Origin of the sequence: Novosphingobium sp. 18050 (genome assembly GCF_902706195.1) — a bacterium.
Lineage (GTDB): Bacteria > Pseudomonadota > Alphaproteobacteria > Sphingomonadales > Sphingomonadaceae > Novosphingobium.
This window is the reverse complement of record NZ_CACSJO010000022.1, coordinates 1-83,016: the sequence shown is the minus strand read 5'-3', so window position 1 is coordinate 83,016 and position 83,016 is coordinate 1. Positions and strand designations below refer to the sequence as shown.

Genomic DNA, 83,016 nt, shown 5'->3' with positions numbered 1-83,016 from the left:
CGCCTACACCTCCGTCCTTGCCTGTGGGCGAAGGGGCATTGGCCCTCAAGCCCGCAGCGGCGAAGCCTGCGCAGACGAAGGCACCTGCTGCCATGCCGCCGGTAGGCACGCCCCCGGTCCAGCCTGCCAGGCGGCCGCCTGCCGCTACGCCCAAATCTCCTACACAGGCGTCGGCCAGCGGTACTGCGGCACCGAAACCAACTGCATCAAAGCCGCCTGTTTCCAAGCCCGCTGCTCCAAAGACAGCAGTTCCGAATGCCGCAGCCGCCAAGGGGGCGTTTGTCGTCCAGGTGGCTGCATTCTCGTCCGAGCCTTCTGCGCGCAAAATCGCCTGGCAGCTTGGTGCGAGCGTTTCGCAGGCCGGGAAATTCTGGCGCGTGCGCCTCGGCCCTTACAGCAACCGTGCACAAGCTGCGCAGGCGCTGGAGAAGGCAAAGGGTGCAGGTTATAGGGACGCACGAATCCAGAGCGCGGACTGACCTTCATGGCTCCCGTGCGGTAGAAAGCCAGGCGTCCGGCGGACGCGCGGGAGAATACGGATCTTGAAGTCCAGTCTGAATGCTCTGAAGCTCGTCCTTGCCGTCGCGTTGCCCGCCAGCGCCGCCGGGGCAGCCATACCCACTCCGCCGGCCCAGCTGGCACGTATCCCGGTAAGCATCCTTGTCGACCTGGGATCGGGCCAGGTGCTGGAACAGCGACACCCGGACACGCCGTTCCTACCCGCTTCGGTAACCAAGGTGATGACCGCCTACGTCGCCTTCGAGGAGATCGGCGCAGGCCGCCTCAGCATGGATCGCAAATTCAACGAACGCCCCGAGACGGAGCGTGAATGGTTTGCAAAAGGTACAAATATGTACCTGACGACGAAGGATTTTCCAACAACTCGCGATCTGCTCCACGGGATCATGACCGCATCCGCAAACGACGCGTCGATCGTGCTGGGCGAGGGTTACGCGGGCAGCGTTGCGGGATGGACGGCGAAGATGAATGACGCCGCTCGCCGGCTCGGCATGACGCGCAGCCATTACAATACGCCCAATGGCTGGATGGATGAGGGCAACACTTACGTCACCGCCCGCGATCTGGTGCGCCTCGCTGATGCGATGATCACCCGCTACCCCGATCTTTACCGTGAGTTTTCCGGGCACAAGCGCTGGCTCTGGCGCGATGTCGCCATGCGCAGCCATGACCCGACGGTAGGCGTCGTGCCCGGGGCCGACGGCATCAAAACCGGCTACACCCGCGAGGCTGGCTACAACTTCCTCGGTACTGCCGAGCGTGGTGGACGCCGCCTCGTCATGGTGCTGGCCGGTTCACCGCTGCCCAAGGTGCGCGACGATGCTGCAAAGGCGCTGCTCGAATGGGGCTTTACTGCCTGGGATACGCGCCATCTATTCGATCAGGGGCAGACAGTAGCGCAGGCCCGCATTCAGGGCGGAGACGCGCGCACGCTGCCGCTCGTCGCCAACCGCGAAGTCCACGCTACTATCGCACGCGGCAGTAAGCCCGGCATCACGCTCGCCGTCCACTATCGCGGGCCGATTGTTGCCCCGGTTCGCAAGGGCGAGCAGGTAGGCGAACTGGAAATCCGCGTTGCCGGCCTCGCACCGGGCCGCGTGCCGCTCTACGCCGGGCGTGATGTCGGCAAGGCCGGCACGCTGGACAGGCTGTGGAACGGGCTTATCAACCTTTTCACATGATGCAGGGAAGATTCATCGCGCTCGAAGGCGGCGAGGGGGCTGGCAAGTCCACGCAGGCCCGCCTGCTGGCTGAGGCCCTGCGCGAACGTGGGCTGGAAGTCGTGATTACCCGCGAGCCGGGCGGCACGCCGGGAGCGGAGGCCGTCCGCGCCCTGCTGCTCGACGGCGTCGAGGGCGATCATGGCGAAAGCTGGAATCCGCGCGCCGAAGCACTGCTGTTCGCGGCTGCGCGCTCTGATCACGTGCACCGCCTGATACGCCCGGCCTTGGCGCGCGGCGCCTGGGTGATCTGCGACCGTTATCTCGATTCGAGCCGGGCATACCAGGGTGGCGGCAGCGGATTGTCCGACGCCGATATCGGCTTGCTCCACCAGATCGGCAGCGAGGGTCTCTTGCCCGACCTGACCCTGCTGGTCGAAGTGTCTCCCGAAGTCGCAGTCAATCGCCTGACCTTGCGCGACACGGACGGATCAGACCGGATCGGCGGCCGCGATAGCGCCTACCACGCACGCGTTGCCGGTGCCTTTTCAACCTTTGCCGATGCCGAACCGGCTCGCTTCGCCCGCATCGACGGTAACGGCGACCCGCAGTCGACCCACGCGCTTGTGCTCGCCGCGCTGGATGCGCAACTGGCGCCCGGCGAATGAACGCATCTTTCATCGGCCAGGAAGCGGCGTGGCAGGAATGGCTGTCCGCCGTCGCTTCCGAACGGATGCACCATGCCTGGCTGCTGAGCGGCGCCAAGGGACTGGGTAAGCGCGCTTTTGCCCGTGCCGCCGCTGCCCAACTGGTGCGCCTCCCGGGGCAACCGTTGCCCGAGGTCGATGGCCATCCTGATATCCTGACCCTCGAACACCTTCCCGCCAACGATGACGAGGCGAAGAAGAAAGCTGAAGGCAAGCCGTACCAGACCAAGCGCAACATCACCGTCGACCAGGTGCGCGCCATGATCCGTCGCCTCGTCACCAAACCCACCTTGGGCGAAAAGCGCGCGATCATCATCGATCCGGCCGACGACATGGAGAAGGGCGCCGTCAACGCCCTGCTCAAGGCGCTGGAGGAGCCGCCTTTCGGCACCTATTTCCTGCTTCTGACGCACCAGCCCGGCCGCCTGCTGCCCACCGTCCGCTCGCGCTGCCGTGTCCTGCGCTTCGCCGCGCTGGGCGCGGAGGAACTCGACACGATGATCCAGCAAGCAGCTCCTCAGGCAGATGCCGCTGCGCGCGGCGCCGCTATCGCCGCTTCACACGGCTCGCCCGGCGTCGCGCTCGATTTCGTCGAGCATGAGCTTGGCGGTATTCACCGCCTGATGCTGCGTATCCTGCGCGAGGGAGACGCCCAGTTCCACTTGCGCGGGCTTCTTGCCGACGAGATGGGCGCCCGCCCGGCTCGCAACCGCCAGATCGCCACACTGGAACTGGCGCGCTCAGTGCTAGTCCACCAGCTTCGCGACGCCTCGCGCGCCCGGCAGATGAAAATCATCGAAGCGCACGGCGTCCTGACGAAGCTGTCGACCCAAGCCTCCACCTACAATTTCGACGCCGGGCTCCTTATAATGGAAATTGGCGGGTTGCTGGCCTCGGCCGCGATGCCTAGAGAAGCGGCTCGCTAGCGTATTTTCGCGAAGGGTCGAATGATGCGGCACCTTCTTCAGAAAATACATGAGCTTTGAACATTAAACATCAGATAGAAAGCGCGACGCCGCATGGGCGAGCCCTATTACATTACGACTGCGATCAGCTACCCGAACGGTAAGCCGCACATCGGCCACGCCTACGAGGCGATCGCCGCCGACGTCGTCGCCCGCTTCAAGAAGGCGGAAGGTTTCGACGTACGCTTCCAGACCGGCACCGACGAGCATGGCCTGAAGATGGCCCAGAAGGCTCGCGATCTTGACATGACACCGGCCGATCTGGCGACGGAAATGTCACAGCATTTCCGTGACATGTGCGATACGCTTAACATCGGATACGATGTCTTCATCCGCACAACCGAGCCGCGCCACCATGCCGCGACGCAGGAACTGTGGAAGCGCATGGAGGCTGCCGGCGACCTCTACCTCGACCGCTACGAGGGTTGGTACTCGGTGCGCGACGAAGCCTACTACGACGAAAGTGAACTCGTCGCAGGCGAGGGCGGCGAAAAGCTGTCCCCCCAAGGCACGCCCGTGGAGTGGACCGTCGAGGAATCGTGGTTCTTCCGCCTTTCGAAATATCAGGACAAGCTGCTCGACCTTTACGGATCGAGCGATTTCATCCGTCCCGACAGCCGCAGGAACGAAATCCTGCGCTTCGTCGAGGGCGGCCTGCGGGATCTCTCGGTATCGCGCACCAGCTTCGACTGGGGCATCAAGGTGCCCGGCAGCGATAACCATGTGATGTACGTCTGGGTCGATGCCCTGACGAACTATATCACCGGCCTCGGCTTCCCTGACGAGAACGGCGATTACGCGAAATTCTGGCCCGCAGACCTGCACCTGATCGGCAAGGATATCGTACGTTTCCACACGGTCTACTGGCCAGCATTCCTGATGAGCGCCGAACTGCCGGTGCCCAAGCAGGTCTTCGGCCACGGCTTCCTGCTGAACCGCGGCCAGAAGGAATCGAAATCGCTGGGCAACGTTACCGATCCGATCGGGCTTGCGGAAACCTTCGGCGTGGACGCAGTCCGCTACTTCCTGCTGCGCGAAGTCGCGTTCGGCCAAGACGGTTCTTGGTCGCACGAGGCGATCGTGACGCGTGCGAACGCCGAACTAGCCAACAGTTTCGGCAATCTTGCTCAGCGCAGCTTGTCCATGATCTTCAAGAACATGGATGGCGAAGTTAAGGCTGGCTTGCCCGAAACCCAAGCCGACGCCGCGCTTTTCGCCGCCGTCGCTGAGGGCATTGCCGGACTGCGCACCGCCTTCGATGCGCTGGACTTCAGCAACGGCCTCGACGCCTGGATGCGCGCAGTCTTCGCCTGCAACCAGTATGTGGACGAGCAGGCCCCCTGGACCCTGCGCAAGACCGACCCGGCCCGCATGGAAGCCGTGCTGATGACGCTTTTCCGCGTCGTGCGCGACCTTGCCATCGCGGTGCGCCCCGTGGTGCCTGCATCGATCGACGCCCTGCTCGACCAAATGGCCCTGGCCCCCGAAGCGCGCAATTACGCAGCGCTGGCCGACAAGGGCTGGTTCGCCACACTGGTCGCTACGGGCTACAAGGTCGACAAGCCCGTTGGCGTCTTCCCACGCCTTGAAATGCCAGAGGTGGCAGCCGTCTGATGCTCATCGATTCGCACTGCCATCTTGAATACGAAGGCCTCGTCGAGGACCAGCAGGCCGTGCTCACACGCGCCCGTGAAGCCGGAATCGCTGGGTTCCTCAACATCTCGACGCGGCAGCGCGAATGGGACCGCGTGGTCGCTACCGCTACGCGCGAGCGCGACGTCTGGGCCTCGATCGGCATCCATCCTCACGAAGCCGATCAGCACGCTGATCTGGGCGAAGGCGCCTTGCTCGAAGCCGCCGCCCACCCGCGTGTAATCGGCATCGGTGAAACCGGGCTCGATTACTATTACGACAAGTCCGACCGTACCGTTCAACAAGCCCTGTTCCGCACCCACATCGCCGTGGCGCGCGAAACCGGCTTGCCGATCATCATCCACACCCGCGACGCCGAAGAGGATACCGCCCACATCCTTGAGGACGAAATGGGGAAGGGGGCTTTCCCAGCCCTGATCCACTGCTTCACCGCCAGCGCCGAATTCGGCCGCAAGGTACTCGACCTGGGCCTGACGATCAGCATTTCGGGAATCGTGACTTTCAAGAATGCCAAGGACTTGCAGGAGGTCGTAAAGGTCATTCCCGAAGATCGCCTGCTGGTCGAAACGGACTCGCCATTCCTGGCGCCGATCCCGCATCGCGGCCGCAAGTGTGAGCCGGCGTTCACCGCCGACACCGCGCGTTTCGTAGCAGACCTGCGCGGCGTGACCCTTGAACAGCTTGGCGAAACCACGACGCGCAATTTCTTCGGTCTGTTCACTAAAGCCGCTTACGCGGACAGCCCCGCGTGAAGCTGACGATCCTCGGTAGCGGGACGTCCACGGGTGTCCCACGTCTCGGCGGCGAGGACGGCAAGGCCGATTGGGGCCTGTGCGATCCTGAGGAACCCCGCAACCGCCGCACCCGCGTCGCCATTATGGTCGAAAGCGACGCTGGTTCGCGCATCCTGGTTGATACTCCGACGGACTTGCGCGCGCAGCTTTTGGCGAACGAATTCCACCGCATCGACGCGGTATTCTGGACCCACGACCACGCCGACCATTGCCACGGCATCGACGATCTCCGGCCGCTGCGCTACGGTCGTGCCGGGCCGATTCCGGGCTTTGCCGCGTCGGAAACGGTGCGCAGGCTGCGCCAGCGTTTCGGCTACGTCTTTGCCGGGCAGTTCGGGTATCCGACACTGGTTTCGCTGGATAATCTCGATACGCTGCGACTGTGTGAAGGTTTTCGGGTAGGCCATACCCAAATGCCGCACGGCCCGGCTGAATCAACCGGTTTCCTCTTTGATGCCGATGGAAAATCAATCGGTTACGCGACAGACTTCAGCGAGATTACGAAAGGCATGGTAGACTTGTTCTACGGCTGCGATGTGCTGGTCATCGACTGCCTGCGCCGTGAACCGCATCCGACTCATTCGCATCTGGCGATGTCGCTTGAACTGGCCGCGACCTGCCGGGTTGGTACAGCAGTGCTGACGCATCTCGACAAGAGCATGGACTATGCCACGCTGAGCGCGCAGGTTCCCGAGAATGTCCATATCGCCTACGACGGGTTGGTGATCACGCCATGAGCCAGACAGCCATGATCATGTCGGCCATCTCATTGATCGGTTGCCTGATACTGGTGACGCGCAATTCGCAGCTTCGTTCGCTCGGTGCGGGGAAGACGATGCGAATGGTGGCGATATGGGCGGCCATCATCATCGGCCTCGTGCTGGTCATTCAACTGTCCGGTTTCAGGATACAGTCTTGAGTATGACTAGTTCAATCAAAGTTAAATTTAACATAATAACTATTATCGATCCAATATGACCGACAGACGACACCAGCAAATTGACCGCCTCCTAACCATCATGGCCCGCTTGCGTGATCCGCAGACGGGCTGCGAATGGGACCGCGAGCAAACTTTCGCCACGATCGCGCCTTATACCATCGAGGAAGCCTACGAAGTCGCTGAAGCGATTGCGCACGACGATCTCGCATCGCTGCGCGACGAACTGGGCGATCTACTGCTTCAGGTCGTGTTTCACGCCCGCATGGCCGAGGAACTCGGCCACTTCGCCTTTGCCGACGTGGCCTCAGCGATTTCGAACAAGCTGGAAGCGCGTCATCCACATATCTTTGGCGATGACATTTCCGGCGATGCCCAGGCCGAACGCTGGGAAACGATCAAAGCCCAAGAGCGCGCTGCCAAGGGCGCGACGAGTGCCATCGACGGCGTGGCGCTTTCGCTGCCAGGGTTGATGCGGGCGGAGAAGTTGCAGAAACGCGCCGCGCGGGTGGGCTTCGATTGGCCCGACCCCAGCGGCGCTGCCGATAAGGTCCGCGAAGAAATGGCCGAACTGGACGAGGCCTCCGAGGCGGACAAGCTGGAGGAAGCGGGCGATCTGTTGTTTGCAGCGGTCAACCTTGTCCGCCTGAATGGTATTGCTCCCGAGGATGCCTTGCGTTCCGCGAACACGAAGTTCGAACGTCGTTTCCGGGGTATGGAGACACTGGCAGCGAGCGACGGCGTCGATTTCTCAGGCCTGTCGCTTGATGAACAGGGAGCCTACTGGCAGGCGGTTAAACACGCCGAAAAGGAGTGATTTGAAACGTGCGCCCCTCCCCATCGTTTCACGACAGGGAGGGTTTGAGACTTCAAAGAGACGTAAAACGACCGAGTTCGCGTTCAGACAGACGTGCCTGAATGCGCAGCAGGGGCCCCTCCTCGCCTTCGCCGGCATCTTCCTCGGCCACGACTTCGCCGCGGGCGTGGAGGAAGGCCAAGCGCTGGCCGTCGGCGGCTGGGATCACGAAGCTGTAGACCTTCGAATCGAGCGTCAGCGTGCGGCTGACGACCGAGAGCATATCCTCACAGCCCTCTCCAGTCAGCGCTGAAACGGGGATGATCGTCTCACCATCACGGTGCGACATCGCCTCGCGCAGCGCTTCGATCTGCTCGGGCGCGAGCAAGTCCCACTTGTTCCAGACCTCGATGATCGGGATCAGCGGAGCCGGCCCCTCCTCTTCCTCATCATCGCGGCCCCAGCCTATAACGCGGTCATCCTGCTCCTTTCGGCGCAAGGCCCGTTCGTCGATTTTCGGCTCCATCACACCGAGGTCGGCAAGAATGTCGAGAACCTGACGTTTCTGGGCTTCGGTATCGGGATTGGCCATGTCGCGCACGTGGACGATGACATCGGCGGCGGTCACCTCTTCCAATGTCGCGCGGAAAGCGGCGACAAGCTGCGTCGGCAGGTCCGAGATGAAGCCCACGGTGTCCGAGAGGATCGCCTTTTCGAGGCCCGGCAGGCGAATCGCGCGCATCGTCGGGTCAAGCGTGGCGAAGAGGAGGTCTTCCGCCATGACTTCCGCGCCGGTCAGGCGGTTGAACAGCGTCGACTTGCCGGCGTTGGTGTAGCCGACCAGCGCGACGATCGGCCAAGGCGCCTTCTCGCGCCGATCGCGGTGCAGGCCGCGGGTGCGGCGGACTTGCTCCAGTTCGCGGCGGATTTTGGCCATACGATCGCGGATCAGGCGACGGTCCGCCTCGATCTGGGTTTCACCCGGGCCGCCGAGGAAGCCGAAGCCCCCGCGCTGACGCTCAAGGTGGGTCCAGCTGCGCACGAGGCGGCCGGCCTGGTAATCGAGGTGGGCGAGTTCGACTTGCAGACGGCCTTCCGCTGTCGCCGCGCGCTCACCGAAGATTTCCAGAATCAGCCCGGTGCGGTCGATGACCTTGCGCTTGAGCTTTTCTTCGAGGTTGCGCTGCTGGATCGCAGTGAGCGAACCATCGACGATGATCAGTTCGGCTTCGTTCAGCGTGCAGGCGACCGAGATGTTCTGGATCTGGCCTTCGCCGAACAACGTGGCGGCACGCGGTTCGCGGATGACGATGGCCATCGCTTCGACCACTTCCAGCCCGATCGCAAGGGCAAGGCCCTTTGCTTCTTCCAACCGTGCATCCACATCGAGGTCGGCCATCTGACCCCGAGGGCCACGCATTTGCGGATAAACGACGAGGGCACGCGCACCGCGCGTGACCTCGTCCATAAGTTCGTCGTTCAAATCAGTTCAGCTTCCAGAGTTGCGACGTCAATCGTCGGCTTCCTCATGCGCCTGAAGGTCGACCGGAGTCACGGGCTGAATCGTCGAAACGGCATGCTTGTAGGCAAGCTGCACGTAACCTTCGCGTTCCAGCAGCATGCAGAACAGGTCATATGCTGCAACGCGGCCCTGAAGCATGACGCCGTTGATAAGGAACATCGTGACCTGCACACCGGCGTTGCGGATGCTGGAAAGGAATACATCCTGCAGGACGCGGAGCTTCTTTGCGCTCTCCGACCCGTTCGAAAACTGGCGCGCATCCACCGGGGTCGACGGCATGATCGTCGAGATCGCGTGCTTGTAAACGAGCTGCGACTGGCCGTCGCGGCGCAGCAGGATCGAGAAATTGTCAAACCAGGTGACGATGCCCTGGAGCTTGACGCCCTTGACCAGGAACATGGTAACCGGGGTCTTGTTCTTGCGCAGGAGATTCAGGAACTGATCCTGGAGGTTCTGTCCCTTCCCTGCGGCAGGCGCAGACGTACCGGCACTTACGGGAACCCCGGCGGTTACAGAAACCTCAGCCGACTCGGGAGCGGGCGGCGGCGTGGGCTTTGGGCGCGCCGTGAGAGTTCGTCCAGCCATTGTATTCTCCTTCTTTTTGGCGGCCGCTTATGCGGTCCGCGATCTGGTGCCGGATAGCCGAGCACCGTTCTCGAATCAGAAACTACCGTTTTGCTGCAATGCAGTAAACGGGATTTTTGTAGCAAAAATGTTACAGCGCCAGAATTATCGTAAAAATTGCAGAGATAATAATTTGGCGTGCATCGTCAGAGCGCTTCGTCGGCGTCCGTTTCGTCCTCGCGCCGTTCCGACATGCCAAGCAGCTTGAGCTTGCGATGGAGGGCTGAACGCTCCATCCCGATGAAGGCGGCGGTTTTTGAGATATTCCCGGAAAACCGCCGAATCTGTACGCGCAAGTATTCACGTTCGAAGCTCTCGCGGGCTTCGCGCAGGGGTGCGCTCATCATCACGGTAGCGCCGGCATCGGCCGCGCCCCGGCTGTTGAAGATTTCCGGCGGCAGCATGTCGCCCTCGATCCGTGCCAGCTTTTCGCGTGGGGCCATGATGACGGTACGCTCCACGACGTTGCGTAGCTGGCGCACGTTGCCGGGCCATTCGTAGGCCTGTAGCGCGGTCATGGCCTCGCCGCTGACCTGCGGTGGGGGCACGCCCTGCTCGTTGGCGTAGCGTGCAAAGAAGTGGTCGATAAGTGCCGGAATGTCGTCGCGGCGCTCGCGCAATGCCGGGATCGAAACCGGGACCACGTTGAGGCGGTAGAACAGGTCCTCGCGGAAGCGGCGCTCGGCGATCTCTTTTTCCAGATCGCGCGAGGTAGAAGAGACCACGCGAACGTCGACGCGGATCTGGCGGGTGCCGCCCACGCGCACGAAGGCCTGGTCGGTCAGCACGCGCAGGATGCGGGCCTGGGTGGAAAGTGGCATGTCGGCCACTTCGTCGAAATAAAGTGTGCCGCCGTCCGCCGTTTCCAGCAGGCCCGGACGGATGAGGGCGCCGTCCGCCTCTTCGCCGAACAGTTCCTGCTCGAAGCGTTCCGGGGTGATGCGGGCGGAATTTACGCTGACGAAGGCGTTGTCGGCACGCGGGCTCCAGGCGTGGAGCAGGCGCGCGGCCACTTCCTTACCCGACCCGGCAGGGCCGGTGATGAGAAGGCGGCTGCCCGTGTTGGCGATGCGTTTGAGTGTGGCGCGGACCTGGTTGATCGCGCCACTGGAGCCGGTGAATTCCTCCGACCCGGTGAAGCCCTGCCCTTGCTTGAGCTGAGCGTTTTCACGGCGCAGGCGCTCTGTCTCGGTCGCGCGCCCGACGAGATGGAGCAGTTTTTCGGCCTCGAAGGGCTTTTCAATAAAGTCCACCGCCCCCCGGCTGATCGCGGCGACGGCGGTGTCGATGTTGCCGTGGCCGGAGAAGATGATGACGGGCAGTTCGGGTTCACGCGACTTGATCGCGTCGAGCACTTCGAGGCCATCCATCGGACTGCCGTGAAGCCATACGTCGAGCAGGACGAGCGACGGGCGGCGGGCGTCGACTGCGGCGAGCGCGGCCTCGCTGTCGCCGGCGGTGCGGCATTCGTAGCCTTCGTCGCTCAGTACGCCGGCGACCAGTTCGCGGATATCGCGCTCATCGTCGACGATCAGGATTTCGAGTGCCATGGGCTTTTCTTCTTCGTCTTGAGGTCGTTTGTTGTCGGGCTGGCAGTAACCGGCGCGAAGGCCATCATTGCGCGGCCTCGGTCTTGCGGCCCTGATCGAGGGCCATTGGATCGTGGGCGAAGCGCATCGTCACTGTGGTGCCGCCGCCTTGCGCGGCGGTGAACGTCATTTCTCCGCCGTGTTCCTCGATGATCTTGTTAACGATCGCGAGGCCGAGGCCGGTGCCCTTCTCCCGCGTGGTGACGTAGGGTTCGATCAGGCGCTCCTTGTCCTGCGACAGACCGATACCGTTGTCGGTGACACGCACGAGGATCGAATGATCGTGATCGGCGACTTCAACCGAGATCGCACCGCGATAGTCTTCGTCAGCCGTCTTGGCTTTGGCTTCGATGGCTTCGACGGCGTTCTTGAGCACGTTCGTCATCGCCTGGCCGAACTGGTGGCGATCACAGTCGATGGTGCCGATTTCGCGGCCGCTGCTGAAGGCGAAATCGATGTCCGGGCGAGCGACTTCCTGCAGGAACAGCGCCTGGCGGGTGAGCGCGGCCGGGTCCTCGGCGCGGAACACCGGCTTGGGCAGGCGCGCGAAGGACGAGAACTCGTCGACCATCTTGCGCAGTTCGCCTACCTGCCGGATGATAGTGCGGGTAAGATCCTGGAACAGTTCGGGGTTGTCCGTAATCTGCTTGAGATAGCGGCGGCTCAGGCGTTCCGTCGCAAGCTGGATCGGGGTGAGCGGGTTCTTGATCTCGTGGGCGATGCGCCGCGCCACGTCGGACCAGGCGGCGGTGCGCTGGTCGAGCAGCTGGCGGGTGATATCCTCGAAGGTGATGACGTGGCCGGTCGCATCGCGGCTCGTCTTGACGGCAAGCGTGAGCAGGTCGCCGCCGCGATTGTACTGGACGATCCCATCCGAAGACCCCTGCTCCACCAGAGCAGCAATGGGCGGCGCCAGTTCGGCGATCAGCATGCCCTCAGGCACTTCGCCGCTACGGTCGGTCAGCAGTTTCTGCGCAGTGCTGTTCATCAGCAGGATGCGGCCCTGATCGTCGAGCGAGACGATACCCGAGGTGACCGATTCCAGCACTGCCTCGATGAACAGGCGGCGTTCGTGAAGCTGCCGATTGGCGCCCAGCAACGCTTGGGTCTGCTTCTCGATCTGGCCGGTCATGCGGTTGAAGGCGCGGTTGAGAAGACCGATCTCGTCGGCGCCAGTGCGCCCTTCGATCCGCAGGGCATAATTACCTGCGCCCACCCGGCGCGCGGCGTCCACAAGCTCGTAAAGCGGGGCCACTTGCCGGTCGGCGAAGCGCAGCGCGAACCATACGGCAAGTCCGACGAGCGCCAGCGAGGCGACAAACAGCGCAACGTTGAAGCGCAGTTGCAAAACGCGAGCCCGGCTGGTCAGTACCTCATAGGCCTGGACGATATTCTCTGCCCGCTCGCCCTGGCTCAGCGCTAGCAGGTCGGAACTGCGGATGACGAGGAGGTAGACGCCGGAGGAGCGATCAATCGGCGTCGTCGCGACGATCCTGTTGTCCCTTGCGTTCGCGACGTAGGGCTCGCCTTTGCTCAGCTTGGTCAGATCGTCCTGGCTGATGCGGTTGTTTTCGGCCTGACCATCGGGATCTGCGACGATCGGTGTGCGCTGGTTGCCGTCCGCGTCGATCTGGATCAGCGCTGCGAACGCCAGATTACGGCGGACTACCTGATCGGCGAGGAAGGTCTGAAAATAACGGCTGGCAACTGGATTGGCAGTCAACACATCGCGCGAATCCTGCGCCATGGCGACTGATTCATAGCCGACGTCACGCACCGTTTGTTCGTAGTAGCCGCGCGCCAGTTTGTTGGCGTTTTCCAACAATCCGCGCGAACTGTCGGAGAACCAGAACTCGACGCCGGACTGGAACAGCCACGATGCGAAGACCACGACGAGCAGCGTCGGAACCGCCGAAATCAGCGAAAATATGAAAACCAGACGCACGTGCATCTGGCCAGTGCCGCCGATGCTTTCGGCGGCGCGGCGCAAAGCCATGCGGCGGCCCAGCAGCACCAGAATCGCCATCGCAGGAACCAGCGTGCCGACCAGCAGGCTGGCAGTGAGGTTCGAGGGCAACAGTTCGCGCTTGTCGCCGCCGTTGTTCAGGGCGACCCATGTGGCCACTGTCATCGTCAGGAATGCGGCGACCGAAATCACCTCCATGAAGGCGAAAATGTTCGCCCGGCGCGCAGCTACCTGCATGCGCCGCCACCATCGCGGCCAAGTGCGTTTCTGAGCGAAGCCGTCCATCATCGTTGCAGCGTTACAACAGCACTGTGGCCGGTCTGCAAGAGGGAATCCACCAACGCAGGATTACGATCGACGAGTGAATTCCTCTGGATCGAGCGACAGTTCGCCTAAGCGCTTGCGCAATGTGTTGCGATTGATCCCCAGTGCCTGCGCGGCACGCAGCTGATTTCCTGCGGTTTCCTTCAACACTTCGGCGAAGAGCGGGCGTTCGAATGCGGCCATGGCGCTGTCGTAGATGGTGCCGCTCGCCGGGCGGGTGGCAGAGAGCCACTGCGCAACCGCTGTAGCGATGTCGCCCGGGCCGGGCGCATGGCCGTTCATCGATGCGACCTGATCGGCGCCCTCACCCATTCCAGGCGCTGTCGCCGCGGGTTCAACCGTCAGCAGCGGCACGACCTGTTCGACATCGATGAGGTCCTCGCGCGCCAGCAGGGCCATGCGGTAGATGAAGTTCTTGAGTTCGCGCACGTTGCCGCGCCAGGGCTGGCGGCTGAGCAGTTCAGCGGCTTCAGCCGTAAGCTGGCGGCGCGGCAGGCCCTCGTTCGCGGCATGCTGGAGAAAATGGCGCGCGAGCACGTCGATGTCGTCGCGACGGTCGCGCAAGGGGGGCATGTGGATCGGCACCACATTGAGACGATAGAACAGGTCCTCGCGGAAGCGCCCGGCGGCGATTTCCGGCTCGAGATCCTTGTTGGTCGCGGCAACTATGCGGGTGTCGAGCTGGATTTCCTCACGCCCGCCGACGCGGCGGACCGAGCCGGACTGAAGCGCGCGTAGCAGACGGGTCTGCGCCTGCATCGGCATGTCGCCGATCTCGTCGAGGAACAGGGTGCCCCCCGCCGCCTGCTCGAACTTGCCGACATGGCGCGCGACGGCGCCGGTGAAGGCGCCCTTTTCGTGCCCGAACAGCTCGCTCTCGATTAGTTCGGCGGGAATCGCGGCGGTGTTCACGGCGATGAACGGACCGCTGCGGCGATTGCCGAGCTGGTGGATCGCCTCTGCGACGAGTTCCTTGCCCGTTCCTGATTCGCCCAGGATCAGCACCGTCAGGTCGTTGCGCAGCACGCGTGTGATCATGCGGAACACCGACTGCATCGCGGTGCTGCGGCCGACCAGTGGCAGCCCGTCGGCGACCGGCTCCTCACCTTCCAGCTGGCTCTGCGTCGCTCCGGCTGCCTGGCGCACGGTGCGCGCCAGTTCGTCGATGTCGAAGGGCTTGGGGAAGTATTCGAAAGCGCCGGTATCGGTGGCACGCACGGCGGTATCGAGCGTATTCTGGGCCGAGAGAATGACGATCGGCATACCCGGATGGAGCACGCGAACGCGGTCGATCGTCTCGATGCCGTCGCCGTCAGGCAGCATGACGTCAGTGACGAAGGCGGCGAAGCTGTGGTCGGCCAGTTGCCGGTCGCGCTCGGCGATGGTCTGGCAATGGACGACGGCAAAGCCCTCGTCCTCCAGCGCCGCCGTGATGACGATGGCAATGGACATGTCGTCCTCAAGCAACAGGACGCGCTGCGAATGAGGCATCATGCCGGCTTCCTTCTCACGCGGGTGCGTGTTTCCCGCGCGAGCGGCAGGTGGATGCGAAAATGCGTCAGCCCGGTCTCGTCGTCGCGGTCGTGGGTGATGCGGCCGTTCATGTCGCGCACCAGCTTGCGGACCAGTGGCAGGCCCAGCCCCTGCCCGGACTTCTTGGTGGTGACGAACGGTTCGAAGATGTGATCGCGCATGGCGGGGTCGATGCCGGCGCCATTGTCGCTCACCCGCACTTCGATCGGCAGGCGTAGCGGCGCATCGGAATCGCCGGTCTGCAACTGGAGACCGCTGGCGAAACGGGTACGGATCGTCACGCGCGGTTCGCCCCCGTCCCGGGCCGCGTCCTGACAGGCTTCGGCCGCGTTCGAGAGCAGGTTTATCATGACCTGCACCAGTCCATCGGGGCTGCCCAGGACGGAGGGGAGCGAGGGATCGAATTCCTCGATAAGGCGGAACCGGCGCGCGCCCTCCCCGTTCGCGGCGTCCAGCACGTCGATCGCGCGGCGGGCGGCCTCGTGGAGGTTGCAGGGCTCGACCGGCGGAGTGGTACGACCACTCAGCTTCTGCATGCGCTCAATCAGGGCGGCGATGCGGTCGACCTCGCCGGTGATGAGATCCGTCAGCGCGCGGTCGCGGTCGTCGATCTTGCGCGCCAGAAGCTGCGCCGCGCCGCGAATGCCGGCGAGCGGGTTCTTGATCTCGTGCGCCATGATCTCGGGGCCGCGCAGGACGGCGTTGTCGGGGCCGCCAGAATCGTCGCCCAGCGCATCGGCGGCGCTGTTGTCGTGGATGGTCAGGAGGCGCCAGCCCGGCGTATCAGCCACCGGGGCGACGTTGATGTCGACCCGCCGGGCACCCTTGCCCTTGAGTTCAACGACGACTTCGCGCGCCGAAACCGGCGTCTCGTAATCGTCGAGACGGTCGACGAGGCGGCGGTCGGAGATCGAAACGATCTCACGCAAGGGAACGCCGATAAGGCGCCGCGCCGACTGGCCGAAGAATTGCTCCGCCGCCGGGTTGAGCGAGGCGATCTTCAGCCCCGGTTCCAGTAGCAGCACGGCCTGCGGCAGGCTGGCCAGCAGCCGCTGGGGTTCAGGAACGGGCGTGCCCTGGGCCAGGCTCATGCCGCGTGAAGCTGCCCGTCGTCGGCAGCGTCGCCGCCGTCGCGGTACGGCGCATAGAATTCGGCAAGTTCGCGCAGGACTTGATCGGGATCGCTGATGAAGTTCACCTTGTTTCTGAACTCGGCCGAACCGCGTACGCCCTTAATGTACCAGCCAAGGTGCTTGCGGGCCATGCGCACGCCGGTGTCGGCGCCGTAGTGGAGCAGCATGTCTTCGTAATGAGCGCGCATGATTTCGTACTGCTCGCCGATGGTCGGGTCGGCGGCGACTTCGCTGCCGCGCCACCATTGCATGACCTGCGAGAGGAACCACGGCCGGCCATAGGCGCCGCGTCCGATCATCAGCCCGTCCGCGCCGGATTGTTCCAGCGCCTTCGAAGCGTCCTCGACCGTGCAGATATCGCCGTTGACGATGACCGGGATCGACACCGCATCCTTCACGCTCTGCACGAAGGCCCAGTCGGCCTCGCCCTTATACATCTGATTGCGGGTGCGGCCGTGGACGGTAATCATCTGCGCGCCCAGATCCTCGGCGATCCGTGCGAGTTCGGGAGCGTTGAGGCTGTCGTGACACCAGCCCATGCGCATCTTCACGGTAACCGGCACCTTGACCGCCTTGACGGTGGCCTCGATCAGCTTCGTTGCCAGCGGCACCTGGCGCATCAAAGCGGAACCGGCGTCGCCATTGACGACCTTGCGCACCGGGCAGCCCATGTTGATGTCGATAATTGCGGCGCCCTGCCCTTCGACGAGCTTGGCGGCTTCGGCCATCTGTTCAGGATCGCAGCCGACCAGCTGCATCGCGACGGGTTCCTCGATCACATCCCACATCGCCTTTTGCAGCGATACCCGCGTCTCGCGGATGGCCGCCGGGCTGGCGATCATCTCGGTGACGTTGAGGCCCGAGCCGAAGCCGCGCACCATCCGGCGGAACGGCAGGTCCGACACGCCCGTCATAGGCGCGAGCACGACCGGACAGTCGATCGTCACGGGACCGACGTGGATGGGCTTGAGTGCCGGGGGATTGGGCAAGTGAGTCATGGTCCGCGCAATACTGCCTAAAAAACAGGCAGCGCATAGTGGATTGCCCTTGCGCGGGCAAGCGATTACCGGCGAGAACAATGTCGCAATTCGTTTCAGAAGCCCCGAAATATACGGGAGAGCGCGCAATGGTAGCAGTTGCCGCGCTGGTCGTCGCTGCCGGGCAAGGCCTTCGCGCCGGGCAGCCAGTGCCCAAGCAGTTCGCCATGTGGCGCGGCAAGCCGGTTGTTCGCCACTCGGTGGAGGCGCTGGCTGCAGCGGGTTGCTTACCGATCCTCGTCGTCATTCCGCACGGCGCCGATGCGGCCGCGCGGGAAGCTCTGGCAGGGATCGCCGGAGTGCAATTCACCACCGGCGGCGCCACGCGGCAGGAATCGGTGCGGCTTGGCCTTGAGGTACTGGTCACCGCCGCGCCTGATAGGGTGCTAATCCATGACGCTGCCCGGCCGCTGGTGCCCGGCGAAGTCGTCGCCCGGTTGGTACAGGCACTGGAACGTCACAGCGGCGCGATCCCGGTTCTGGCCGTGGTGGACAGCATCGCTCACGCCGAGAAGGCCGAAAACGGTGATATCATGGGCGCTCCTGCCCGGCGCGAGGACCTGCGCCGGGTGCAGACCCCGCAAGCCTTCCGTTTCGAGGACATTCTTGCCGCCCACCGCGAATGGGACGGCGGCGCCGCTGCCGGGGACGATGCGCAAGTAGCGCAGGCCTGGGGCATGGAAATCGCCTTCGTCGAAGGGGACGAAATCTTGCACAAGCTGACTTACGCCGCCGACTTCGCTCTTTCGCAACCGCTGGTGCGGGTGGGCACCGGCTATGATGTCCACGCGCTGGAGGAAGGCGAGGAGTTGTGGCTCTGCGGCGTGCGCATCGCGCATACTCACGGCCTTTCCGGGCACAGTGACGCCGACGTGGCGATCCATGCGCTGGTTGACGCCATGCTCGGTGCGGTTGGGGCGGGCGATATCGGCCAGCACTTCCCGCCCAGCGACCCGCAGTGGAAAGGCGCGGCCTCCGACCGCTTCCTCGCCCATGCCGGAAAGCTGGTCGCCGAGGCAGGCTACGGTCTGGGCAATGCGGACGTGACGATCATCTGCGAAGCACCCAAGATCGGCCCACACCGCGAGGCCATGCGCGCCCGGCTTGCGCAGGTGCTCGGCGTTGACATCGCCGCCATCAGCGTGAAGGCAACCACCACCGAGAAGCTGGGTTTTACCGGAAGGCGCGAAGGCATTGCCGCGCAGGCCGCCGTCAGCCTGATCCGGCTCTAACAGGGACTTTTCCATGCACGCATTTGTCAGGACCATCGCCTTCGTGGCCAGCATGACGCCGGGCCTCGCCATGGCCGCCGAGCCGGTGTGCATCACCAAGAAGGAAGCGACCGCACTCATCGCCTATGCCCTGCCCCAGGCGATCAACGGTACTGCCAAGCGCTGCGCCCCCTCCCTGCCCGCAGATGCTTTTCTGCGCCGTCAGGGGCCGCAGCTTGCCGCGCGCTATTCCGGGCAGAAGGACCGCTACTGGGCGCAGGCCCGTCCCGCCTTCATGAAGACGCTGGGCGCGGAAGGTAGCGGTTCGGCCGATATGGTCCGCAATCTTCCCGATGAGACCGTACGCCAGCTGGCTGACGTTTTTGTCGAGGGCTTCGTTTCGCAGCGCATCGCGGTGAAGTCCTGCACCAAGCTGGACCTCGCGATCGACCTGCTCTCACCACTCCCGCCCGAGAACACTGCCGGCCTCATTGCGCTGAGCCTCGAAGTGGCCAGTGCGGCAGATCCCAAGCTGGGCAAGGTCGCCCTGTGCCGCAGCTAATTAAAGCGCCGCAGCTGATTTAAGGACCATCATGGCCAACAACCCATTCTTCCCCGAAGACCTCTTCGCGCTCGCCCAGCGGGTAATCGACGAAAACAAGGCGCTGGGCCGCACCGTAGCGCTGGCCGAAAGCTGCACGGGCGGGCTCGTCTGTGCGGCACTGACCGAAATCCCCGGGTCATCAGCCGTCCTGGATCGCGGTTTCGTAACCTATTCCAACGAATCCAAGACGGAGATGCTGGGCGTCCATTCGGATATCATCGATTCGTTCGGAGCCGTCTCGCCGGCGACTGCCTGGGCGATGGCGCAGGGCGCGATCAAGAAGAGCAACGCGGACGTTGCGGTCGCCATCAGCGGCATTGCCGGGCCTGAAGGCGGCAGCGAGATGAAGCCAGTGGGAACTGTAGTCTTCGCCTGCGCCCGTCGCGGCGAGGAAGACGTCAATGCCGAGCAGAAGCTGCTCGAAGGCAAAACCCGGGCCGAGATCCGGCATCAGGCGGCGATTATCGCGCTGGAACTGCTGCTGCCGTAAAATCTCCGGTCGTCCCGGATAAGGTCCGGGACGACGCTCTTGACGTGACCTCAGCCGTCCTGCGGAAGCCCGTAAAGCTCCGAGGCGCGCGTTTCGAACGCGGCAACCATCTTGCGGAAGGCCTTGTCGAAATACTGGCCTGCCAGCTTTTCAAACAGGGCATTACGGAACGAGAACTTCACATCGAATTCGATGTCGCAGGCGTGCTCGCTCACCGGATGAAAAGTCCAGCGGTTGTCGAGATCGCGCATCGGCCCGTCGACATAATGCACGCGGATTTCGCGCGGACGTTCCTTCTCGACGCGCGAGGTGAACTTTTCGCGCAGCGCCTTGAAGCCGACGAGCATGTCGGCGACCATTTCGGTGCCGTCGTCGGACTTCACGCGGGTGGCGACCACCCAGGGCAGGAATTCCTGATAACGGCCGACATCGGCCACCAGGTCGAACATCTGCTCTGCGCTGTAGGGAAGGCGATAGACTTCGTGAATTCCGGGCACGGGGTCAGGCCTTCGCGGGAACCGCAGGAGCTTTGCCAAGCGCCGCCTTGGCCAGCTTCGCTTCACGCGCGGCGCGCATCTCGGCGAAATCGGCACCCGCGTGGTAGCTGGAGCGCGTCAGCGGCGAGGCAGCGACCTGCAGGAAGCCCTTGGCACGGGCGATCGCACCGTAAGCCTTGAATGCTTGCGGGGTCACGAATTCCTTGACCTCGGCATGCTTGGGCGTGGGGCGCAGGTACTGGCCCATCGTCAGGAAATCGATGTCGGCACAGCGCATGTCATCCATCACCTGATGGATTTCGAGGCGCTCCTCGCCCAGACCCAGCATGACGCCGGACTTGGTAAAGATCGACGGATCGTGGCGTTTCACCTCTTCAAGCAACCGCAGCGAGGCATAGTAACGCGCGCCGGGGCGGATCGTCGGGTAAAGGCGGGGCACGGTTTCCAGATTGTGGTTGTAGACGTCCGGACGCGCCATGACGATGGCTTCGACCGCACGCTGCATTTTGTTTCGGAAGTCCGGCGTCAGGATCTCGATCGTAGTCGAGGGGGTGGCGGCGCGGATTGCCTCGATCACCTTCACGAACTGCGAGGCGCCGCCATCGGGCAGGTCGTCGCGGTCGACCGATGTGATGACGATATGCTCAAGGCCGGTCTTCAGCGCCAGTTCGGCGACGTTTGCGGGCTCTGCCGGATCGACGCGGCCGGGCATGCCGGTCTTCACGTTGCAAAAAGCGCAGGCACGGGTGCAAGTATCGCCCAGGATCATCACCGTCGCGTGTTTCTTGGTCCAGCACTCCCCAATATTGGGGCAGGCTGCCTCCTCGCACACGGTATTGAGCTTGAGGTCGCGCATGAGCTGGCGTGTCTCGCCGTAACCCTTGCTGGTCGGCGCCTTCACGCGAATCCAGTCCGGCTTGCGCTGGCGCTGCGGTGTTTCTTCGGGGGTCGGCACGGAAGAAAGATCGTTCATGCCGTCCAGATAGTCATATGGACGCAACCTTGCCAGCAGGAATATCCGGAGTAAGGAAAAGCGAAGTCCTCACACCCAGCAGGAGCCCCCATCCATGACCGAAGTGCTGAACCACCTTCTCGCCGGCTATCATCGCTTCCGCACCACCGGCTGGTCCCACAATCGTGAGCGCTGGGACCAACTAGGCCAGGGCCAGGCGCCCGAGGTCATGGTTATCGCCTGTTCCGACAGCCGCGTCGATCCCAGCCAGATTTTCGACGTCGATCCGGGCACCATCTTCGTGGTGCGCAATGTGGCGGCGCTCGTGCCGCCCTTCGAGACGACTCCCGGCCATCACGGCGTCTCCGCCGCGCTGGAATTCGCGGTGCAGGTGCTCAAGGTGAAAGAAGTCGTGGTGATGGGGCACGGCCTGTGCGGCGGCTGCAAGGCGGCGCTGACGCAGGACCTCAAAGGCGCCGAGGTTGGCCAGGGCGGCTTCGTGGCGGACTGGATCTCGATGCTCGACGAAGCGCGTGAACCGGTCGCCAAGACTTACGGCACCACCGGACGCGACGCCGAGCGCGCGATGGAGCAGGCGGCGGTGAAGGTCAGCCTCGACAACCTGATGACCTTCCCCTGCGTGAAAAGTAAGGTTGCCAAGGGCGAACTCAGACTGCGCGGTGCGTTCTTCGCAATCGCCGACGGCGTGCTGCACCTGATGGACGAAGATAGCGGCAAATTCGCTCCGGTTGATTGAGGCTCCCGCCCCACCGGACAACAAAAAAGGGCGACGGGAAACCGTCGCCCTTTTCCTTGGTGATCCGAAAAAATCAGTTCGTGGCTGCTGGCGCCGTTGCCCCTGCAGCCGGAGCCGACTTGCTCTTGGCATAGGCCGACCACAGCTTGGCGACGGGCTGGCGGGTGCCGGTGACCTTCGCGAAGTTGGTCTGCGCATCGGCATACTTGCCCGAAAGCGTCTGCGACATGCCCAGACGCAGCGCGACCTTGTTGGCATCCACGCCCGGCATCGAGATCGCCTTGGCGTAGAACGTCTCTGCCTTGGCGGGCTGGTCGTAGCTCAGGAACACGTCACCGGCTGCAACGACTGTCGCGGCGGTGGCGCCGGGCTTGTTGGCATCACGCTCGGTTGCGGGCAGCGAGGCCTTGTCACCAGCCACGCGACCCTGCGAGTTCGACAGGTCAGCGCCGACCTCGGCCTGGGTCAGCTTGCCCTTGGCGAGGCCGTCCTGCATCACCTTGACTGCTTCGCCCGGGAACGCGCGCGGATCGACATTCTCGATGTACTCGAAGTAATCGCGCTTTTCAGCCATGCCGCCAGTGACGAACATCAGGCGCATGAGGTCAAGGTTCTGGTCACGCGGCAGCGAGGAAAGCTGGCGAACGACCGAGATCGACGTGCCCCAGCTCGACGGGTAATACTGGCCGAGAAGCGCAGCATATTCGGTCGAAGGTGCAAGCTGCTTGGCGGTGTAGGTCTGCTGAAGCACATTACGCAGCGCGGTTTCCGAAGGCGCGGTGCCCTTCGCCTGCGCTGCGGCGACGTCGTCCTTGGCCATCTGCAGTGCGGCTTCGGGATTGTTGTTGCGCTTGTACGAGTCGGCGAGGACGAGGTCCAGTTGGCCCGAAGAATCGGCGAAGCCACCGTCCTTGGCAGCCTTCAGGTACTTCGCCGCATTGGCATAGTCCTTAAGCTGGTAAGCTGTGATGCCAGAATCGTAATTGGTGGTGCCCAAAGCTGCCGCATCGAGCTTGCCGCTTTCGAGCAGCATCATGTTGCCCTGCTGCTTAAGCGCGAGATCCTTCGAGATGATGCCGAAGTTACGCATCATCGAACCGAGAGCGTTCTTATCGTCCGGCGTGGTTGCAGCCGGCACAGCTGCCTGGAACGCGGCCTTGCCGTCACCGCCCGCAGCGGTGTCGAACGCCTGCTTGGCAGTGGCCATCGCTTCGGGGGTCTGCTGACCGCCCAGCGCGGCAACCGCAGCTTCCATTGCCTTCTGCAGCGGCTGTGCGACCTTCACGAATTCGGGCGAGAACTTGCCGCCTGCGGCTTCCTTCTTCTCTTTCTTGGCAGCCATTGCAGGCGTTGAGACCGCGACGGCCAGTCCGCTCGAAAGGGCGATGGCGAGGGCGGCACGGGAAACAAGGAACTTGCGAGCCATCTAGGCTAACTCCTCTCAAGACAAAACAAATTCTGCTGCAAGCAGACGATGCCCTGCCCGAAAGCAGGACGAAAAAGGGCGCCGCAGGGTTTGGCGGCGAATTTAGCGATTGGCAACCTGCCCGGCAAAATAGGTGGACACCGTTGAACGCTCATTGAATGCAATTCGTCGCACCCGTTCAGGGTTCCCGTGCATATGTGTGGAAAACGCCAAACTGCCCTGCCCCGGCGGCGTGGTTCAGGTGGCATTCGCCCCGCGCATGTCCTAGGGCGGTCCATCAACCCTTTCCCGCAGCAATCTGGCGACAGCAACGCGTGAGCGACGAGACCGACATCACCGAGCACACCGGCCCCGAGGGCGAATTCATCCGCGTCGACATCGTCGATGAAATGAAGACGAGCTATCTCGATTACGCGATGAGCGTGATCGTGAGCCGCGCGCTTCCCGACGTACGCGACGGCCTGAAGCCGGTGCACCGCCGTATTCTGTTCGCCAGCCAGGAAGGCGGCTTCGTCGCCGGGCGGCCCTATCGCAAGTCGGCGAAGATCGTCGGCGACGTCATGGGTAACTACCACCCTCACGGCGACAGCGCGATCTACGACGCCCTCGCCCGCATGACCCAGGACTGGTCGATGCGCCTGCCGCTGATCGACGGTCAGGGTAACTTCGGCTCGATGGACCCCGATCCGCCGGCCTCGATGCGCTACACCGAAGCGCGTCTCGCCCGGGTCGCCAATTCGCTGCTCGACGATCTCGACAAGGATACCGTCGATTTCGTCGACAACTACGACGGTTCGCGGCGCGAGCCTTCGGTCCTGCCCGCGCGCTATCCGAACCTGCTGGTCAATGGTGCCGGCGGTATCGCGGTCGGCATGGCCACCAACATCCCGCCGCACAACCTGGGCGAAGTGATCGACGGCTGCTTCGCGATGATGGACAATCCTGCCATCACCGCGGAAGAACTGTTCCACATCATTCCCGGCCCCGATTTCCCGACTGCACCGCTGATACTTGGCCAGCACGGCGCGCGCAATGCGTCCTACACCGGACGCGGTTCTATCGTGATGCGCTGCCGCCACCACGTCGAGGAAGCACGCGGCGCAAGCCGGGGCGCCCGCTCGATCGTGCTGACCAGCATTCCCTATCAGGTCGGCAAGTCCAACCTGGTGGAGAAGATCGCAGAAGCCGCCAAGGACAAGCGGATCGAAGGCGTCTCGGACATCCGTGACGAATCGAACCGGGAAGGCGTGCGCGTGGTCGTCGACCTCAAGCGTGATGCCTCGCCCGAAGTAGTGCTGAACCAGATCTGGCGCAGCACCCCGGCGCAGTCGAACTTTGCCGCCAACATGCTGGCAATCCGCGGCGGCCGCCCCGAGATCATGTCGCTGCGCGACATCCTGCAGGCCTTCATCCAGTTCCGCGAGCAGGTCATCACCCGCCGCACCAAGTTCGAACTGAACAAGGCACGCGAACGCGCACATATCTTGCTCGGCCTGGTGGTCGCGGTCTCGAACATGGACGAGGTCGTGAAGATCATTCGCGGCGCGTCCAACCCGGCCGATGCGCGTGCCAAGCTGATCGCCAAGGAATGGCCGATCGGCGACATCGCGCCCTACATCCGCCTTGTCGAGGCGATCGAGCCCGATGCGGAGCAGGCCGGCGGCACCTACCGCCTGTCCGAAGCGCAAGTGAAGGCGATCCTCGACCTGCGCCTCCACCGCCTCACCGCGCTGGGCCGTGACGAGATCGGCGACGAACTCAAGGAACTCGCGATCGCGATCGCCGGGTTCCTGGAAATTCTGGCCGACCGGATCAAGCTTTACAACGTGATGCGCGGCGAACTTCAGGCCGTGCGTGACGCTTACGCCACTCCGCGCGTCTCCGAGATTACCGCCGCTTTTGACGGTATCGACGACGAAGACCTGATCGAGCGGGAGGACATGGTGGTGACCGTCACCATGGACGGCTATATCAAGCGCACCGCCCTCTCCACCTTCCGCGCCCAGAACCGGGGCGGCAAGGGCCGCGCCGGCATGGCGACGAAGGAAGAGGATGCCGTGACGACGATGTTCGTCACCTCCACCCATAATCCGGTGCTGTTCTTTTCCACCGCCGGCAAGGTCTACCGCCTCAAGGTCTACCGCCTGCCCGAAGGCGGGCCGACCACGCGCGGCCGCCCGATCGTCAACCTCCTGCCCGCGCTGGACAAGGACGAGACGATCCAGACCGTGCTCGCCCTGCCCGAGGACGAGACCGAGTGGAGCAAGCTGTCGGTCGTGTTCGCCACGGCCAAGGGCAATGCGCGCCGCAACTCGATGGATTCTTTCGCGAACATCCCCAGCAACGGCAAGTTCGCGATGCGCTTCGACGAAGGCAGCGACGACCGCCTGATAGGCGTCGCCCTGCTCACGGCGTCGGACGACGTGCTGCTCGCCACCCGCAAGGGCCGCGCGATCCGCTTCGCCGGCGACGACGTGCGCGAATTCACAAGCCGCACTTCCACCGGCGTTCGCGGCATGACGCTCAAGGAAGACGACGAGGTCATCTCGCTGTCGATCCTGCACCGCGTCGGCACCGACGGCGAGGAACGCGAACAGTACCTGCGCTTCGCTCCATGGAAGGGCGAGAAAGAAGGCGAGTCCACCCTTCCGCCGGAACGCATGGAAGAACTGGCCGCGCGCGAGCAGTTCATTCTCACCGTCTGCGCCAATGGCTACGGCAAGCTGTCCTCGGCCTACGAGTACCGCCGCACCGGACGCGGCGGCCAGGGCATCACCAATATCGACAACATCGGCCGTAACGGGCCGGTGGTGGCCAGCTTCCCGGCCACCCGCGCGCAGCAGCTGATGCTGGTCACCGACCAGGCCAAACTGATCCGTCTGCCACTGGATTCGCTGCGGGTCATCGGCCGTGGTTCGGCGGGCGTGCGCCTGTTCACCGTCTCGAATGACGAGCACGTCGTCAGCGCGGTGCGCCTCGACGAGGAGCCTGAAGACGACGCCGTCGCCGTGATCCCCGTGGTACAGGATGCGGCCGAAGCGCCGGATACCGAAACCCCCGAAGCCGAGGGCGACGAGTGAGCGCGGCGGCGGATACCGTCGCCTACAAGATCCTGACCGGCGAGCAGCTTGCACGGCTGCTCGCCGACGGGACGTTCGCCGGAGCGCCGGTGGACATCGCGGATGGGTACATTCACCTGTCCGCTGCTCCGCAGGCGCAGGGCACGCTGGACAAGCACTTCGCCGGGCAGGACGACCTGCATATCGCCGTGGTCGACCTCACCGCGCTGGGCAATTCGGTAAAATGGGAAGTCTCGCGCGGCGGAGCATTGTTCCCGCATATCTACGCGGACCTGCCCATCTCGGCGGTTCTGTCGCATGCTCCGGTGAAGCGCGACGAAAACGGTACGCTGCAGCTCCCGATCTGATCGGCCACCGTTCGTCGTCGCATTGGCAATGACGACATGGGCTGCAGCATGATAAAAATACCGAACTCGGTTGTTAGTCGCAGTTCGCGTGCGAAGGCGAAAACCATCTCGCCGCAAGCACAGGGGCTCCCGACACCAAGGCGTTATCCCTTAAGAACGTTGAATTATCGTGCATTCCCCAGCGGGGGTTCGGCGCGTCGGCAATGCGGAAGCGTTCGTCAGAAGACATCTTCGCGCAGGCGCAGTTCCCCGGCGACGCCCGTCGCCAGTATCAGGTTGCCAAGATAAAACAGCGGCCATGCTGCCATCGCGATTGCAGGTGAAAACCCACCCATTGCGGCAATTCCCAGTACGTTGCCTGCAACGATCAGCGCCGCTCCCAATCCAACCCGCGAGCGCGGGAATGTGCTGATCCACGCGGAAGCAGCCATGCCGCCGAGCGCCAGACCAAGGAACAGAGGCACACCCACGCCAGCACGCTCCGCTGCAAAGTAGCATAGCAGCGGCGTGCCCAGCGTCAGGGCCAGCGCCGAGGCGCGCCGCCCGCCGTCCATCACTGCGCGGCGGTGGACAAGGAACATACCCAGTCCGATCAAGTAGGCGACCAGCAATGCATTGAGGGCGATCAGCGGCATATAATCCATCAGCGCCGAGCCGATCGCCTGCAAAGCGAGCATTCCCGCCAGCGACCGTGTGTCATTCCCGCGGTGGCGCAGCACCCCATAAACCGCCAGCAGCAGCAACGGCGCAGCCTTGAGCAGCAGCAGGTAAAGCCCCGGCGTGTCGCTGCCCTGCAGCCAGAGCCAGGCCAGTGCCAGCACCATGCTTCCCAGCAGCCAGGGTCGGCGTTCGATCAGGGCGCGCTTGGGCATCTTGGTCTTTCTCGTCGGTTCGTTCTTGCCTGCGGCTATGGCAGGTGAGCGAGGCCTTTTCCATGCCCCCCATACCGGCTAGGCGGTGCCCATGACAAAAGACTCCGGCTCGACATACGACGTTCACATCATCGGCGGCGGCCTCGCAGGAAGCGAAGCTGCGTGGCAGCTGGGCCGCCGGGGTTTCCGGGTCCGCCTTTCCGAAATGCGCGGGACCGGAGAACGCAGCCCCGCCCACCAGGGCGACGGGCTGGCAGAACTGGTCTGCTCCAACTCGTTCCGGTCCGACGATAGCGAAAAGAATGCAGTCGGCCTGCTCCACCACGAGATGCGCCTCTGCGATTCGCTCATCATGTCGGCGGCGGCAACTGCGGAAGTTCCCGCCGGCTCCGCGCTGGCCGTGGACCGCGACGTGTTCTCCGCCGAGGTGGAGGCGCGCCTCTCAGCCCTGCCGAATGTCGATATCTTCCGCGAGCGCGTCGACGCCCTGCCCGATGCCGGCATGACCATCGTCGCTACGGGCCCGCTGACCGCAGAGGCGCTGGCCGGTTCGATCGGGCAGGCGACCGGCGCCGACAGCCTCGCTTTCTTCGATGCCATCGCGCCGATCGTCTATCACGAATCGATCGACATGGACGTGTGCTGGATGGCCTCGCGCTGGGACAAGGGCGAGACCAAGGACTACATCAACTGCCCTATGAACGAGGAGCAGTACCTCGCTTTTCACAAAGGCCTGGTTGAAGGCGAGAAGACCTCGTTCAAGGAATGGGAAGCCAACACCCCCTATTTCGACGGCTGCATGCCCATCGAAGTCATGGCCGAGCGCGGCGTGGATACCCTGCGCTTCGGCCCGATGAAACCGGTCGGCCTCGACAATCCGCACTGGGCAACGCCCGAGCATCCGAACGGCCGCTGGCCCCATGCCGTCGTGCAGCTGCGCCAGGACAACAAGCTCGGCACGATCTGGAACATGGTCGGCTTCCAGACCAAGCTCAAGCATGCCGAGCAGGTGAAGCTGTTCCGCACAATTCCCGGCCTCGAAAACGCCGAGTTTGCGCGGCTGGGCGGCCTTCACCGCAACACGTTCCTAAACTCGCCGATCCTTCTGGACCGGACCTTGCGCCTGAAATCTGCGCCGCACGTCCGCTTCGCCGGGCAGATCACAGGCTGCGAAGGCTATGTCGAAAGCGCTGCGGTGGGTCTCATGGCAGGGCTGATGGCGAGCGCCGAGCTGGCAGGCCGCGAATGGCAGGCTCCGCCACGCACGACAGCGCTAGGCGCCCTGCTCTCACACATCACCGGCGATGCCGAGGCGGAAACCTATCAGCCGATGAACATCAACTTCGGCCTGTTCCCGCCGCTGCACGACGTGAAGAAGAAACAGCGCAAGGAGGCCTACACCGGCCGCGCCAAGGACGAAATTGCCCCGTGGCTGGAAGGGCTCACGCCGGCGTAAACCGGCCGCCGCTCAGCAGCTGCACTTTGCCTTCGGCTTGGGCGGCGGCGCTGTGCGGCGGAACTCCGCCGGGGTGAGATATTGGTCATGGTCGACGTCGGCCTCGCCGAACTTATCGACGGTTGCGACCGCCCACTCCTCGAAGGTCAGCAGATTGTTGCCATCCTTGTCGAGCTTGCGAAAGCCATCGGCGCGGGTGGAGAGCATCTCATTACGCGATATCCGTCCGTCCCGATCGCGATCGTAGCGGAAGAAACGGCGCTGCTCGCGGCTGAATTCGGTTGCTTCCGGCAGTTCCGGGCCAACCATGTCGCCCACGTCCGCGCTCGGCAATGGCGTAGGTCCGATGGGCGCGCTGGCACCGGGCGGAGGGGCACTGGCTTCCACTTCGGCCCGGCCCTGAAGCCAGAACAGGCCGATGCCCATCATTACGAACACGGCCAATCCGCCGAGCAGGAAACGGTTCATAGCAAGCCCCTCATCAAGGCCCGCAGCCTTAGAGGCAGCTCCTGTTGTTCCGGAAATTACAACGCCTTAATCTAAAAGCCAAGCAGGCCAAGGCGCATGGCCTTGAGTACTGCGACGGGCGAAGTCGCAGCTTCCTCACCCTTGTCGAGACGGCGCTGGGCAAGTCCATGAAGCACCGTCAACGGACGCAAAGGCCGCGAAAGACGTACGCCTTTGGCACGGTCGGCCAGCGCCAGAGCGCGTGCCGTCTCGCGCTCGTTCTCATGCCCAAGGCGCATGGCAAGGTCAGCCAGCGCCCAGGAACGGGCCAGTCGCTGTACCACGCGCAGTTCGCCGTCGCACCCCAAGGCCTGCGCCAGCGTTGCGAAGGCAGCAGCCCTTCCCTCCGCCATCATTTCGAGCGCGGATGCGGGCAGTGGCGCGCTTCCGGTCATGGCTTCCCAGCCATTGACAAGGCTTACCAGGCCGCCGTGATGTCCGTTCCAGGTTCGCAGAATAGCGAGTAGGGGCTCGCCATCGGGCCACTTGCCGGCAGGCTGCGACAGGGATTCGCGCCACCATGCCAGACGCAGCTGCGCCATCATCGGCTCACGCGAATTGCGCAGCAGCCCGGCGAGCCGTGTATCGAGCGCCAGCAACGCCAGCGTCTGTATCCGGGCTGACTTTGGCGCATAAGCCAAGGCAAGCCGCGATACCGTGGGCAGCGAAGCGACGAGGATGTCCTCGTTCGAGGCGGGCGTTTCGGATGCGGGGGGCTGGGAGTCGGTCACGCGGCCTCCCTAGAGGGTGCGGCGGCGGGAATAAACCCACCTCCGCTCGCCGGGACTGACGCGGGCGATGGAATGAACCATCGCCCGCGCCGTCAAATCAGCGGTAGCAGACCTTCTTGACTGCCTCGACGACGCGCTTGGCGTCGATCAGGGCAAGCTTTTCGAGGTTTGCCGCGTAAGGCAGCGGCACGTCCTCGTTGCATACGCGCACGACCGGCGCGTCGAGGTCGTCGAAACCTTCCTCCATGCAGATCGCCGAGATTTCGGACGCGATCGAGCAGACGGGGAAGCCCTCTTCCGCCACGACGAGGCGGTTGGTCTTGGCGAGGCTCGCCAGAACCGTTTCCTTGTCGAGCGGGCGCAGGGTGCGAAGGTCGATGACTTCAACATCGATACCTTCTTCGGCCAGCGTCTCGGCCGCTTCGAGCGCGAGGCCGACGCCGATCGAATAGGACACAATGGTCACGTCCTTGCCTTCGCGCATGACCCGCGCCTTGCCGATCGGCAGGACGTGGTCGTCAAGCTCGGGCAGCTCGAACGAACGGCCGTAGATCAGCTCGTTCTCGAGGAACACGACCGGATCGTCGCTGCGGATCGCGGCCTTGAGCAGACCCTTGGCGTCCGACGCGTCGTAAGGCGCGATGACGACAAGGCCCGGCACGTTGGCGTACCACGGACCGTAGTTCTGCGAGTGCTGCGCACCCACGCGCGAAGCCGCGCCGTTGGGACCACGGAACACGATCGGGCAGCGCATCTGGCCACCGGACATGTAGTTGGTCTTGGCGGCCGAGTTGATGATGTGGTCGATCGCCTGCATGGCGAAGTTGAACGTCATGAACTCGATGACCGGGCGCAGGCCGCCCATCGCCGCACCGGTGCCGATGCCGGCAAAGCCGTACTCGGTGATCGGCGTGTCGATGACGCGGGTGGGTCCGAATTCGGCGAGCAGCCCCTGGGTCACCTTGTAGGCGCCCTGGTACTCGGCGACTTCCTCGCCCATCACGAAGACGCGGTCGTCGCGGCGCATTTCCTCGGCCATCGCGTCACGCAGGGCGTCACGCACGGTCGAGGTCTTCATGTTGGTGCCGTGGGGCACTTCCGGGCCGCGCGGGGTCTTGATGTCGCTGGCCAGATTGGCCGTGCCGCTCTCGGCAGGCTTCTTCTCTTCTTCCGAAGCGGCTTCGGCCTTCGGCTCTTCGGTCTTGGCGGCAGGCGCCTCGATCGAGGAAGCGTCTTCGCCTTCGCCGGCCAGGACCGCGATCACGGTGCCGACCTTCACGCCCTCGGTGCCCTCGGCGACAAGGATCTTGCCGACAATGCCTTCGTCGATGGATTCGAACTCCATCGTCGCCTTGTCGGTCTCGATTTCGGCGAGGATATCACCGGAGGAGACTTCGTCGCCTTCCTTTACCAGCCACTTGGCCAGCTTGCCTTCTTCCATCGTCGGAGAGAGAGCGGGCATCTTCAGTTCGATCGCCATCTCAGTAGCTCTCCACCAGAACGTCAGTATACAGTTCGGAAGCCACCGGCTCCGGCGAATTCTCGGCAAAGTCTGCCGACTGGGCGACCTGCGAGCGCACGCGCTTGTCGATTTCCTTGAGGCTTTCCTCGGTCACGCCCATGCCCATCAGTTCGGTCTTGGCATGCTCGATCGGATCGCGCTTCTCACGCACGTCCTGAACTTCCTCACGGCTGCGGTACTTGGCCGGATCGGACATGGAGTGGCCGCGATAACGGTAGGTGTTGAGTTCCATGAGGACCGGGCCATTGCCGCCGCGCACATATTCAAGCGCGACTTCGGCAGCCTTGCGGACTTCCAGAACGTCCATGCCGTCAACCGACATGCCGGGGATGCGGAACGCGGTGCCGCGGCGGTGGAAGTGCGTCTCGGCCGAGCCGCGCTTGACCGCGGTGCCCATGGCGTAGCCGTTGTTCTCGATCACGAAGATGATCGGCAGCTTCCACAAGGCAGCCATGTTGAAGCTCTCGTAGACCTGGCCCTGGTTGGCCGCGCCGTCGCCGAAGTAGGCCATCGCAACGCCGCCGTCTTCACGGTACTTGTGTGCGAAGGCAAGACCTGCGCCCAGCGAAACCTGCGCGCCGACGATGCCGTGGCCGCCGTAGAAGCGATGCTCCACGGAGAACATGTGCATTGAGCCGCCCTTGCCCTTCGAGATACCGGCTTCGCGGCCGGTCAGCTCGGCCATGATGACCTTGGGATCGATGCCGTATGCGAGCATGTGGCCATGGTCGCGGTAACCGGTGATGACCGAGTCCTTGGCGCTGTCGAGCGCGGACTGCAGACCGACGGCAACCGCCTCCTGACCGATGTAGAGGTGGCAGAAGCCGCCGATCAGGCCGAGGCCGTAAAGCTGGCCGGCCTTTTCCTCGAAGCGGCGGATAAGCAGCATCTGCTCGTAAAGATGCAGCAGTTCTTCCTTGGAAGGTTCGTAACGCTTGTCAGCGTCCAGAGCGGTCTGGAGGCTGTGCAGCGCGAAATCCTCGTCCGTTGAGGCGTCTGCGACAGTGGCCGTTTCGGCTACCGGATTCTTTGCTTTGGGCAACGCTTGCTTCCCATCGTTGGTGCGATCGTTCGGAAGGGCGGTATAGGAACGCCGCTCGAAAAGCGAAAGCGCGGACGATCGAAATTGGCCTGCGAACGTGGACTTTTTTGCAACTAGATTTGCAAAAATCGGCATTGTTACGCGCCGTTCACGACACCGACACGCGCCCCATCAGGGCAGCTGCATCACCATCTCGTCCGGACGAGCAACGTTGAGATGGCTACGAACGAGCTCACCCGCAAGGTCCGGGTCCATGTTGCGCGGGTTGAGCAAGGCGACGCGATTCTTGAGACGATCGCGCTGGGCCTGAAGATCGACAAGCTTGGCGCGGCGTTCTTCCAGCAGGTGCTGATTTTCACCCCATGCGAGAAGGCCGCTGGGCCCGGCGACACAGTAGAGTCCCATCAGCAGCAGCACGGCAAGGGCAAGGCCCTGCACGAGTCGCTCTCTGGCAATGTTCGCTTCCTGTCGCACGGTCCGCATTGCTCTATAGAATCACAAGTGATTCGTCGTTTCAAGCCCAATTGTTACTGGATTTCCGCCATTTGCGACAGGTGGAGGAATGCTGAGGAACACGAAGCCCGTGGGTATAGGTGTTGATAAGTATCGGGTTCCGAGCAGTGTTCACTGGACACCATTATTTCCCTTCTGACGCACGGGCGACGGCGAAGCAGTTTGCCGGCACTCTCGCCGCTCAGGCCCGCCCTCGCTGTTGCTGCACTAACAGGGCGGAACGCGGTTTCGCTTAACCGCGCGCCCTGCTAGGCGCAGCGCCATGTTGACCATACGTGACATCACCGTGCGCCTCGGCGGCCGCACCATTATCGACGGCGCGAGCGCGACTCTGCCCCAGAACGGCAAGATCGGCCTTATCGGCCGTAACGGCGCGGGCAAGTCCACGCTGGTCAAGGCGATCATCGGCGAACTGGAACCCGACGGCGGCTCCGTGGACATGCCCCGCCGCGCACGCCTGGGCTATATCGCACAGGAAGCCCCCACCGGCACCAAGACTCCGTTCGACGCCGTGGTCGAAGCCGATACCGAGCGCACCGAACTGCTCGCCGAAGCCGAAACCTGCACAGACCCGCACCGCCTTGGCGACCTTCACGAGCGCCTGATCGCGATCGACGCCTATACCGCCCCTGCCCGCGCCGCGCGCATCCTCGTGGGCCTTGGCTTCGACGAGGAGATGCAGGGCCGTCCGCTGGATAGCTACTCGGGCGGCTGGAAGATGCGTGTGGCGCTGGCCTCGCTGCTGTTCTCCGAGCCTGATGTGATGCTGCTCGACGAGCCTTCGAACCACCTCGACCTCGAAGCGACGTTGTGGCTGGAGAACTTCCTCAAGGGCTATCCCAAGACGCTTCTGGTCATCAGCCACGAGCGCGACCTGCTCAATACCGTGGTCGACCATATTCTGCACCTGCAGCAGGGCAAGCTGACGCTCTACCCCGGCGACTACGATAGCTTCGAGCGCATCCGCGCCGAACGCGCCGCGCAGGCCGCCGCCGCGAAAGCCAACCAGGATGCCCAGCGCAAGAAGCTGGCGGACTATGTGGCCCGCAACTCGGCCCGTGCATCGACCGCAAAGCAGGCGCAGTCGCGTTCAAAGATGCTGGCCAAGATGCAGCCGATCGCCTCGATGGCCGAAGATCCCTCTTTGAGCTTCGACTTCCCGAGCCCCGACGAACTGCGCCCGCCACTGGTGACGCTGGACCTTGCGGCAGTGGGCTACGAAGAAGACAAGCCGATCCTGCGCCGCCTCAACTTGCGCATCGATCCCGAGGACCGAATCGCGCTGCTGGGGCGCAACGGCAACGGCAAGACCACGCTGGCGCGCCTCCTAGCCCGTCAGCTCGACCCAATGGAAGGGTCGCTGACCTTCTCGCCCAAGATCCGCATCGGCTACTTCACGCAGTATCAGGTGGAAGAACTGCCGAGCAATTCCACGCCGCTGGAACTGATGACGCGGGCGATGGACGGCAAGCCCCCGGTCGCCGTGCGCGGCCAACTCGGCCGCTTCGGCTTCTCGGGCAACCGCGCCACTTCGGAGACGGGCACGCTTTCGGGCGGTGAGCGCGCACGACTGGCGCTGGCGCTGGTGACACGCGATGCACCGCACATGCTGATCCTCGACGAACCGACGAACCACCTGGACGTCGACGCTCGTGAAGCGCTGGTGCAGGCGCTCAATGCCTTCGATGGCGCCGTCATCCTCGTTAGCCACGACCGTCACATGGTCGAACTGGTTGCCGACCGGCTGGTGCTGGTCGATGGCGGCGTGGCCGAAAACTACGATGGTTCGATGGAAGACTACGTCGACTTCGTGCTGGGTCGTAACCAGCCCAAGGCTGGCGGCGTTGAAGGCAAGGCCGGTGGCGGCGCCAAGAAGTCCGGTGCCGTCGCGCGTGAGGAACTGAAGGCGCTGCGCAAGAAGGTCACCGCTGCCGAAACGCGCATGAAGCGCCTGCAGGTTCAGCTTGGCGAGATCGACGCCGCACTCGCCACCCCGGGTTCTGGCAAGGGCGACCTCAAAGGCGTGGCCCTCGGCGAACTGGGTAAGCGTCATGCCGTGTCCACCGCCGATCTGGAGCAGGCCGAAACCGAATGGCTTGAAGTCAACGAGGTTCTCGAAACCCTGATGGGCCGCGGCAAGTGAGCGTCGCTTTCCGACGCGACGGGGACGAGGAGCACCTCGAGCCCAAGTTCGAAGTGCCGATCCCACCGGGGCCGAACCTCGTGACCCAGCGCGGCCTCGAGATGATTCATATGCGGATCAGCGAGTTGGCGGTGAAAGTTGCCGAGCTTTCGGAAGAGAGTGCGCTGAACACCGCCAAACGCGACTTGCGCTACTGGCGTGCACGTCTCGACACGGCGAAAGTACAACCCGAACCTTCTGGCGCAAAAGCGATGTTCGGTTGCAGGGTGCGTTTCGCTCTCGACGGCAAGGCACGCGAAATCACGGTAGTCGGCCATGACGAGGCCGACCCGTCCGAAGGTCGCCTCGCCTTCACCGCGCCGCTGGCGCGGGCGGTGCTAGGGGCCGAAGTCGGCGAATTCGTCGACTTCAACGGCCGCGAAGAAGCGATCGAAGTTCTGGAGATCGCTGCGGCCTGAGTTCGCTTGCAATGGCGCCAGGCCGCCAGACAGCGATCAACTGCACCTATCCCGAAAAACCGTCGCCCTCCCGAGGATGACGGACATGAAAAACCCGGCGTCACCAAGGTGACGCCGGGTTTTTCATTTAACAGCGTTAGCCGGTCGGATCAGTCCCGACCGCCCTTGCGCGGCTTCTTGTGGAACGGCTTGCCGCCGCCGCCGGGGCCACCAGCGGGGCGTGGACGGAAGGACGACTGGCCCTCTCCGCCTTCGCCGCGCGGATACCCATTGCCCTGCGGACGACGACCACGGCCCTGCGGCCCCTCACGGTCACGGCTCCGGTGACGCGCGACATCGCGGGGCGCTTCGGCCGAACGCTCGATCAGGATGGTCGATTCGTACTCGCCGTCGTCATGGCTGGCAGTGCGCTGCACGGCGGCAGCGAACTGGTCGGCCAGGGCCACCGGGATCTGGAAGTGCGTCTGATCGGCGGAAATGCGGATCTGGCCAACGGCGTCACGGGTAACGTGACCACGGCGGCACAGCACCGGCAGAATCCAGCGCGCTTCGGCGTTCTGCTGACGACCCACATCCATGCTGAACCACACCACGTCGTCGAAACCGGGACGGTGACGCGGTTCGCGGCTTTCCGGCGAATTGCCGATCAGTTCTTCCGGCTGCGGCATGGCGGCGCGGTGCGCGATCACGAGGGCAGCGGCGAGATCCTCGGCGCTGACCTTTTCCAGCAGAACGCGGGCGATCTCGCGATCGTCTTCCTCGGCCTCAACGGGAGCGAGCAGCTTTTCCATGAGACGCTCACGGTCCTGCGCGCGGATCGATTCGAGCGTCGGGGCTTCGCCCCACTCGGCTTCGATGCGGGCACCGCGCAGCATCATTTCGACGCGGCGGCGGCGCGGATACGGCACCAGGATCACGGCAGTACCCTTGCGGCCGGCGCGGCCGGTACGGCCCGAACGGTGCTGCAGGGTTTCCGCATCGCGCGGAATTTCTACGTGAACGACGAGGGTCAACGTGGGCAGATCGATACCGCGCGCGGCAACGTCGGTGGCGACGCACACGCGGGCACGGCGGTCACGCAGAGCCTGAAGCGCGTTGTTACGCTCGTTCTGCGAGTGCTCACCCGACAGCGCAACGGCGGAGAAGCCGCGCTCGACCAGGGTGGCGTGCAGGTGCTTCACGTTGTCGCGCGTGGCGCAGAACAGGATCGCGGTTTCGGCATCGTGGAAGCGCAGCAGGTTGACCACCGCGCGCTCGATGTCGGACGGGGCGACGGTGACAGCCTTGTAGGCGATGTCGCCGTGGCCGCGGTTTTCACCGACGGTCGAGATGCGCAGCGAATTCTTCTGGTAACGCTGGGCCAGCGCCTCGATCGGGCGGGGCATCGTTGCCGAGAACAGCAGCGTGCGGCGGCCTTCCGGGGTCGCGTCGAGGATTTCCTCAAGATCGTCGCGGAAGCCCATGTCGAGCATCTCGTCCGCTTCGTCGAGAACGATGGCGCGCAGGGCGGAGAGGTTCAGCTTTCCACGCTCAAGGTGGTCACGCAGACGGCCCGGCGTGCCGACGACGATGGTCGCGCCGCGTTCGAGCGCACGGCGCTCCTTCACGGGGTCCATGCCGCCAACGCAGGTCACAATGCGGGCGCCGGTCTTGGCGTAAAGCCATTCCAGCTCGCGGCTGACCTGCTGAGCCAGTTCGCGGGTCGGCGCGATGGCAAGTGCCAGCGGACCTTCCGAGTAGGGAATGCGGCCGTCTTCGAGCAGTTCGTCGGCAATCGCGAGGCCGAAAGCCACGGTCTTGCCCGAACCGGTCTGCGCGGAGACGACGAGATCGCGGCTGCGTGCCTGCTCCTCGGTCACGGCGGCCTGAACCGGCGTGAGCGTTTCGTAGCCATGCGCTGCGAGAGCCTCGGCGAGAGGCTGGGGGAGGTTTGTAAATGTCATAACGAGCAAATGAATCCTGCCGCATGAAGCGGCCTAATGGAGCGTAAAAAGGGCTGCGAGGGCACCTTCATACGGCGCCAGTCGGCCGCCCATATACGAAACCGCGCGAATTTGCGCGCACCAAATTCACTTTAGCGTGAAATCGTTGCTCATGCACGCACTGCGCAGCTCAATTCCACTCCGACCAGAGCCGCCGCGAAGCCGGTTTCGCATCGGGCTGCTTTTCGGGCAACTGTTCGAAACTAGGCTGAAATCCAAGCAGAACATACATTTCCCGCTCAAGGTATGGGGCTGCGTCGCCCGCGCTCATGTCAACCCTTGCGCATTCGCCCAGGCCGGGCAGGTTCGTGCGAAAAAGTCCTTTGCGTACAGTGCTTACGCGCATGACAGATACACCCCTGGATTTATTGGCTGCCTCATCGAGCGGGCCGCTAACGATCCTGTGACCGGCGATCAAGCTGGCGGGAAGACTGTCATATTCCAGCAAGAGAGACAACAGGACAGGTGGAGCGGCCGCCGCGCGACATCCGCTTGAGATCGCCGCCCGTTCATGCCCATAAATATCAGGCATGAATCGCACTTCATCCTCGGCCCCGATCGGCGAACTCGTCTCCGCAGACCCTGCTCGCGCGCTTCCCGTGCTGCGAGACGCGATCCTGAAGGACGGCGATAACGCTCCGGCCTATCGGCTGCTCGCCCGCGCCCTGCGCGCACTGGGCCGGGAAGCCGAGGCAAGGCTGGCCGATGGCGAGGCGGTACGCGCCTCGGCGCACGACCCCGCACTCATAGCCATTGCCCGCGCCATGATCGCCAATGACCTGCCCGTCGCGGAAGGGCTGCTGCGCCAGCGACTGCGCGAACAGCCCACCGACATTGCCGCGATCCGCATGATGGCCGAACTGGCGGGACGGATCGGGCGTTACCTCGATGCCGAGGCCCTGCTCCGCCGCGCGCTGGAACTTGCGCCGGGCTTCACGGCAGCGCGGGCGAACCTTGCCACCGTGCTCTACAAGCAGAACCGCTTTCCCGAGGCCGTCAGCGAACTCGACAGCGTGCTGGCGCAGGGCGGCGGCGATGCAGGCAACCTCAATTTACGAGCAGCGGCGCTGGGACGGACTGGCGACTACGAGGAGGCCCGGCGCATTTATGCCGAGCTGACCGAGACTTTCCCCGATCATGCGAAGCTGTGGATGAGCCATGGCCATATCCTCAAGACGCTGGGAGAACAGGCACAGAGCATCGCCGCCTATCGCCGTGCACTGGCGATCGAACCGGGCCTGGGCGAAGTGTGGTGGAGCCTGGCCAACCTCAAGACCTGGCGTTTCCAGGATGACGACGTCGCCGCGCTGGAAGCTGCTCTTGCCGGCGACGGGCTATGCGAGGACGACCGGCTGCACCTGCATTTTGCACTCGGCAAGGCGCTGGAGGATCGCGGCGAGGCGCTGCAATCTTTCGATCACTATGCCCGCGGCAACCGCCTACGCCGGGATCAGCTGAAGTACGTCCCCGAAACAGTGAGCGCGCAGGTCGACACCATGATCGCGGCATTCACGCCAAGCTTCGTCGGGGCCCGGCAAGGGGCCGGGGCGCCCTCACCTGATCCGGTATTCATTCTCGGCCTGCCCCGCGCAGGTTCGACGCTGATCGAGCAGATACTTTCCAGCCACTCGCAGGTCGAAGGCACTATGGAATTGCCCGATATACCCGCCATGGCCATGCGCGAGGCGCAGGCCGCTGGCGGCGGACCACGGGACTGGCCGCAGGCGCTGGCAGCGATGCCGCCGGAACGCCTCGCCGAACTCGGCGCCGAGTTTCTCGAAAGAACCCGCATCCAGCGCAAGACCGGCAAACCGTTCTATATCGACAAGCTGCCCAACAACTGGGCCTACCTCGGCCTGATCGCGCTGATCCTGCCTCATGCGAAGATCATCGACGCGCGGCGCCATCCGCTGGACTGCGGATTTTCCAATTTCCGCCAGCACTTCGCCAAGGGCCAGTCGTTCTCCTACGACCTCGACCATATAGGCCGTTATTACGCCGACTATGTGCGGGCGATGGCGCATTATGACCGCGTGATGCCGGGCCGCGTCCACCGCGTGATCCACGAACGCCTGTTGGACGATCCGGAGGCTGAGGTGCGCCGCATCCTCGTCTATCTGGGCGTGCCCTTCGAGGAGTCCTGCCTCCAGTTCCATCGCAACACCCGCGCCGTGCGCACGGCATCCAGCGAGCAGGTCCGCCGCCCGATCAACCGCGACGGCGTCGGCCAGTGGCGGGCTTACGAGGCATGGCTTGGTCCGCTCAAGGAAGCACTTGGCGATCTGCCGGAGACGTATGCGGCGGACTAAAGTCCTACGGCAATAAATTGTGGCAGAAATGTCATACATTGCGATGCACAATCGAGTTTACCCGGCGAACCTATTGTCAAAACTCATGAATTGTGGCGCCTTCCCTATTGAGTAAACATAGGGGGATACGGGTGATTTCTTCGCGTCTGGCTTCTCGTCGCAGCGTCACGATCGCGCTGTTTGGTTCCTCGGCTCTTGTTGCAGCGCAACCGGCATTTGCGCAAAATGCGCCAGCCGGGGAAGACAGCAACGTCATCCTCGTCACCGCGCAGAAACGCACCCAGAACATCCAGGACGTGCCGATCGCGATCACGGCGCTGGGGACTGAAAAGCTTCGCGAATTGCAGGTCAAGGAGTTGCAGGACGCGGTCAAGTTCATCCCTTCAGTCACGATCCAGACCATCCAGCCCGGCTTCAGCCAGGTCTATTTCCGCGGCGTCGCCTCGGGGGAGAACGCCAACCATTCGGCCGCGCTGCCGACGGTGGGCACATACCTTGACGAAATGCCGATCACCACGATTCAGGGCGCACTCGACATTCACGCCTACGACATCGCTCGGGTGGAGGCGCTGGCAGGGCCGCAGGGCACGCTCTACGGCGCCAGTTCGATGGCAGGCACGATCAAGATCGTCACCAACAAGCCGGACTATTCGGGCACTTACGGCGCCGCCGACATGGAACTGAACTCCGTCGCCCACGGCGACATCGGCGGTGTTGCCCAAGGCTTCGTCAACCTCAAGCTCTCGGACCGCTCGGCCCTGCGCGTGGTGGGCTGGTATCGCCATGATGGCGGCTACATAGACAACGTCGCCGGCAGCCGTACCTATCCGACCTCGGGCGCTACCCAGACGAACGCCGACCTCGTCGAGAAGAACTACAACGATGTCGATACGTATGGTGCCCGCATGGCGCTGGGCATCGAACTGGACGACAACTGGACCATCACCCCGACGCTGATGGGCCAGGTCCAGAAGACCAACGGAAGCTTCGCGCAGGAACGCTCCACTGCCGTCAGCAAGAAGCTCCAGACAGTCCAGTACAACCCGGAGAGTAGCAAGGACGAGTGGTATCAGGCTGCCCTCACCATCGAGGGCAAACTGGGCAATTGGGATCTCGTCGCGACCGGCGGCATCCTCAACCGCAAGGACCACACCGAGTCCGACTATTCCGACTACTCGTATTTCTACGATGCGGTGCTGGGTTCGGGCGCCTACTTTACCGATAATGCCGGCGATCCAGTCAATCCCAACCAGTACATCCGGGGCAAGGACAAATATAAGCGCCAGTTCGGCGAACTGCGCATCACCTCACCGCAGGAGAACCGGATCCGCCTGATGGCCGGCCTGTTCGCGCAGCGCCAGTCGCATCTGATCAGCCAGGACTACATCATCGACGGCATTTCCGATGCCATCACCGTGCCGGGCACCGACAGCGACATCTGGCTGACCAAGCAGAAGCGCGTCGATCGGGATTACGCGGTTTTCGGCGAACTGAGCTTCGACATCACCGACAAGCTGACAGCCACCGGCGGCGGCCGCCTTTACAAGTACAAGAACTCGCTGGTGGGTTTCTTCGGCTACAGCGACGGCTATTCCAGCCGAACCGGCGTGGCTGCGTGTTTCGCCGAGGCGGTGATCGCCGGATCGCCGTGCACCAACCTCGACAAGACGACGTCGGACAGCGGCGCCATCTTCAAGGCGAACCTCACCTACAAGCTCACACCCGACTGGTTGATCTATGCCACATGGTCGCGAGGCTTCCGCCCCGGCGGCATCAACCGTCGTTCCACTCTGCCGCCCTATGGCCCGGACAAGCTGGACAACTACGAATTCGGCTGGAAATCCCAGATCGGCGCCTTCCATTTCAACTACGCGATGTACCGTGAGGACTGGAACAACATCCAACTCTCGTTCCTCGGGGAAAACGGTCTGACGCTGATCCGCAATGCCGGTGTCGCGCAGATCTATGGTGTCGAATTCGATGTCGGCTATCGCAAGGGCGGTCTCTCGCTTAGCGCGGCGGGTAGCTACAACGACGCCAAGATCCGCAAGGACTTCTGTGCCATCGCCAACGCCAGATTCGACTGCTCGCTGGCCGGCAGCGACGGGGCCGAGAACGCCTTGCTTGCCAAGGCCGGCACGCGCCTGCCGATTACCGCCTCATTCAAAGGCAACGCCGTAGCCCGCTATGAATTCCCGGTCGGCAACTGGCAGGGGCATATCCAGGGCGCCGTCAACTATATCGGCAAGCGGCGCAGCGACCTTCGCAACCTGGAAAACCACATCAAGGGCGAATTCGCAGCCTACACCACGGCTGACTTCAGCATTGGTATGAAGAATGATCTCTGGCGCGTTGAAATATATGCGAACAATATGTTCGACAGCAATGGCGTGATCAACAGCTCCGTTCAGTGCCTTGAGACCACCTGCGGCGATCCCGATGGGATCAGCAGCACCGGCGGTGTCTTTTATGACTATGTGATCCGGCCTAGGGTGATCGGCCTCAAAATCGGCAGGGACTTTTGACACTTTGAACTTCCGTACAGAGAAAAACACCGGGGCGGCCGATGGCCGCCTCGGCCTTGTCGCGGCGATGGCGCTAGTCATTGGCAACATGATTGGCTCCGGTGTGTTCCTGCTACCCGCCACGCTCGCCCCGTTCGGGTGGAACGCGGTGGCCGGGTGGGTCGTGACCACGGCGGGCGCCGTCGTTCTGGCACTCGTCCTTGCACGGCTGACCCGTGCATTGCCCGAAGCCGGTAGCCCGTCAGGCTTCGTGACGGTCGCCTTCGGCCCGACCGCCGGGTTCTTCATCAGCTGGATCTACCTCGTTTCGGTGTGGACCACGGTGGCCACGATCGCGGTGGCTGCGGTGAGCTATCTCTCGAACATGATACCCGCCCTTTCGGCACACGCATTCCGCCCTGCCCTGGCGGCACTTGCACTGGTCTGGCTGCTGGCGCTGGTCAACCTTCGCGGCGTTAAGACCGCCGGCGGTTTCCAGATCGTGACTGTCGCAATCAAAATCATCCCGCTGGTGGTCGTCATTGCCATCGCCGCGGTCCTGTTCGTCACCGGCAAGGCGCAAGTCCTGCCGGTAGAGGCCGTTCCGGTGAAGCCCACCTCTATCAATGCCGCTGCCACGCTGACGCTATGGGCGCTGCTCGGCTTCGAATCCGCCAGCATCGCCGCTGCCCGCGTTCGCAATCCCGAGGTTAATATCGCCCGCGCCACGCTGTGGGGGACGGCGCTGACCGGCGGGCTCTACCTGCTGGTGTGCTCCTCCATCGCACTGCTGCTGCCGATGGACGTCGCGGCCGCATCGCCCGCGCCCTTTGCCACCTTCGTCGCGCGGTTCTGGAACCCCGCCGCCGCCGCCATGGTGACGGTCTTCGCCGTGATCAGCTGCATCGGCGCTCTGAACGGGTGGACCCTGCTTCAGGCGGAGATGGCCCGCGACATGGCCCAGCGCCGCCTGCTCCCCCGCTGGTTCTCCGCTACCGACGCGCGAGGAACGCCGCTGCGCGCACTGCTGATCTCTACAGGCATCGCCAGTCTTTTTGTCGCCATGAACGCCTCGCGGTCGATGCAGGGGCTGTTTGAGTACCTGTTGCTGTTGTCCACCTCGGCAACGCTGTGGCTTTACCTCGCCTGCGCGCTGGCCGCATGGCGGCTGCGGGTAGGCCGCGTGCTGGCAATGATCGGCGCGATCTATGCGCTGTGGACGCTATGGGGCGCAGGCATCGGCGCCAGTGGCATGAGCTTCATCCTGATGGCGCTGGGCCTTCCGATATGGCTGTGGATGCGCTTTCGCGAACGCACCTAGAGCAACGCGTCGAGCCATTTTTCCACCAGCCCTTCGGCCTCCAGCGGCGTGAAAGGCCCATGGCCAAGGCTCAGTTCCAGCCATAGGCCGTCGATCAGCGCCGTCAGCGCCACCGCCTGCAGCCGCGCGTCCGAAAGGTCGGGGCGCAGCGCAAGGATCAGGTCCTCGATGCCGATACGGAACTCGCCGTAGATTTCGCCGTGAAGCGCGCTGATATCGCCGTCCACAGGCGTCATGCTCCAGAACGCCAGCCAGGTCGCCAGCAGTTCGGGATCGGCGATGGGAGAACGAAAACTGGCGGTGAGATAGGCGAGCAACCGCGAGCGGGGATCATCGCCCGCCCCGGCCACCGCCTCATCCAGCGCCTGCGAGACGCGAAGGCCGGTCCAGCGATAGGCCTCCGCAATCGCCTGTCCCACACCGCCGAAGTAGTGCCGCAGCAACCCCGGGGAGACCTCCGCCGCCTTGCAGATCGTGCGCACCGAAGTCCCCCCGGCGCCGTTCTTCGCAAGGCACCGCGCGGTAGCCTCGATCAGGCTTTGCCGCCGCTCGTCCGGATCTGAGCGCCGGAACGTGGGCGCAGTGGAGGATTGATGCTCGCTCATGATCTTGTTATACGATCGTATAGCAAGGAACCGTAGATGGCAACGAAGGCTGCCCACCGTAGCATGACCGATCCGCTGGAAGGCTGGAGCCTGCCGGCCTGGACGTACTCCGACCTCGATTTTTTCGAGGTAGAAAAGGAACGCGTCTTCGCCCCCAGCTGGCAGGTCGTCTGCCACGAAAGCGATGTCCCCGCTCCCGGCGACTGGCATACGCTCGACTATCTGGACGAGAGCGTGATCGTCGTGCGCGGCGCAGACGGCACCCTACGCGCCTTCACTAATGTCTGCCGGCACCGCGGCTCGCGCCTGGTTGATGGCGCCAGCGGCTGCGCGAAGAAGCTGGTATGCCCCTATCACGCCTGGGTCTACGAACTCGACGGCCGGCTCTCCGGCGTTCCCGACAGCGCCAGCTACCCCGCTTTCGACCGCGCCCGCCACGGGTTGTCGCCGGTGCAGCTCGAAGTCTGGCGCGGGTTCATCTTCGTGCGCCTGGTCGACGACGGCGGCCCCGCCGTGGGCGAGATGATGGCGCCTTACGAGGCCATGGTCGCCCCCTACCGCTTCGAGGAACTGGGGGCGCTGGGCCGCGTCACCCTGCGCGAGCGTGCGGTGAACTGGAAGAACATCGGTGACAACTATTCCGACGGGCTGCACATTCCCGTCGCCCATCCCGGCCTCACCCGACTGTTCGGCCGCAGCTACGGCGTCGAGGCCGCGGCCAGCGTCGACCGCATGTGGGGCGACCTGATGGATACCCCTTCGCGTAACTGGTCGGAGCGGATGTACCAGAAGCTGCTCCCGCCCGTGCCGCACCTGCCGCAAGACCGCCAGCGCCACTGGCTCTACTTCAAGCTGTGGCCCAACGTCGCTTTCGACATCTACCCCGATCAGGTCGATTTCATGCAGTGGCTCCCCCTCAGCCCGACCACCAGCCTGATCCGCGAGATCAGCTATGTCCTGCCGGATGCCTATACGCCCGGCGAGACACGCCGCGAGATGCGCGCCGCTCGCTACCTCAACTGGCGTATCAACCGCCAGGTCAATACCGAGGACACGGAGCTGATCACCCGCGTTCAGGCAGGCATGGCTTCACGCAGCTTCTCGATCGGGCCGCTGTCCGACAAGGAAGTGTGCCTGCGCCATTTCTGCGCACGGATGCGCCACATCATTCCAGAGGCGCACTCCGAGCAGCGCCCTGCCCCCGGCTGGAGCCACGCAGCATGACCACGAAGTACGACGCGATCATTATCGGCGGCGGCCACAACGGCCTCACCTGCGCCTTCTACCTCGCCCGCGCCGGACTGAAGGTGCGCGTGCTGGAGCGGCGCGACGTCGTCGGCGGCGCGGCGGTGACCGAGGAATTCCACCCCGGCTTCCGCAACTCCGTCGCCAGCTATACCGTCAGCCTGCTCCAGCCCAAGGTCATTACCGACATGCGACTGGCCGAGCACGGGTACCGCGTGATCGAGCGGCCGATCAGCAATTTCCTGCCGCAGGAAGACGGCGGCTATCTCAAGCTGGGCGGCGGGCTGGAACGCACGCAGGCGGAGTTTCGCCGCTTCTCGCAGCACGATGCGGAAGTGCTGCCCGCCTATTACGAGGCTCTTGAAAGCGTGGCGGAAGTTCTGCGCGACCTCGCGCTCAAGACCCCGCCCGAGGCAGGAGGCGGCTGGCGGGCTCTGATCGATGCGGCATTGCAAGGCCGCAAGCTCGCTGGCCTGTCGATCGAGGCCCAGCGCGACGTACTCGACCTGTTCACAAAGTCTGCACGCGGCCTGCTCGACGGCTGGTTCGAGAGCGAGGCGGTGAAGGCTGCCTTCGGTTTCGACGCGGTGGTGGGCAATTACGCCTCGCCCGACACGCCGGGCAGCGCGTATGTGCTGCTCCACCACGTGTTCGGTGAGGTGAACGGCAAGAAGGGCGCCTGGGGCCACTCGGTCGGCGGCATGGGCACGATCACCCAGATCATGGCCAAGGTCTGCCGCGACCTCGGCGTCGAGATCAGCCTCGAAACGCCTGTCGAGCAAGTGCTGGTCGATGGCGGAAAAGTGGCCGGAGTACGCCTTGAAAGCGGCGAGGAGATCGCTGCGCCGCGTGTCATCTCCAATGTCGGGCCAGCACTGCTCTACGGCAGGATGATCGCCGCCAGTGACCTGAAACCGGACTTTGCGCGCCGCGTGAAGGGCTTCAAGACCGGCAGCGGCACGTTCCGCATGAACGTCGCTCTCTCCGAACTGCCGCGCTTTACCTGCTTGCCGGAACCTGGCGAGCATCACCGCTCAGGCATCATCATTGCGCCCACGCTCGACTACATGGACCGCGCCTTTATAGACGCGAAACAGCATGGGTGGTCCAAGGCACCGATCGTCGAAATGCTCATTCCCTCGACCATCGACGAAAGCCTTGCTCCCGAAGGCCAGCACGTCGCCAGCCTGTTCTGCCAACAGTTCGCGCCCGAACTGCCCGGCGGCAGGGACTGGGACGCCGAGGAAGACAAGGCAGCCTATACCATCATCGATACGGTGGAAGCCCATGCGCCCGGTTTCCGCGCCTCGATCCTTGGCAGGCAGATACTCAGCCCCAAGGGCCTCGAACGCAAGTTCGGCCTTATCGGCGGAGACATCATGCACGGCAATCTCACACTGGATCAGATGTGGTCGGCGCGCCCCGTGCTGGGCCACGGCGCTTATCGGGGGCCGATCAAGGGCCTCTACATGTGCGGCGCAGGCACCCATCCCGGCGGCGGCGTTACGGGAGCCCCCGGGCACAACTGCGCCCACGAAGTGATTGCAGACAAGGGGCGGTTCGGGCGCTTTCGCTAAGGCCGACCTGCCGACTAGTGGAACTGGCGTTGCATCCTTCCCGATCTCCGAGGCGGTGGATTGCTGCCGTGTTGGAGCGGGACGCGGCCGGCCGCCGGGCCGGTTTCAGCGGACACGAACCGCCGCGCCCTTGCGGTTCCGGATGAACCCGCCATGCGCCTGTAGGCGCTCCGCACCGCGCGAAGCATTATGGCGGGCGCGAGCAGCATAGGCAGGCCCAGCAGCCACAGCCGGGGCATCGCCGCATAACGTCCGATCAAGTAGGTCGCGGCTTTCAGCCTTTCGCCGGAGTCCTCCCCGCTAGTCGTCGCATTGACGATGCGGGCGAGAATGTGTGTGTCGAACACCCGCTTGCACATCGCACGGTGGGCGGCGCGGTCGTCTGCAAAGAGCAGGTCTGCGATCTCGTCGTAGGCGCGCACATCGATCTTCAGGCGCTCCAGCCAGCCGACCCTGCGCTTGAGTTGGTCGTTGCCGGAGCGAAAACCGATGCAAGGCTCGTTGACGATGCCCCAGGTTCCGGTCGCGCCTATCGCGCGGCCCAGAATGTAGACCGGCGAATACAGGTTCTTCATCGCGCGCGCGCTGGGGTCGGCGCTGGCCGCATTCCACTTGCGGCGATCCACGACGGTTCCCGATATGTAGCCGAGTAAATGGGCAGAGCGGCTGAAAACCGCTGCCGCACCTTCGATCCGCTGCGTTCTGGGCATGGCCCGCAGGCCGGTGACATGCCGCAAGGTCACATCGTAATCGACCACGCCAAGCGTTAGCCCGACCACGCCCGGCCAACGCTCGAGAGCGTCCATGACCCGGCGCGCGCCGCCCGGCTCCAGACGGTCATCATCGCCGATCAACCAGATATAGTCCCCCGTCGCGGCTTCCGTGACGGCGCGGATATTGCGATCGACCCCGATATTGACCGGTTGGCACAACAATGTGAACCGCGCGATCCGGCCGCCATAGCTCCGCGCGAGAGCAGCAGTGTCGTCTGGCGAGCCATCGTCGCTGACGACGACTTCGATCTGGGGCATGTCCTGAGCGATGATACTGTCGAGAAGTTCAGCCAGGCAATGGGAACGATTGTATGTCGGAATACAGATGGAAAGCGTGGGCATAGAAGCTCCGGCACGACAGCGGGTAATCGCTAGAGCAAATATACAACACGCTCACCTGAAACCGTCCAGATAACTTTCCTTAACAGCAACATAGCCAAGCGTCATTATTGGCACTTTCCCGCCAATAATGACATGATGAACTTATTTTACGTGGTTATTTATTATGACCCCAAATTCGCCAGAACCTGCCTCGAAAACCCGGTGGCCGAACGCTTCATTTGACTATCGCGCCGGCCTTCATGACATGCGCCGCGCTTTCCAACGCGCCCACGTCCACCAAAGGATCGCCCGGCACCGCAATCATGTCGGCGAACTTGCCCGGCTCGATCGAGCCCAGTTCCTTGTCATGGCCGATCAAAGTCGCTGCATCGAGCGTCGCCGCACGGATCGCCTGCGCGGGTGTCATGCCATAGCGTACCATATAGCCGAACTGACGGGCGTTGAACCCGTGCGGGTAGACGCCGGCATCAGTGCCAAAGGCCAGCTTCACCCCCTGCTTCAGCGCCTTGGCGAAACCTTCGCGCTGTGCCTCCGTGGTTTCGCGGTTCTTGCGCAGGTACTCCTCAGGCCAGCCTTCCTTGGTGCCTTGCTGGTCGATCCAGTCACCGTCGTAAATGTCCATGACGAGCCAGACCCCGGCCTTCTTCGCCATGGCGAGGCCCTCATCATCGATCAGGCTGGCATGCTCGATGCTATGGACGCCCGCGCGGATCGCCGCCTTGATGCCCTCGGCCCCATGTGCGTGGGCGGTGGCGTAGCTGCCGTGAGCCCTGGCCACCTCAACGACGGCGCGCATCTCGTCTTCCGACAGTTCGATCTTGCCCGGCTCGGTGCCGATGGCGAGGACGGCGCCGGTGGCGATCATCTTGATGAAGTCGGCACCGTGAGCGAACAGGTACTCGGTGCGTTCTCGCGCCTCGCCCGCATTGTGCACGACGCCGAGACGCATGTCGGCGGGGAGTTGGTCGTTGGGGACGACGCCGTTGAGTTCGCCGCCGCCGCCGGGCGCGGTGATATAGGCCCCTGCCACGAACATGCGCGGACCTGGCACCATGCCGCCTGCTATCGCATCTCGCAGGGCCACATCTGTAAGCCCGCGATACGTGCCGACATCGCGCACGGTGGTGAACCCCGCCTCCAGCGTGATCTTCGCGTTGTGCGCCCCGATCAGGGCCGTGGCCTGCGGCGAGGTCTTGAGGGGAGCCGCCACATCCGCGCTCTGGCCGGTGTCGGCAAGGTGGGTGTGCAGGTCGATAAGGCCCGGCAGTACTGTATAAGCGGACCAGTCCAGCACCTGCGCGCCCGGCGGCGGCGCGGTGCAGGCCTCGACGCGGGTGATGCGAGCGTCCTCGACCAGCACGCACTGCCCGGTCTTTTCGATCCCCTTGGTCACATCGACCAACCGGCCTGCATTGACGTAAACCGAACGGGCCCCTGCCGGCGCCGCCAGCGTCGTCAGGGCCAAGGCTACCGTCAGGGCCGCGCGCTTCACTTTGCGGTCAGATCCTTGAGCAGGCTGAGGTAATAGGTCACCCCGGGCGCGATATTCAGCAGGGCAATGCGTTCGTTCAGGCCGTGCGAGAAATCGTCCGAGTCCTTGCTCATTGATGCGCTGGCGCCATAGCTGGGTACACCCAGCGCGCGGTACCACATCGAATCCGAGGCACCGGATGCCTGCGTCGGGATAATGGGCACCGGGCCCCAGGCCGCCGTCACTGCCTTGCGCGTCGCCGCCACGAAATCGGCGCGCATGGGCGAAGCGGGGGCTTCGACGGAATCGTCCCCGGTCACATCACTGAACTTCGCGGCAGGCATCGCCGCGACTTTCTCCATTTCAGCCATGATCTCTGCCCGCGTATGGCCGGGGAAGATGCGGCAGTTGATATTGGCCGTGGCGCTCTGCGGCAGGGCGTTCTGGGCATGGCCGCCCGCGATCATCGTCGGCACGCAGGTCGTCGAGACCTTGCCCACCGTCGCCGGATTGGCGCGCAGCACGGCCAGCGCAGCAGTGTCCTGCGGATTGGCGACGAAGGCCTTCATCGCGGCTGCGAGCTTGGCGTCAGGCTCGATCTTGGCGGCTTCGGTCCAGTATTGGCGGGTTATGTCATTAAGTTCCGGCTTGAACCGGTAGGCGCCAATTTTGGCCATCGCCTCGGCAAGCTGGACGATCGCGTTGTCGGGGCGCGGGGCGGAACTGTGGCCGCCCGGGTTGGTGACCTCGACCTTGTAATCGACGTAAGTTTTCTCACCGCCCTGCCAGCTCCAATACAGTGGCTTGCCGCTTTCCGCGAGCGTACCGGCGGAACCGTCGACATTGAGGACGATATCCGCATTCTTGAGACGCTGCGCGATCGCCTTGGAGGTCTCCATCGTGGTTTCCTCGTCGCCCGAATAGGCGATGACGATGCTGCGCTTCGGCTTGAAGCCCTCACGCCGCAGTTCGATCACCGAGGACAGGGCGAGCGCGGCCTCGAACTTGGTATCGCTGGCCCCGCGCCCGAAAAGGTAGCCGTTTTCTACGATCGGAGTGAACGGGTCGCGCTCCCAGTCCGCAGGCTTGGCTTCCACCACGTCCATATGGGCCGAGAGAACGACAGGGCCGAGCGTGGGATCGCTGCCCTTCCAGGTGGCGATCAGATAGGCGGTGTCGTCCAGCGGGACGATCTCGATGTCCTTCGCGTCCCAGCCAGCCTTGAGCAGAGCGCCCTTCAGCACTTCGGCGACCTGCGGCGTCATGTTGCCCGGGCCGCGCACGGACCTGAGGGCGATGGTTTGCTTCGAAAGGTCCAATACCTGCTTCTCGGCCTCTGGATGGCCCTTGGCCTGGACGGCAGTGGAGGCCAGCAGGCTGGCTCCCAGCGAGATCAACACCGGAAGATTGAAGCGCATCGATAAAGCCCCTGACAGTTGCGTCGCAAAGCGCATCCTGTCCGCGCAGGCGGCGCTACGCAAGGCAGAAGCGCCGCGATATCAAGGCCAAAATCAAGGTCGTATCAGGGCCGCCACGGCAGTTCGGAAGCTGCGCGCAATTACTACCCCGTAGTAGGCATGTAGACGCGCAATTTGGCGTGTTGATGCGACGGTCGGCGATAGCGCGGCCAACCGTCACATCAGGCTTGCCTGAAATCAGGCGGTGGCGGACTGAGGCCGGTTGGCGATCAGGTTATCCACTACCGACGGATCAGCAAGCGTCGAGGTATCGCCCAGATTCGAGAAGTCGTTCTCGCCGATCTTGCGCAGGATGCGGCGCATGATCTTGCCCGAGCGGGTCTTGGGCAGGCCCGGCGCGAACTGGATCACATCGGGCGTGGCGATCGGGCCGATCTCATGGCGGACCCATGCCACCAGTTCCTTGCGCAAGGCCTCGTCGGGCTCGACTTCGGCATTGGTGGTGACGAAGGCGTAGATGCCCTGCCCCTTGATCTCGTGCGGCATGCCCACGACCGCCGCTTCCGCGACCTTGGGATGAGCAACGAGCGCACTTTCGACTTCGGCGGTGCCCATGCGGTGGCCCGAGACGTTGATGACGTCATCAATGCGGCCGGTGATCCAGTAATAGCCGTCCTCGTCCCGGCGGCAGCCATCGCCGGTGAAGTAGGTGCCCTTGAAGGTGCTGAAATAAGTCTGAAAGAAGCGGTCGTGATCACCCCAGACGGTACGCATCTGGCCAGGCCAACTATCGGTGAGGACGAGGCAGCCGTCGCCGGGACCTTCGATTTCCTTGCCCTCGGTATCGACCAGCCTGGGCTGTACGCCGAACATCGGACGCGTGGCGGAACCGGGTTTGAGCGCCGTTGCGCCGGGCAGCGGAGTAATCATGATGCCGCCGGTCTCGGTCTGCCACCAGGTGTCGACGATCGGGCAGCGCCCCTCACCCACGACTTCATGATACCAAGACCATGCCTCGGGGTTGATCGGTTCGCCCACCGAGCCAAGCAGGCGCAGGGATTTGCGACCGGTTTTCTTCACCCAGTCGTCTCCCTCGCGCATGAGAGCGCGCAAAGCGGTGGGGGCACCGTAGAAAATCTCGACGCCGAACTTGTCCACGATCTGCCAGAAACGGCTGGGGTCGGGGAAGTTCGGCACGCCCTCGAACATGACCGTCGTCGCGCCATTCATCAGTGGGCCGTAGACGGCGTAAGAGTGCCCGGTGACCCAGCCCACATCGGCCGCGCACCAGAAGATCTGGCCGGGGCGGTAATCGAAGACGTACTCATGCGTCATCGAAGCCCAGACCGAATAGCCGCCGGTGGTGTGCAGCACGCCCTTCGGCTTGCCGGTAGAACCTGACGTGTAAAGGATGAACAGCGGGTCTTCCGCGTTCATTTCCTCAGGCGCGCATTCCGCGCTCTGCTCTGCAACTGCGGTGGCCCAGTCGATATCACGGCCCTCCACCAGAGGCGTTCCGCCGCCGGTATGGGCCAGCACGATCACCGTATCGACGCAAGACGAGCGCTTTACAGCCTCGTCGACATTGGCTTTCAGCGGAACCTTCTTGCCGCCGCGCAGGCCCTCGTCGGCGGTCAGCACGATGCGGCTATCGCAATCGGTGATGCGCCCCGCCAGCGCATCGGGCGAGAACCCGGCGAAGACGATCGAGTGTATCGCCCCGATTCGCGCGCACGCGAGCATGGCGACAGCGGCTTCGGGCACCATCGGCAGATAGATGGTGACGCGCTCGCCCTTCCTGACGCCCTTCGCCTTGAGAAGGTTGGCGAAGCGGCAGACCTGTTCATGAAGCTGGCGATAGGTAATCCGGCGCTCCGGCTGATCAGGACTGTCCGGCTCCCAGAGAATGGCAATGTCGTCGCCATGTGCGTCCAGGTGCCGGTCGAGGCAGTTGGCCGAGAGGTTCAGCGTGCCGTCGGTGAACCACGAAATGCCGAAATCTTCCTCAAGGAAGCTGGTCTGCTTGACCACGGTGAACGGCTTGATCCAGTCGAGGCGCTGGGCCTCCTGGCGCCAGAAACCGTCGGGGTCAGCAACCGAGTTCTCGTACATCTCCTGGTAGCGGGCGTCGTCGATCAGGGAATTCTCGGCCCACTCGGTGGGTACGGGATAGACGGCGTCAGCCATTTGGGTGCTCTCCTCTTACGTCATTATTGCCGGACTCGTCCGGCCTTGATGCAGCCTTATAACGGCCGGCGCAGGGTCACGACATAGGACATCGGTATCGGGGGCCGCGCAACGCCGAAAATGGGGCTGCTTGTGATCTGGATCAAGGCGTCAGGCGCAGGAAACGGATTAGCAATTGCCACATCGCTCCCTCGCGAAAGGCCGATACCATGCCATTCTGGACCATCACGCTGCCCACCCGCTCGGGCCTCGACATCGACGTGCGCCCCGCTACTGAAGCAGACATGCCCGACCTCGTCGAGTTCTTCGACCGGGTGACCGACGAGGACCGCCGTTTTCGGTTCCTCGCCGCAGCCGAGCATGTCGGAGACAGCCACCTCCGACCGCTGGTTCATACCGATCATTTCCGGACAGAATCGTGGGTCGGCATCAACCGGGCGAGCGGGCAGATCGTCGTCTCGGCGGTGCTGGCCTGCGACGGTCCGCTCGATACCGGCGAGATCGCGGTTTCGATCTGCGGGAACCACCGTGGTAAGGGCATCGGCTGGCCCATGCTCGATTTCCTCGCAGACCAGGCCGCGATGCGCGGGTGCCGCCGGGCGATCTCGATCGAGAGCCGCGACAACCACGCCGCCATCGATCTGGAACGCGAGAAAGGCTTTACGCCCGAGCCTCTGGAGGGCGATCCTTCTCTGGTCGTGCTGGCACGGAATTTCCGGTGAAATCAGTTACTCCGCCGTTTTGCAGGCACTCCCCGTCAAAGCGCTAACGACATCGTAACTCCTTGAGGCCCAAGCGTTCATCGGGCCCAAGGAGAGAACATTGCAGCACGATGGAACCAATGCCCCGAGCGATGGTCACGCAGCGCGTTCCAAGCGAATCGGCGTCGAGATTCTGTGCGAAGTGCGCCAAGGCACCCGGCCCTGGAAGGCAGCACGGCTGGAGGACCTTTCTCCCGGCGGTTTCCGCATCGCCAAGTTCGCCGACGCGCGGGCCGAAGTGCCACTGCGTATTCGCATTCCCGGGCTTCAACTGCTGAGCGCTCGCATCTGCTGGATGCGTGACGGCGCCGTGGGATGCGAATTTGCCGAGCCACTTCATGTCGCGGTGTTCGAGCATATCGTCAGGGCTGCGGGCTAACGGCAGGAAACCCGGCTCGGTTCCAAGTTCCAGCGCTGGACCCAAACGAAAAGGGGCGGACCGCAAGGTCCGCCCCTTTTCGTTTTGCACAGCATGCACGTCACATGTGAAGCGCGCGTCCGTAGGCGGCCAGGGTGGCCTCGTGCATCGTTTCCGAGATGGTCGGGTGCGGGAACACCGTGTTCATCAGCTCGGCCTCGGTGGTTTCGAGGGTCTTGCCCACGACGTAGCCCTGGATCATCTCGGTCACTTCCGCGCCGATCATGTGAGCGCCCAGCAATTCGCCGGTCTTGGCGTCGAACACCGTCTTGACGAAACCCTCGGCCTCGCCGAGCGCGATGGCCTTGCCGTTGCCGATGAACGGGAAGGTTCCAGCCTTCACCTCGTAACCGGCTTCCTTGGCCTTGGCCTCGGTCATGCCGACCGACGCGATCTGCGGGTGGCAATAGGTGCAACCCGGGATGTTGTTACGGTCAAGCGGGTGCGGGTGGACTTCCTTGTTGCCCAGTTCCTTGGCGATGGACTCGGCAGTGGTGACGCCTTCGTGGCTGGCCTTGTGCGCCAGCCAAGGGCCCTTCACGCAGTCGCCGATCGCCCAGACGCCGGGAACGTTGGTGCGGCCATAGTCGTCGACCTTGACGAAGAACTTCTCGTCCGGCTCGATCTTGAGGTCCTCAAGGCCGATGTTTTCCACGTTCGGTACGATGCCGATGGCGACGATGACGTGGCTGAATTCCTGAGTCTCTTCCTTACCGCCCTTGGGGGTGATCTTGACGCTGACACCCTTGTCGGACGAGATCACGTCTCCGGCCTTGGCGCCGGTCATGATCTTGATACCCTGCTTGGTCAGTGACTTCTCCAGGAACACCGAGATGTCCTTGTCCTCGACCGGAACGATGCGGTCCATCATCTCGACGACCGTAACATCAACGCCCATGTCGTTGTAGAAGCTGGCGAATTCGATGCCGATGGCGCCCGATCCGAGGACCAGCAGCTTGCTGGGCATTTCCTTCGGGGTCATCGCATGGCGATAGGTCCACACGCGGTTGCCGTCGGCCTTGGCCTTGGGCAGGTCGCGGGCGCGGGCGCCGGTGGCGATGATGATGTGCTTGGCCGAAAGGGTCTCGCTACCCTTTTCGCCGGTCACTTCCAGCTTGCCGGGAGCGACAAGCTTTCCGGTGCCCATGTGGACGGTGATCTTGTTCTTCTTCATCAGGTGCGTGACGCCCTGATTGAGCTGCTTGGCCACCCCGCGCGAACGCTTGACGATCGCGTCGAGGTCAGCGGTGATGTTCTCTGCAGCCAGGCCGTAGTCCTTGGCGTGCTTCATGTGATGCATGATCTCGGCCGAGCGCAGCAGCGCCTTGGTCGGGATGCAGCCCCAATTGAGACAGATGCCGCCGAGCAGTTCGCGCTCGACGATTGCGACTTTCAGGCCCAGCTGTGCAGCCCGGATCGCCGAAACGTAGCCGCCGGGGCCGGAACCGAGAACGATGACATCGTAAGTATCAGCCACTGAATCAACTCTCCTGTTCGATAGCGCGGGGCTTGCCCGCATCGTCGATCGCAACGAAGGTGAAGACCGCTTCGGTCACTTTCACCTGTTCTTCTTCGTGACGGTGGCGCCGCCAGGCCTCGATGGCGATGGTCATCGAGGAGCGGCCCACCTTGCGCAACTTTCCGTAGACGGAGACTTCGTCGCCGATCTTGACCGGCTTGTGAAACTGCATGCCGTCCATTGCGATGGTCACCGCACGTCCGTGCGAGTGGCGCGCGGCGATGAGGCCGGCGCCCATATCCATCAGGCTCATCAACCAGCCACCGAAGATGTCGCCATAGGCGTTGGCATCGGCAGGCATCGCGGTGATGCGGATGACGGGTTCGCGGTATTCTTCTGTCATATCAATCGACACCCATGGTCGTGGCAACCGAACGCGGCCGGTCGTTTTCGTCCAGCGTGACGAATGTGAAAGTGCCGGCGGCAACTTCGACCTGCTCTTCGCTCGCCCGTGCCCGGCCGAAGCCGCGCGTGGCGATGGTCATCGAAGTGCGCCCTGTCCTTGCCACCTGCGCATAGACGTTGAGTTCATCGCCCACCACCATGACGCCGGGAAAAGTGAAGTCGGTCGCGCCCACGACTACGGCCTTGTGGCCGGTGCGCCGGGTCACCAGAGAAGCGGCGCCAAGGGCAAGCTGGCTCATCAGCCACCCCCCGAAGACGCCGCCATATGGGTTGAGGTCGGTCGGCATCGCCGTCACGCGGATGACGAGATCTCCGGCCTCATTCTCCATCTCAGGCGACCATGCCCAGCGGATTTTCGACATAGGCGCGGAACGCCGCCATCAGGCGTGCGCCATCGGCGCCGTCAACGGCACGGTGATCGAAACTGCCGGTTGCGGTCATCACGGTTGCTACTCCCAGCGAACCGTCTGGCATGACCCAGGGACGCTTGTCGCCTGCACCAATGGCGAGGATGGTTGCCTGCGGCGGGTTGATGACAGCCGTGAACTGCTTGATGCCCATCATGCCCATGTTGGAGATCGAGGCCGTGCCGCCCTGATATTCCTCAGGCTTGAGCTTGCCTTCCTTCGCGCGCGAACCAAGGTCCTTGGTGGCCTTGGCGATCGCCGAAAGCGACTTGCCATTGGCGTCCTGAACGATCGGGGTGATCAGGCCGCCCGGGATCGAAACCGCCACCGAAACGTCGGCGCGCTCATACTTGATCAGTTCGTTACCGGCGAACGTCACGTTGCACTCGGGCACTTCGATCAGCGCAAGGCCGAGCGCCTTGACGAGCATGTCGTTGACCGAAACCTTCACGCCCTGCTTTTCCAGCGCGGCGTTGATATCGGCGCGCAGTGCCATCAGCTTGTCGAGGCGCACGTCGACCGTGAGGTAGATGTGCGGTGCTTCCTGCATCGATTGCGTGAGGCGGCGCGCGATGGTCTTGCGCATGCCGGACAGCTTCTCGACGCTGTGCGGGATACGCGCGTCGAGCAGCGCGCGGGTTTCTGCGGCCATCTCGACCGTGGAAGACGGCGCGGCGGGAGCAGCGTCATTGGCGGCGGCGGCAGGCGCGGCCTTCTTCGCCTTGGCTGTGCCCGGCTGGGCAGCTTCGACGTCAGCCTTGACGACGCGGCCATTGGGACCAGTGCCGGTCAGGGCTTCGATGTCGACGCCCTTGGCGGCGGCGATACGCTTGGCAAGCGGGGATGCGATCACGCGGCCCTCCTGGGTTGCGGCCGGAGCCTTGGTTTCAGCCTTGGCGGCGGGAGCGGGCTGTGCGGAATTGGTTTCGGACTTCGGGGCCTCGGCCTTTGGAGCCTCTTCCTTGGGCGCAGCAGCCTTGGGAGCCGCCTCGATAGCCGAAGTGTCTTCGTCTTCGCCGAGGAGAATGGCGATCACGGAGCCGACCTTCACGCCTTCGGTGCCTTCGGCAATGGTGATCTTGCCGATGGTCCCTTCGTCGACGGCCTCGAACTCCATCGTGGCCTTGTCGGTTTCGATTTCGGCCATAATGTCGCCAGAGGAAACGGTGTCACCTTCCTTGACAAGCCATTTGGCCAGTTTGCCTTCTTCCATCGTGGGCGACAGGGCGGGCATCTTGATCTCGATGGGCATGGAAGCGATTTCGTCCCTTGTTATCCTGGGGAGGGTCTGCGGGTTGGCCTTTCCTTGGACATTTTGGCGCGCGCGCACAAGCGCCTTGGCGTTCCTTTTTTCGCAACTGTGATGGCTTGCGCAGCAGCTCAATCGGCCCGATAAGCCGGGCCGAGAGGGAACGGCCATGCGTATCTACCTGGTGATTGTCGACGAAAGCGACGAAGCGCTGGTTGCGCTGCAGTTCGCTGCAAGGCGCGCGGCCAAGACGGACGGGGCCTTGCACCTCCTCGCGCTCGTCCCGCCGCAACCATTCAATGCCTTCGCCGGGGTTCAGGCTACCATCGAGGAAGAAGCCCGCGCGCGCGCCGAAACACTGGTGACGGCTGCGGCCGGCAACCTTTTGTCGCAAGGCGCAAAGATGCCGGTAATATCGGTTCGCGTCGGCGAGGACATCAAGGTGGTACGCAAGTACCTCGAGGAGCATCCCGAGGTTTCGGCGCTGGTCCTCGGCGCCGCGAACGAAGGCGGGCCGGGGCCGTTGGTCTCGCATTTCACCGGCGCGGGCATGGCGCATATGACCTGCCCGGTCTTCGTGGTGCCCGGCGGACTGGATCCAGAGGCGATCGAGCGGTTGAGCTGATTTGCTGCGAGAGCAGCGGATGGTCACGGTGCTTCGACAAGCTCAGCATGAGCGGGAAGTGGCCGCCGTTTACAACTACACCCGCTAGCGGCCCCTGCCCCACCCAACTCCGCTCATCCTGAGCTTGTTGAAGGATGAAGGCAGGGCGCAGCTTCCCCTACCGCTTGTTCTTCCCCTTGTGCCGGATATTCGCGGGCCGACCGCGCTTGCCTACCAGATGGCTTCCGCGCTTCTGGAATGCTTGCTGCTGCGGACGCCCGCGCGGCTCGATGCTGCCTTCGGCCTCCTCCAGCTCAAACTTGAGCGCTCCGGTCAGCGGATTCGCCTCGGCAAGACGCAAACGCACGATCTGCCCGATGGCGTAAGTCGTGCGGGTCCGCTCGCCCACCAGCACCTGTGCCTTTTCATCATAGCCAAATCGCTCGTCACCCAGCGTCGAGACGGGCACGAGGCCGTCACCGCCAAGACTGAGGATCGTGGCGAAGAAGCCGAACTTCTGGACCCCGGTAATGCGGCAGTCGAACACCTCGCCGACCCGGCTCGAAAGCCAGGCCGCGACGTAGCGGTCGATCGTCTCGCGCTCGGCCTCCATGGCGCGGCGCTCGGCCTTGCTGATCGCGTCGCTGATGCGGCCAAGGTCGGCGCGGTCACGCTCAGCCAGACCCGAGGTCGCGGGGATGTTGCCATCAGGCTTGGGCTGCTCCAGCCCATAGGCATCGACCAGCGAGCGGTGCACCAGAAGGTCGGCATAACGGCGGATAGGGGAGGTAAAGTGGGCGTAGGAACCCAGCGCCAGGCCGAAGTGCCCGGCATTGCTCGGCCCATAATAGGCCTGCGTCTGGCTGCGCAGCACCGCCTCCATGATAAGCGCCTTCTCGGCCTCGCCGGTGATGTCCTTGAGCATCCGATTAAACAGGCCCGGCGTGATGACCTGCCCCAGCGACAGCTTCTTTTCGAACGTGGCGAGGTAGTCCTTGAGCGCCATCAGCTTCTCGCGGCTCGGCGTCTCGTGGATGCGGTAGACGACCGGGGCAACCTTGGACTCCAGCGCCTTGGCGGCGGCGACGTTGGCGGCGATCATGAAATCCTCAACCACGCGATGCGCGTCGAGACGTTCACGGATGGCGATTTCGGTGATGCGGCCCTTGTCGTCCAGCTGCACGCGGCGCTCGGGCAGTTCCAGTTCCAGCGGGTCGCGGTTCTTGCGTGCCGTGGCCAGCGCCGCCCAGCAGGCCCAGAGGTGCTTGAGGTGATCCTCGGCCCGTTCCTCGTCCATCCGCGCCTGTGCTTCCTCGTAGGCGATGACCTCGTGGATGCGGACCAGCGCGCGGGTGAAGCGCCACTCGATAACGCGGCCTTCCGCGTCGATCTTCATATGGCAGGCCATCGCCGCGCGGTCCTCGCCCGAACGCAGCGAGCAGACGTCGGCGCTCAGCACTTCCGGCAGCATCGGCACGACGCGGTCCGGGAAGTAGACCGAATTGCCGCGCTTTCGGGCCTCGCGGTCGATCTCGCCGCCGGGGCGCACGTAGAACGACACGTCGGCGATGGCGACGAGCGCATCGAAACCGCCCTGCCCGTCAGGCTTGGCCCAAATCGCATCGTCGTGATCGCGCGCGTCGGAAGGATCGATGGCAACGATCGGCAGGTGGCGCAGGTCTTCGCGGCTGTCATGGCTGAGCGGCAGCTTTGCCGCCAACTGCGCCTCGTCCAGCGTTTCCTGCCCGAAATGGTTGGGGATGCCGTGCTTGTGGATCGCGATCAGGCTGAAGGCCTTGGGAGCGAGCGGTTCGCCCAGCACCTGCACCACCTTGATCGAAGGCCGCATCGACTTGCCGATCGGCTCGCCCAGCACCAGTTCGCCCGGCTTGGCGCCGCCAAGGTCGGAAATCAGCGAGGAATTGCGGATGCGCTTGTCGACCGGCGCCAGCCAGGCCTTGCCGGCGGTGTCGACCTCGACCACGCCCAGCACCTGGTCCGCGCGCAGTTCCAGCTTCTTCATCGGATAAGCGCGCCAGCCGGTTTCGCTCTCCTCGGTCCGCGCCAGCACGCGGTCGCCCTTGCGCAGGGCCGCAGGCGGGCGCTGTCCGCGCGGGCCCTTCTCGATAAGGCGGATACGCGGCGGCGGGGTAGCGTCATCGGGTTGCCAGGTATCGGGCACAGCGATAGCCTCGCCCTCCTCGATATCGATCACGCGCAGAACGGTGACCTTGGGCAGCCCGCCCATCTTGTGGAAGGCGGTGCGCTTGCCGTCGATCAGGCCTTCCTCGGCCATGTCCTTGAGCAGTGCCTTAAGCTGGATCTTCTCCGCGCCCTGCAGGCCGAAATGCCGCGAAATTTCGCGTTTGCCCACTGTCTCAGGCGCATTCTGGATGAAGTCGAGGATCTGCTTGCGCGTGGGCAAGCCAGGAGCGGGCCGGTTCTTGAAAGGCATGGACCCAGCAATGGAGCCGATGGCGCGCTAATGCAATGGGCGCGCCGGCCGCACGGTCAGTAGCGAACCGATTGTTCACCGTACCGGTTCGGCCCCGGCGTGGTGGGCCAGGCTCCCAAAACAACCACGATCAGCATGGCAGCCCAGCCCAGCACGGTGCCCGCCAGCATCTCCGACTGTACGGCTAAGGCCGCGTTCAGGTCGCCGCTAGTGGCCATCATGGTGGCGTCCACCAGTTCCTCCATCTTCATCCAGACGAAGACCTTGGCCGCCAGCGACAGGCCAAAGGCAAGGCCAGCGATCCAGCCAGTCCGATTGGAATCGTGCAGCCGGCGAACGAACGAGGCGACCAGGAGCAGGCTGACGACCAGCGAAACGATCGAGCTGACAATCATGGTGGTGCGCATATAGCTGCCCATCTTCGCCATGATGCGTGCCTGAAGTTCCGCCTGCTCAGCGCCGTTCATGGCCCCGTTGATCGCTTCGGTCATGGCGCCGCCCATCATCGGGACGGACAGGGCCATGCCGACCGCGTACTGCACGATCACGAGGAAAAGGACGTAGAACCAGAAGGTCTGCCGCGCATCCCGCCCATCGAAACGAGCGATATTGCGCAGATTGTACTTGATGGCCCCCAGCATGCCGCTCTCCCCCGGCCCCGATCAGTACGAACGCGCGACGTAAATTTTCTCGACCGCCGGGCGACCCGTGAAGATGCACGTTCCCGTCGCCGGACCCGCGCCGAGCGGCGTATTGCGCATCGTCAGCTTGAGCGTCTTGAGCTTCTGCACAACCGCTTCCAACTCGTCACCGGTAGGACGTGCCCACTCGACTTCGACCCATCCCGGATACCGCTTGTGGTCGGAGAAGAAGGCGGCAACCTCTTCGAAGCTGGTAGCAGTTGCAATGTTCGCATTGCGGCGCGCCTTGGCTTCGGCATAAAGCGAGGCCTGGATGTCCTCGATCTCGGCAGCAGCCTTGGCGACGAAATCGTCTTTCGCCATGCCGATGAAGTTGGCCTTGGCGGCCTCGTTCCACAGGCGGTCGCGGCGCAGCATCGAAACCTGTCCGCCGGCAGCATCGCGGCCGCCGATTTCCAGCACGATCGGCACGCCCTTCTTGACCCAGGCCCAGCGCTTCTGCGTGGCCTTGCCGGGACGCTTGTCGAGCAGTACGCGCACCGGCTCACCCAGGGTGAACTGGCTGGCAAGAGCCTTGCGCAATTCCTCGCAGTAAGCGAGCAGCGCGTCGTCCTCGGGCGTCTCGCGCAGCATCGGCAGGATCACGATCTGCTGCGGCGCCACGCGCGGCGGCACGCGCAGGCCATCATCGTCGCCGTGGACCATGATGAGGCCGCCGATCATGCGGGTCGACGTGCCCCAGCTGGTCGTGTGCGCATATTGCTGCGTGCCTTCACGGTCCTGGAAAGTGATGCCCGCAGCATGGGCGAACCCGGTGCCGAGGTAGTGCGAGGTGCCGGCCTGGAGCGCCTTGCCGTCCTGCATCATCGCCTCGATCGAATAGGTCGCGACCGCGCCGGGGAAACGCTCGTTCTCGGGCTTTTCACCGGCGACGACCGGCATCGCCAGCTCGTCCTCGGCAAAGTCGCGGTACATTTCGAGCGCGCGCAGGGTTTCCACCATGGCGTCGTCGCGGTCTGCGTGGGCGGTGTGGCCCTCCTGCCAGAGGAACTCGCTGGTGCGCAGGAACATGCGCGTGCGCATTTCCCAGCGCACCACGTTGGCCCACTGGTTGACCATCAGCGGCAGGTCGCGCCACGACTGCACCCAGCGCGCCATGGCCTGGCCGATCACCGTCTCCGAGGTAGGGCGCACGATCAGCGGCTCTTCCAGCTTCGCTTCGGGATCGGGCACCAGGCCGCCCTTGCCGTCACCGATCAGGCGGTGATGGGTGACGACCGCCATTTCCTTGGCGAACCCCTCGACGTGCTCGGCTTCCTTGGCGAAGTAGGACAGCGGGATGAACAGCGGGAAATAGCAGTTCTGGACGCCGGCGGCCTTGATACGGTCGTCCATCAGGCGCTGGATGCGTTCCCACACGCCGTAGCCCCACGGCTTGATGACCATGCAGCCGCGCACGCCGGATTCCTCGGCCATCTCGGCTTCGGAAACGACTTCCTGATACCACTGGGCGAAATCATCCTCGCGCTTGGTGGTAAGGGCGTGGCGAATGACGGGCGTCTGGCTGGACTTCTGATTCATGGCAGCGCTGTTAGCGGCACTTGGGCCAAGGTTCAAACGCCGCGAAATGACTAATCGAGAAACTCGGCCAGATCTTCAGGAAAGAACTGTTCGTCCAGCGCAGCCAGCGCTTCGCGATCGAACCAGCGCCAGCTTTTCATGACAGCACGTTCAAGTTCGGTATGCCCGCCAGTATCGATTGCGTCGGGATCGATCCCGACAGGCAGGCGAACACGGAAATAACGCTCGTCCGCGATGACGGGCACGCCTTCGATGGTGATGAATTCTGCCAGCTTCTGCGCAATTTCCGGGCCGGGCTCCGCGACGATTCCGGTTTCTTCCAGCAGTTCGCGCCGCGCGGCGTCCTCATAGCTTTCGCCGGGATCGACGGCGCCGCCCGCCGTGCACCAGAATGGGGCACGGCCCGGTGGATCGAACCGGAACAGCAGAACCCGGCCGGCATCATCCAGCAGGACGATGCGCGCGGCAGGCCGGGACGCGCGGGTTGTCATCGGTTCGATCCGTAGAGGCCGAAGATTACTTGCCCAGCGAGTCGAGGCGCTTCTGGATTTCGGCCATCTGGTCGCGCAGGGCGGAAAGATCGCCGGTGTCCGCAGCAGGAGGACCCTTAGGCTGCTCGGGCTTTTCGGCGCCGGGCATGAAGGCGGACGAAGCGGCGCGGAACATTGCCATGTTCTGCTCGGCCAGCTTGGCCAGCGGGTTATTGCCCAAGCTGTCCTCGAACGCCTTGGCAAGCTTGGACTGGTTGGCCCGGAAGTTTTCCATCGAGGCTTCCAGGTAGTGCGGGATCAGCGACTGCATGGAATTGCCATACATGCTGATCAGTTCGCGCAGGAAGTTCACGGGGAGCATCTGCTCACCGTTGGATTCTTCTTCCATGATGATCTGAGTGAGGATGGTGTGCGTGATGTCAGCGCCGGTTTTGGCGTCGAGAACTTTGTAGTCCACCCCTTCGCGGGTCATCTTGGAAAGGTGGTCAAGCGTGATGTAGCTCGACGAACGGGTGTTGTAGAGCCGCCGGTTGGCGTATTTCTTGATGATTACGGTGTTGTCGTCAGTCGACGCCGTTTCAGCCATTTCCAGTCCCCAATCCTGCGGATGTTTAGGATATCACCCTGCAATATCGCATTGCAACACAAATTGCTGCGCAGCAAAAGAGGGAATATCCGAAATAGAACCGATAACTGCCGGATTTATCGACCAAAACGCTGCCGGACGGTTCCATGCGGCGCAAGCACACAAGCGCGTGGTAATTTACGTGGGGGAAAGTGCTTCCATGGCAGCATTCCAAGGTAGCATGACGGCGCCGTGGCGCGCTGGAAATTCGCGCGCTGCGGCGATGACGGCGAGGCCCGGCCAGTCCGGCAATGCGGCTTCACCTTCCAGCCACGAGGCAATCGCGCACCTCGCCTGCTCGATCTCGGCCGGGGTCCGTCCTGCGGCGGCGCGTGCGAAAATGGCAGCCGCCGCCTGCCCGATCGCACACGCCTGACTGCGCACACCGATCCGCTCAATGGTGCCGTCTGCCCCGACCCCCAGGCCTAGGGTGATCGTGCTGCCACAGCTTTTGGAGCGGCCTTCGCCGCGCAGCGCAAGATCGTCGCTGAACGGATAATGCGCCAGTTCGATCGTGAGCCCAAGCACTTCAGGGGTATAGAGTACGGCGGCAGCCACAGCGCTCAGCGCAATGCCTCGGCGGCGACAGCTTCGCGGCGGCGCTCGGCGATCACCTGAACCAGCGCTTCGCTGCTGGCATTGATAAAGGGATAAGTCCGCGCAGAGGTGATCCAGTCAGGCCGGCCGCCTACACCCCATACGGTGTCGTAGCCCAGCACCAGCACCGAGAATCCCAATACGATAATAATCACGCCCTTCACCGCGCCGAAGCCGAATCCCAGCACCCGGTCGATCGGGCCCAGCACCGAGGCTCGGCTCTTGCTGCCGGCCCATCTGGCGACGAGCTTCACAAGCGCGAAGGGGATGCCGAGGCACAGCGCGAAAGCAAGAACCGCTGCGCCCGAATCCGACCCGATATGCGGCTCAAGCCAGGCAGTAGCCGGCGCATGCAGCATGCGGATCGCGAAGATCGCAAAGACCCACGCGGCCAGAGCCAGGATTTCCTGCACGAAGCCGCGGATGAAGCCGGTAATGGCGCCGAGGCCCACGAAGAGCAGCACGGCAATGTCGAAGCCAGTCATAGACGGGCAGGATTAGGCATCGGACAGGATGCGGTCAACGAGGTTGGGCAACATTGCCAGCCCGGAAAATTTCAGGCCCTTCTCCGGCGGCGGTCCATTCGAAGGTCCGAAGGCACTGGCGAACCCGAGCTTCGCTGATTCGCGCTGCCGGATCGAGCCATGGGCGACCGGACGAATCTCTCCTGCGAGCGAGACTTCACCGAACCACACAGCCGTCGTCGGCAGAGGTTTGTCGCCCAGCGCCGAGATCAGCGCGGCGGCAACCGCAAGGTCGGCGGCAGGATCGCTCAACCGGTATCCGCCAGCAACGTTGAGATAGACTTCGGCGCTTGAGAAGCTGAGCCCGCAGCGCGCCTCCAGCACGGCAAGAAGCATTGCCATGCGGCCTGAATCCCAACCGACCACGGCGCGGCGCGGGGTTGCCCCGCTCTGCAGCCGGACGATCAGCGCCTGGATTTCGACAAGCACCGGCCGAGTGCCTTCCATCGCCGGGAACACCGCGCTCCCCGCCATCGGCTCCTCCCGGCCCGAGAGGAACAGCATCGAGGGGTTGCCGACTTCCGTTAACCCGCTTCCCTCCATCGCGAAGACGCCAATCTCGTCGACCGGACCGAAGCGGTTCTTCAAGGATCGCAGGATGCGGTACTGGTGGCTGCGCTCCCCCTCAAAGCTCATCACCACGTCGACCATATGCTCCAGCACGCGGGGACCGGCAATCGAGCCGTCCTTGGTGACGTGACCGACGAGAACGAGGGTGACGCCGTTTTCCTTGGCGTAGCGGATCAGTTCGAACGCGCAGCCGCGCACCTGGCTGACGGTGCCGGGCGCACCTTCGATCTGGTCGGAATGCATGGTCTGGATCGAATCGATCACCAGCAGCGCTGGTGGGTCCATCATGCCCAGCGTGGTCAGGATATCGCGCACCGAAGTCGCCGCCGCGAGTTGGATCGGCGCGTTGGAAAGGCCAAGCCGCTCTGCGCGCAGGCGAACCTGTCCGGCCGCTTCCTCTCCGCTGACGTAGACCGTGAGGCCGCCGGCCCTGGCAACGTTCGCCGATACCTGCAGCAGGATCGTCGACTTGCCGATGCCCGGATCGCCGCCAATCAGGATCGCCGAGCCGGGCACGAAGCCGCCGCCCAGTGCCCGGTCGAATTCGGAGATGCCGCTGGTGCGCCGCTTCGGGATTTCACCGGGCTGGTCGAGTGGGGTGAAGAGGATCGGCCGCCCGCCCGAGGACAAATCGTGCTTGGACGAAAAAATCGTCTGCGGCGCGTCTTCGGCTAGTGTGTTCCACTCGCTGCAGTCGGGGCACTGGCCCTGCCAACGCGTGGAAACGCCCCCGCATGCCTGGCATATATATCGACGTTTCGGTTTCGCCATGCCCGTTCGACTAACGGGAACGGAATGAGAACGCAATTGCCATTCTTGTATTGTTGCCAATATCGCGCGCCTGGGCCAATCTACGTAAATGCAGCAGAAAGAACTGCGGATCGCGCTGGTCTGCTATGGCGGTGTCAGCCTTGCGGTCTACATGCACGGCGTCACCAAGGAATTGTGGAAGGCCCTTCAGGCCAGCAGGGCGCTGTGGTCACGGGAGGACGCGCCCGGAGGGAGTGCGGCGGTCTATCTTGCCTTGCTGCGACGCCTTGAAAGCGGCGGCAATGTTCGCCTGCGCATCCTCACCGACATCGTCGCCGGGGCCAGCGCGGGCGGCATCAACAGCGTGTTCCTCGCGCAAGCGATTCATTCGGGGCAGTCGCTGGAGCCGCTGACCGATTTGTGGCTCGACAATGCCGATGTCGACATGCTGCTCGATCCCGAGGCGCGGCCCGGATCGCGCGCAGCCAAGTTCTGGGCCAGCCCGCTCGTCTCCTACCTTCTCCACCGGCCGGGCAATGCGGTGAGCGCCAGCGTCGCTCCCGAGGCGCGGGCTGAAGTGCGCGAGAAACTGTCGCGCCTGATCCGCTCACGCTGGTTTGAGCCGCCGTTCAGCGGCATCGGCTTCTCGCGCCTGCTCTACCGCGCGCTGACGGCGATGGCGGAGGCGCCATGCGGCAAACCGCTGCTGCCGGCGGAGCATCCGCTAGACCTTTTCGTCACCGCTACCGACTTCAAGGGCCACCTCGAAACGCTGCGGCTCCATTCGCCCGAACTGGTGCTGGAGAGCGAGCACCGCCTGACCCTAGGCTTCCATGCGCTAACCGGGCGAACAAGTGGGCAGCCGCTTGCGGGTATCCCGGAACTGGTTCTGGCGGCGCGAGCCTCGGCCAGCTTTCCCGGCGCATTCCCGCCCCTGCGGATCGAGGAGATCGACCGTCTCGTCGCGGAATACGGAGCATCCTGGCCGGAACGGGATGCTTTCCTCGCGCGGGTTATGCCCGAACATGCGCGGCGCGGCGAACTCGATTCGGTGTCACTGATCGACGGCTCGGTGCTGGTCAATGCGCCCTTTTCGGATGCGATGGCGGTGCTGCGCGACCGGCCAGCCACGCGCGAAATCGATCGGCGCTTCGTCTATATCGATCCTACGCCCGATCACCTCGGCGCGGAGATGCGGCGCGATACTACCCTGCCCGGTTTCTTCCCGGTGATCTTCGGCGCACTCTCCGCCATCCCGCGCGAGCAGCCGATCCGCGACAATCTGGAGACGCTTGCCAGCCAATCGCGCGAGATGGCGACGCTGCGTGAAATCGTCCTCGCCATGCGTCCGCAGATCGAAGAGACGGTAGACAGACTGTTCGGCCACACTCTGTTCCTCGACCGGCCGACGCCGAAACGGCTCGCCGCCTGGCGCGCCAAGGCGCAAGGCGCGGCGTTGGAGCAGGCGGGCTATGCCTATCACGGCTATGCGCAGGTAAAGTTCAGCGGCATCGCGGCGATGATCGCGCGCATGGTTCTGGAGGCAGCGCCGGAGCTGGACCTGCCTTCTGCCGACCCGATCAGGGCTCGACTGATGCTGCACCTTGCCGCCAGCGGGATCGACCGCACGCAGGCGCTGCGCGAGGCGGTGTCGCCTGCGATGATCGGGTTCTTTCGCTCGCATGACATCGCCTTCCGTGTTCGCCGCCTGCGCCTGCTGGCGCGGCGGGTGACGCAGGAGTGGGAGGCCGAGGCCGACGTCACCGAGGAAGACCGCGATGCGGCGCGCGCGGCTATCTACGCGGCGCTGTCGCTCTATATCGAGCGCGAGCCGCTGGCGGCTCTGGGCGATGATTTTCCAGCGCTGGCGCGGGCGTTCTTCGAAGACCCGCAAGCGGTCGTCGAACATGTCGAGAAGCGGCGTAACCTGATCGATGCGGACGGGGCGGTCGACGACCTGCTGGCACAGGCGCTGGCGGCCATGCCGCAGGCGCTGCGGCGGCGGGTGCTGCTCGCCTATCTGGGGTTCCCGTTTTACGACACCGTCACCCTGCCCCTGCTGCGCGGCGAGGGGCTGAACGAGTTCGATCCCGTGCTGGTCGACCGCATTTCGCCCGAGGATTGCCATGCGATCCGGCGCGGCGGCACCGGGGAGACCTTGCGCGGGACCGAGTTCTATAACTTCGGCGCCTTCTTCAGCCGCACTTACCGCGAGAACGATTATCTCTGGGGCCGCCTGCATGGGGCTGAGCGAGTGATGGACATGATCGCATCGACGCTGGGAGCCGAGCACGCGATGTCGCCGGTGGAACTGCTAGGCTTCAAGCGCCGCGCCTTCATCGCGATCCTCGACGAGGAGAAGACACGGCTTCGTGCCGATCCGGGGCTGATCAAACGCATCCGGCGCGAGGTTCTGGCGGGGGGTGGGCTCAGTATGTCCTCACCGATGCGGGGAGGTGGCAACCCGGAGGGCTGATAGAGGGGATTCGCGTTCTGACGCGGCGCTGCGTCATGCGCGAATCCCCCCCACCCGGTAGGCGGCAGCGCCCTCCTCGTATCGAGAAGGACGCGCGGGCCGCTTACTCGGTCAGGTCGTTCCAGGCGTCCTTCAGGCGATCGAAGAAGCCCTTGGAGCCGGGACATTCGTCACCCGTTTCGGTTTCCTGCAATTCGCGCAGGAGTTCTTTCTGGCGCGCCGAAAGCTTGGTCGGTGTTTCAACCGAAATCTCCACGACCATATCGCCCCGACCGCGCCCCTGCAGCACCGGCATGCCGGTGCCACGCTTGCGCAGCTGCTTGCCCGACTGGATGCCGGCGGGAATGTCGACCGTGATCGCATCCCCGTCGATGCCGGGAATCTCGATCGATCCGCCCAGCGCCGCCGTCGTGAACGTGATCGGCACGCGGGTCAGCAGAGTGGTGCCCTCGCGCTCGAAGACGCGATGACGTTTGACGTGCAGGAAGATATAGAGATCGCCCGGAGGTGATCCAAACGGTCCTGCCTCGCCCTTGCCCGAAAGGCGGATGCGCGTGCCCGAATCCACGCCCGGCGGGATGTCCACCTGGAGCGTCTGCGGTTTGTCGACCCGACCTTCACCGCCGCACGAGCGGCATGGCTTGTCGATTACCTCACCGCGACCCTGGCAGGTCGGGCAAGTGCGTTCGACCACGAAGAAGCCCTGCTGCGCGCGCACCTTGCCGTGGCCGGCGCACATGTTGCAGCCGCGCTTGCTGGTGCCCGGCTCGGCGCCGGTGCCCTTACAAGGTTCGCAGCCTTGCGAGACTTCGATCGTGATCTCGGTGCTTTTGCCGCGGAACGCCTCGTCGAGGCTCACTTCCATGTCATAACGCAGGTCAGCGCCGCGGCGCTGCTGCTGACGGCCACCGCCGCCAAAGGCGCTGCCGAAGATCGATTCGAAGATATCGCCGATATCGCCGAAGTCACCGCTCTGGCCGCCGCCGCCGCCAGCGCCCTGCTGGAACGCAGCATGACCGTAGCGATCGTAGGCCGCACGCTTCTGCGGATCCTTGAGGCAATCGTATGCGACGCTGATCTGCTTGAATTTCGCTTCGGAATCCGTGCAGCCCGGATTTTTATCCGGGTGATAGCGCATGGCAAGCCTGCGGTAGGACGACTTGATGACCTTGTCGTCTGCGCCGCGCTCAACCTCGAGCAGTTCGTAATAGTCTATTTCAGTAGCTGACACGTGATAGTTCCCCGCCGGAATACTCTAACCGCCACCGGCGCGATTTGCACCGGTGGCGGTCAGGGTTTTCATCAGGACTGGTCAGCCCTTGTTTTCGTCGACTTCCGAGAACTCGGCGTCAACCACATCGTCGTCACCAGCCGGAGCCGCGCCCGGAGCTGCAGCCGAAGCCTGCTCCTTCTCGTAGATGGACTGGCCCATCTTCATCGCCACCTGGGTCAGTTCCTGAGCCTTGGCATTGATGTCCGCAGCGTCGTCACCGGCAAGCGCGGTCTTGGTCGCAGCGATCGCGGCCTCGACTTCAGCCTTGAGAGCGGCGTCGATCTTGTCGCCGTTCTCTGCGATCTGCTGCTCGGTCGCGTGGACCAGGCTGTCTGCCTGGTTGCGGGCCTCAGCCGATTCGCGGCGCTTCTTGTCCTCTTCGGCGAACTTCTCGGCATCGCGAACCATCTGGTCGATGTCGCTATCCGAAAGGCCGCCCGAGGCCTGGATGCGGATCTGCTGTTCCTTGCCCGTTCCCTTGTCCTTGGCGGACACGTTCACGAGGCCGTTGGCATCGATGTCGAAGGTCACTTCGATCTGCGGCACACCCCGACGCGACGGCGGAATGCCGACGAGGTCGAACTGGCCGAGCATCTTGTTGTCCTGCGCCATCTCGCGCTCGCCCTGGAACACGCGGATCGTCACCGCCTGCTGGTTGTCCTCGGCGGTCGAGTAGACCTGGCTCTTCTTGGTCGGGATCGTCGTGTTGCGGTCGATCATCTTGGTCATGATGCCGCCCAGCGTCTCGATACCCAGCGACAGCGGGGTCACGTCGAGCAGCAGCACGTCCTTGACGTCGCCCTGAAGGACGCCGGCCTGGATCGCCGCGCCCATAGCGACGACTTCGTCAGGGTTCACGCCGGTGTGGGGTTCCTTGCCGAAGAATTCCTTCACGACTTCGCGCACCTTGGGCATGCGGGTCATGCCGCCCACGAGCACGACTTCGTCGATGTCCTTGGCCGAAAGACCGGCATCGGCGATAGCCTTGCGGCAGGGCTCCAGCGTGCGCTGGATCAGCTCGGCGACCATCTTTTCCAGATCGGAACGAGTGATCGTCTCAACGAGGTGCAGCGGGGTGGTGGCGCCGCCTTCCATGCGGGCGGTGATGAAGGGCAGGTTGACCTCGGTCGTCGCGGTGGACGACAGTTCGATCTTGGCCTTCTCAGCCGCTTCCTTCAGGCGCTGAAGAGCGAGCTTGTCGGTCTTCAGGTCCATGTTTTCCTTGACCTTGAACTTCTCGGCCAGCCACTCGACGATCTTCGAATCGAAGTCTTCGCCGCCCAGGAAGGTGTCGCCGTTGGTCGACTTGACCTCGAACACGCCGTCGCCGATTTCCAGCACCGAAACGTCGAAGGTGCCGCCGCCAAGGTCGTAGACGGCGATGGTCTTGCCGTCCTGCTTGTCGAGGCCGTAGGCCAGCGCGGCCGCAGTCGGCTCGTTGATGATGCGCAGCACTTCCAGACCGGCGATCTGGCCGGCGTCCTTGGTGGCCTGGCGCTGCGCGTCGTTGAAGTAGGCAGGTACGGTGATGACCGCCTGCGTAACCGTCTCGCCCAGATAGGACTCAGCGGTTTCCTTCATCTTCTGCAGCGTGAACGCCGAGATCTGCGAAGGCGAGTAATCCTCGCCGCCGGCCTGGACCCAGGCATCGCCGTTCTTGCCCTTGACGATGGTGTAAGGGACCAGTTCGGTGTCCTTGCGGGTCACCGGGTCGTCGAAGCGGCGGCCGATGAGGCGCTTCACCGCGAAGATCGTGTTGTTGCCGTTGGTGACGGCCTGGCGCTTTGCCGGCTGCCCGATCAGACGTTCGCCATCCTTGGCGAAAGCGACGATCGAGGGCGTCGTGCGGGCGCCTTCGGAATTCTCGATGACCTTGGGCTTGCCGCCGTCCATGACGGCGACGCAGCTGTTGGTGGTGCCAAGATCGATACCAATTACTTTAGCCATTATCCCCATTCCTCACGTCAGTGGGTGACACCGTGCGGATCGCCTCCCTTACACAAGGCAAGGCGGCTTGCACGGCTCGGTGACGCTTAACGTCGTCGAGGCGCGATATAGGGGCGGTTTTGCTTGGAACAAGTGTTCTCGAATGGCATTAAGCGAGCGATTTTTCCCCGGCGAAGTCACAAGGATACCTTGACCGTGCAACCGCATCGCCCCCTCGCCCTGCTTCTTACGGCTGCTCTGGCCCTCACTCTGGGCGCCTGCGGCAAGGAGCCCGACAGCCCGACGGCATCGAACGAGGCCACTCTCACCGGCCCCGACGCCAAGCCGGGTCTGGTTGCGAGCGACGGCAAGCTGATGCTTCCCGTCATCGCCGGGCGCCCGGCTGCAGCATATTTCACCGTACGCAACGACGGCGCCGAGCCTGTAACTCTGGCCGCCGTCAGCATCCTCGGTGCTGGCAAGGCCGAGATGCACCAGACCAACGGCGGCTCGATGGGCAAGGTCGATTCGCTGCCGATCGATCCCGGTGCCTCGGTAGTCTTCGCGCCGGGCGGACTGCACGTCATGGCCTTCGAACTGCCTGCCACGCTCAAGGCCGGGGGCAAGGCCGAGTTGACGATGACCTTCTCTGACGGCGACAAACTGTCGATGCCGCTCGATGTCGAGAAGATGGGCGGCGACATGGGCGGAATGGGCAATATGGAAGGAATGCACCACTGAGCGTCCCTCCCGGCGGCGAACGCGCCCTGACAGCAGGCGAGGCAGCGCTGATCCGCTCCGTCTTCGGTGAGGCGATCGATTGCGGCCCGGTTCGGGTCCGGCGGCGCAAATGGTTCCCGTTCCAGCCGTTGAACACGGCGATGGCGCCTTGCGGGCACCTGCACTTCCATCAGCGCTCAAGCCTGTATCGAGCCGACTTCTCGCAGGCGCCGCTCGGCCTGCAAGGGCTGTTCATCCATGAGATGACGCACGTCTGGCAAACACAGACCAAGGGCCGCTGGTATCTGCCGCTGATGCGCCATCCACTGTGCCGCTACGACTATGCCCTGCGACCGGGCTGGACGCTGGAACGCTACGGCATCGAGCAGCAGGCCGAGATCGTGCGCCACATCTTCCTGATGGGCCTTGGCGTGCATGTGCCGGGTGCTCCGCCGGTCGACAGCTACCGGGGCATCGTGCCGTTCGCAGGGGCTTCGACAAGCTCGGCCTGAGCAGGATCGGAGAGGGTATTTCTCAGGTGCCTGAAACGAGACGGCGCGCGGACGATATTTCGTCCGCGCGCCGTGTGCGACCCGTCAGGGCTATTTTTCCGGGCCGGGATCAGCAATCGCGATCCCAATAACGGTCGCCGCGGCGATCATAGCGATAGCAGCCGCGGTCGTTATTTTTCTTGGCAGTCGAACCGGCCACCGCGCCGGCTGCTGCACCGATCGCCGCTCCGGTGGCGACATTACCGCCCGCGATAGCGCCGACGCCCGCGCCGAGCGCACCGCCTGCGAGGGCGCCTTCACCGCCGTAGTTGCTGGCGCAGCCGGCCATACTGAACGCACCGACTGCGAGGATGGGGAGGATAAATTTGCGCATCGAAGGTCTCCGAAAATATCAGGCTATGCCAAGTCAACGGAGAGGAACGCGAGAGGTTCCGCCGCAACAAAACGACACATCCTTCGACAGGATCAGGATAAGCGTAGGCGCAAGGCCTGACCGGCAAACGTAACCCCGGCAAGCACTACGCAAACGCAGCGCTGCCGGGGCCATAATGCATGAAATCCGCTCGGACGGAGCTTGTAGAAGCCACTCGCCCAGGCGCGTCGCTATCAGTCGGGCTTCTTAGCCACGGCGACCATCGCCGGACGCAGCAGGCGGTCCTTGATCATGTAACCGGCCTGCAGTTCCTGCACGATGGTTCCCGGCTCGGCATCGGCCGAGGGAACCTCGATCATCGCCTGATGCTGGTTGGGGTCGAGCGGCATACCCATGGCGGCGATGCGAGTGATGCCGTGGCTGGTGAAGACCTTGTCGATCTCACGGCCAGTGGCCTCGATCCCGGCGACAAGGCCCTTGAGCTTCTCGTCCTCGCGCATGTCGGCGGGGATTGCCGTCAGCGCGCGGGCCAGGTTGTCGGACACCGAGAGGATGTCGCGGGCAAAGCCGGTGGCAGCATAGGCGCGGGTATCGGCGACGTCCTTCTCAAGACGGCGGCGCACGTTCTGCGTCTCCGCGCGGGCGTAAAGCACTTCCTGCTTCGCACCGGCGAGTTCCTCGCGCAGCTGCACGAGTTCCTCGTTCTCGCCCTTAGAATCCAGCATATCCTCGGGAACCCCCTTCAGTTCCTCGGCCACGGCGGCGTCTACAGTCTGGTCTTCGGGCGACTGCTTCTTGTCGTCGGTCATATTCTTCTACTGTTCCAGCTATCCGATGAGCTTGCCCAGGCTCTGGGCAGTGAAATCCACCATGGGCACTACGCGCGCATAATTCAACCGCGTGGGGCCGATAACCCCCACCACGCCGACCACCTTTCCTTCGCGGTCCCGGTAGGGTGATGCGATCACCGAAGACCCGGAAAGCGCGAAAAGCCGGTTCTCCGAGCCGATGAATATCCGTGTCGCCTGCGCTTCGCGCGCGGTGTCGAGCAGGTCGGCGACCGACTGCTTGTTCTCCAGATCGTCGAGCAGCGAGCGTACCCGTTCGAGATCGGTCAGCGCCGCCTCGTCGAGAAGATTCGCCTGCCCGCGCACGATCAGCACCGGGCGGGCCATGGCATCCTCGCTCCACACGGCAAGCCCGCGCTCGACAAGATCGCGGCTCGCGGCATCGAGCGCCGACTTGCCCGAGGATATGTCGGCACGCATGGTCAATGCGGCTTCGGCCAGCGTGCGCCCGATCAGATGCGCGGAAATGTAGTTGGAGGCTTCCTCCAGAGCGCCGGGCGGCAGGCCCATCGGCAATTCGACGATGCGGTTTTCCACCCCGCCGTCCTCGCCCACCAGCACGGCCAACGCTCTACCCGGCCCCAGCGGTACGAGTTGCAGGTGCGTCAGGCGCGGCTCACGCCGAGGCACCATGACCACGCCCGCGCCCGAGGTAAGACTGGAGAGCAGCGCACTGGTCGCCTCCAGCGCTGCCTCGATCGGGCCGGGGGTCGAGATACGGCTCTCGATCGCCAGGCGTTCCTCGACCGTGGGTTCGGCCACCTGCATGATGCCGTCCACGAACAGGCGAAGCCCCGCCTCCGTCGGCAGGCGCCCTGCGCTGGTGTGCGGTGCGGCGAGCAGGCCCTGCCCTTCAAGGTCTGCCAGCACCGAACGGATCGAGGCGGACGACAGGCTGACACCGCCCGGCCCGGCGAGCATCTTCGAACCTACCGGCGTGCCGGTGGCAAGATAGCCTTCCACCACGAGCCGGAAAATGTCGCGGGCACGGGTGGTCAGTTCGGTGATCGGCGGAGTGGGCATATGTTTCATTTAGGCAATGCCCCCGCTTAGGCAATGCCCCCGGTTGGGAGAGGTGAGTTCCACAGGACTTGCGGCCCCGCAGCTTATGCGACTAGGGGCCGAGCGTAGTTTCAGCACTAAGGATAACTCCATGCGACCTTCAGGCCGTGCCGCAGACGAAATGCGCGCCATCGATATCCAGACCGGCTTCACCAAGCACGCCGAAGGCTCCGTGCTGATTTCGTTCGGCGATACGCGCGTGCTGGTCACCGCTTCGGTCGAAGAGAAGGTGCCGCCGTTCCTCCGCGGCAAGGGCGAAGGCTGGGTGACGGCAGAATACTCGATGCTGCCCCGCGCCACGCACACGCGCGGCAGCCGTGAAGCGGCGAAGGGCAAGCAGTCGGGCCGCACGCAGGAAATCCAGCGCCTGATCGGCCGCTCGCTGCGTTCGGTGGTCGACATGAAGAAGCTGGGCGAGCGCCAGATCGTGCTCGACTGCGACGTGATCCAGGCCGACGGCGGCACCCGCACCGCCTCGATCTCGGGCGCATGGGTTGCCCTGCGCCTTGCCGTCGACAAGCTGATGGCCGAGGGCAAGATCAAGGAAGACCCGATCCAGGCCCGCGTCGCTGCCGTTTCCTGCGGCATCTGCGAGGGTAACCCGGTGCTCGACCTCGACTACATCGAGGACAGCGCTGCCGATGCCGACGCCAACTTCGTTCTGATCGAAGGCGGCAAGATCGCCGAAGCCCAGGCCACTGCCGAAGGCGCGACCTACGACGAAGAAGGCCTGCTGCGCCTCCTGCGCCTTGCCCGCATCGGCTGCGACGGTATCTTCGCAGCGCAGGCCAAGGCTGTCGGCCGCTAAGACTATCCTGCATGGCCTCCGCCAGGGTGGAGGCCATGCTCTTGATGTGTGAGGAATATTCGATGACCCGGAAGCTCGATGGACAACGCCTGGTCATCGCCACGCACAACGCAGGCAAGCTGCGCGAAATTTCCGCGCTGCTCGCCCCTTACGGCATCGAATGCCTCTCCGCCGGGCAGCTTGGCCTGCCCGAGCCTGAGGAAACCGGCACCACGTTCGCCGAGAACGCCCTGCTCAAGGCCCACGCCGCCGCCAAGGCTGCGCAGTTGCCGGCACTTGCCGACGACAGCGGCCTTTCGGTGACGGCGCTGGGCGGACGCCCCGGCGTCTACACCGCCGACTGGGCCGAGCGGCAGTGGTTCGAAGGCGATCCAGGCCGCGACTGGTACGTGGCAATGGGCAAGGTCGAAGGCCTGCTCGCCCAGCAGGGCGTAGATGTCGACCGGTCATGCTGGTTCTCCTGCACTCTCGCCATCGCTTGGCCCGAGGGTGATGAGGCCGTTTACGAAGGCCGCGTCAACGGCGCCTTCTGCTGGCCGCCGCGCGGGACGATGGGCTTCGGCTACGACCCTGCATTCGTTCCCGAAGGCCACGACCAGTCTTTCGCCGAGCTGCCGCTCGCGGAAAAGCAGCGCATCAGCCACCGCGCCGATGCGTTCGCAAAGCTGGTCGCGGAGCAGTTCGGCGCGTAAGCTGATCTGATGGCCCGCGCTCTATACATCCACTGGCCGTTCTGCCTCGCAAAGTGCCCGTACTGCGACTTCAACAGCCATGTCCGTGACCGGGTCGACCATGCCGCCTGGCAGGACGGCCTGCTCGCCGACATGCGCCATGAACACGCGCTGGCAGGCGGCGAACCGCTCGATTCGATCTTCTTCGGCGGGGGTACGCCCTCGTTGATGCCCCCTGCCCTCGTGGCCCGGTTGCTGGAGGAGGCGGAAAAGCTCTGGGGCTTCGCGCCCGGCATCGAGATCACGCTGGAGGGCAACCCCTCTTCGGTCGAGGCGGCGAACTATGCCGCGCTGGCCAGTGTCGGCGTCAACCGCGTGTCACTGGGCATCCAGGCGCTCGACAACGAGACGCTGCGGTTCCTAGGCCGCCTGCACGATGCCGGTGAAGGTCTTGCCGCGCTGGATGTGGCGCAAACGCATTTCGACCGCGTCAGCTTCGATCTCATCTATGCCCGCCCCGGCCAGTCGCTCGACGGGTGGCGCGCAGAGCTGTCGCAGGCGCTGTCCTACGGCACTGGGCACCTGTCGCTCTACCAGCTGACCATCGAGCCGGGCACGCGCTTCGAGACGATGGTGCGCAAGGGCGACTTCACACCGCTGGACGAAGACGCCTGCGCCGACATGTTCGCCCTCACCCGCGAGATGACCGCTGCGGCAGGTCTCCCCGCCTACGAAATCAGCAACCACGCCCGGCCGGGCGAGGAAAGCCGTCATAACCTGACGTACTGGCGCTATCAGGACTATTGCGGCATCGGTCCCGGCGCCCACGGCCGGCGCGGCGGCGTGGCCACGGTGCGCCACCGCAAGCCTGAGAACTGGCTGGCGGGCATCGATGCCAAGCGCCACGGCGTCGTCGAGGAGCGGAAGCTTGGCCTCTCCGAACAGGCGAGCGAGGCCATGCTGATGGGCCTGCGCCTGCGCGAAGGCGTGGACCTCGATGTGATGGCGGCGCGCTTCGGCCTTGCTCGGGTGCAGTTGTGCGATCAGCCCAAGGCGGCCTTCTATGAAAGCCAAGGCCTGATCCGGCGCGAAGGTTCGTGGATCGGCGTAACCGAGGCGGGCATGTGCCTGCTCGACGGGCTGCTCGGCGAACTGGTGCCCTCGGCGCTGGTCGAAAGCTGATGGCTCATAAGGCCGACCTTATGGAGGCCTGGGGCGCATATCTGGCGCAAGGTCGCCGCCGAAGTCCGCATACCGTGCGCGCCTATCTGGCAACGGCTTCGCGCCTGCTCGATGCTCTGGGCACAAGCGATTGGGGCTCGCTGGCAAAGATCGAAGCGCCGGCACTGCGCGGCCATCTCGCGGCGCGACGACAGGACGGCATCGGCAATGTTTCCGCCGCGCGCGAACTCTCGGCGCTCAAGGCCTTCCTCTCCTTCGCCCGCGACAAGGCCGGTATGGCGCAGGCTGCGCCCCCGCGCCTCAAGGGGCCTCGCGTGAAGAAGGGCCTGCCGCGCCCTATCACGCCGGACGAGGCGGTGAACCTTGCCGCTACCGTCGAGGAAGACGCCTCCGAGCCATGGATCGGCGCGCGCGACCGGGCGGTTCTCCTGTTGCTCTACGGCGCGGGGCTACGCATCGCCGAAGCCCTGTCGCTCACCGGCGCGGTTCTTCCTCTGGGGGAAACGCTGGTTGTCACGGGCAAAGGCGACAAGCAGCGCATGGTGCCGCTGCTGCCGATCGTGCGCTCGGGAGTGGCGGACTATCTGGCCAAGTGCCCCTGGCCGGTAGAGAGGGACAAGGCCCTGTTCCGGGGGGCCAAGGGCGGGCCGCTCTCACAGGGCATGGTGCAGAAAACGGTGGCGCGGGCGCGCGTTGCGCTGGGCTTGCCCGCCAGCGCAACGCCTCATGCATTGCGCCACAGCTTTGCGACGCACTTGTTGGGCGCAGGTGCGGACCTGCGGTCGCTTCAGGAACTACTGGGGCATGTGTCCCTCAGCTCGACACAGATATATACGCGGGTGGATGCGGCGACTTTACTGGACGTCTATCGCAACGCGCATCCGAGAGAACAAGGCTGAAGCTGCCGCACGATAGGGCGAAATTAGCCCTCGCGCGGCTTCCATGTTGCCACCCGCCAGACATAGCCAATCACGGTCGCCACACCGACCGCCACGGTCGCCCAGCCCAGCCATTGCTCGGCGTCGGAAAGCGCATGTCCCAACCAGCGGCCGCCCAGGATCAGCAAGGTGTTCCAGATCGCCGCTCCCGCAGCGGTGAACAGCAGGAACCGGATATGCCCCATGTGGGCCAGACCCGCCGGAACCGAAATCATCGTGCGGAACATCGGCATGAAGCGCAGAACGAAGACCACCCAGTGCCCATGTCGCCGCAGGAATTCACCTGCCACTTCGACATCGTGCCATTCCAGCGTCAGCCAGCGGCCCCAGCGATCGATAAACGGGCGGAGGCGCTCGTAACCCAGCCGGTCGGCGATGAGGAACAGGACGTAGTTTCCCATGGCCGCGCCCATAGTTCCCCAGAACAGCAGCGGCCAGAAGTGCATGTCGCCGCGCGCCACTGCGATCCCGCCAAGGCCCATGATGACCTCGGACGGGATCGGCGGGATGATGTTCTCCATCGCCATCAGGAACATGATGCCGAGGTAGCCGCCCTGCCGGACGATTTCGTAGATCCACTCAGCCACGAACCGCACCGATCACATGGCTGCGTGGCGTACCTCGATGGCGTCCCAGATCATGGCCCCGGTGTCGGTGCCATTGAAGCGGTCTATCGCCACAATGCCGGTGGGCGAAGTCACATTGATTTCCGTCAGCCATTTTCCGCCAATCACGTCGATCCCGACAAAAACCAGCCCGCGCGCCTTCAGTTCCGGGCCAAGCGCTGCGCAGATTTCCTCTTCAGCCGAAGTGAGTTGGCTGGCTTCGGCCGAACCACCCACCGCGAGGTTGGAGCGGAACTCGCCCTCGCCCGGCTTGCGGTTGATGGCGCCCGCGAAAACGCCGTCGACCAATACGATGCGCTTGTCGCCTTCCGACACGTCGGGAAGGAAGGGCTGGACCATGAACGGTTCGACCCACGCGTTCTCGAACATCTCGATGAGCGCGCCGAGGTTGGAACCGTCGGCAGGCACGCGGAACACGGCCTTGCCGCCATTGCCGTGGAGCGGTTTGATGACGATATCGCCCGGGTGGCGCAGGTTGAACGCCTTAACGTCCTCGATCCGGCGGGCAACGAAGGTTGGCGGCATGAACCGCGCGTAGTCCAGCACGAAGACCTTCTCAGGCGCATTGCGCACGGCGGCCGGATCGTTGACCACCAGCGTACGCCCGGCAAGGCGCTCGAGCAGGTGGGTGGCGGTGATGTAGCCGAGATCGAACGGCGGGTCCTGGCGCATCAGCACCACGTCGATGTCTTCGCCAAGGTCGATCAGGCGGTACTCGCCGCGCGTAAAGTGGGCGCCTTCCACCCGCTGCACGGTAACCGGCGCGCCCCAGCAAGTAAGCCGTCCGGCGGCACCGTGCGACGCGTCATAGGCCAGAGTGCGCACATCGTAATGGAAAAGCGTATGGCCCCGCGCCTGCGCGCTGAGCATGAGCGCGAACGAGCTGTCGCCCCCGATCTTGACGGTTTCGAGCGGGTCCATCTGGACGGCTACGCGTAAGCTCATGGCGGGTATCGGCCTTTGCGAAAGGGTTATCGGGCGCGGCTTAGCCGCAACGGCCCAAAGGTGCGACCGGAATTGCGAGTTTCAAGCGTCGAGCTTTGCTAAACTATCGCTGCCTACGTCATAGGCTGCCATGCATTGACGATCCGGCGCGGCCATTGGCCCGGCGCGATGAGGATCACGTCGATGCGCACGTCGTCGCCCGGCCGCTGATAGCGCGCGGTCAGCAGCGCGGCGCCGTCAGCCACCCGCCTCAGCCGCCGCTCATCGATCGCGATGTCGAGTTCCTTTGCCGTACGCCGCCATTTCACCTCGACGAAGCATAGCATGCGCCCGCGCCGCACAACGAGGTCCACTTCACCGCGCCGGGTCTTCACCCGCCTCGCCAGAACCCGCCAGCCGGTAAGCCACAGATAGAGCGCAGCCAGAGTCTCCCCGCGCCGTCCATCGCGCTCGGCCCGGGCGCGGTTCATCACTTGAGTTCCATGGCCCGCGCATAGAGCGTCTTGCGATCCAGTCCGGTCGCCTTCGCCACCGATGCGGCAGCCTGCGAGGCCTTGGCCTCGGCCAGAGCCGCCAGCAGCAGCGCGTCGACGTCGATTTCGCCCATGGGCTCGTCTCCCGGCGGAGCGATGAGCAGGACGATCTCTCCCTTGGGCGGGTGCGCTTCGTAATGCGCGGCGATCTGTGCCGGAGTGCCGGTGCGGCATTCCTCGAACTTCTTGGTAAGCTCACGCGCCACGGCCACCTCGCGCCCCGGCAGCACTGCGGCGATGGCCGTCAGCGAGGCATCGAGGCGCGGTGCGGTCTCGTAGAACACCAGCGTCGCAGGCACGGCCGCGAGGCTGGCCAGCGTGTCCTCGCGCGCCTTGGCCTTGTTGGGCAGGAAGCCCGCGAACAGGAACCGATCGTTGGGAAGACCCGAAAGCGTCATCGCCACCACCGCGGCATTCGGCCCCGGCAGGCTGGTGACGGCGATGCCCCGTTCACGCGCTGTTCGGACCAGACGGTAGCCCGGATCGGAGATTAACGGTGTGCCTGCATCGCTGACCAGCGCCACGGGTTCCGCCTCCATCAGCGCCAGCAGGCGTTCGCGGTCATGTTCGCCTGCGTGATCGTCGTACCGGATAAGCCGTTGCTTTATCCCCAGATGATGCAGCAGCTTTCCGGTGATCCGGGTGTCCTCGCAGGCGACTGCGGCCACCCCTTTCAGGGTTTCAACGGCACGCAGGGTAATGTCCCCCAGATTGCCAATGGGGGTTGCGACTATGTAAAGGCCCGGCGAAAGAGTGTTTTCCATCACCAGACTCATGGCCCATAGACCAAGGGAGCGGCAAGCAATGTTCGACAAAGGCCAAGATCGGCGGATCAATCGGCGCAATCTCCTCGCCGCAGCCGCGATGGCCGTGCTCGCGGGCTGCGCCGTGGTGCCCAAGGCTCCGACGTCGACCGCCCCTCCCC

Annotated in this window: 77 protein-coding genes and 1 pseudogene; 33 read left to right on the top strand and 45 right to left on the bottom strand. The window is 64.0% G+C overall.

The window, feature by feature from the left end; genetic code table 11:
• The coding region (locus GVL61_RS25105) for a hypothetical protein (protein ID WP_235037795.1) at positions 1 to 226 on the bottom strand (226 nt) is incomplete at its 3' end.
• 55 nt (positions 227 to 281) lie between these two features.
• Here GVL61_RS25105 and GVL61_RS25100 point away from each other — a divergent pair.
• The 9 genes and pseudogenes from GVL61_RS25100 to mazG all read left to right on the top strand — a co-directional run.
• A pseudogene (locus GVL61_RS25100) lies at positions 282 to 479 on the top strand (SPOR domain-containing protein); the annotation flags it as partial.
• Between the two features lie 63 nt (positions 480 to 542).
• Complete coding sequence (locus GVL61_RS18935; protein WP_159982210.1) at positions 543 to 1,700, top strand: D-alanyl-D-alanine carboxypeptidase family protein; 1,158 nt, start codon at positions 543 to 545, stop codon at positions 1,698 to 1,700.
• Positions 1,697 to 2,347, top strand: coding sequence for a dTMP kinase (gene tmk / locus GVL61_RS18930; protein ID WP_159982209.1), 651 nt, complete (start codon positions 1,697 to 1,699; stop codon positions 2,345 to 2,347). Before GVL61_RS18935 ends, tmk begins: the two co-directional genes overlap by 4 nt.
• Positions 2,344 to 3,312 (top strand): AAA family ATPase, encoded by a 969-nt coding sequence (locus GVL61_RS18925; RefSeq protein ID WP_159982208.1) that lies wholly within the window; start codon positions 2,344 to 2,346, stop codon positions 3,310 to 3,312. The genes tmk and GVL61_RS18925 overlap by 4 nt, the downstream gene beginning before the upstream one ends.
• A gap of 93 nt (positions 3,313 to 3,405) precedes the next feature.
• On the top strand, positions 3,406 to 4,965 hold the full coding sequence (gene metG, locus GVL61_RS18920; RefSeq protein WP_159982207.1) for a methionine--tRNA ligase: 1,560 nt from the start codon (positions 3,406 to 3,408) through the stop codon (positions 4,963 to 4,965).
• Entirely contained in the window at positions 4,965 to 5,756 is a 792-nt protein-coding gene (locus GVL61_RS18915; protein WP_159982206.1) for a TatD family hydrolase, read from the top strand. The genes metG and GVL61_RS18915 overlap by 1 nt, the downstream gene beginning before the upstream one ends.
• Positions 5,753 to 6,535 carry an MBL fold metallo-hydrolase gene (locus GVL61_RS18910; protein ID WP_159982205.1) on the top strand — a complete coding sequence of 261 codons (783 nt, stop codon included), beginning with the start codon at positions 5,753 to 5,755 and terminating at the stop codon, positions 6,533 to 6,535. Before GVL61_RS18915 ends, GVL61_RS18910 begins: the two co-directional genes overlap by 4 nt.
• Positions 6,532 to 6,717: a hypothetical protein gene (locus tag GVL61_RS18905; protein ID WP_159982204.1), complete on the top strand. Its 186-nt coding sequence runs from the start codon at positions 6,532 to 6,534 to the stop codon at positions 6,715 to 6,717. The genes GVL61_RS18910 and GVL61_RS18905 overlap by 4 nt, the downstream gene beginning before the upstream one ends.
• Before the next feature lie 55 nt (positions 6,718 to 6,772).
• Positions 6,773 to 7,552: a nucleoside triphosphate pyrophosphohydrolase gene (mazG, locus tag GVL61_RS18900; RefSeq protein WP_159982203.1), complete on the top strand. Its 780-nt coding sequence runs from the start codon at positions 6,773 to 6,775 to the stop codon at positions 7,550 to 7,552.
• A 52-nt stretch (positions 7,553 to 7,604) separates the two neighbouring features.
• Here mazG and hflX read toward each other — a convergent pair whose 3' ends face one another.
• From hflX to dusB, 7 genes are all read right to left on the bottom strand, one after another.
• A complete protein-coding gene (gene hflX, locus GVL61_RS18895) occupies positions 7,605 to 9,014 on the bottom strand; it encodes a GTPase HflX (RefSeq protein WP_235037793.1) in 1,410 nt (469 codons plus the stop codon).
• 27 nt (positions 9,015 to 9,041) lie between these two features.
• Positions 9,042 to 9,638, bottom strand: coding sequence for an RNA chaperone Hfq (gene hfq / locus GVL61_RS18890; protein ID WP_159982202.1), 597 nt, complete (start codon positions 9,636 to 9,638; stop codon positions 9,042 to 9,044).
• Positions 9,639 to 9,823: 185 nt separating this feature from the next.
• Positions 9,824 to 11,227: a sigma-54 dependent transcriptional regulator gene (locus tag GVL61_RS18885; protein WP_159982201.1), complete on the bottom strand. Its 1,404-nt coding sequence runs from the start codon at positions 11,225 to 11,227 to the stop codon at positions 9,824 to 9,826.
• Between the two features lie 64 nt (positions 11,228 to 11,291).
• Entirely contained in the window at positions 11,292 to 13,469 is a 2,178-nt protein-coding gene (locus tag GVL61_RS18880) for an ATP-binding protein (protein WP_159982200.1), read from the bottom strand.
• A 111-nt stretch (positions 13,470 to 13,580) separates the two neighbouring features.
• On the bottom strand, positions 13,581 to 15,047 hold the full coding sequence (locus GVL61_RS18875) for a sigma-54 dependent transcriptional regulator (RefSeq protein ID WP_159982218.1): 1,467 nt from the start codon (positions 15,045 to 15,047) through the stop codon (positions 13,581 to 13,583).
• A complete protein-coding gene (locus tag GVL61_RS18870) occupies positions 15,047 to 16,180 on the bottom strand; it encodes a nitrogen regulation protein NR(II) (RefSeq protein ID WP_159982199.1) in 1,134 nt (377 codons plus the stop codon). The genes GVL61_RS18875 and GVL61_RS18870 overlap by 1 nt, the downstream gene beginning before the upstream one ends.
• Entirely contained in the window at positions 16,177 to 17,220 is a 1,044-nt protein-coding gene (gene dusB / locus GVL61_RS18865) for a tRNA dihydrouridine synthase DusB (protein WP_159982198.1), read from the bottom strand. Before dusB ends, GVL61_RS18870 begins: the two co-directional genes overlap by 4 nt.
• Positions 17,221 to 17,348: 128 nt before the next feature.
• Between dusB and GVL61_RS18860 the strand changes: the two genes are divergently transcribed.
• The 3 genes from GVL61_RS18860 to GVL61_RS18850 are packed head-to-tail and all read left to right on the top strand — an operon-like array spanning position 17,349 to position 19,564.
• Positions 17,349 to 18,491 (top strand): bifunctional 2-C-methyl-D-erythritol 4-phosphate cytidylyltransferase/2-C-methyl-D-erythritol 2,4-cyclodiphosphate synthase, encoded by a 1,143-nt coding sequence (locus tag GVL61_RS18860; protein ID WP_235037792.1) that lies wholly within the window; start codon positions 17,349 to 17,351, stop codon positions 18,489 to 18,491.
• Positions 18,492 to 18,504: 13 nt separating this feature from the next.
• Positions 18,505 to 19,032 (top strand): hypothetical protein, encoded by a 528-nt coding sequence (locus GVL61_RS18855; RefSeq protein ID WP_159982196.1) that lies wholly within the window; start codon positions 18,505 to 18,507, stop codon positions 19,030 to 19,032.
• 31 nt (positions 19,033 to 19,063) lie between these two features.
• Entirely contained in the window at positions 19,064 to 19,564 is a 501-nt protein-coding gene (locus GVL61_RS18850; RefSeq protein WP_159982195.1) for a CinA family protein, read from the top strand.
• Positions 19,565 to 19,614: 50 nt separating this feature from the next.
• Here the strand turns inward: GVL61_RS18850 and GVL61_RS18845 are convergent, their stop codons facing one another.
• Together GVL61_RS18845 and lipA are read right to left on the bottom strand one after the other, a co-directional pair.
• On the bottom strand, positions 19,615 to 20,061 hold the full coding sequence (locus GVL61_RS18845; RefSeq protein WP_159982194.1) for a type II toxin-antitoxin system RatA family toxin: 447 nt from the start codon (positions 20,059 to 20,061) through the stop codon (positions 19,615 to 19,617).
• A 4-nt stretch (positions 20,062 to 20,065) separates the two neighbouring features.
• Positions 20,066 to 21,034, bottom strand: a complete 969-nt coding sequence (gene lipA / locus GVL61_RS18840; protein ID WP_159982193.1) for a lipoyl synthase — start codon at positions 21,032 to 21,034, stop codon at positions 20,066 to 20,068.
• Between the two features lie 94 nt (positions 21,035 to 21,128).
• Here lipA and GVL61_RS18835 point away from each other — a divergent pair, with 94 nt between their 5' ends.
• On the top strand, positions 21,129 to 21,770 hold the full coding sequence (locus GVL61_RS18835; protein ID WP_159982192.1) for a carbonic anhydrase: 642 nt from the start codon (positions 21,129 to 21,131) through the stop codon (positions 21,768 to 21,770).
• Positions 21,771 to 21,843: 73 nt separating this feature from the next.
• On the opposite strand, the gene GVL61_RS18830 is transcribed toward GVL61_RS18835, so the two are convergent.
• The gene (locus GVL61_RS18830; RefSeq protein WP_159982191.1) at positions 21,844 to 23,196 is read right to left on the bottom strand and encodes a hypothetical protein; all 1,353 of its coding nucleotides are present in this window, start codon (positions 23,194 to 23,196) and stop codon (positions 21,844 to 21,846) included.
• Between the two features lie 314 nt (positions 23,197 to 23,510).
• On the opposite strand from GVL61_RS18830, the gene gyrA reads away from it, so the two are divergent.
• Together gyrA and GVL61_RS18820 are read left to right on the top strand one after the other, a co-directional pair.
• Positions 23,511 to 26,276 (top strand): DNA gyrase subunit A, encoded by a 2,766-nt coding sequence (gene gyrA / locus GVL61_RS18825; RefSeq protein ID WP_159982190.1) that lies wholly within the window; start codon positions 23,511 to 23,513, stop codon positions 26,274 to 26,276.
• A complete protein-coding gene (locus GVL61_RS18820) occupies positions 26,273 to 26,623 on the top strand; it encodes a DUF952 domain-containing protein (RefSeq protein WP_159982189.1) in 351 nt (116 codons plus the stop codon). Before gyrA ends, GVL61_RS18820 begins: the two co-directional genes overlap by 4 nt.
• A gap of 218 nt (positions 26,624 to 26,841) precedes the next feature.
• On the opposite strand, the gene GVL61_RS18815 is transcribed toward GVL61_RS18820, so the two are convergent.
• Positions 26,842 to 27,495, bottom strand: a complete 654-nt coding sequence (locus tag GVL61_RS18815; RefSeq protein ID WP_159982188.1) for a hypothetical protein — start codon at positions 27,493 to 27,495, stop codon at positions 26,842 to 26,844.
• A 91-nt stretch (positions 27,496 to 27,586) separates the two neighbouring features.
• Between GVL61_RS18815 and trmFO the strand changes: the two genes are divergently transcribed.
• On the top strand, positions 27,587 to 28,951 hold the full coding sequence (gene trmFO, locus GVL61_RS18810; protein WP_159982187.1) for a methylenetetrahydrofolate--tRNA-(uracil(54)-C(5))-methyltransferase (FADH(2)-oxidizing) TrmFO: 1,365 nt from the start codon (positions 27,587 to 27,589) through the stop codon (positions 28,949 to 28,951).
• Between the two features lie 12 nt (positions 28,952 to 28,963).
• On the opposite strand, the gene GVL61_RS18805 is transcribed toward trmFO, so the two are convergent.
• The 5 genes from GVL61_RS18805 to GVL61_RS18785 all read right to left on the bottom strand — a co-directional run bounded on the left by GVL61_RS18805 (position 28,964) and on the right by GVL61_RS18785 (position 33,236).
• Positions 28,964 to 29,419, bottom strand: coding sequence for a hypothetical protein (locus GVL61_RS18805; protein WP_159982186.1), 456 nt, complete (start codon positions 29,417 to 29,419; stop codon positions 28,964 to 28,966).
• 71 nt (positions 29,420 to 29,490) lie between these two features.
• Positions 29,491 to 30,189 (bottom strand): hypothetical protein, encoded by a 699-nt coding sequence (locus GVL61_RS18800; RefSeq protein WP_159982185.1) that lies wholly within the window; start codon positions 30,187 to 30,189, stop codon positions 29,491 to 29,493.
• 97 nt (positions 30,190 to 30,286) lie between these two features.
• Entirely contained in the window at positions 30,287 to 31,669 is a 1,383-nt protein-coding gene (locus tag GVL61_RS18795) for a pyruvate dehydrogenase complex E1 component subunit beta (RefSeq protein ID WP_159982184.1), read from the bottom strand.
• A gap of 1 nt (position 31,670) precedes the next feature.
• Positions 31,671 to 32,753, bottom strand: coding sequence for a pyruvate dehydrogenase (acetyl-transferring) E1 component subunit alpha (gene pdhA / locus GVL61_RS18790; protein ID WP_159982183.1), 1,083 nt, complete (start codon positions 32,751 to 32,753; stop codon positions 31,671 to 31,673).
• A 171-nt stretch (positions 32,754 to 32,924) separates the two neighbouring features.
• Positions 32,925 to 33,236, bottom strand: a complete 312-nt coding sequence (locus GVL61_RS18785; protein ID WP_159982182.1) for a septum formation initiator family protein — start codon at positions 33,234 to 33,236, stop codon at positions 32,925 to 32,927.
• A 292-nt stretch (positions 33,237 to 33,528) separates the two neighbouring features.
• Between GVL61_RS18785 and GVL61_RS18780 the strand changes: the two genes are divergently transcribed.
• Positions 33,529 to 35,409: an ABC-F family ATP-binding cassette domain-containing protein gene (locus GVL61_RS18780; protein ID WP_159982181.1), complete on the top strand. Its 1,881-nt coding sequence runs from the start codon at positions 33,529 to 33,531 to the stop codon at positions 35,407 to 35,409.
• Positions 35,406 to 35,867 (top strand): GreA/GreB family elongation factor, encoded by a 462-nt coding sequence (locus GVL61_RS18775; protein ID WP_159982180.1) that lies wholly within the window; start codon positions 35,406 to 35,408, stop codon positions 35,865 to 35,867. The genes GVL61_RS18780 and GVL61_RS18775 overlap by 4 nt, the downstream gene beginning before the upstream one ends.
• A 149-nt stretch (positions 35,868 to 36,016) precedes the next feature.
• On the opposite strand, the gene GVL61_RS18770 is transcribed toward GVL61_RS18775, so the two are convergent.
• Together GVL61_RS18770 and GVL61_RS25095 are read right to left on the bottom strand one after the other, a co-directional pair.
• Positions 36,017 to 37,810 carry a DEAD/DEAH box helicase gene (locus GVL61_RS18770; protein ID WP_159982179.1) on the bottom strand — a complete coding sequence of 598 codons (1,794 nt, stop codon included), beginning with the start codon at positions 37,808 to 37,810 and terminating at the stop codon, positions 36,017 to 36,019.
• A gap of 169 nt (positions 37,811 to 37,979) precedes the next feature.
• Positions 37,980 to 38,381, bottom strand: a complete 402-nt coding sequence (locus GVL61_RS25095; protein ID WP_235037791.1) for a hypothetical protein — start codon at positions 38,379 to 38,381, stop codon at positions 37,980 to 37,982.
• Here GVL61_RS25095 and GVL61_RS18760 point away from each other — a divergent pair.
• The 3 genes from GVL61_RS18760 to GVL61_RS18750 all read left to right on the top strand — a co-directional run bounded on the left by GVL61_RS18760 (position 38,380) and on the right by GVL61_RS18750 (position 43,983).
• Positions 38,380 to 40,158: a sulfotransferase gene (locus GVL61_RS18760; RefSeq protein WP_159982178.1), complete on the top strand. Its 1,779-nt coding sequence runs from the start codon at positions 38,380 to 38,382 to the stop codon at positions 40,156 to 40,158. The genes GVL61_RS25095 and GVL61_RS18760 overlap by 2 nt on opposite strands.
• A 131-nt stretch (positions 40,159 to 40,289) precedes the next feature.
• Positions 40,290 to 42,683: a TonB-dependent receptor gene (locus GVL61_RS18755; RefSeq protein WP_235037790.1), complete on the top strand. Its 2,394-nt coding sequence runs from the start codon at positions 40,290 to 40,292 to the stop codon at positions 42,681 to 42,683.
• Between the two features lie 4 nt (positions 42,684 to 42,687).
• Positions 42,688 to 43,983 (top strand): APC family permease, encoded by a 1,296-nt coding sequence (locus GVL61_RS18750; protein ID WP_255456515.1) that lies wholly within the window; start codon positions 42,688 to 42,690, stop codon positions 43,981 to 43,983.
• On the opposite strand, the gene GVL61_RS18745 is transcribed toward GVL61_RS18750, so the two are convergent.
• The gene (locus GVL61_RS18745; RefSeq protein ID WP_159982177.1) at positions 43,980 to 44,588 is read right to left on the bottom strand and encodes a TetR family transcriptional regulator C-terminal domain-containing protein; all 609 of its coding nucleotides are present in this window, start codon (positions 44,586 to 44,588) and stop codon (positions 43,980 to 43,982) included. The genes GVL61_RS18750 and GVL61_RS18745 overlap by 4 nt on opposite strands.
• Before the next feature lie 36 nt (positions 44,589 to 44,624).
• On the opposite strand from GVL61_RS18745, the gene GVL61_RS18740 reads away from it, so the two are divergent.
• On the top strand, positions 44,625 to 45,812 hold the full coding sequence (locus GVL61_RS18740; RefSeq protein WP_159982176.1) for an aromatic ring-hydroxylating dioxygenase subunit alpha: 1,188 nt from the start codon (positions 44,625 to 44,627) through the stop codon (positions 45,810 to 45,812).
• The gene (locus GVL61_RS18735) at positions 45,809 to 47,410 is read left to right on the top strand and encodes an NAD(P)/FAD-dependent oxidoreductase (RefSeq protein WP_159982175.1); all 1,602 of its coding nucleotides are present in this window, start codon (positions 45,809 to 45,811) and stop codon (positions 47,408 to 47,410) included. Before GVL61_RS18740 ends, GVL61_RS18735 begins: the two co-directional genes overlap by 4 nt.
• Before the next feature lie 14 nt (positions 47,411 to 47,424).
• Here GVL61_RS18735 and GVL61_RS18730 read toward each other — a convergent pair whose 3' ends face one another.
• From GVL61_RS18730 to acs, 4 genes are all read right to left on the bottom strand, one after another.
• Positions 47,425 to 48,525 (bottom strand): glycosyltransferase family 2 protein, encoded by a 1,101-nt coding sequence (locus GVL61_RS18730; protein ID WP_159982174.1) that lies wholly within the window; start codon positions 48,523 to 48,525, stop codon positions 47,425 to 47,427.
• Between the two features lie 214 nt (positions 48,526 to 48,739).
• Complete coding sequence (locus GVL61_RS18725) at positions 48,740 to 50,017, bottom strand: amidohydrolase family protein (RefSeq protein ID WP_159982173.1); 1,278 nt, start codon at positions 50,015 to 50,017, stop codon at positions 48,740 to 48,742.
• Positions 50,014 to 51,414 (bottom strand): M20/M25/M40 family metallo-hydrolase, encoded by a 1,401-nt coding sequence (locus GVL61_RS18720; RefSeq protein ID WP_159982172.1) that lies wholly within the window; start codon positions 51,412 to 51,414, stop codon positions 50,014 to 50,016. Before GVL61_RS18720 ends, GVL61_RS18725 begins: the two co-directional genes overlap by 4 nt.
• A gap of 237 nt (positions 51,415 to 51,651) precedes the next feature.
• Entirely contained in the window at positions 51,652 to 53,601 is a 1,950-nt protein-coding gene (gene acs / locus GVL61_RS18715) for an acetate--CoA ligase (RefSeq protein ID WP_159982171.1), read from the bottom strand.
• Between the two features lie 209 nt (positions 53,602 to 53,810).
• Between acs and GVL61_RS18710 the strand changes: the two genes are divergently transcribed.
• Together GVL61_RS18710 and GVL61_RS18705 are read left to right on the top strand one after the other, a co-directional pair.
• Entirely contained in the window at positions 53,811 to 54,323 is a 513-nt protein-coding gene (locus tag GVL61_RS18710; protein ID WP_159982170.1) for a GNAT family N-acetyltransferase, read from the top strand.
• Between the two features lie 100 nt (positions 54,324 to 54,423).
• A complete protein-coding gene (locus GVL61_RS18705; RefSeq protein WP_235037789.1) occupies positions 54,424 to 54,741 on the top strand; it encodes a PilZ domain-containing protein in 318 nt (105 codons plus the stop codon).
• Positions 54,742 to 54,841: 100 nt separating this feature from the next.
• Here GVL61_RS18705 and lpdA read toward each other — a convergent pair whose 3' ends face one another.
• The 4 genes from lpdA to GVL61_RS18685 are packed head-to-tail and all read right to left on the bottom strand — an operon-like array spanning position 54,842 to position 58,363.
• On the bottom strand, positions 54,842 to 56,257 hold the full coding sequence (lpdA, locus tag GVL61_RS18700) for a dihydrolipoyl dehydrogenase (protein WP_159982169.1): 1,416 nt from the start codon (positions 56,255 to 56,257) through the stop codon (positions 54,842 to 54,844).
• 4 nt (positions 56,258 to 56,261) lie between these two features.
• A complete protein-coding gene (locus GVL61_RS18695; RefSeq protein WP_159982168.1) occupies positions 56,262 to 56,642 on the bottom strand; it encodes an acyl-CoA thioesterase in 381 nt (126 codons plus the stop codon).
• 1 nt (position 56,643) lies between these two features.
• Entirely contained in the window at positions 56,644 to 57,033 is a 390-nt protein-coding gene (locus GVL61_RS18690; protein WP_159982213.1) for an acyl-CoA thioesterase, read from the bottom strand.
• A gap of 1 nt (position 57,034) precedes the next feature.
• The gene (locus GVL61_RS18685) at positions 57,035 to 58,363 is read right to left on the bottom strand and encodes a pyruvate dehydrogenase complex dihydrolipoamide acetyltransferase (RefSeq protein WP_159982167.1); all 1,329 of its coding nucleotides are present in this window, start codon (positions 58,361 to 58,363) and stop codon (positions 57,035 to 57,037) included.
• A gap of 166 nt (positions 58,364 to 58,529) precedes the next feature.
• Between GVL61_RS18685 and GVL61_RS18680 the strand changes: the two genes are divergently transcribed.
• Entirely contained in the window at positions 58,530 to 58,985 is a 456-nt protein-coding gene (locus GVL61_RS18680; protein WP_159982166.1) for a universal stress protein, read from the top strand.
• 157 nt (positions 58,986 to 59,142) lie between these two features.
• Here the strand turns inward: GVL61_RS18680 and rnr are convergent, their stop codons facing one another.
• The 8 genes from rnr to radA all read right to left on the bottom strand — a co-directional run bounded on the left by rnr (position 59,143) and on the right by radA (position 67,219).
• Positions 59,143 to 61,419, bottom strand: a complete 2,277-nt coding sequence (gene rnr / locus GVL61_RS18675) for a ribonuclease R (protein ID WP_159982165.1) — start codon at positions 61,417 to 61,419, stop codon at positions 59,143 to 59,145.
• 56 nt (positions 61,420 to 61,475) lie between these two features.
• Positions 61,476 to 62,060, bottom strand: coding sequence for a DUF805 domain-containing protein (locus GVL61_RS18670; protein ID WP_159982164.1), 585 nt, complete (start codon positions 62,058 to 62,060; stop codon positions 61,476 to 61,478).
• A gap of 21 nt (positions 62,061 to 62,081) precedes the next feature.
• Positions 62,082 to 63,641 carry a proline--tRNA ligase gene (gene proS, locus GVL61_RS18665; protein WP_159982163.1) on the bottom strand — a complete coding sequence of 520 codons (1,560 nt, stop codon included), beginning with the start codon at positions 63,639 to 63,641 and terminating at the stop codon, positions 62,082 to 62,084.
• A 50-nt stretch (positions 63,642 to 63,691) separates the two neighbouring features.
• Positions 63,692 to 64,132, bottom strand: coding sequence for an NUDIX hydrolase (locus GVL61_RS18660; RefSeq protein ID WP_159982162.1), 441 nt, complete (start codon positions 64,130 to 64,132; stop codon positions 63,692 to 63,694).
• Positions 64,133 to 64,157: 25 nt separating this feature from the next.
• On the bottom strand, positions 64,158 to 64,718 hold the full coding sequence (gene phaR / locus GVL61_RS18655; protein ID WP_159982161.1) for a polyhydroxyalkanoate synthesis repressor PhaR: 561 nt from the start codon (positions 64,716 to 64,718) through the stop codon (positions 64,158 to 64,160).
• 177 nt (positions 64,719 to 64,895) lie between these two features.
• Complete coding sequence (locus GVL61_RS18650) at positions 64,896 to 65,315, bottom strand: iron-sulfur cluster assembly scaffold protein (RefSeq protein WP_159982160.1); 420 nt, start codon at positions 65,313 to 65,315, stop codon at positions 64,896 to 64,898.
• 5 nt (positions 65,316 to 65,320) lie between these two features.
• Complete coding sequence (locus tag GVL61_RS18645) at positions 65,321 to 65,839, bottom strand: CvpA family protein (RefSeq protein ID WP_159982159.1); 519 nt, start codon at positions 65,837 to 65,839, stop codon at positions 65,321 to 65,323.
• 12 nt (positions 65,840 to 65,851) lie between these two features.
• On the bottom strand, positions 65,852 to 67,219 hold the full coding sequence (gene radA / locus GVL61_RS18640) for a DNA repair protein RadA (protein ID WP_159982158.1): 1,368 nt from the start codon (positions 67,217 to 67,219) through the stop codon (positions 65,852 to 65,854).
• An 88-nt stretch (positions 67,220 to 67,307) separates the two neighbouring features.
• Here radA and GVL61_RS18635 point away from each other — a divergent pair, with 88 nt between their 5' ends.
• Entirely contained in the window at positions 67,308 to 69,674 is a 2,367-nt protein-coding gene (locus tag GVL61_RS18635; RefSeq protein ID WP_159982157.1) for a patatin-like protein, read from the top strand.
• Positions 69,675 to 69,777: 103 nt separating this feature from the next.
• Here the strand turns inward: GVL61_RS18635 and dnaJ are convergent, their stop codons facing one another.
• Together dnaJ and dnaK are read right to left on the bottom strand one after the other, a co-directional pair.
• Positions 69,778 to 70,905 (bottom strand): molecular chaperone DnaJ, encoded by a 1,128-nt coding sequence (gene dnaJ, locus GVL61_RS18630; protein WP_159982156.1) that lies wholly within the window; start codon positions 70,903 to 70,905, stop codon positions 69,778 to 69,780.
• A gap of 81 nt (positions 70,906 to 70,986) precedes the next feature.
• The gene (dnaK, locus tag GVL61_RS18625; protein ID WP_159982155.1) at positions 70,987 to 72,894 is read right to left on the bottom strand and encodes a molecular chaperone DnaK; all 1,908 of its coding nucleotides are present in this window, start codon (positions 72,892 to 72,894) and stop codon (positions 70,987 to 70,989) included.
• A 195-nt stretch (positions 72,895 to 73,089) separates the two neighbouring features.
• On the opposite strand from dnaK, the gene GVL61_RS18620 reads away from it, so the two are divergent.
• On the top strand, positions 73,090 to 73,614 hold the full coding sequence (locus tag GVL61_RS18620) for a copper chaperone PCu(A)C (protein WP_235037788.1): 525 nt from the start codon (positions 73,090 to 73,092) through the stop codon (positions 73,612 to 73,614).
• Positions 73,615 to 73,754: 140 nt separating this feature from the next.
• A complete protein-coding gene (locus GVL61_RS18615) occupies positions 73,755 to 74,105 on the top strand; it encodes a hypothetical protein (RefSeq protein WP_159982153.1) in 351 nt (116 codons plus the stop codon).
• 109 nt (positions 74,106 to 74,214) lie between these two features.
• Here the strand turns inward: GVL61_RS18615 and GVL61_RS18610 are convergent, their stop codons facing one another.
• The 3 genes from GVL61_RS18610 to hrcA form a co-directional block, all read right to left on the bottom strand.
• Positions 74,215 to 74,478 (bottom strand): glycine zipper domain-containing protein, encoded by a 264-nt coding sequence (locus tag GVL61_RS18610; protein WP_159982152.1) that lies wholly within the window; start codon positions 74,476 to 74,478, stop codon positions 74,215 to 74,217.
• A 233-nt stretch (positions 74,479 to 74,711) separates the two neighbouring features.
• The gene (gene grpE / locus GVL61_RS18605; RefSeq protein WP_159982151.1) at positions 74,712 to 75,287 is read right to left on the bottom strand and encodes a nucleotide exchange factor GrpE; all 576 of its coding nucleotides are present in this window, start codon (positions 75,285 to 75,287) and stop codon (positions 74,712 to 74,714) included.
• 18 nt (positions 75,288 to 75,305) lie between these two features.
• Positions 75,306 to 76,349 carry a heat-inducible transcriptional repressor HrcA gene (gene hrcA / locus GVL61_RS18600; RefSeq protein WP_159982212.1) on the bottom strand — a complete coding sequence of 348 codons (1,044 nt, stop codon included), beginning with the start codon at positions 76,347 to 76,349 and terminating at the stop codon, positions 75,306 to 75,308.
• Positions 76,350 to 76,479: 130 nt separating this feature from the next.
• Between hrcA and rph the strand changes: the two genes are divergently transcribed.
• The 4 genes from rph to GVL61_RS18580 all read left to right on the top strand — a co-directional run bounded on the left by rph (position 76,480) and on the right by GVL61_RS18580 (position 79,948).
• On the top strand, positions 76,480 to 77,196 hold the full coding sequence (gene rph / locus GVL61_RS18595; protein WP_159982150.1) for a ribonuclease PH: 717 nt from the start codon (positions 76,480 to 76,482) through the stop codon (positions 77,194 to 77,196).
• Positions 77,197 to 77,258: 62 nt separating this feature from the next.
• Positions 77,259 to 77,888, top strand: a complete 630-nt coding sequence (gene rdgB / locus GVL61_RS18590; protein ID WP_159982149.1) for an RdgB/HAM1 family non-canonical purine NTP pyrophosphatase — start codon at positions 77,259 to 77,261, stop codon at positions 77,886 to 77,888.
• Positions 77,889 to 77,897: 9 nt separating this feature from the next.
• The gene (gene hemW / locus GVL61_RS18585) at positions 77,898 to 79,049 is read left to right on the top strand and encodes a radical SAM family heme chaperone HemW (protein ID WP_159982148.1); all 1,152 of its coding nucleotides are present in this window, start codon (positions 77,898 to 77,900) and stop codon (positions 79,047 to 79,049) included.
• The gene (locus GVL61_RS18580; RefSeq protein ID WP_159982147.1) at positions 79,049 to 79,948 is read left to right on the top strand and encodes a tyrosine recombinase XerC; all 900 of its coding nucleotides are present in this window, start codon (positions 79,049 to 79,051) and stop codon (positions 79,946 to 79,948) included. Before hemW ends, GVL61_RS18580 begins: the two co-directional genes overlap by 1 nt.
• 23 nt (positions 79,949 to 79,971) lie before the next feature.
• Here GVL61_RS18580 and GVL61_RS18575 read toward each other — a convergent pair whose 3' ends face one another.
• The 4 genes from GVL61_RS18575 to rsmI form a co-directional block, all read right to left on the bottom strand.
• A complete protein-coding gene (locus GVL61_RS18575; protein ID WP_200844947.1) occupies positions 79,972 to 80,574 on the bottom strand; it encodes a DedA family protein in 603 nt (200 codons plus the stop codon).
• Between the two features lie 12 nt (positions 80,575 to 80,586).
• Positions 80,587 to 81,558, bottom strand: a complete 972-nt coding sequence (gene gshB / locus GVL61_RS18570) for a glutathione synthase (protein ID WP_159982146.1) — start codon at positions 81,556 to 81,558, stop codon at positions 80,587 to 80,589.
• Positions 81,559 to 81,671: 113 nt separating this feature from the next.
• Positions 81,672 to 82,028, bottom strand: a complete 357-nt coding sequence (locus GVL61_RS18565; RefSeq protein WP_159982145.1) for a YraN family protein — start codon at positions 82,026 to 82,028, stop codon at positions 81,672 to 81,674.
• Entirely contained in the window at positions 82,028 to 82,855 is an 828-nt protein-coding gene (rsmI, locus tag GVL61_RS18560) for a 16S rRNA (cytidine(1402)-2'-O)-methyltransferase (RefSeq protein ID WP_159982144.1), read from the bottom strand. Before rsmI ends, GVL61_RS18565 begins: the two co-directional genes overlap by 1 nt.
• Positions 82,856 to 83,016: the final 161 nt, after the last annotated feature.

What these genes read in the sequence shown, in the direction of transcription:
- tmk (WP_159982209.1), top strand. Translation starts at nt 1,697, where the DNA reads ATGATGCAGGGAAGATTCATCGCGCTCGAAGGCGGCGAGGGGGCTGGC.
- GVL61_RS18925 (WP_159982208.1), top strand. Translation starts at nt 2,344, where the DNA reads ATGAACGCATCTTTCATCGGCCAGGAAGCGGCGTGGCAGGAATGGCTG.
- metG (WP_159982207.1), top strand. Translation starts at nt 3,406, where the DNA reads ATGGGCGAGCCCTATTACATTACGACTGCGATCAGCTACCCGAACGGT.
- GVL61_RS18915 (WP_159982206.1), top strand. Translation starts at nt 4,965, where the DNA reads ATGCTCATCGATTCGCACTGCCATCTTGAATACGAAGGCCTCGTCGAG.
- GVL61_RS18905 (WP_159982204.1), top strand. Translation starts at nt 6,532, where the DNA reads ATGAGCCAGACAGCCATGATCATGTCGGCCATCTCATTGATCGGTTGC.
- mazG (WP_159982203.1), top strand. Translation starts at nt 6,773, where the DNA reads ATGACCGACAGACGACACCAGCAAATTGACCGCCTCCTAACCATCATG.
- hfq (WP_159982202.1), bottom strand. Translation starts at nt 9,638, where the DNA reads ATGGCTGGACGAACTCTCACGGCGCGCCCAAAGCCCACGCCGCCGCCC.
- GVL61_RS18885 (WP_159982201.1), bottom strand. Translation starts at nt 11,227, where the DNA reads ATGGCACTCGAAATCCTGATCGTCGACGATGAGCGCGATATCCGCGAA.
- GVL61_RS18880 (WP_159982200.1), bottom strand. Translation starts at nt 13,469, where the DNA reads ATGCAGGTAGCTGCGCGCCGGGCGAACATTTTCGCCTTCATGGAGGTG.
- GVL61_RS18875 (WP_159982218.1), bottom strand. Translation starts at nt 15,047, where the DNA reads ATGCCTCATTCGCAGCGCGTCCTGTTGCTTGAGGACGACATGTCCATT.
- GVL61_RS18870 (WP_159982199.1), bottom strand. Translation starts at nt 16,180, where the DNA reads ATGAGCCTGGCCCAGGGCACGCCCGTTCCTGAACCCCAGCGGCTGCTG.
- dusB (WP_159982198.1), bottom strand. Translation starts at nt 17,220, where the DNA reads ATGACTCACTTGCCCAATCCCCCGGCACTCAAGCCCATCCACGTCGGT.
- GVL61_RS18860 (WP_235037792.1), top strand. Translation starts at nt 17,349, where the DNA reads ATGGTAGCAGTTGCCGCGCTGGTCGTCGCTGCCGGGCAAGGCCTTCGC.
- GVL61_RS18855 (WP_159982196.1), top strand. Translation starts at nt 18,505, where the DNA reads ATGCACGCATTTGTCAGGACCATCGCCTTCGTGGCCAGCATGACGCCG.
- GVL61_RS18850 (WP_159982195.1), top strand. Translation starts at nt 19,064, where the DNA reads ATGGCCAACAACCCATTCTTCCCCGAAGACCTCTTCGCGCTCGCCCAG.
- lipA (WP_159982193.1), bottom strand. Translation starts at nt 21,034, where the DNA reads ATGAACGATCTTTCTTCCGTGCCGACCCCCGAAGAAACACCGCAGCGC.
- GVL61_RS18835 (WP_159982192.1), top strand. Translation starts at nt 21,129, where the DNA reads ATGACCGAAGTGCTGAACCACCTTCTCGCCGGCTATCATCGCTTCCGC.
- GVL61_RS18830 (WP_159982191.1), bottom strand. Translation starts at nt 23,196, where the DNA reads ATGGCTCGCAAGTTCCTTGTTTCCCGTGCCGCCCTCGCCATCGCCCTT.
- GVL61_RS18815 (WP_159982188.1), bottom strand. Translation starts at nt 27,495, where the DNA reads ATGCCCAAGCGCGCCCTGATCGAACGCCGACCCTGGCTGCTGGGAAGC.
- trmFO (WP_159982187.1), top strand. Translation starts at nt 27,587, where the DNA reads ATGACAAAAGACTCCGGCTCGACATACGACGTTCACATCATCGGCGGC.
- GVL61_RS18805 (WP_159982186.1), bottom strand. Translation starts at nt 29,419, where the DNA reads ATGAACCGTTTCCTGCTCGGCGGATTGGCCGTGTTCGTAATGATGGGC.
- GVL61_RS18795 (WP_159982184.1), bottom strand. Translation starts at nt 31,669, where the DNA reads ATGGCGATCGAACTGAAGATGCCCGCTCTCTCTCCGACGATGGAAGAA.
- GVL61_RS18785 (WP_159982182.1), bottom strand. Translation starts at nt 33,236, where the DNA reads ATGCGGACCGTGCGACAGGAAGCGAACATTGCCAGAGAGCGACTCGTG.
- GVL61_RS18780 (WP_159982181.1), top strand. Translation starts at nt 33,529, where the DNA reads ATGTTGACCATACGTGACATCACCGTGCGCCTCGGCGGCCGCACCATT.
- GVL61_RS18770 (WP_159982179.1), bottom strand. Translation starts at nt 37,810, where the DNA reads ATGACATTTACAAACCTCCCCCAGCCTCTCGCCGAGGCTCTCGCAGCG.
- GVL61_RS18760 (WP_159982178.1), top strand. Translation starts at nt 38,380, where the DNA reads ATGAATCGCACTTCATCCTCGGCCCCGATCGGCGAACTCGTCTCCGCA.
- GVL61_RS25095 (WP_235037791.1), bottom strand. Translation starts at nt 38,381, where the DNA reads ATGCCTGATATTTATGGGCATGAACGGGCGGCGATCTCAAGCGGATGT.
- GVL61_RS18745 (WP_159982177.1), bottom strand. Translation starts at nt 44,588, where the DNA reads ATGAGCGAGCATCAATCCTCCACTGCGCCCACGTTCCGGCGCTCAGAT.
- GVL61_RS18740 (WP_159982176.1), top strand. Translation starts at nt 44,625, where the DNA reads ATGGCAACGAAGGCTGCCCACCGTAGCATGACCGATCCGCTGGAAGGC.
- GVL61_RS18735 (WP_159982175.1), top strand. Translation starts at nt 45,809, where the DNA reads ATGACCACGAAGTACGACGCGATCATTATCGGCGGCGGCCACAACGGC.
- GVL61_RS18730 (WP_159982174.1), bottom strand. Translation starts at nt 48,525, where the DNA reads ATGCCCACGCTTTCCATCTGTATTCCGACATACAATCGTTCCCATTGC.
- GVL61_RS18720 (WP_159982172.1), bottom strand. Translation starts at nt 51,414, where the DNA reads ATGCGCTTCAATCTTCCGGTGTTGATCTCGCTGGGAGCCAGCCTGCTG.
- acs (WP_159982171.1), bottom strand. Translation starts at nt 53,601, where the DNA reads ATGGCTGACGCCGTCTATCCCGTACCCACCGAGTGGGCCGAGAATTCC.
- GVL61_RS18710 (WP_159982170.1), top strand. Translation starts at nt 53,811, where the DNA reads ATGCCATTCTGGACCATCACGCTGCCCACCCGCTCGGGCCTCGACATC.
- GVL61_RS18695 (WP_159982168.1), bottom strand. Translation starts at nt 56,642, where the DNA reads ATGACAGAAGAATACCGCGAACCCGTCATCCGCATCACCGCGATGCCT.
- GVL61_RS18690 (WP_159982213.1), bottom strand. Translation starts at nt 57,033, where the DNA reads ATGGAGAATGAGGCCGGAGATCTCGTCATCCGCGTGACGGCGATGCCG.
- GVL61_RS18685 (WP_159982167.1), bottom strand. Translation starts at nt 58,363, where the DNA reads ATGCCCATCGAGATCAAGATGCCCGCCCTGTCGCCCACGATGGAAGAA.
- GVL61_RS18680 (WP_159982166.1), top strand. Translation starts at nt 58,530, where the DNA reads ATGCGTATCTACCTGGTGATTGTCGACGAAAGCGACGAAGCGCTGGTT.
- rnr (WP_159982165.1), bottom strand. Translation starts at nt 61,419, where the DNA reads ATGCCTTTCAAGAACCGGCCCGCTCCTGGCTTGCCCACGCGCAAGCAG.
- GVL61_RS18670 (WP_159982164.1), bottom strand. Translation starts at nt 62,060, where the DNA reads ATGCTGGGGGCCATCAAGTACAATCTGCGCAATATCGCTCGTTTCGAT.
- proS (WP_159982163.1), bottom strand. Translation starts at nt 63,641, where the DNA reads ATGAATCAGAAGTCCAGCCAGACGCCCGTCATTCGCCACGCCCTTACC.
- GVL61_RS18660 (WP_159982162.1), bottom strand. Translation starts at nt 64,132, where the DNA reads ATGACAACCCGCGCGTCCCGGCCTGCCGCGCGCATCGTCCTGCTGGAT.
- phaR (WP_159982161.1), bottom strand. Translation starts at nt 64,718, where the DNA reads ATGGCTGAAACGGCGTCGACTGACGACAACACCGTAATCATCAAGAAA.
- GVL61_RS18645 (WP_159982159.1), bottom strand. Translation starts at nt 65,839, where the DNA reads ATGACTGGCTTCGACATTGCCGTGCTGCTCTTCGTGGGCCTCGGCGCC.
- radA (WP_159982158.1), bottom strand. Translation starts at nt 67,219, where the DNA reads ATGGCGAAACCGAAACGTCGATATATATGCCAGGCATGCGGGGGCGTT.
- GVL61_RS18635 (WP_159982157.1), top strand. Translation starts at nt 67,308, where the DNA reads ATGCAGCAGAAAGAACTGCGGATCGCGCTGGTCTGCTATGGCGGTGTC.
- dnaK (WP_159982155.1), bottom strand. Translation starts at nt 72,894, where the DNA reads ATGGCTAAAGTAATTGGTATCGATCTTGGCACCACCAACAGCTGCGTC.
- GVL61_RS18615 (WP_159982153.1), top strand. Translation starts at nt 73,755, where the DNA reads ATGGCGCCTTGCGGGCACCTGCACTTCCATCAGCGCTCAAGCCTGTAT.
- GVL61_RS18610 (WP_159982152.1), bottom strand. Translation starts at nt 74,478, where the DNA reads ATGCGCAAATTTATCCTCCCCATCCTCGCAGTCGGTGCGTTCAGTATG.
- grpE (WP_159982151.1), bottom strand. Translation starts at nt 75,287, where the DNA reads ATGACCGACGACAAGAAGCAGTCGCCCGAAGACCAGACTGTAGACGCC.
- hrcA (WP_159982212.1), bottom strand. Translation starts at nt 76,349, where the DNA reads ATGCCCACTCCGCCGATCACCGAACTGACCACCCGTGCCCGCGACATT.
- rph (WP_159982150.1), top strand. Translation starts at nt 76,480, where the DNA reads ATGCGACCTTCAGGCCGTGCCGCAGACGAAATGCGCGCCATCGATATC.
- rdgB (WP_159982149.1), top strand. Translation starts at nt 77,259, where the DNA reads ATGACCCGGAAGCTCGATGGACAACGCCTGGTCATCGCCACGCACAAC.
- hemW (WP_159982148.1), top strand. Translation starts at nt 77,898, where the DNA reads ATGGCCCGCGCTCTATACATCCACTGGCCGTTCTGCCTCGCAAAGTGC.
- GVL61_RS18580 (WP_159982147.1), top strand. Translation starts at nt 79,049, where the DNA reads ATGGCTCATAAGGCCGACCTTATGGAGGCCTGGGGCGCATATCTGGCG.
- gshB (WP_159982146.1), bottom strand. Translation starts at nt 81,558, where the DNA reads ATGAGCTTACGCGTAGCCGTCCAGATGGACCCGCTCGAAACCGTCAAG.
- GVL61_RS18565 (WP_159982145.1), bottom strand. Translation starts at nt 82,028, where the DNA reads ATGAACCGCGCCCGGGCCGAGCGCGATGGACGGCGCGGGGAGACTCTG.
- rsmI (WP_159982144.1), bottom strand. Translation starts at nt 82,855, where the DNA reads ATGGAAAACACTCTTTCGCCGGGCCTTTACATAGTCGCAACCCCCATT.